Source organism: Maridesulfovibrio sp., assembly GCF_963676065.1.
GTDB lineage: Bacteria > Desulfobacterota > Desulfovibrionia > Desulfovibrionales > Desulfovibrionaceae > Maridesulfovibrio.
The window spans coordinates 3,178,088-3,293,430 of record NZ_OY780933.1; the positions used below are offsets into that span (position 1 = coordinate 3,178,088).

Genomic DNA, 115,343 nt, shown 5'->3' on the forward strand with positions numbered 1-115,343 from the left:
AAGTTGCTGCTATACCATCCATATCCCCCAGTTGCTCGGAAATCTCCATTTCTTCCAAATGTAGTTTCAGAGCCTCGTCAACTTTTCCTTTAGAAATGTAAATTCTAGCAATGTCTCCTAGAGTGACGGCTCTTTCTCTGGTGTCGCCCAGTTGCTCAAAGATATCTTTCATTTCTAAATGTAGTTTCAGAGCCTCGTCCACTTTTCCTTTAGAAACGTAAATTCTAGCAATGTCTCCTAGAGTGACGGCTCTTGATCTGGTGTCGCCCAGTTGCTCAGCCACTTGTAATTTTTCATTCAGTAGTTTCAGAGCCTCGTCCACTTTTCCTTTAGAAACGTAAATTCTAGCAATGTCTCCTAGAGTGACGGCTCTTTCTCTGGTGTCGCCCAGTTGCTCAAAGATATCTTTCATTTCCAAATGTAGTTTCAGAGCCTCGTCCACTTTTCCTTTAGAAACGTAAATTCTAGCAATGTCTCCTAGAGTGACGGCTCTTGATCTGGTGTCGCCCAGTTGCTCAAAGATATCTTTCATTTCCAAATGTAGTTTCAGAGCCTCGTCCACTTTTCCTTTAGATCGGTAAATTCTAGCAATGTATCCTAGAGTGACGGCACGCCCTTTCACCTCTCCAAGATCATCACAAATAGAAAGAACTTCTTTATAATGTTTCAGAGCCTCGTCCACTTTTCCTTTAGAAACGTAAATTCTAGCAATGTATCCTAGAGTGACGGCTCTTGATCTGGTGTCGCCCAGTTGCTCAAAGATATCTTTCATTTCTAAATGTAGTTTCAGAGCCTCGTCCACTTTTCCTTTAGAAACGTAAATTCTAGCAATGTCTCCTAGAGTGACGGCTCTTGATCTGGTGTCGCCCAGTTGCTCAGCCACTTGTAATTTTTCATTCAGTAGTTTCAGAGCCTCGTCCACTTTTCCTTTAGAAACGTAAATTCTAGCAATGTCTCCTAGAGTGACGGCTCTTGATCTGGTGTCGCCCAGTTGCTCAGCCACTTGCAATTTTTCATTCAGTAGTTTCAGAGCCTCGTCAACTTTTCCTTTATCTACATAAATTTTAGCAATGTCTCCTAGAGTGACGGCTCTTGATCTGGTGTCGCCCAGTTGCTCAAAGATATCTTTCATTTCCAAATGTAGTTTCAGAGCCTCGTCCACTTTTCCTTTAGAAACGTAAATTCTAGCAATGTATCCTAGAGTGACGGCTGTATCTTTTTGTAACTCCATTTCTTCAAACTCAATTTTAGCTTTTTCTAATTGAGCTAGTGCTTGATCGGGCAGCCCGCATTGCACTTGTAATCTTGCGAGCCGGAGGCGAGCTGACGACAACTGAAATCGAGTCTCATTATCTACCTCTTCTATCTTTTCATATGCCTCAACAGCTTCATAAGCCATCTTCATAGCCGGCTCTATCTTTCCTCCGCTCTGGCAAACCTCTGCGGCGATATAAAGAAATTCCGGATCAGGATCCGTTTCAACACGCACGACGTTTACGGCTTTTAAAGCACTCTCTGCCAAAGAGACATAATGAGTTTTATCCTTTAGCGAACGAAGAGCATCGGCAGAACAGGCATTCAAAACAGCACTATTCTCATCGATCATTCCCAACCGATAAAGCTCTTCATCAAAAGTAAAAGGACGCTTGGAGCCATCCGCCCCTCCCCAATGTTTAAACAAGGATGGTAACACAGCCTTTATTGTAGTCTTGATTTCCGCTTCACTCAGTGCATCCGTTCCTAAAGCCCGTGGCGCGGCCAAAGGCACAACCATAAAGCTTGCCTGCTTTTCATCAAAATAATCAGGCATAGTATCCCATAGCCCGAAGGCAGTAAGGCGGGAAAAACAAGTTGCCGGGTCATCATCACTGTTCATGATTCTCAGCCGGTGAGCAAGCTCCTCAAAAACAGATTCCGCCACCGGGACATTGAATATAGTCGAGGCACGCAGAATGGCGCGCTCTTTCTCATTCAACAAATCAAAGGTTGTTTTAGCAAAAATATCATCAAGATGAGCGCGCACGTCCTCCTGATCCGGGTCCTTACCCTCGCCAAGATAGGTTTCAAGCTGCTCAAGAGCGATGGCACAGGCTTCCTCATCCTCCACACCCAAAAGAAACAATCGATCCTGCAAACCGGCATTACCCTGCACGGCTTTGATAATGCGCAATTCAAGAGCGCTATCCAACTTCTGCGCGCTTGAATTATTCTTAGCCAAGGCCTGCTTTCTACTCTCTTCCTCATTCATAGGATGCAGATTCAAGTACAGCATTTTTGAGACAAAATCAGACCCGCTTTGCGGCAGGGAAAATTTATAGCGGCTGGTGAAAAGCAACCGGGATTCGCCCTGATGTCCGGCAAAAGCCTCGATAAGGGCTGCAATGCCCGGAGCGCATTGCTCCTTCACTGTATGAATACCTGAGTCGCCCTGTTTCGGTTTATCCAAGGCCTGCTCAAAGTCATCTACAACCAGCAGAATCGGCGTCTGCTTATCTTCACAAACATCCAGAATCTTTTTCAACGCCGGGCGTAAACGCGCTGGATTCATCCTGACATCTTCTCGATATTGCTCAATAATTTCATATACACCGCCTAAATCCTTTCTCTCGATAGCTTCCAAAATCTTATCAGACCGATAATGGACACTCTGGTCGCCGCCCCGCTCCTTAGGACCGTAGATAACCACAGTCTTGTGGCCGGGCATGCGGCTGGCCACTCTGGCCGCAAGGCTGGACTTACCCTGACGCCCTGTACCGTGAACAAACACCCCGGCATAAGTAGGAGAGCTGAATTCCGCCAATACCTTCTGAATAGCCCTGCGCCTGCCCACAAAATTAAAACGCGAGGCCACCGGGACCTGCTGGCGATCAGTATCCAGAAATTCCTTCACACCGTGATCACGCGAAAGCTTCAAACGGGCTTTCTTACCCTTGGCCAATACTCCCCCGCCATCCGGGCCGAGGTATAGGCGGGCCAAGTGCCAGTCGCTGGCCGGTTCCGATTTGTCCTGCGGAACGAGAAGCTTATAGCGGGCTCTGGCAATTGAACCTTCCAGATCCCCATTATTGGATAGAGATTGGTACAAATTACTGGCAAACAATGAGGCCTGACTATCATAAACCGATTCCCCCCAACCAAGCACAGCGGGCAGCCCATTTTTTACGCAGGCCAAAGCCATTGAATTAGCAACCTTGTCATTTCCGCCAAATCTTGACGTCTGGCAGGCGGATAAAAACAGGAACTTAGGTTTATGCATACTAAGATCCGACGAAAGATTCTCCGCTGTAACTGCTTTTTTAAAGCCGAATTCATCTTCAAGTACCAGCAGCGGCTCATTAACTCTCTCCGCAAGGCCATGACATGACAGATGCAGAGCATCGACCCCTTTATGCCCGTCGGGCAAATTCGAGCATAGTTCCCCAACGGTTTCAGCAAGCAGTTCCAGGTTGCCGCTTTCCTCCACAACCAGTTCAAGACGGTTATCCTTGGTCGCTCTTAGAATTGCGGCTTCCTCCTGCTCAAAATTCAGCACAGGCTGAACATCTCGGGGCGATGCGGCCATGAAAGCCATACTTAAACGATAAGGTGCCGGGGCTGGGATTTTCTTTGCAGGCTCACCTATCCTGCGTACCGGACAAAAAGGGGTACCTGAACGTGCGGCGAGAAACTGACCATCTTCAGCCAGAATTTCCCACGGCAATTCCAGAAAAAGCCGGGTCCGGTTACATGTCTCCTGAACTTCTTCCTCTTCAGTCCAGCGCAGTTCACCCGGCAAAACCCTGATTTCAAGAAATCCATTCCGGCGAACATTTTCAGCTACATGCTGCCACAGCCCATTTTCCTTGAGCCAAGCAAGCATTTCATTTCCAAGTTCCTTATAGGCGTCAGCTCCGTCCTTGCTTCTGTACAGATTCTGGTAGATTTCCCGCCATTCTTCAAAAACAGTATATTCTTTATCAAGAGCAACCGGACGACTTGATCCGTTGCCATGGGCAATGACATTATCCCCCGTTTTTTCAAAATACGGCCTAGTCATTTCTGGCCTTCCTTTGTTCTTCGGCGATGCTGTTGGTCAGATCTTCCGGCTTGGCTTTTTTCAAATTGACAGACACCCCGCCTACAACAAAATTTACATCAAACTCAGTAATGCTATCTTCAAGCTGTTCTACGTATTCAATGACCTTCTCCATCTTCTCAACCACTACAGGCCTGCTGGCGAGATCAATAGTTGCGACCAACGCGGAAGGAATGGCTAAAGCAATGAGAATATAATCCACAAGACCTTTTGCCTTGTCATCGCCTTCAACAGCATGCGTAGTTTTGCTTTGTACAGGCTCGCCGCCAAAAATTTCCGCCAAAGCAATTTGTATCTTCTCAGCAGCCAGTTCAGCGCCCGGACCTTGAATTTCCAGTCTGAAAGGTTCGCTCATAATCCACCCCCTGTAATCGAAGTTGAAGTAGTATTCGTATAATTTAATTGTATTATTAGAACTTTATCCCTGTTTACATAAAACTAAACGGTATTGAAAGGTAAAAATAGCATTGTTTATTTCACCGGCATGATTCGCTATCCACTGCATAATTATAGAGAACCAGTAGTCTACGCGCCTTCAAATCCTTGGTGTCGCAGCGGGACAAGCCGATTATCATAAAACATGCTGCTGGACCACAATGAGCATTCAGGTTAACGGTTTGAATACCCATTGATAAACATCAAAAAAATCAAACATATGGAAGATACGTTATGACTATACTAAATCGGGCCTGGAATGTTGTTGAACGGATTCGCTCCAAAGCACCGCTTGTACACAGTATAACCAACTATGTGGTTATGAATAATACGGCCAATGCCCTGCTGGCTATTGGCGCATCACCCATTATGGCGCATGCTCAGGAAGAGATGCAGGAAATGGTAGGCATATCCAATAGCCTTGTGCTGAATATCGGGACACTGAGCGAGCCATGGATTTCCAGCATGCTTCTTGCCGGAAAGGCGGCAAAAGCGGCATCCAAGCCGGTTGTTTTTGATCCGGTAGGCGTGGGCGCCAGCTCGTTCAGAACGCAGGCCTGTACTAAGATTCTTCAGGAAGTTAACCCTACTGTTATTCGCGGTAATCCCTCAGAAATTATGGCTATGGCTGGCGCGGGCGGACAAACCAAAGGTGTGGACTCAACGCACGAAACCCAATCGGCAGAGGAAGCTGCTGAATATCTTGCGGAAAACTTTGATTGTGTTGTGGCTGTAAGCGGAGAGCGGGATATGATCGTTTCCGCCACAGATACGGTGTGGTTGCGAGGTGGCAGCCCTCTAATGCCCCAAGTAACCGGCATGGGATGCACCTCTACTGCCATTTGCGGTGCCTGTGCTGCCGTTGCAGAGTCCGCATTTGATGCCGGTGTGGCGGCTATGGTTATCATGAACAGTGCGGGCGGGATGGCTGCCGCCAAAGCCGAAGGTCCCGGCAGTTTTCAGATGCATTTTCTAGATGCCCTGTATTTACTGGATAAAAAAGACTTGCTCTCGCATTGCGCGGTAGAAAAATAATACGCCGGTGGCATCACCCCGATGCCAAGACTAAATATAGCTGCATAGCCTCTACTCTTCAGGCCTCCTAAAAATGGAGGATTACCCTGTGAAAAGCTTAATTTATGTAATAAAAAAGGGTTTACATCAAATTTGATGTAAACCCTTTATTTAAGCGATTCTCAGGGCGAAACTCAAATGCCGCACCTGCTTTCTTTATCTTCTTATAGTATCGGCCACGTCGTGCAGTCGCTCTCTCACTGTGAACATATAGCGAGCCATCTTTCCGCGGTGGTCAGCGAACATGGAATCTTCTTTGCCTCGCAAGACAATGGCAGGGTTGAAGGTGCAGATCTTGTTCATGGCTGTCATAGCCTCTTCAAGGTTCTGCGTTCCACCCTTGTCCACATTAGTAATTTTCTCAGGATACAGTTCTTGCAGCACGGTGACTACATCACGAAGAACCAGTGTCATACCTTGCGCGAAGTACACACGGTCATCCAGATCTGACCATGACAAAGATCCTCCCGGTGCGGAAAGCCAACCGAGCGGAACGTCAATAAAGTTCTTAGAAAGGATAAAGGTCAACATCTCATATATTTCACTGGCCTTGATGTTGACAATAGCACGAACATCATCCTTCTTCTTTTTGGCTACTTTCGTATCAATCAACTTATCGGCATATTTGTGAACGTTTGCCACGCCATCTTCATACGCTGAATTGGAAGATCTCTCGAAGAAACCCCATATCCGGGGACCATAGGTAAAATCTCGCTCACGAGCTTCCTGCATCCACTTATTTTCAGGATCCATAGAACCATATTTTGCCATGGTAGTGGAGAAAAACTTCTGCAAAAGAGTTGTAGCTGTAAGAACTCCGAGTTTACGATTAACCGCATTGTCGAAATGAGATTTAGGATTCACAAACAGATACTGCGGAGTCCACCCATCAGCCAGCTCGGTCTCCAAACGGGACACAATTGCAAGCGCCAGTACCCTGCCCTTCAGAGTTTCAAGATGTTCTTTATCAGACTCAGAAATATTAGGATTGTTAAAATCAGGATCAGCCTTAACCGCTACGATCTCCGCACGAACAGAGGGAGAAATCTCAGGCCATTCAGTAACGGAGAACATATAGCCAATTCCCGAATAGGCCCACCAAAGTCCCCAAAGCACCAAGGGGATAAAAACAGCCAAAACTTTACCACTAGTGGGAACAAGTTTATTCAGTCTTTTAAAAAAACTCATAATAACACCTTTTTTACTTTATTATTCATATTATTACCTTCTATTAATCATTCAAACGAGCATGAATTCAACTCGCACTGAATGCGGTGAATGTAGATGGTATTTATCGCAAGGGCAATGGTTTTGAATTTAAGAAGTTTAGCATATCATTACGGAACGTGAGCAACCGACTTAATATTCATAAATTTCTCAGTCAATAGCCGAATTCCAAAATCACACCGTTGACTTTAGTACTATACCTACTCAAGTGCCGTATACACTCCTGAGTCATAAAAACAGAACCTATAGCTAAACCATAAAAGAAAGGGTTAACTCCAAATAACGAGTTAACCCTTTCTGATATTTAAAGAATCACTTCAGTCTAAAATATTAAGCTACTTAACGGGAGACACAAAACCATCGGGTTTGATTGCAAGAATAGAATTTTCAAGATTGGAGACTATTTTCTCAGCAGTATTGCCTACCAGCAAACCGGGAATGCCCGTACGCGCGACACTTCCCATAACAACAATATCCATCTTTTGCTTTGAGGCATATTGGGGAATAACTGTTGCAGCATTGCCGTGTATTATTTTTCCCTTTAATGCCAACTTTTCACCAAAATCCGCAATAAGGGAATCAAGTTCCTTTTCAGCTTGCTTCTGCTCATACTCTAAATATTGATTAGCCTCAGCCTCACTGAATCTAGGGCTGGTTAAAACAGATTCCATGTAGCCGGACCAACATGTAACAACATGTAAATGACCACGGAGAATCTCAATTAACTTAATACCGTGATCAATAATTTTCTTGTTCAATCTACGGTTTTCTTCAGAAGTGTCAGAGGTGTTGACTGCGGCAAGAATACGCACAGCTCCACGCCAGAGATCACCCCGATGTATCCAAACGGGACAGGGACATTTTCGCATCAGATGCATTGAGGTACTATCCGGAGTCCCCATAAGTGGTTGGGAAGCTGAGATCACAAGATCATATCTTTCCTCATTTACAAGCTTAATCGTCTCTATAAAATCTTTGCCCCATCGAATTTCTTTCTTAATTTTTGATAGGTCAAAACCAATTTTTACCACTTCTTCAGTAATTTTAGTATCATAACTTTCAACAATAATCTTCTGAAGATCTTTGTGGTGTGAGGAAAAATATTCAGAAACAGAGTTGGAAGGTTCTTCAAAGACATTCAAAACTGTAAGATTTGCATTTGCACGTTCGCAAAAGGACGCAACATGAGAGATCAGTTGCCCATCAGCCCTTGAGCCTAAATCTAATAATACATTTTCAAACATAGCTTCTCCAAATAAAAACCTACTCATACTTAATTAAAAGATTTCATTGAGTGCAGTTAATGTCAAACAAAAACTCCACTCATTCATTAACTAATTAATATGAATAAGCACTGAATAAATCCCGCTTTGCAGGGGATATAAATTTATACATCCTTTCCCACGAGCTTCTTATCTACTTCAATAAGTAAATATACGACTATGCCGCATAGCAAAATCTTCACCCAATCCAGAAAATCGATAGGCGCACTTGCAAAAAGGTTATGCATGACAGGTGCATATGTGAATATTGCCTGAAGGATCATCATGACACCAAATCCGCCAAGAATCCACGGGTTGGAGGTCAGTCCCAGATCAAAGGGGGAACGGGTAAATGACCGTGAGTTAAACAAGTAAAAGGCTTCAATTACAACAAAAGCATTAACGGCCATAGTACGAGACTTCTCAAGGGAAGCACCATTATAAAGCTCCCACTCAAATAAACCAAAAGCGCATACAAGCAACAGAATACTGACAAAACCAACACGGCGAAGTAGGACATGATCTAGAATAGGACGATCCGGTCGACGGGGGGAACGATCCATAATGCCCGGTTCCTTTGGCTCGAAAGCTAGCATCATGCCTAAACAGGCTGCAGTGGTCATGTTAATCCAAAGTATTTGAACCGGAAGTATGGGCAGTGACGCACCAAACAGAACAGCCAGCAGGATAACAAGTCCTTCTCCAGCATTTGTAGGAAGCGTCCAGGCTATGAATTTAACCAGGTTTGCAAATACGCCCCGACCTTCTTCGACCGCGGCCTCAATGGTGGCGAAATTATCATCGGTCAAGACCATATCGGCGGCCTCCTTGGCCGCATCCGTGCCGCTGATGCCCATGGCAATACCAATGTCTGACTGTTTTAAAGCAGGAGCATCATTCACTCCATCACCAGTCATGGCACATATTTCGCCACGTGCTTGAAGAGCCATAACAAGCCTGAGTTTTTGTTCAGGAGAAACTCTGGCAAAGACCGGGATTTGCCCCACTTTTTCGATAAGATCCGTATCGCTCAATTCTCCGATTTCACTACCTGTCATAACAGGACAATCCTGACCGATGGTGCAGTCAGAACCTCGAAGCCCCAGCATCAGCCCAATTGCCTGTGCAGTTAATGCATGGTCACCGGTGATCATCTTCACTTCCACGCCTGCGTTTTGGCATGCGGCAATAGCAACCTTGGCTTCTTCTCTTGGGGGATCGATCATACCTTGCAATCCAAGGAAATCCATTCCCATACACGCGTCTTGACGTTCAAGGGCGCTATCGGCAGGCAGTCGCTTCCGCGCCAGAGCGAGAACACGCTGCCCTTTAGCCGCCATTTTCTGTTGAGCCTCGATCACGCTTTGCTTATCGAGAGCACCGTTTTCCCCATTGGGAAGCACTTCCTGAAAGCAGCAATTCAGTACCTTCTCTACAGCACCTTTCATATAGGCGACAACACCGTCATCCTGCTCATGAAGAGTCACCATATATTGCCATTCTGATTCAAACGGCAATTCATCCACTCGCGGCAGACTCTTAAATTCGTCTTTATAATTGAGACCGAATTTGGCAGCGGAAACAAGCAGGGCTCCTTCAGTAGGATCACCGACCACAGAAGGACGACCATTTTTATTACTAATCCGGGCATCATTGCACAAAGCACCGGCGCGGACACATTCCTCTAAGGAGAGGTTTTCCCGGGGCGTAATCCCCTTATCCAATGCAACAATATCGCCTTCGTCACCATAGCCGGTACCGGAGACTTCATAATATGAGTTCCCGGAAAATATGGTTTGAACAGTCATCTGGTTTTCGGTCAGGGTACCGGTCTTATCCGAACAAATGACTGTGGTTCCGCCAAGAGTCTCAACTGCGGGAAGCTTTCTAATGATGGCCTTTCGCTGAGCCATTCTTGATACGCCGAGAGCCAGAATAATCGTCACTGCTGCGGGCAGCCCCTCCGGAATAGCTCCCACAGCTAGGGCCACGGCTGCCATGAATACATCACTCAACGGTTCTGAGCGGGCAAGGCCGATCACGATACTAGTTCCGGCAAGACCGAGAATGGCGAGTAGCAGCATATGACTGAAGCGGGTAATCTTGCGAGTCAGGGGTGTTTCGAGTTCGTCTGCAGAGTCGATAAGACCTGATATGCGGCCAATCTCAGTCATATTGCCCGTTGCCACAACAACTCCGCGCCCCTGTCCTGAACTGACGAGGGTACCGGCGTAAGCCATACAATGCCGTTCAGCCAGCACAGCCTCCCCGGCAACAACCTGAGCATTTTTCTCAACAGATACGGATTCACCGGTCAACGTAGACTCGTCATTACGCAGCTCTTTGCTCGAAAAGATACGTAAGTCTGCCGGAACCTTATCTCCAGAGCGGAGAATCACCATATCCCCCGGCACAAGTTGTGATGCCTCTAGCCGGACGGTCTCTCCGGCTCGGATGGCAACGGCCTCGACATTCATAGTCGCTGAAAGTGACTTCAAGGCCTTAACAGCCTTAGACTCCTGAAAAGAACCAACCAGAGCATTAACTATAACCACGCCCAAAATAACAAAAGAGTCCACCCACTCCCCCAGAAACGCCGTAACACTTCCAGCAGCAAGTAGAATATAGACAAGGGGCTGGTGAAACTGAAGAAGCAGGCGCTCAAAAGATGTCTTTTGGCGTTTACTTGAAATAATATTCTCTCCGAAATGCTTGATACGCTTTTCTGTCTCGAAAACGTCAAGTCCTTTTTGAGGGTCGACTCCCAGCAGAGAGATGGTTTCTTCCTTACTTATATTGTGCCATTTCTTATTCAGCAATGTTTCCATAATAACTCCAGAGCGAATGCCTTGTTTTTAAACTATTACAGAACATGAAATTTAAATTTAGCTATACTATCAAAAAGCAACTGGTTCAATAAGACATGGCAAAAGACTCGGTTAATTTTTCAAGTATTTGCAAACCATGACCTTAAAATAATACACTTACATACATACACGAACTATAACTGGTGTCATTATTTGTGGTTTTTTTGCAAAAAAAGCCACTCGCTTTCTTATCCACGTAGCATTTATAGAATAAATGTTGTATCGAAAGGCATAATTCAAAAAGCCCTGCAAATATTTTTGAAAACCCTAAGGTGACAAGGAGTACCCTAAATGAAAATTACCAAACACATGTGGCCTGTCTTGATTGTCTCGGGCCAGTTTGAATCCAATACGGATGAAGGTCTTAGGTTACGGGATCTGGAAAATGAACTAGTCACTGAACAGGAATGCTCAGTCTACCCTTCGTACAGCTATGAAGATGCCGCTGAAATATTTATTTCCCGCGCTGACCTAGGTGCGGTGGTTATAGACTGGGATATCAGCTACGAACGGGACGATGAAAAAGAACTCCCTGAAAATCTTGTCGATTCGATACGTAAACGCAACAAACATATACCCATATTTCTCCTGACGGAACGGGTAACCATGCAGGATATCCCCACTTCCGTACTGGGCCAGATCAATGAGTGCCTCTGGAAAACTGCGGAAACACCTGAATTTCTGGCCGGACGCGTAGAGACCCGTCTGGTTGAATACGTGCGCTCTGTATTTCCGGGATTTTTCGGAGAAATGGTCAAATATTCCGAAGCTTATAAATATGCATGGCATACTCCCGGACATATGGGAGGAGAGGGATTCCTTAAAAGCCCAGCCGGTGTGGCGATGCATAAATTCTACGGCGAAAATGTATTCCGCTCCGACCTTTCCATCTCAGTGCCGGAACTCGGTTCTCTCTTGGACCACAGCGGGGTTGTAGGCGACGCGGAAAACAATTCCGCCCGCGTATTCGGAGCAGATCACACCTTCTATGTCCTCAACGGTACCTCAAACGTCAACCAGATCATATGGCGCAGCCAACTTGTGCGTGACGATATCGCATTCGTAGATAGGAACTGCCATAAGTCTCTCAACTACGCCATGGTCATCACCGACGCCTACCCCATATACATGATTCCCAGACGTAACAAACGCGGCATTATCGGCCCCTGCCGCCTTTCTGAATTTTCCAAGGAAACAATTCAGTCCAAGGTACGCGACAACAAGCTTATCCCGGAAGAGCTGAAAGATCAGAGTGTGCGCATGTCCGCCCTGACCAACTCCACTTACGACGGGGTCTGCTACAACGTTATCAACATCAAGAAGCAGCTTCAGAAAAGCGTGGAGAACCTCCATTTTGACGAAGCATGGTACGCATATGCCCGCTTCCATCCTATGTATAAGGATCACTTCGGCATGGCAGATGATGACCGCAACGAGCACCACCCACCTATCTTCTGCTCCCACTCCACGCACAAACTGCTGACAGCATTTTCGCAGGCTTCAATGCTTCATGTCCGTGACGGCAGTGACGTGAAAATAGACCGGGATGAGTTGAACGAATCTTATATGATGCACGGGTCAACATCGCCACAGTACAGCATGATCGCCTCTTTGGACGTAGCCACTAAGATGATGGAAGACACAGGCGAAGTACTGATGCACGACACCATGATCGAAGCGGTAAATCTGCGTAAGAAAGTCGCCATGATCGCCAGTGAGATGAAGGAACAGGACAGCTGGTTCTTTGAAATGTGGCAGCCTGCTCAGGTTCTTGTGGGCAAGGATTATAAAAAATTTGAAAATGTTCCCACCGATTATCTCTGCACCCATCAGCATCCGTGGGTATTTTCCTCCAAGGATAACTGGCACGGCTTTGAAGACATCGAGGACGAATACGCCATGCTCGACCCGATCAAACTGACCTTCACAACTCCCGGGCTGCGTGCGGACGGAACAATGGAAGAAGAAGGCATACCGGCATCGATCGTGACCGACTACCTGATCAATCACGGCATAGTCTGCGAAAAGACCGACTACTATTCTTTCCTCATGCTCAACTCGATCGGAACCAACAAAGCCAAACAGGGATCGCTACTGGCAGGGCTGCTTAAATTCAAGGAAGTCTACGATGCCAACCTGCCGCTTGATATAGTCCTGCCCGAGCTGGTCAAATCCTACCCCGAAACATATTCAGGTGTCGGCGTTAAAGACCACTGCAACGCCATCCATAATTACTACAAGGAACACAAGCTGCTCGACAAAATGCAGGCCGCTTTCCAGATCATCCCGGAACAGGCCATGAAGCCTTCCGAAGCCTATCATGCCGTTGTCCGCAAGAATGTGGAATATGTAGAGCTTTCAGAAATGAAAGACCGTATCCCGGCTGTTATGGTTGTTCCCTACCCTCCGGGTATCCCGGTAATCATGGGCGGAGAAATTCTCAACGACAAAGCCCGGCCCGTTTTCGATTATCTTGCAGCCCGGCAGGATTTTGAGAACGTATTCCCCGGCTATGAAAGCGATATTCATGGTGTGGAACGCGTTGTACGCGATGGCAAAAAATACTTTAAAACCATGTGTGTAAAGAAATAGTTTGACTGAAATATCACAATTATACCGGAGGGCCGTATGACGGATTCAGGCTCTAAAAATAAATTATCAGTATTTACGCTGATGATGATTAACGTGGCGGCGATCCTGTCGTTACGTGCCCTGCCGGGACTCGCGGAATACGGATGGGGATTGCTCTTCTATCTGGCCTTAGGGGCAGTTAGTTTTTTCATCCCCTCCGCCCTTGTTGCGGCGGAGCTTGCATCCGGCTGGAATGAGGAGGGTGGGGTCTACCTGTGGGTGAAAGAAGCCTTCGGTCCCAAATGGGGCTTCGTAGCCATTTTCATGCAGTGGGTGGAAAATCTGCCGTGGTTTCCAGCGGTTCTGGCTTTTGCCGCTTCCGCCATCGCCTATACCTTCAACCCGCAGCTTGCAGATAACAAATGGTTTATTGTGGGAGTCATCCAGATTTCTTTATGGCTGGCGACCTTCTTGAACTTCCGGGACATGAAATTATCGGCATTCTTCAGTTCTTCCGGGGCTATTATTGGAACAATTGTTCCCGGAATCCTGATTATTGTGCTCGGTATCGACCATGTTATGTCCGGCGGCACAGTTCAGATTCCGTTTACTGCCGCGGCCCTAATGCCTGACATAGAAAACCTGCAGCAACTTATGCTGCTGGCGGCCATGCTTATATCATTTACCGGTATGGAAATGTCCGCGGTGCATGTGAACGAAGTACGCAATCCGGCGGTGAATTATCCCAAGGCGATATTTGCAGCAAGCGTCCTGATCATCGGGCTTTCCGCACTGGGATCGCTGGCAATCGCCATGGTTGTCCCAACTGATGGCGTAAGCCTGAGCGCCGGAGTCTGTCAGGCTTTCGACCGTCTTTTCCAAATCCACAAAATGGAATTCATGACTCCGATCATATGCTTTTTGATGGCTTACGGGGCCCTGACCATGGTCATAACATGGATGGTCGGTCCGTCTAAAGGCATACGGGAAGTCGCACGGGAAGGGTTTCTGCCGAAAAGCTGGCAGAAAATCAACAAATTCGGAATTCCCACTAATATTCTGATCATTCAAAGCGGCCTTTCGGCACTGGTATCCTGCGCTATTCTGTTCATGCCCACGGTTTCGAGCGCGTTTATGCTCATGAGCGCGCTGGCGGTACAATTGTATCTTATTATGTATCTGCTCATGTTCGCGGCAGCCATCAAACTGCGCTACACGAGACCGGATGTGAAAAGAGGCTATACCATTCCCGGCGGTAAGGTCGGAATCTGGATGGTTTCAGGTCTGGCGATAATAACCTGCATCTTCGTGTTTGTTTTCGGCTTCATTCCGCCTAAAGCAGTTCTTGATGAAGGAATCCCTGCATCGGCCGGATACATCGGTTTTTTAGTGACGGGAGTTGCAGTCTTCACGTGCGTGCCTCTTTATTTCTACGGCCGGGCAGTGAAAAAGACACGTAAACATCAATGAGTACTTAATCTATTCGGTGCGCTTACGAAATTTAAGCACGCCATAGGCATGGAGGAAAGATATGTCCGCTGATCACAAAAAGATGGGTGTATTTGCCTGCACATCCGTTGTTGCCGGCAACATGATGGGGTCCGGTATCGCGCTTTTGCCCGCGAATCTGGCATCAATCGGCAGTATCACCATCATCGGCTGGGCGGTTGCTCTGGTGGGTGCTCTGGCACTGGCATACGTATACTCAAGGCTGGGTATGGAAGATCCTCAGGAAGGGGGCCCCATTGCCTATTCAGGAGAAGTGGCACCCATTTTGGGTTATCAGTCCGGCCTGCTCTACTACCACGCCAACTGGATCGGGAACCTCGCTATCGCCATCACCGGAGTCGATTACCTCTCGGTATTTTTCCCGATACTGCAGGACCCTATTTCATCCGGAATCACCTCCATTGCAATTATCTGGATCTTCACCGGAATCAACATTCTAGGCGCGGACTGGATCGGTCGGCTGGTTTCCATCGGAGTTATCCTGCTGCTGATCCCCGTCATTATTACCGGAACTGCCGGATGGATGTTTTTTGATTCTGTTCAGTTCAATGCGAACTGGCTGGCAAAAGGACACACCCCGGATACTGCGGTCCTTGCAGCCATTATTCTATGCATCTGGAGTTTTATCGGCGTAGAGAGTGCCGCAGTTAACACGGCGGTTGTAAAAAATCCCAAACGGACTATCCCGATCTCCACCATGATCGGTACTGCGCTGGCAGGACTTGTTTATATCCTTTCCTGCACCGCTATATCCGGTATGTTTCCGGCGGAAAAAATGGCCGCCTCCGGTGCTCCCTTTTCACTGGCTATGGGCCATATATGCGCCGCAATGCCATTTTCCGAATATGTACCGAAGCTGGTCTCCGCTGTTACCGCCTTTGCTTGTCTGGCATCTCTGGGATCATGGATGATGCTGGTTTCGCAGGCAGGAGCAAGAGCAGCCAGTGACGGGACACTGCCCGAAATATTCGGACGCAAAAACAATCATGGCACTCCGGTCATGGGCCTGATCATGTCTTCAGTCATGATGAGCATACTGCTGGTTGTGCTCATGTTCTTATCCAAGGGCGGAAACACTCAGTCATTATTCGGCAACATCGCATCCATTGCCGTACTCCTGACCCTTCCCCCATATTTTTATTCAGCTTTGAACTTACTGCGCCGTTACGGATTCCGCGCAAAAAAAGCATGGTTGCAGATAGCAGCATCCCTGCTGGCTTGCGGGTTCTGTCTTGTTGCGCTTTCCGGAGCAGCCAAGGATGCCCTGATAGGCTGCATGATCGTCATGCTCTGCACCTTTATCTTTTATGTAGGTAAAGACCGGACCGGATTTGAAAATAAGATCAGACAGGAAACAGGTATGAATCAGTAATCCCTCCTTCTGACAGGCATATTGTCAAAGCCGTTTCTGAAACTCGTTGATGAGTTTTGGAAACGGCTTTTTTCATAGCTGATAATTTTCCCAGCACAATTTAACAAAATTACGAATTAAATATTTTTTGACAACGACAAAAATGTCTGTTTTTATACAAAAAGGAAAAACCCCTTTCTAAGCAGACAGATTTTGTTTATAATAAATACTTTTTTGCAAATTTTGTCTCATTTAATCTAAGGATCTCACTATGGAAAAACCGCTAGTTGATGTGTTGTGGATTTTAATCTGTGCCGCACTTGTGTTTTTGATGCAACCAGGCTTCATGTGCCTTGAATCCGGACTGACAAGATCAAAAAACTCAATCAACGTAGCAGCCAAAAATCTGGCAGACTTTGTTTTTTCTGCTTTGAGCTTCTGGGCAATCGGGTACGGGCTTATGTTCGGGGCTGAATATTCCGGCATAATAGGTACGAATTCCTTCTTCCCTTCGATAGATTCCTCCGCATACATGACATCATTTTTCATATTCCAGACCATGTTCTGTGGAACAGCGACAACCATTTTTTCAGGTGCAATCGCCGAACGCATGTCTTTCGGAGCTTATCTTATAGTTGCGGAGATCCTTTCGGTTTTGGTCTATCCCGTTTTCGGAAACTGGGCATGGAATGGCCTTGAAACAGGAGAAATGCTGGGCTGGCTTGGATCAAGAGGCTTCATCGACTTCGCAGGATCTACTGTCGTTCATTCTGTTGGAGGATGGGTGGCGCTGGCCGCCCTGCTTGTTGTCGGACCACGAAAAGGGAGATTCACTGACGATAATAAAGTAAGGGAAATGAATCCTTCCGATCTTCCCATGTCCGTTCTGGGAACGCTGCTCCTGTGGTTCGGCTGGTTCGGGTTCAACGGCGGCTCGACCTTAACCATGGACGCTTCGGTACCGATGATCATCGCCAATACAACACTGGCGGGAGTCGCCGGTGGTGCTACATGCACTCTGCTGGGCTGGTATGACAGCAAGATACCCAAGGTAAACAACCTTATAAATGGTTCACTGGGAGGCCTTGTCGCCATTACCGCCAACTGTCATGTTGTAACTGCCGCCGATGCCGTGATCATAGGTGCATTTGCAGGCCCGCTGTGCATCTGGCTTGAAAGATTGCTCGAAAAAGCAAAAATAGATGATGCGGTCGGAGCTGTTCCGGTTCACCTTGGCTGCGGCATATGGGGAACACTGGCGGTTGCGTTATTCGGCAAGCCTGATCTTATCGGAACAGGGCTTAATATGTATGACCAGTTCGTAATTCAGCTGACCGGAATTTTCGCGGCGTTCGTAGTGGCTTTTCTCTTTCCGTATATAATTTTGACCATAATCAACCGCTTTCTGCCTCTCCGAGTTACCCCGGAAGAAGAGGAAGTGGGACTCAATGTTTCAGAACACGGCGCTCACACCGACCTGCTGGACCTGTTTCAGACAATGGAACTGCAGGCCAGCACTCAGGATCTCTCCTTAAGAATTCCCGTAGAACCTTTCACTGAAGTCGGTCGCATTGCCACCTGCTACAATCAGGTTATTTCCGCACTGGAAGAAAGTGTATCCAAAACCGAAGCCATCATCCACAGCGCAACAGACGGCATAATGACATTTTCCCGCGATTCACTTGAACTGCTGCAAGCAAATCCCCGGGCACGGGAGATGTTCGCTCTTCCCGGAGTAGGAGCCCTTGATGGAGTTCAATTTACCGACCTTGTGGACTCTGATGCCCCCCTGACAGAAACTCTCTTCAGCTCCCGAAGCGTAGAACTGAACGGCAACAGGATCAACGGGAACAGTTTCCCGGTCGAAGCGGTTATTACACCGGCCAAGGGAATGCCCTTCTACATGGCTATCATGAGAGATATAACCGAACGTAAGGAAGCTGAGCGGAAACTCCTTACTCAGCAGGCATATTTTCAGCAATTATTTGAAAGTTCCCCGCAAGCGATAGTGCAAGTAAACACGAGAGGGAAGATTCAAAACGTCAACAAGGGATTCGAGCAACTATTCGGATTTAAACGTAAGGAAGTCCTTGGGTCATACAACCGGAGCGTTGTAGTTCCCCACAACCTTCAGGCCGAAGCCAAGCAGTTCAGTGAATCGGTATTGACAGGGCGCCTTGTGGACAAAGAAACTGTACGACGCCACAAGGACGGCAGACTTATTCCCATTTCCGTCATCGGCTACCCCATCCATGTTGAAGATGAAGTTCGTGGAATCTACTACATCTATACGGATATCACCCAGCGCAAAGCATTTGAGGATCAGCTGGCACATCAGGCCTTTCACGATTCTTTGACCGGACTTCCCAATAGAGTGCTTTTCGCTGAACGCCTGTCCAGAGCATTAAAACGTTCAAAGCGGCGCAAGGATTACCGCTTTGCGGCCATGATGCTCGATATGGACAGATTTAAATGGATCAATGACACACTCGGACACCATGCCGGGGATGAATTCCTGATCGCAATCGCTGACCGAATCAGCTCCTGTATACGCGAAGTGGATACAGTTGCACGTCTCGGCGGAGATGAATTCGGCATCGTTGTAGAGGAATTCTCCTCCTATCAGGAAGTCATAAAAATCGCCAAAAGAATCCAGCATTCTCTACAGCTTCCACTTGACCTAGCCGAAGGCAGAGTTACCTCCAGCGCAAGTATAGGTATAGTGCTCAGAAGCGAAGACTACGATGATTCCGAAGCAGTAATGCGCGATGCGGATATCGCCATGTATAGAGCCAAAGAAATGGGTCGCTCCAGATTCAAGGTCTTCAACCAGAGAATGCACTCACGGCTGCTTGCCGAAGTTGAGCTTGAAAACGACCTGCGTCAGGCCATTCAGGACGAAGAGCTTTCACTTTTTTACCAACCGATTATGCACGCATCAAGCGGCCAACTCAGAGGATTCGAGGCCCTGCTGCGCTGGGACAGCCCGCAAAGAGGAATGGTCTCTCCTGCCGAGATAATCCCGCTGGCTGAAGAAACAGGACTCATTGTTCCGTTGGGTCAATGGATTTTGCGGGAAGCATGCCTGAGTATGAAGAAATGGCTGGATTCCACCGGAATATATGACCTGACTATAAACGTTAACCTTTCATTCAAACAGTTCGGCCAACCCAACTTTACCCAATTCGTAAAGAATACTCTGGAACAAACCAAACTTCCCCCGAAAAATCTCAAACTGGAATTGACTGAAAGTTGCCTGATGCAAAATCCGGCAGAAACCATGTCCAAACTGACAACACTGAGGAAAATGGGAGTACAACTGGTGATTGATGACTTTGGAACCGGCTACTCATCCTTAAGCTACCTGCAACGCTTCCCTATCGACGGTCTGAAGATAGACCGCTCCTTTATATCCGGGGATAGCCGCGACACCTCAAATAAAGAAATTGTCAGAACAATTATCGCCATGGCAAAAAGCCTCGGACTTGATGTTGTGGCCGAAGGCGTTGAAGAATCGAGTCAATTGGACATGCTGCAGGACATGTCATGCGATGCAGTGCAGGGATTTATGTTTTCCCGCCCTGTGGAAGGCTCAAAAGTGGAAAATTTCATCAACAACAATCTCTCAAACACATCTCACAAGAAAAAAAGTTAATAAATCTAGTTTTTTACAAGAACTTAAACCAAGACACCCCTTGCTATTCCGAAAGAATGGCAAGGGGATCTCTTTTCTGAAAAAACTACAGCCCCCTCCGGCCCCTTCAGCACACCCACTCAGTCCTGTTATTAAAAAAGACACTCCAATAACGAGGAACAAATAGATATTATCTATTTGTTCACACTAAATAGCATGATATGTTTAGCTGTTAATAACCTAATAAATCAAAGCACATCACTCTTATTTAAATGCTTCACCTTAATAACTTCAACAGCAGACAATAAATAAATGAAAACAATTTCAATAAGGCTGCATCCCGGACAGGATTTGCTTAGTGAGCTGGACCGTCTTGTTGCCGATAATCAAATAAAAGCCGCATGTATTTTAACCTGTGTAGGAAGTCTTACTCAAGCAGTACTAAGGTTTGCAAACCAGAACGAATCAAAAAAGTTAGAAGGATTCTTTGAAATTGTATCCCTGACAGGTGTTCTATCTGAGCACGGATCTCATTACCATATTGCCATTGCGGATGAAGAAGGTCGTACATATGGAGCGCACCTTCTTGAAGGATGTAAAATATACACAACGGCTGAAATTGTAATAGGAATTTGTTCCGGTACCGAATTTTTGCGTACTTTTGATCCGCAGACCGGTTATCCTGAACTTGAAATAAAAACTGCAACTAAGGAATGAGGGCTTGGTGATGGGATTTTCAGACAGCATTAAAAAGGATTTTTCCACATTTACAGTGGTTCTGATTGCAGTCGCAATTGTCTTGAACATTGCGGTTGGACAACTTGTGTCACTTCTTAAGATTCCTATTTTTCTGGATTCAATAGGTACAGTTCTGGTTGCAATTCTTGCCGGACCGGTTGCCGGCGGTCTTACCGGACTGCTTACAAACCTGATCTGGGGCATGATTACCTCTCCGGTGGCAGCAGCATTCGCTCCGGTGGCAATGGTTATCGGCATTGTGGCAGGGCTCTGCGCTAAATACGGTTTTTTTAAAAATTTATGGATGGCGCTTATCAGTGGCGTAATTATCACCGTATTCGTTTCCATTGTTGCCGTGCCTATACGTCTTTATATGTTCGGAGGAGTAACCGGAAGCGGAGCTGATTTCCTGACCGCGTATATGCTCGCACTGGGTAAAGATCTATTCGGATCAGTAATCGTGACCGTTTTTACTTCCAATCTCATCGATAAAGTTGTTACCGCCGGTCTCGGGTGGGTAATCATAAAATCCCTCCCGGAAAAAACAGCCAACCGCTTAAGGCGTCCCGAGACTGTAAGTTAATAAATATGCAAAACGAAAACACCACTCTATACATAGACGGTGATTCACTAATTTACAGACTATCGCCCTTCAGCAAGCTATCTTATCTTTTGCTGAGCGGGGCGATAGTCTACTCTTTCAAGTCCGACTGGCGTCCGCTCGTCATCTATTTGATAATAAGCTTGATGATGGCTGCCGGCTTCCAATTACTTAAGCCGATCTGGAAAGTGCTTTGGAGAACAATTTTACCGTTGATCATTTTCATGATTCCTATCCATGGAATCCTGTACCCCGCCAATCATACCCCGGTTTTCACTTATGAATTCATAACGTTTTATCAGGAAGGGCTCTTTTACGCAGCTCAGATACTGTTACAGCTAACGATTGTATTAATCTCTTCCCTTTTCTTTGTTTTCAGCACCCACCCGGCTGACTTTATCGCCGCTACAACGCAGGCTGGATGGCCGCCGACTTTAGCTTATCTGCTTGGTAGCCCCCTGCTGATGCTTCCGGCCATGCGAACAAGGGCAAGAGTCATTCAGGCCGCGCAAAGAGCTAGAGGACTGGATTCAGAAGGAAACTTCATACAAAGAATTAAAGGCGTTAAGCCTTTGCTGGCACCGTTTGTACTCGGCTCACTCATTGAAATTGAGCAACGGGCGATAGCACTGGAAGTGCGTGGTTTTAATTCCGGCACCACTATGTCCACCCTAAGAATAACCCACGACTCAAAAATCGAAAAAATAGGGCGCAAACTAGCCATCGCACTGGCCCTGCTCCTTATTATTTACCGGATAATCAATTAATTTATGCCCGCAATAAAACTTAAAGACTTATCATTTTCGCACTCCGGCTCTGAAGAAACCGCGCTGAAAAACATCAATGTGGAAATTAACAAGGGTGAATTTGTTGCGATTATCGGAGCCAATAATTCAGGCAAATCGAGCCTGTGCTATGCCCTGACAGGAGTAATCCCCCATCTTTATCGCGGTAAAATGCAGGGCAGTATCTGCATAAACAATCAAGACACAAAGACTAAAAGCGTTCCTGAAATTTCAAATGAAGCCGGATTAGTGATGAATATTCCCAAAAATCAACTTTCCGGGGTCCGCTATACTGTTTTCGAAGAGGTTGCATTCAGCCTTGAAAACCGTGGAATAGAACGCGAAGAAATGAAACAGCAGGTTGCGCAGACTCTTAAAAAAATTGGAATAGAAGAGCTTGCCGATCGCTGTCCGCAGCACCTCTCAGGAGGTCAGCAGCAAAAAGTCGTGCTAGCATCAGTCCTTGCAAACAATCCTGAAATTCTGGTTCTGGACGAACCCACAACTTTTCTTGATCCTCAAGGAACCCGTCAGGTATTCGAGATCCTGCATCAACTTCAGCAATCCGGAAAAACGATCGTTATTGCTGAACAAAATATGGAACTCATCGCCATGTACGCAGACCGGGTAATAGCGCTGCATGACGGGGAAATGATTCTAGACGGTACTCCCTCCGCAGTACTTACAGATTCAAAATTACAGCAGATAGGCATGGACTCGCTGCGCTATACCAAAGTTTCCGAACTGGCAGCGCAGAAAGGACTCTGGCAGGAATCCAAAAGCCCGGCCATTACTTTAGAAGCGACAATTGAGGGACTGAAAATTGACCGACTCTAATGACTCTACAATAATAGATATACAAGATCTCTGTTTCAGCTACGGCAATTCCGTAAACGCACTGCAAGAGATTTCGCTGACGATCAAAAAGGGTGAACAGATTGCTCTGGTCGGCCACAACGGTTCCGGCAAAAGCACACTGGTTAAACATCTGAACGGCCTGCTGAAACCATCCTCAGGCAGCGTTTTAATCAAAGGACTGCCGACCTCCAAAAGCCGAACAGCGCGGTTAGCCGGAATAGTAGCCCTGCTTTTCCAAAATCCTGATGATCAGATATGCAAACGAACCGTTAGTGCCGAAGTTGCTTTCGGACCTCTTAACTTGGGATATTCTACAGATAAAACCAAAGCCCTTGTTCAAAAAGCACTAAGCTGCTTTAATCTCCAAAAAGACGAAAACGTAAACCCGCATGATCTGGGATACAGCCAGCGGAAACGCTTAGCCATTGCTTCCATCATTGCCATGGACACTCAGGTTATAGTTCTGGACGAACCGACAGCTGGACTAGATCCTCAGGAAATAAGGATGCTGGAGTCTGTTTTAAATGGTCTGAAGGAAGAAAAGAAAACCGTTGTTATCATCAGTCATGATATGGATTTTATAGCTGAAAACACAACACGGGCGATATGCCTAAGTGATGGCAGAAAAGTTTTTGATGGCGATATCTTAGATTTTTTCCCGCAACAGGAATTGCTGGAAAATTGCGGTTTGCTATGCCCCCAGATAGTCAGGCTATGTGAGCATTTTAAACTGCACCCCCGCAAATTAACACCCGAAAACTTCATTTCTGAATTAACAACTATTTAATTATTTTTACAAATAATTTCAGGGCACCATTGCGCTGCTCACCAGCTAAAAACAATTTTATTTAATATTATCGAACATCTCCAGAGCTTCATCAAACTCATAATTATCAACTGCTTTCTGAATCAGCTTAAGCTTTTCACTTACTTTACCAAGGTTGGAAAAAGCTAGCAGCCGGTCCAGCACATTATTTGCTTCGGTATCTGAATCCTCCATCAATTCCCGCAGCTTGCGCATCAGAATATCATACTCCGAATCACTTACAACGCCCGCAGCAACCACATCATCAGTCTGTTTATCAAAATATTTTTCCAAACCAAGCACCACAACGTTCAGTGCCTCTAAGACTTTCGTCTGAAGATAATTGATTTCCTGCTCAGATAGTCCTTTATCACATGCCTTTTCCAGCTTTTGAGCTGCATGATAGAGTTTTTGAGCACCTATATTACCGGCCCCTCCTTTTAAGGAATGGACACAACGGGTTGCAGCTGTGGGGTCACTATCAATTAGTGATTCAGAAAACATTAATTCATAATCTTTGAATTCCTGCAAAAAGATCGACAACATTTTTCTATAAAGAGAATTATCATTGTTAAGCCTTTTAAGGCCTGCTTTTACATCTATTTCAGGCAAGTTAAACATATCATCGTCTGATGAAATTTCTTTTGAATTATCAATATCCGGCACTGTTTCGGCCGAAGACGCATCTGTAGGTGTTGAAGGGGAAATCCATTTGCTCATAGTATAAATCATCTCCTTAACCTGAATGGGTTTACCGATATGATCGTTCATACCGGCCTGTAGAGATTTCTCGTAATCACCGATCATTACATTTGCGGTCATGGCAATAACCGGAAGATGTTTTAATTTTTCATTCTCACGTATTTTACGGGTAGCGGTATAGCCATCCATTTCCGGCATCTGGCAATCCATAAGAACGCCATCAAAAATGTCATTTTCAAGGATTTCCAGACACTCTCTGCCATTTACAGCAAGATGCACGTCCACCCCGTATTTTACAAGTATATCGTTTGCAACATTTTGATTTATCTTATTATCTTCTACCAAAAGGACTTTAGCGCCCCGAAGTTTAGCAGCAGCTTCATCAATTACTTTTTTCCGCGATTTTGTCGGCCGGGAGCATCGCTCTTTCGCTCCTATGGCAACAGCTACAGAATCAAAAAGTACTGACGGCAAAGTAGGCTTGTTCAATGAATCAACAACATTACCAAGCACTTCAGCGGCAGTTGTAAATTGCGGACCGCCGTAGGTGGAGTCCATTACAATCTTTGGTATGTCGGAAAACTCTTTGTTCGCGTCTAAAATTCCGGAAATATCAAGTTTATCCTTGCGAGAAATATTCCAATTCATAAGAATCAAGTGGTACCTATGAGGATCTGTCCGCTTTTCCAATAAAGCGATAGCTGCCGATAAGGACTCTGCATCTTCAACATTAAATCCAAACCCGGATAATGTTTCCGATAGAACCTTCCTTGATGTGTCATTACTATCCATGACAAGAATATTATATGATCCGGTGTCGAAACTATCTTCGGAAAACCACGAATCATCGGCGTTCTTTTCCAGATCTACGGTAAAATAAAAAGTGGTTCCTTTACCCTGCTCACTTTCGACCCAGATTTCCCCGCCCATGAGTTCAGTTAATTTCTTGGAAATCGCCAGTCCCAGACCGGTTCCACCGTATTTTCGGGTGGTGGAAGAGTCTACCTGACTAAACTCCTGAAATAATTTACCCTGCTCTTCTTCACTCATGCCTATTCCGGTATCCTTTACCCAAAAAAGAAGGCTGAGCTTTCTATCCTTTTGTCTGGCTACTTTTGCACCCAGAACTATTTCGCCTTTTTCTGTAAATTTCAGAGCGTTATGACCAAGGTTTAATAAAATCTGCCCCAGCCGTAATGGATCACCTATCAGGCTCATGGGTAGATCCGGCTGTATATCAAATATTAATTCCACCCCAGATTCTTTTGCCCGCACTCCAATTACATCGGCTATATTCTCAAGCGTATCTTCCATGCGGAATGCTATCTTCTCGATATCAATTCTGCCCGCTTCTATTTTTGAAAAATCCAAAATTTCGTTGAGAATGCCCAAAAGATTTTCAGCAGAGCCATTAATCTTACTGATATAATCAAATTGCTTACGATTTAAATCTGTATCTAGAACCAGATGAGACAGCCCGATAATCGCGTTCATGGGAGTACGTATTTCATGAGACATATTGGCAAGAAAATAAGATTTAGCCCGGGTAGATTCTTCGGCAATTTCCTTTGCCTCAGCAAGAGCCTTCTCACTTGCCTTGCGTTCGGTAATTTCTTCAACGATACCATCGATTGAAATTATTTCTCCCGATAAATCGCGCACAGAGTGAGCTGAGACAGCAATGATGCGCTCTTCTCCTCCGGGATGGATATAGCTCATCTCAAACTGGTGCTGAACTTCCTCTTTAGCAATCATTTCCGAAATCAACCGGGAAATTCTGTCAAACTCTCCGGGCTTCCAGTTAATTAAGCTCAACCAGTCCTGACCGATAGTTTCATCCCTGTCCAAACCGAACACGGAAATGAATCCGTCACTGGCATAAAGAAGTTTTCCATCCACACTGTGACTGAAAATGACAAACTGATCACCGATCTCGTCAACCAGCTTCTGATATTTTTCCTGACTGCTTCTAAGCGTATTCTCCATCCTTTTGCGCTCAGTTATGTTCACCGTCCAGCAGAGGATTCCCGGTTCTCCATGATAATTAAAGTCATAAAATGAAAGGAGAACATCAATAATCTCACCGTTGATATCGTACAACCGGCTTTCAAGATCTTTAAAATAGCCATGTTTATCAAGATGTTCGAGGACAGTATCTCTAACGTCAGGATTTACATAAATTTTTCTAGCCTCTTCACCTACAGTAAGTCCCATCCTCACCATAGCCGGATTTGCAAAACGGGTTACCCCGTTAACAGAAATACCAACTCCGATGGGGCTGGTATCCAAGATAGCTTGTAAACGCTCTTTTTCACCGGCAATAGCTTCTTCCATCGCTTTCCGGTCAGTAATATCACGAACAACGGCAACAAAGATCACATCATCATTAACTACTGCCGAATTAACAGCTATTTCCATAGGAAATTCTTCACCGTTCCTGCGTCTTGCAGGCACCTCTACCTGCTTACCCACTACTTTTGAGATACCTGTTCTTAAATAATTTTGAATATATGCATCATGATCTTTCTTAAAATCATCAGGCATTAGCATAGTAATATTCTGGCCGATAATTTCATCACCTAAATAACCGAAAGTCTCTTGGGCCGCAGGGCTGAATTCAGTAATTATTCCCTTGGAATTAATTACTATAATCCCGTTTTTAGCGGTATCGATAATCCCGCGCAGTCTGGCCGTCCGTTCAGCCACTGTCGCCTCAAGTTCATTCATCGTCGTTTCAAGCTTCTGCTGGGATTCCTCAATTTCCGTAATATCGATAAATGTTTCGAGCAAAATCTGTCTGCCGTTTCTTTCAATGAGCGATACGGATTTCATAATAGGCAGCAGTTCACCGTTTACCTTACGCAGCTTCCGTTTAGACATATCGTGACTCTGATGAAGATCCAGAATAGGACAGCTGTTCACATCTGAGGGGCAGATCAAATTATGACATGTTTTACCGATAAGATCGTTGCGCTCAAATCCGCTTAGCTTCAGAGCAAAATCATTAATGTGGAGGATCTCCCGACTATCGGCATCCACCTGAACCACTCCGGCTGAAATGGAATTAACGAGTTGATTCAGGTATTGCTCACTTTTCTCGATTTCACTGGACCGCAATATAATTTCATTTTGATACTCATCAATTGAATCAAGCATCAAATTAACATTCTTACCCAGATCATAAATCTCATCACTGCCATCTATCGTTACTCTCGCCTTGGAATAACCGTATTTCCCAATGGAAGACACCTGCTCGCGAAGGCTTTCAATACGCCTGAGAACCTTCCGGTGCAGTAAAAAATATCCCAGGAGAGTCACAACAAAGAGCATAAAGATTACGCTTCCATAATAAAAATAAGCAACAAGAGTACCGTATTCAGAAATACGGCGCAGGACGGAAGTTTTTAATACGGCTACAGCCTTGCCATCAATATCAAAAAGAAAAGTTGCGCCTGTAGCAACTTTTTTGTCGGGATAGACTATACTGCTGTTGTCTTCGGAAGCCATTAATCTGGAAACGAGAGGGGAATCGATGCGGATAGGACTGATAGAAATGGGAAATCCCAGTAGATCGGCTGCGTTTTCAAGTAGTGGAGAGGAAAGCCTGCGGACCATGACCATGTAGCCTACAGATGGCCCGGTTCCGTCACTTTTCAAGATGCGACGTTTAGCAAGTAAACCCAGATTTCCTTCCCTTAGTTTAACTATCCCTCCCCAACCGGCCTTGTTTTCAGAAATTTGAGGCATAACCTCTGAGCTACGCTGAGCGATAAGCCTTTCCAGCTTGGGATCTTCGTCACCTTGAACACTATAAGCTCTCGAAAAAATAATTTTTTTATCATTATCCAGGATAACTACAGCAGCTAGTTTCTGATCGCTAAAGGTTTCAACCAACAAATTTGATTGAATATATTCAGAATTTACATTCTGGACGAACTCATAGGTATCATCCCACGAAGTCCAATCGACCAGCAGGGAACTTAAGTCGAGCAACTCGCTCCGAATAGATTTTTTTGCTGAATCAATGCTGGAATAAACCTTTTCGTTTTCCAGCTCCTGAAATCCGGTTTCCACTATCCGGTTGGAAATAAAAAACTGGCCAACAGCAAAAAGGACAGCCATGGCAGCGATGCTGATTATTGCGATATGACGAAGCTTCAACTTCCCTCCCGAATTATAACCCTTTACCATCAAAACAGCTTGCGGTTCTTGTCCTTATTTTCTAGCAACAGGACACTCCTCACTGTTTGCTTTCATTATTTCAAGAACTTCTTGAATATTATCCATAAAAACAGAGACAAGTTCAGGATCAAAATGACTTCCGGATTCACTTTGAATCAACGCTATGGCCTTTTCAACCGGCCACGGTTCCTTATATGGTCTTCTGCTGGTCAAAGCATCGAAAACATCCGCAATAGCCACTATTCTACTTTCAATGGGTATGTCTTTCCCCTTAAGACCGTGAGGATATCCTGATCCGTCCCATTTTTCATGATGACTCAGAGCAACAGAACGCGCCATTTTTAATAACGCATTGTCATGCCTGCCAATAATTTCCGCTCCGATTTCTGAATGAGTTTCCATTATTTTACGCTCTTGAGGAGTCAATTTACCGGGCTTAAGCAAAATTTCATCAGAAATTCCGATCTTACCTACATCATGCATAGGGGTAGCGTTAAGAAGAAGCGAAACCTCCGCGTCTCCCATTCCTATCGCTCTAGCAATAACACATGAATAATAACTCATGCGGATAACATGCATGCCGGTTTCATTATCTTTATATTCCGCGGCGCGACCCAATCTACGAATTATTTCAAGCTGGGTGCGGGCTAATTCCGCTGTTCGATGAGATACCGCAGTTTCAAGCTCTCTTTTATTATCATATAATTGCAGGTGGGTTTTCACTCTGGCCAGGACAATGGACGGGCTGACAGGCTTGGCAATATAATCTACAGCACCTAATTCAAAACCCTTGGCTTCATCCTCTGTTTCATCTTTGGCTGTAACAAAAATGATCGGGATATTTTTCGTTCGCGGGTCCCCTTTAAGACGGCGGCATACTTCATAACCATCCATGCCCGGCATCATAATATCAAGCAATATCAAGTCAGGAATAGAATCAAAGGCTATCTGCAACGCCTTAACACCGTTCTTAGCCGCTTTAACTCTATATTCACCTGATAATATTTTAGAAAAAACCGCGATATTATCAGGGAAATCGTCAACAACCAAAACAGTCTGCTTCGAATAATTAATACTCATCTATGCTCCGTATTGAATAGCCGAACATCAGTAATCAAAAAGTTGCCCAATAAAGATAAACTTAAATTTAATCTAAACGTTACACCCTTGTCTAACCATATGTTGAACTATATGACCATTATTTAATTCATCTCCCTGAAATCCAACTATCTTCAACCTAAATTCAATTATTACGCTTGACTTGCCGGAAGAGTGAATTACTTTGATATAGTGGCGGACAGAAACTGATCGCCCGATCACTCAAGGAGTAATTGTAAGATGAGCGTGAAATATAAAGACTACTACAAACTTTTAGGCGTTTCCAGATCCGCAAGTAAGGATGAGATTGCCAAGGGCTTTAAAAAGCTTGCCCGGCAGTATCACCCGGACTTGAATCCGGATAATCCGGATGCGGAAAAAAAGTTTAAAGAAATCAACGAAGCATACGAAGTGCTAAAAGACCCTGAGAAGCGGAAAATGTACGACCAGTTCGGTGCGGACTGGGAGCACGGTCAGAATTTCCGTCCGCCTCCAGGCTATGAAAACATGAACTTCGGCGGCGGCGGTGGCGGATTCGGAGGATTCGGCGGCGCAGGTGGCGGTGATTTCAGCGACTTTTTTGAAACCATTTTCGGTGGTGGCGGTGCCAGCTTCGGCGGCGGTGGCGGATTCGGAGGAGCTCAGGGATTCGGCGGTGGCGGTTTTCACCAACAGCGTCCGCGCAAAGGCGAAAGTTCAGAGACCACCCTGTTGCTGACTCTTGAAGAAGCATACAAGGGCGGTCCAAAGTCCGTAACAGTTCAGGAAAAGGCAACCGGACCGGGCGGACACCCGATGGTTCAATCCAAGACACTGGATGTTAAAATTCCGGCCGGGATTAAGGAAGGCCAGAAAATCCGCCTTTCAGGACAAGGCTCGCCGGGACCGCATGACGGACCACGCGGTGATCTTTACCTGAAAATTAAAATTGCGAACCATCCGCACTTCAAGCTTGAAGAGAACAACGTCATACTTGATCTTCACCTCACACCCTGGGAAGCAGCCCTCGGCGCGAAAGTGAAACTGCCGACTCTCGACGGAACGGTTGAAATGAATATTCCAGCCGGCCTTGGAAGCGGCAAGAAATTGCGCATTAAAGGGCGTGGCCTCGGTACCGGAGCCAAGAAAGGCGACCAGTTTGTTCGCATAATGGTTCAGGTCCCTAAAGCCGAGACTGATGAAATGAAGAAACTCTGGGAAGAAATGGCTGAAAAGTCCGACTTCTCACCCCGTTCATTTTAAAGGAGGAAGCGATGGACATCAGCAAGAAAAATGAAGCGCAGCCTCCGAGCAGTTCCAAACGGCTGGTCATCACACAGGTAGTGGAAATGACCGGGCTGGATGAATCAATAGTTCTGGAACTGGTCAGCATGGAATGGGTGCGGCCCGGTACGACCGGCGACGGTCACTATCTCTTTGAAACCCGCGATCTTTATCGCATGACCAAACTTTCAAGACTCTGTAAAGACCTTGAAATTACCCCCACAGGCGGGTCCATCATTGTCGATCTGCTGGACAGGGTGGAAAAGCTTGAATTGCAGATCGAAGAGATGAAAAAATTAATTTAAGAAAAAAGCAATGACTTGCGATCTTTCTACAGGATTCAGACTCCTGCCAAAAACGCAGTACAGACTCAGGGGGAGAATAAGCCCTCCCCTCTGAGAACAGTAGAAGTGCGTCCGGATTTCAGGCAATCCCTGAAAATGAGTTGTGAATCTTGAATGCGAGTCAACTAAGATAAAGCAAAAGGAGACTTTTTATGGATCCGAACAAATTCACACAAAAAACCAACGACGCAATTGCTGCGGCACAATCTCTGGCTGTAAAACACGGCCAGCAGCAGATAGAAGTGGAACACCTTCTCCTCGCTCTTATTGAGCAGGAAAAAGGAATTGTTTCCAAAATTCTTCAAAAATCATCTATTGATCCCGCGGATTACAAAGCAGCCGTAGAGGATGAGATCAAGAAGCTTCCCCGCGTCAGCGGTCCCGGCGCACAGCCCGGACAGGTCTATGTAACGCAGCGGCTGAACAGAATTATTGTCGCCTCCGAAGATATAGCACAGCGCATGCAGGACGAATTCATAAGCGTTGAGCATCTCTTTCTTGCCATTATGGATGAGCACGGCTCTACCGGGGCAGGCAAAGTCAATAAATCTTTCGGACTTACCAAAGATAAAGTTCTGGAAGCCATGACCTCTATCAGAGGTAACCAGCGCGTGACAACGGATAACCCGGAAGCCACTTATGATGCGCTCAAAAAGTACGGCCGCGATCTGGTGGAAGAAGCCCGCAAAGGCAAACTGGACCCGGTAATCGGACGTGATTCCGAAATTCGGCGTGTAATCCGTATCCTTTCCCGGCGTACCAAGAACAACCCGATCCTGATCGGTGAGGCCGGGGTTGGTAAAACAGCTATTATTGAAGGACTGGCCCAGCGTATTGTCAAACAGGACGTACCTGAAGGCCTTAAGGACAAGACTGTATTCATGCTCGATATGGGCGCCCTCATCGCGGGAGCCAAATATCGCGGAGAATTCGAGGAACGCCTCAAAGCCGTACTCAAGGAAGTTCAGGAATCCGAAGGACAGATTCTCATCTTTATTGATGAAATTCATACCATCGTCGGTGCGGGTAAAACAGACGGAGCAATGGATGCGGGCAATCTGCTCAAACCAATGCTGGCCCGAGGCGAACTGCACTGCATCGGAGCGACTACGACCGATGAGTACCGCAAATACATTGAGAAAGATCCGGCCCTTGAACGCCGCTTCCAGACCATCATGGTCGAAGAACCGACAATCGAGGATACCATCTCGATCCTGCGCGGTTTAAAGGAACGTTTTGAAGTGCATCACGGTGTCCGCATCAGCGACAGCGCGATTGTTGAAGCGGCAGCTCTTTCCGCACGCTACATCACTGACCGCCAGTTGCCCGATAAAGCCATCGACCTCATTGATGAAGCCGCGGCAATGATCAGGACGGAAATTGATTCGCAGCCCTATGAACTGGACAAGGTAAACCGCCAGATCCTACAGGCTGAGATTGAAAGGGAAGCACTGCGTAAAGAAGACGACGCGGCATCTCGTGAGAGACTCTCCAAGCTGGAAGATTCTCTCACTGAGATGAAAATCAAACAGTCCGAACTTATTGAACAATGGGAAAAGGAAAAAGGTTCCATCGATACTGTTCGTGACCTTAAAGCCCAGCTCGAAAAGACCAAAATTGATATCGAGGAAGCGGAACGAAACCTTGATTACAACCGTGCTGCGGAACTGAAATATTCCACTCTGCTGGCTCTTGAAAAACAGCTGGCGGAGGTTGAAAACAATATTGAAGGCGATGAGGATAAAGTCGCAGCAGACAGCAAACGTCTGCTCAAAGAGTTTGTCGGCCCGGATGATATAGCCGGCATCATCGCCCGCTGGACCGGAATTCCGGTCAGCCGTCTGGTTGAAGGTGAACGCGAAAAACTGCTCCGCCTTGAAGATATCCTGCATGACCGTGTTATCGGGCAGGATGATGCTGTCCGGGCGGTCTCCGAAGCAGTGCTGCGTGCCCGCGCAGGATTGAAAGATCCTTCACGGCCCATCGGATCGTTCATTTTCCTCGGTCCCACCGGGGTTGGTAAGACCGAGCTGTGTAAGGCTTTAGCGGAAGCTCTCTTTGACAGCGAAGAAAACATCGTGCGTATGGACATGTCCGAATACATGGAAAAACATGCGGTAGCCAGACTCATCGGAGCCCCTCCGGGCTACATCGGTTATGATGAAGGCGGGCAGCTCACCGAAGCTATCCGCCGGAAACCTTATTCCGTAGTGCTCTTTGACGAGATTGAGAAGGCTCATAGCGATGTATTCAACGTACTCCTGCAAATCCTCGATGATGGCCGAATCACAGATTCTCAGGGCCGCACCGTGGATTGTAAGAATACCATCATCATTATGACCTCAAACCTCGGTTCGCAGCTCCTGCTGGAAGGGATCGAGAGCACCGGTGAATTCAAAAGCGGTGTGCAGGAGGGCGTAATGAATGTTTTACGCGGACATTTCAGGCCGGAATTCCTGAACCGTGTAGATGAAACCGTTCTCTTCAAGCCCTTGCTTGAAAATGACCTTGTCCAAATCGTTGACCTGCAACTGGCAGGACTGCGTGCGCGTCTTGAAGAACAGAAAATGTCCATGGAAGTATCGGACAAAGCCAAGGCATTCATCGCCCACGCTTCCTACGATCCAATCTACGGGGCCAGACCGCTCCGCAGGTACTTGCAGGCTCATGTAGAAACCCCGCTGGCCAAGAAGATCATTGGCGGCGAACTGCGTGAAGATAATGCAATTAGTATCGATGCTGGGGATGACGGATTGGAATTTAAAACAGAGTAATCAAGCATAATGAACAGATAAAAATCCCTCAGCTTAACGGCTGAGGGATTTTTTTTATTATAGGCAAAACAAATAATATAAAGACATTAGTTTATTACAACTTTTTAGTGACATTGAGTTCTTCCATTAAGTTCTCAACCCCTTCATTTTGCGATAGGATCTGACGAAATTCATTTTCTATCTTAGTATGAGAATATTGCGCATAATCTGAATATTTAGAAATATTATACTTATCACAAATTTCACGATAAGCACTCTGTACCATATCACTATATTCAGCAATCTCCCTATTATGCCGTTGTATGAACATTTCCTTTTCCATATCCGTTTTTTGCCCAATTTTAACGTCTAGTTTCGTACATGGCGGCCAATATTCAGCGTACCATTCAGGAAGGCGATATTCTTCCAATGGTAAATCAGTCTGCTTACTGGCGTCCATCTTTTGGGCCATTTCCTTTGCTTCTTTGGAAATGGAGACCTTGTCCCCAGCAGTATTAGTCGATTGAACATTCTCTTTACACGATGAGTTTGCGTTACTTTTAAAAGTAACAGCCTGCGAATAAGTTGCACCCTGTATATACATGAAATCTCCTTCGCTGGGAAAAAATTACCTTTTTGAATAATCATGCAATCATTATTCCGTATATAACTATAGTTGATCAGGATAATAATTTTATGTATTGACAACGAAACCCAAATTAAATAGTAATAGTTATCAACAGTAAAAAAAGGAGATTAATAAATGCAGAATAAAGTACTCGAAGCAATGAAAGAAGCAGGCAAACCTGTCCGTCCCGGTGATGTGGCTAAAGCTATCGGCGAAGAATCAAAAGATGTTTCTAAAGCCATTCAGGCTCTTAAAAAAGACGGAAAAGTACACAGCCCCAAACGCTGTTATTACGAACCTCTTTAAAATATATTTAGCGACCACTAGTCTCTCACACTCCACGCAAAAAGGCGGAATGTTCGTCCCACCCGAACATTCCGCCTTTTGCTGTCTGCTTTGCATAAAAAACCGCAATTTCATAAAAGAAATTGCGGCCTTAATTTTTTGATAACGCTCAATAGCGCTACGCGGCGAAGCTTATTTAAACCCTTTTGCAAAAAGGTTTAAGCCGCCGGAGGCATGCTTTAAATCAGCAGAATACCCACCTGATAAATAATCACTGACAGCGTGTAGCCGAAAGCAAGAGACCCGAACACCGAGAAAGTAGCCCACTTCCAGTTCGTCTCACGGGCTATAACCGCCACCGTAACCATACACGGCACATAAACCATCAAAAAGATGAACACCGACCAGATGACGGGACCGGTCCAAGCTTTATCAGCTGCTATTCTTTCACTTAGCGAGAGAGCCCCATCGGGATCTTCTTCCCCTAATGAATAAGCCGTAGACATGGTGGAAACGAATACTTCCTTGGCTGCAAAAGCTCCGATAAAAGCGATATTTGCCTGCCACGGGAATCCTGCTACATCCGTAACCGGAGAAATAGCTTCACTCAAACGGCCTGCATAGGAATGCTTGAGGGCTGCCTCTCCTTCGTTGTAGCTGATCTGAGAAAGGGATTGCGCAAGCTTGCTTTTTATTTCCTGTTCGCTACCGGACCATGAAGCACTCTGCTCAACTATCTTGGTCCGCTGGGCCTCATAACCGGCAACACGTTCAGCCGGCAGCTGCGGAAAAGTCATCAACGCCCACATAAGGACGGAAATGGCAAGGATTACGGTCCCGGCCTTCTTTATATATTCCCAGACGCGGTCCCATGTATGGATGGCAATCCCGTGCAAAGTGGGAATACGGTAGGGGGGCAACTCCATAACAAACGGGGTGGATTCACCTTTGAGCGCAGTCCAGCGCAGAAGCCGTCCGAAACAAAGAGCCAGCAGCCAGGAAATAAGAACCAGCCCGAACATTACCGTGGTCGCATTATCCGGGTAAAAAGCACGGACCAGCATGAGGTAAGCTGTGGTCTTGGCACCGCAGATCATGAACGGAGCGGTTAAAATAGTGGCAATACGTTCCTTGGGACTACGCAGGGTACGGCAGGTCATAACACCGGGTACTGCGCATCCTCCCGGCAGACCGCCGGACATGATGAACGGCATAATCGACATACCGTGCAGCCCGAATGAACGAAATACACGGTCGACCATATACGAAACACGGGCCATATAACCGAGATCTTCGAGAAAAACGAGCATGGCGAACATAATCAGGATCAGCGGCGTAAACCCCATCACAGCCCCTACACCGTCAATAACCCCGGAAGTGATCATAGATTTGAGCAGACCGTTAGGCAGCAGAGAACCGATCATATCGGAAAACCATGCAAAAATGCTTTCCACCCAGCCCTGCGGCACAGCTCCGACATTGAATGTAACGTAAAACATTCCATACATGATCAAAAGCATGATCACAGGACCTAAAAATTTATGGGTCAGCACCAGATCAATCTTGTCGGAAAAATCGAAACGCAGATTGTCCTCACGGCTGATGACTCCCTGCTTGAGGATGGAATTAATGAATCCATACCTGTAATCTGCAAGGACAGCTTCAGGATAAGTGTTCAGGGTTTTCTGAATATGCTCAGAAACCTTCTGGACCTCTTCCTCCAGTCTCGCGGACAACGGGCCGGCCTTACGACCGTTTTCTATAACGATTTCATCTTCTTCAAGATATTTAACCGCCAACCAGTGAGGGTCGTAGCGGTCAGTCATGAAATCATTTTCGGTGATAATCGCAGTCATTTCTTCAATGACCGGATCAAGATCGTGACCGTATGAAATATTTACCGGATTCCATTCGCCTTTAGTCGTTTCCACAACTTTTTGGACGGATTCCATCAGTTCTTCCTTACCCTCGCCCCGGCGGGCCACGCATTCCACAACAGGAACGCCCATAAGCTCGGATAACTTTTTGGAATCAATACGGATGCCTTTTTTGCGTACCTCGTCCATCATATTCAGGCCGAGAACAACGGGAACACCTATCTCCATGAACTGCACCGCAAGGTACAGTGAACGCTCAAGGGAGGTTGCATCAAGCATGTTGATAACAACTTCCGGCTTCTCATCCACAATAACATTCCGGGCAACAACTTCTTCCATAGAATAGGAAGTAAGCGAATATGTTCCGGGCAGGTCTACCAGATTAGCGCAGAATTCAGGGGTGCAATAGCGTCCCTCTGTGCGGTCCACAGTAATTCCGGGATAGTTGCCCACTCTCGCGGTTGAGCCGGTCAGGGCATTAAACATGGTGCTCTTGCCGCAATTGGGCTGACCGGAGACCGCTACAAAATATTCCTTTCCCATACCTTAATCCTCGGGATTAACCACAATGAAATCAGCTTCATTATTGCGCAGGGTCAATGTAAAACCTTTCATGCGCAGCGCGACAGGATCTTTAAGCGGAGCGCGTCCTACTACCATGAATTCCGTGCCGGGAACGAGCCCCATATCCCGGATACGGCGGCCGAGTTCACCGCTGGCATTTACCGAGACAACAACACCTTTCTGGTCTTTTTTCATTGTTCTGAGTGATACAGACATAACTCCCCTTATATCAAACACCTTACATTTTGATTATGAATAGCATTCTCAGCTGCGGATCTAGAGCAGCCGTAATTTGAATCCGTTACTTAGCCACGCTCATGATTGAAAGTCAATCTCACACCTGACAATAATATATGTATTTTTTGAAACAACCAATACTATACCATTTAAGTATGCATTATCCGACGTCAACATGCTATGATAATTTTATTGTGGATAAGATTCCCTGGAACCTTTACAGTTCATGAACCGACTATCCTTATAACCCCGTATTATTTTATATGAAAAAAATACTTTCTTACGAAGACCTGCGGCAATACGCCAAAATTCTTTCATGGGCCTTAAGCAGCCAGATGAAAAACGGCCTTAAAAACAAAGATATCATCGTAATTAAATATGATTACCCTGCCACCCCGCTGGCCGAAGCTCTCTTCGCTCTACTTATAGAAAAACACCTGCACCCGGTAATGGAGATCGCACTGACACCAGCCATGAAGGCAGAACTTTACATCAATTCCAGCTACGGACAATTAACATTTCATCCTCCCGGCAAGGAGGAATTATACGCAAAGGCGACAGGAGTTGTACGCATTCATGCCTCGGAAGAAGTGGAAGCCATGACCGAAGTTGATCCACGCTCAATCACGGAAAGCCGGAACGGCTCCCGTCAGTTCAGACAATCCATCGAGAAACGCAAGCTTTATGGAAAACTCGCATGGACAGAATGCGTCTACCCAACACAGGCGCTAGCGAAAAAATCAGGTCTAACCCTTGAAGATTACACCACCCGCCTGATGCGGGCCTGCTACCTGAACATGCCCGAACCGGACCGTGAATGGAAAAAGATATCCGAACAAACCGATGAAATAGCCCGCTGGCTTACATCTCTTGAGATTAAAACCATACGCATGCAGTCCGAACTTTGTGATCTGTTTTTCTCTCCCGGAGAGAACCGCCGCTGGCGGGGTGCCGCCGGTGAAAACATACCCGGTTACGAGGTGTACATTTCACCTGACTGCCGCACCGTAAACGGGATTTACTTCGCAGACCTGCCATCATTATATATGGATAAAGCCACATTTGGAATTCAAATAGAATTCATGGACGGCATCGCCATGCGGGCCAAAGCCATGGGTGGAGAAAAATTGCTGCTCGATCAGTTACGGACGGATGGCGGTTCCCGCCGCGTGGGTGAATTTTCGCTCACCGACGCCTCCATCTCCCGGGTAGACCATTTCATGGCTCAAACCATACTTGATGAGAATTTCGGCGGCGAATACGGCAGCTGTCACATAGCACTGGGACAATCATTAAGTGAAAATTTTGCAGGTCCGCCGGAAATACTTGATAAAGCGATGATGGACTCTCTGGGATTCAACACTTCATCCATTCATTGGGATCTCGTAAATACGGAAGAAAAAAAAGTAACCGCTAACCTTGCCGATGGCAAAAAAGTGACTATTTACGAGAACGGACGGTTCAATTTGCCATAAATAAGCATGAATTTGAAAAAAGTTCCCTTTCCACCTCTTTAACGTGTTGACAAGATATGCGGGATGCTTATTTGTCTAATTGTGCGGTCTGACTGCCCTTTTTAAAGGTTCTCAGGCCGCTAATTTATGACACCGGAGAGTCCATGTCTGCAAAAGAAGATAATAAAGAAATGAATGAACAGGAAACCGCGGCTACTGAAACAGAAGAAACCGCGGAAGCTGAAAATGAAGTAACTTTAAGCGAAGAGGAACTCAAGGCTCTTTGCCGTGAACACGTATGCCCCGCATGCGATGTGATGGGCGAAGCCAAAGAGGAACGTCTCCGCGCACTGGCTGAAACGGAAAACATAAAGAAACGTCTCGCCCGCGAAACTGCCGAATTGAAAAAATTCGCGGCGGATTCGATTCTTTCCGATTTACTGCCCGTTCTGGATAATCTTGATCTGGCCCTTGACCATGCCCAGAATCTTGATGCCTGCAAAGACTTCGTAATCGGCGTGGACATGACCAGAAAAATGTTTCTGGAAACCCTCGCCAAACATGGTCTTAAGGCTGTGGGTAAAGTCGGAGATGAGTTTGACCCCAATTTTCACGAAGCCATGGGCATGGCTCAGGTTGCGGATATTCCCGACAAATCCATCGCCCAAATCATGCAGCGCGGTTACGTGCTGAAAGAACGCGTCATCCGCCCTGCAAAAGTAATGGTGAATAAATTATCCTGATTTTTGCACCCGGCCTCTTTACAACCGGGATTCAGGACTTAAATCATAATGCAGTAAAACAAAAAATACATCTGGAGGAATTTATATATGTCTAAAATTATCGGAATTGACCTTGGAACTACCAACTCCTGTGTTTATGTTATGGAAGGTAAAGACCCCAAATGCGTTTCCAACGCAGAAGGCGGACGTACTACTCCTTCCATCGTAGGCTTCACTGACAGCGAACGCCTCGTTGGTGAAATCGCAAAACGTCAGGCTGTTACCAACCCTGAAAAAACCGTATTCGCTATTAAACGTCTTATGGGCCGTCAGGTAAGTACTCCTGAAGTAAAAAAATGGTCCGAACACTGCCCCTACCCCATCGTAGATGGTAAAGGTGGCGATGCATGGGTTGAAATCGCAGGAAAGAAATACAGCCCGTCCGAAATTTCTGCCATCATCCTGCAGCAGCTCAAAAAAGATGCTGAAACATACCTCGGCGAACCTGTTTCCGAAGCAGTTATCACCGTACCCGCATATTTTAATGACTCTCAGCGTCAGGCAACCAAAGACGCAGGACGCATTGCCGGTCTTGAAGTAAAACGTATCATTAACGAACCTACTGCAGCATCTCTCGCTTACGGCTTTGACAAAAAAGCCAACGAAAAGATCGCGGTATTTGACCTCGGTGGCGGTACCTTCGATATCTCCATCCTCGAAGTAGGTGACAATGTCGTTGAAGTACGCGCTACCAACGGTGACACTTTCCTCGGCGGTGAAGACTTTGACAACGCTGTAATCCACTACCTCGTAGATGAGTTCAAACGTGAAAACGGCATTGACCTCGCAAGCGACCGCATGGCTCTTCAGCGCTTGAAAGAAGCCGGTGAAAAGGCAAAGAAAGAACTCTCCACTTCCATGGAGACTGAAGTCAACCTGCCCTTCATCACCGCTGACCAGAACGGCCCCAAACACTTGATGGTCAAGATTTCCCGCGCCAAGCTGGAAAAACTGGTTTCCGACCTTGTTGACCGCACCAAGGCTCCCTGTCAGAAAGCACTGAAAGACGCAGGACTCACCGCAGCTGATATTGATGAAGTTATCCTCGTCGGCGGTATGACCCGTATGCCTCTGGTACAGCAGAAGGTTCAGGAATTCTTCGGTAAAGAACCCAACCGTTCCGTTAACCCGGACGAAGTTGTAGCAATGGGCGCATCCATTCAGGGTGGTATCCTCGCCGGTGACGTAAAAGATGTACTCCTGCTTGATGTTACTCCTCTGTCTCTGGGTATCGAAACCATGGGCGGTGTTTTCACCAATCTTATCGAAAGAAACACCACCATCCCGACCCGCAAGAGTCAGGTGTTCACCACAGCGGCTGACAACCAGCCCTCTGTGTCCATCCACGTTCTGCAGGGTGAGCGCCCCATGGCTGCTGACAATATGACTCTCGGACGTTTCGAGCTGACCGGAATTCCCGCAGCTCCCCGCGGCGTACCTCAGGTTGAAGTTACCTTTGATATCGACGCCAACGGCATTGTAAACGTTTCCGCAAAAGACATGGGCACCGGTAAAGAACAGTCCATCCAGATCACCGCTTCTTCCGGCCTGTCTGAAGACGACATCGAAAAGATGGTCAAGGATGCTGAGTCACACGCTGAAGACGATAAGAAAAAGCAGGAGCTCATCGAAGCCCGCAATCAGGCTGATTCCCTGATCTACACCACTGAAAAATCCCTGCGTGAAGTAGGTGAAAACGTGGATGCAGAGCTCAAGGCTGACATTGAAGCCAAAAGCGAAGACCTCAAAAAGGTTCTGGAATCTGAAGATCCTGAAGCCATCAAGCAGGCAACAGATGCTCTGGCACAGGCTTCCCACAAACTGGCTGAACAGCTCTACGCCCAGCAGAATCAGGCTGGCCCCGAAGGCGCAGCAGGTCCTGAAGGCGCAGCAGATGCCGGTGCAGCTTCCGCAGATGAAGATGTAGTCGATGCAGACTTCACCGAAGTAAAAGACGAAAAAAAATAATTCCCGTACGCACTTGCATAGCTGAAAAGTAAAGTATAATTTAATCCGGCCTTCCTTGATTACAGGAAGGCCGGATTTTTTTTGCCTTCCCTTGACGAATTAACTTTCATGGGCCACAAACTTTGCATGGAAAACTCAATGAATAAAGATAAGGCCGCGCGCCTTTCACACAATATTTTTGCCGTTGTCCTGTTGGCGACTTTTATTTTTGCCGCATCAGGCTGTGTTTCACTTCAAAAACAGCCTGTCAAAATCCCCACCGTTTCCACGGAATCGATGAACACCCAGACTCTGGTCAGTGAAGCGGAAAAGGCATGGAAAACACGGGATTATATCACCAGTGAACTTTTCTACACCAGATTGCTGGAACGAAGCGACATACCGGAGAAGGTAATACTTCCGGCAACGGAAAGACTGGCCGTAAGCTCCTTCAAATCCGGCCACTATCACGAAGCCGAAGCCCGTCTCGATCAATGGAAGAAACTTTCGGATGAAGCGGTAAACTCGCCGGTCTGGCAGAAATACTATTTCGAGACCCTCACAGCCATAAAAGATTTTCCCAAGTTGAGAGATCATCTTTCCCAGACCATGGAAGATCCGTTTCTGTCATGGGAAATCCGCTCCGCTGCCGGGAAAAATCTTTCCGGCATGAAGCAGGATGCCGAATCTCTTGCCGCTCTTGAAAGGCTCTATGCCATCGCTCCCGAAGATTCCAACAAGCAGGAGCTTGAGCAATGGTTCATGAAAGGACTTGAAGAAAAAAGCATGGCTGAAATCGCAGCCATGGCCTCTCTTGTTCCTGCCGAATCCAACTTGAAGTTTCCCTATGAGCTGCTGATCTTCGAGAAGGCCGTACGCCAATCTGAAGATACTGAATACTGGCCTATGTCATGGCGCGCCATGGCCGGAATCATCCAAAACGGCCAGATTGAAGATAAGGCTTACTTCACCGGAATACTGAATAAACTTGAAGAGAAGCTCGGAATACCACGCGTGGGTATCGCTCTTGTACTTCCCATTTCAGGTCGTTTTCAGGAATACGGGTGGAAAATAGTGCGCGGTGCCAGCGCCGCCCAGTGGGAAATGACCAAAGCCGGGCTCGATGTTGACGTGCAGGTTATCAATACCGAATCTCCCGATTGGGTGGAAAGGCTTCAGAACCTGCCTCCCTGGTACACCACCATTGGTGGTCCCATAAGCGTAAAAGCTTTTAAACAACTGGAACAGGCCGGAACCTATGCGGACAAAGTAACCTTCTCCTTCCTTGCCAAACCGGGCGATCTTGAAGAAGGCAAGCAGGTCTGGAGATTCTTTTCCAGCCCGGAAGACCAGATCCGTGCCTCCCTCGACCTTGCTGTTAATGATCTGGGCATCACAAAACTGGCTGTTCTCTATCCGCAGGAAAAATTCGGACGCCAGATGTCCAAGAAATTCTTTGATATGGCTGCCATGCGCGGAGCAAAAATAACCGGCATGGAATCATATCCTCCCCGGGATTTTCCCAAATGGGGTAAAGTCGTCGGCAAGCTGGTCCGTGCTCCTCAGAAAAAGGCTCAGAATAAAGCCGAAGGGCTGGGTGAGGACGCTCCCCTGCCGGAAACAGATTTCGGTGCGGTTTTTATACCGGACACATGGCATCAGGCACAATTGCTGATCCCGCACTTCTTTTTTCATGAAGCGGATACCCTCGTATTCCTCGGACCTGAGCTCTGGAGTCAGGCACTGAACTCAGCCCGTGATGTTGAAGCCCGTAATCTGCGCCTGACCGTAGCTCCCGGGGCATGGTGGTCCGCAAGCGACGGCGCAGGACGTCTTAAAGAAGTGATGAATCGAGAAGGTCTCGGCACTCCTGATTTCTGGATTGCACTGGGCTATGATTTCATCAAATTCGCAGGACGCCTCGGTACATTTTCCCAAGGCTGGACAGCCCAAACAGTTAATGCCCGCATCAGCGAAGCAGAACATATGGATTTCAGCCTCGCTCCCATAAGCTGGGATGCACAAGGACATGCCAGCCAGAAACTCTACCTGTTCCGTCCTGAACAGAACGGTAAAACCCGCATCGACGCAAAGCTTATAAGCACGACCCTGGCTAAGGCCAAAGCAAGACGAGAAGCCCGCGTTAAAGCCTGGGAAGAGAATCAGGCGGAGCAGGAAGCGAAGAAAGCAGAACAATAATTACCTCCGCGTATCCGGCGCAATCGGATACAGAGACAAGAATTTAGATCAATAAGAAAAGATTCCGCAAAAGGAGAAATTCATGAGTGACGAAAAACTCAATTTAGAGGAAGTTGCCCGTGTGGCACGCCTTGCAAGACTTGATTTATCAGCAGAAAAAACCGCGTTATTTGCAGGCCAGCTAAATAACATCCTCACATACATGGACAAATTAAACGAAATAGACACTTCCGAAGTAGAACCCATGTTCAGCCCGGTGGAAAATACCACTGTGCTGCGCAAGGATGAAGTCAAGAAGGAACATACCAGAGAAGAAGTCCTTTCCAATGCCCCGGACTCAGACGGTCAGTATTTCGTTGTTCCCCGCATAGTATAACTTAAAGCCCATACGGATTAAAATATGTCCTCATTAATAGAAAAATCGCTCACTGAAATCCAAGCCATGCTGCAGGCCAAGGAAACGACAACAACAGAAGCTGTTAAAGCATGCCTTGAGCAGATAGAAAAAACCGAACCGGTAACCAAGGCCCTGCTGGCCACCTGCAACGAAGAAGCCCTTAAACAGGCGGAAGAAATGGACGCCGCAGGACCGGATGCATCCAAGCCACTCTGGGGTGTTCCGGTTGTCGTCAAGGACGCAATTACCACCAAAGGCGTTCCCACTACCGCAGGTTCCAAGATTCTGGAAAATTTCACTCCATTCTACGATTCAACTGTAGTAGCCAAACTTAAAGAAGCCGGCGCAATCATCGTCGGCAAGGCCAACATGGATGAGTTCGCAATGGGTTCAACCACTGAGAACTCCGCATACCAGACTACCACCAACCCCTGGGACGCCAAACGCGTACCCGGCGGTTCTTCCGGCGGATCAGGTGCAACCATCGCAGCCGGTCAATGCTACGCAGCTCTGGGCACCGATACTGGTGGTTCCATCCGTCTTCCTGCGTCATTTTGCGGTTGTGTAGGCGTTAAGCCCACCTATGGCCGTGTTTCCCGTTACGGACTGATCGCTTACGGTTCATCCCTTGACCAGATCGGACCGATGACCAGAACCGTTGAAGACGCCGCCAGAGTTCTTAATGTTATCGGCGGTCATGACCAACGCGATTCAACTTCCGCAGAAAAACCAATGGAAGACTTTGTCGCCGCCCTTGATGAACGCAAAGATCTTTCCGGCCTGACCATCGGCCTGCCTGATGAATACTGGGGAGAAGGACTTTCAGATGAAGTTGCCGAGGCATGCCGCTCTGCTATCACCAAGGCGGAAGAACTGGGTGCCAAAACAGTTCCGGTTAAAATTTCCATGACCGAATACGCCATTGCCACCTACTACATCATCGCAATGGCTGAAGCCAGTTCCAACCTGTCACGTTTCGACGGAGTTCGTTTCGGTCACCGCACCGAATCCCCTGAAGATCTAGCTGAGCTTTACACCAAATCACGCACCGAGGCATTCGGTGATGAAGTGCAACGCCGCATCATCATCGGAACCTACGTACTTTCAGCCGGTTACTACGATGCATACTACCGCAAGGCCGCACAGATTCGCAGATTGCTGCAGCAGGACTTCAATAAAGCATTTGAATCATGCGACCTCATAGCCGGTCCGGTATGCCCCACAACAGCATTCCCGGTAGGTGACCTGACCTCTGATCCCTTGCAGATGTATCTGCAGGATATCTTTACTATTTCACTCAACCTTGTAGGAATGCCGGGCATGTCCCTGCCTGTTGCATTCGGTAAAGAATCCAACATGCCTGTAGGCCTTCAGTTCATGGCTCCTGCTTTCGACGAAAAGACCATGCTGCAGACCGCACACATCCTTGAAAAGAACCTTCCGCAGCTGCCTAAGGTGAAAATGTAAAGCTAAATAAATTACACATAAAAAGAGAAGCCCCATACTCATGCGAGTATGGGGCTTCTCTTTTAAGAACCGCGAAAAAACATTCTATTATAAAATTAAGAAATTTTAAATAATATCGACCTTCCTGAATCTGAAAGTCAACCATGCAAAAAAGAGCAGCACAACGTCCCGGGCTATCGTAATCTGCATATCAGACACACTGGAAACATCGGTAGAAAAACAGCCGCAGGCTACATCTATCCCGCGAAAAAGATTCGCTGAGAGAGCTGCTATAAAGACCAGCAGCATGCCCGTAAGTATAGTGGCAACCGCATCTACGAAGACTCCGCAGATCAGCATGGCCCCGCAGACAAATTCAAGCCAGGGCAGAAAAAAGGCAAGCGGGCCGATCATAATTTCCGGCAATAACTGATAATTTTTAACGATCTCGGCAAAAGCCAGCGGATCGACAATCTTATCCAAACTGGCAACAATAAAAACAATTCCGAGAACAATACGGGGGAATGATTTAAAATTCATTAGTCAGCCTCCAGATCCATTCCGGCTCCAATCCAACCATCTATACCGTCAGTAAAAACTGTAATATCCCTGTATCCCAACGCCAAAAGCTTTTTGGCTACGATGCGACTTTTTCCACAGGAAAGCCCGTCACAATATACAATCACAGGACGCTTCCTATCCACCAAAGCAGCCTTTTCGAGAAGTTCATCTTTGATCGCCCAGGAAGGGATGCTTACTGCTTTAGGAATGTGCCCCATAGAATAATCCGTATCACTGCGGGCATCTACAAAAGTATACTTTTCAGGTGCAAAGTTCTCAGTCAATTGCAAGGTATTAATTTCTTTTATTTCAGGAGGCTGGGCATGCCCCAATTCCGCAAAAGTATACGGTTCGGGACGGGCGGAATTGAAAACAACCGCCAGCCCCCCGGAAAGAGCGCATATCAATATAACTTTGACCAAAAAACCAGTCATTTTACCAAACTTCATTACCGTAGCCTAATTTTTAATTTGTAGTTATCCAGCTCGAATAATCAGTAACAATATGAAATGAGTGCACGGTTTCAAGCAGAATTGCAAGTCCGGAACCACGCTATATAAACTAAAAAAGGGTGTGTTCATAAGAACACACCCTTCTTTCAGCGAGACCGGACACCCGGGATAAACCGTTACCGCTGCTTCCTTTCGGACCTGACGGGGTTCACAGCGCACCCGCCATCCGGCCTCTCTGTTTTAAGACTTCGTCGTTGCGACGAGGTGAAATACCTATTTATTCCTGCCGGAATTGTCAAGCCTTATCGCTCATAATTACAATTTATTTTAAAATTTTCCTAAAAAAGAACGCTCAGCCCACTTATTGGCAAAAAAAATGAAAACTTGCCACTTTATCTCGCTCCTTGTTTCTGCTTAAATGAACCGAGCAATCATAGAAATCAATAACATGCATGGAGAACATATGAACGCTAAAAATGTAAAAGATGTCGAAGGCATCAAAGTTAAGCAAATAGGCTACAAAGACAAAGACTACCCAGTGAAAGGCGTTACTATCCGCTGGCTTTCCAAAGCTGGTGAAGATTCTAACGGACAGCCGGAATATGGATTGCGCCACTTTACAGTTGAACCGGGCGGGGAAATTCCGGCCCACAACCACTTCTACCTCCAGACCGTTTACGTGGAAAAAGGTCAGTTCGAATGTTTCACATACGACCCGGACACCGATGAAGCCGTTGAAAGCAAAATATGCGGCCCCGGCGACTTCGTATTCTCCGAATGCATGGAACCGCACGGCATGCGCAATTTAAGCGATACAGAAGAAGCTACATTTCTCTGCTGTATCGGCTGCGTGTATGAAAAATAACCTTTTGCTTTAATATAAAAAAAGGCCCGCTCAGTATCAAGGCGGGCCTTTTTTTTAAATAGTCGGTGTTGATTCAATTTGCCGGTTTGAATCATGATTTATAGTGTCAATTCCAGAAACTATTTGACTTAACTATACACTATGATGCTTTTTTAGCAATCTGAATTCTATAATTAATTATGTCATCTACAGTCAGCACAGGCATATCGTGCTTCTGAGCGAAGTCTACGATCTCAGGCAATCTTGCCATTGTCCCGTCCGGGTTGGTCAGTTCGCAAAGAACGCCGCAAGGACTGAGCCCTGCCAGACTCATCATATCCACAGTTGCTTCAGTGTGTCCGCCGCGTTCAAGGACACCGCCTGCACGTGCGCGCAGAGGGAAGACATGTCCGGGTTTATGCAGATCGTCAGCTGTGGCACCTTCAGCAATTGCAGCCTTTACGGTAGTCACGCGGTCTGCTGCGGAAACTCCGGTAGTAACGCCTTCAGCGGCTTCGATAGTAACAGTGAAGCCGGTCTGATAACGGCTAGAGTTGGACTCAACCATCATAGGCAGACCGAGCTGATCAAGCTTTTCCTCGGTCAGGCAAAGGCAGACGATACCGCTGCATTCGCGGATCATCATTGCCATCTGCGCATCACTTAATTTTTCCGCGGAAAAGATAAGATCGCCTTCATTCTCGCGATCTTCGTTGTCGCTCACAAGAATGCCTCGACCTTCACGCAATGCCTGAAGACCTTTTTCCACCCTCTCTACAGGGGTTCCATACTGGGATAACAAATTCTGATTCATGGTAAATCTCCAAATTTCGAGACCAGAATCAGGGCGATAGAATAGACAGCTGTCCACAATGGAACAGCGCGCAAGTGTAGGGAAGGCCACCTGCGATAAGACTGTCTCACTCTCTTTCATCCGGACTATAACCGTCGGCTCCGGAATTGCACCGGATCTGCTGACCCTTTTCACCAATTGAAAAGGCGCTCGCGGGCTGTCTTTAAAACTTAAAGAGTCACCGCCGGTGGGGAATTACACCCCGCCCTGAGAATTAAGATAATTTTTTCTACTTATAAAACCGCAAGTTAGTCAAGGGTATTTTTTACTTAAATCCAAGCAAAAGCAAACACCCCGCTCCAACCGGAACGGGGTGTTTAAAAATTATGCCTATACCAAAAGACTATTTAAAACTGTCTTCAAAAAGCTTTTCAATGGCCTTTTTACCGGACTCTTCAAGGAAACGGGTTCCGGTGGCGGTAAAATGCCTGTGAGTAATTTTCGGTGCGTCACATTCGGCCCATTTCTCTTTTTCCCAGCAGAACCAGCAGTTTTTATCCTGAGAAAACACATACAGGGGCTTGTTGCATATTTTCGCAAACTCAGCTCCCCATCCGGTTCCACCTTTTACAGTGCCATCTTCAAGGATATTACCGATTATGAAAATTTCGTGTCCGCTATTAACCTGCCAGCAGATTGACTGAAGGACCTTGCGAAAAATCGGGGCACGGGTGAAGTTGCGGTTCATCAATTTGGAGACATAAGTAAGACTTACGTCCTTGCTTTCAAGTTCCTTTTCAGTAAGGACCCGCAAACCACGCTGACGGGCATTCTGATGGCCTTCAAAACTATAGTTAACTTCCTGAAGTCCGTACTTTTCAGCATTCACTCCGAATTCGCTTTCTGTGCCGGAAGCACCGCCGCTATATAAAATGAACTCTTTAGGATTACTCATTCCTTCCTCCAGTATTTTGCTTGTCTAGTTTCGTGAAAAGGACTGATACACAAAAATGATCAAGTCTACAATCAGGATTTCGATCGAACTTCAATTTGCACCTGATTTGTCCATACGACAAAATCTGGAACTTATCTACATAAAACAATGATTTTCCATGATTAAGAAATATGAGACTATTCCACAAATAGCATTGATTATTTTTAATATGATAGAATGAACATTTTTCTCTTAAATTTATGTTCTAACAATATAATTCGTCAGTTTCACTCTCTAAAAAGACGGATATACATCAAATCTCAATGCAGAAGCATAAAAATTATGATTGTTACAAAATTCACACACTCCCATATAAATCTTATACACCTACAAAAGCGGTATAAATTTTTTTCATCAAATATAGAATGACATCACCGTTTTTTTCCGTATCAGTGGACTCTAGACAAACGCAAAAAAAAGTGTATTATGTCTTTGTTGATTCGGGCTGGAAAATCTCAAGACGAACGTAGCCGCGGCTAAACCGTATAGGAGGTTTTTATGAACAAACACAGCACTATTGAAGAGACTCCGGATGCCTTGAAAAAATTGGAAAAGAACAACCCTCAAAAGTATCGTTCTGTAAGCAAGCACATTGCCGCCATGGTCAAGTCTCTGGATGAACAGGAAAAGAACAGTTCTTCTACTCCCAAAGTGGAAGACGCTCAGGACTAAGTCCTACACCTCTATCTCTTACTCACTCGCAAATAGCAGTTACATATTCCGCAATAATTTAAAGCGTCTGACTAGTTTGAATCAAGCCAGGCGGAAATACTGCTGACAAAATCGCCGGAAATACAATCGATCCAACCTTGGTCTGTCCCCAAGCCTTCCTCATTGGAAGAAGTATCATCAATCATGACGATTTGATGGGGGGCAGACTGGAATCCGGTTAGTATCACAGGCAACGCTTTCTTCCAGTCGTCGCTGACTCCCCTGAAACCGATGAAAGTCGGTACACCGTCGGCAAGAGCAGACGCAATCCTTTCTGGAAATAGTCCCTCTTCCGGGTGGTCTATTGTCAGAATGACAAATGTAAAAAGCCCTGCAGGCAAGTCCATGCGGGGCATTTTTTTGGCCCCGTAACATCTGGCCCAAACCCCGACCCGTTGCAAATCAACTTTCGGATATTCTTTAAGTTTTTCATAAGCCCTATTTAATTCACCGGAACTTAAACTATCAACACAAAGGACCACAAAACCTTTTCCGGAAAGATGCCTTGCAACCTCGGCAAATTCACCTTCGGGGATATCCACTCCGTATCCGGCTAGAACAATGGCCGGATACCGCCCCTTTGCCGCCGGCAAAAACAAATCAGTATCATCATTTTCCTTGCTGTCCGGAATAGCGTCCACGCGCCCTTTAATCGGATATTCGGCAGGTGCTCCCTCCGGCATCCACATAAAACGGTGAATCCAGTGCTCATCACCCGGTAAAAAGACCACTGAACCTTTGACCGGTTCATCTTCATTAAATGAAGGCCCGTAGGTATAAATAAACTCTCCAAACTCGGATTTCTTCAATTTTCTGGTCAAACCGGTCTTGCGATCATGCAGGATCAGCCTGCCATACTCTGAACGCCCGTCTATGATGACAATCTGGCGTCCTGTGAAGGTTTCGTAGTGTCCCCTGAAATCATTCTCCGCAAAGCTATAGGCCGCCAGAGAAGATAAAGAACGCGCTTCAGAGCCCCTCTTAAGGACCATAGTTGAATTTCCGACCGTAACGCCTTTACCCTGCCGTAGCACAATCGCATCAGGATCAGAAGAAGTACCGGTTTCAATATGCGGGTAATTGCGATGTGCGGTTGCGGGCTTCACCACATTTTCAGTTACTTTTTGATCTTGCGCTACACGAACCTTCTCCGGTCTTCCGGCTGAATCTACATGGACTCCAGTCTGTCTGATATCAGAGGAACGAACGGCAGGTTTATTCCTGCTCTTTCTCATTTTTTTGGGAAGTTCGGGATTAAGTATTTTTTTGGAATGAGTGGAAGCCGTAACTGAGGCAGCATCTTCCTTACAAATCTTAGTATCTGATAGCGTAACCAGCTCAACGTCAAATGTATCCTCAGGCTCATAATTTTGCAGTACAAAATCAGCCAGAATAAACACGCTCAAAACGTGTAGCACAATTGACATCAATACAGCCAGATAACGCAAATTCCCTCCACACTCTTAGGTAAGCTCTCTTTAAGCAACACTATTCCTGAATAATTATTTTTTCAACTCCGAAACCATTTTTTTATTTCATTACAAGGCGATACCGATATTATTACTTTTTAACCGGACAAGCACCCAATAGATATAAAAACAATAATTCAATTTTAAGGTTGACACTTACGCAGAATCCAAATAGACACATCTTCACTTGAGTCGGGATGTAGCGCAGCCTGGGAGCGCACTTGAATGGGGTTCAAGGGGTCGGAGGTTCAAATCCTCTCATCCCGACCACAAGAAGGAACCCCGAAAAGCCACTGAGAAATCAGTGGCTTTTTTCTTTTTAGCAGCTGTCCCGTCCTGAAATAGGTTTACACCCAAAGGACCTATTTTATGAAAAAGGAAGAAAGTCAAAGAGTAAGGCGAAGTCAGCGCGATTACACAATGGGCTTTAAATTAGCGGTTGTTGCGATGGTAGAAGAAGGCGAAATGACCTACAAGCAAGCCCAAAAGACATACGGGATTCAAGGCCGCAGCACTGTTTTAGTCTGGCTGAGAAAGCACGGAACCCTTGACTGGAGCAAACCTATGGTACATCTGAAAAGAATGCCAAAATCTAAAGAGACTCCAGCACAAAAGATCAAGCGTCTTGAAAAAGAGCTTCAGGAAGAGAAGATCAAAACTATGCTTCTCAACGAAATGATTGATATTTCTGACAGAGAACTGGGTACTTCCATAAGAAAAAAACTTACCCCCGAGCTGCACGAGGTCTTCAGGAAACAAAGCAAATAAGTTTATCTGCTTGCTGTAGACAGCTCGGGGTGAGTCGGCAATCGATATATCAGGCTGAAAAACGCCATAAGGTACGGGAAAAACAGTTCCAAGAAGTAAAGAAACTTGTTTTGAGTCTGCGGGCCAGAATGCCTCGGCTGGGAACGCGTAAGCTTTATTTTTTATTGCGTGAGAAATTTGTAGCTCGTGGAATCAAGCTTGGACGGGATGCCTTTTTCGCATTATTGCGCAGAGAGCATTTACTGATAAAAACAAGAAAAAATTACACAAAAACTACAAATTCAAAGCATTGGCTCAAAAAACATCCTAATTTATTGAAGGAGTTTAAGCCTCAGTATTCAGAAGAAGTCTTTGTTAGTGATATAACTTACGTAAAAACGTTAAATAAAACATACTATCTATCACTAATTACAGACTCTTTTAGCAGAAAAATTGTAGGTCACAATTTGAGTTCTGATCTTAGTGCCGAAGGGACCGCTAAAGCTTTAGATATGGCTATCAAAAACCGAAAAACGCGAAACAAAACAATCCACCATTCAGATCGTGGATTGCAGTACGCATCGTCCATTTATCAAAACAAGCTCAAGAAAGCCGAAATGGTCCCATCTATGACAGATGGGTATGATTGTTACCAAAATGCGTTAGCTGAACGTATAAATGGAATTTTAAAACAAGAATTTTTGGTGTTTAAATGCACTAGTTTTGATGAGTTAAATTCACTCGTAAAAGAGTCTATTGAAATATATAATTCTGAACGTCCTCATCTTAGTTTGAAAATGAAAACACCGAACCAAATACATAAACAGGGCTGTGGGGGTACCCCCACAGCCCTGTAGTAAACCAATTAACCGTCAATCTATTTTAGGACGGCTCAAGCAATAAAAAAAAAGCCGTGGACGAATCCACGGCTTTTTTAATTTAAAGACATTCCGACCAAGACTTATTCAGGCACTTCCACTCTGCGAACCGCAATCTGATAATTTTCCGGGATTCCGTCTTCAGCCCTATGTAATTTGGGATCAAGCACCAGATAAGCTTCCTGCCCTTCATCAGCACACTTCTTGAGCAGAATATCCTTAGGCTCAATATCAATATCAGTATGAAAAGTAACGACCCTGCGCATGGACACAATCGCCTTGAGCCCTTCGATGCGCGCACCGTCCGGCTTTACCAGTGTCACTTCATCTTTAGCCATTCCGGGTAAAATCATTATATTTTCCTTTTTTTATTAGATATAAGAATTTTTTCATCATAGACCTGTAGGGTGGAAAGTCAAATTGCCGCCTTAAAGGGTATGAAACAATATCAACCATAAAAAAACCCTCGCAACTAACGTTGCAAGGGGCTTTGTAAATTCAAGCTGGCGGAGAGGAGAGGATTCGAACCTCCGATAGCGTTAACTATACACGCTTTCCAGGCGTGCTCCTTAAGCCGGACTCGGACACCTCTCCGCTTGGGAGAATAGTTTCTAGCTAAATAGCCCTTATTTGGCAAGATTATTTACAAAATACATCATATTAAGTTTAAATTAAGGGAGGTTATAAAAATCAGACACCACAATGCCATTAAACATATTGCTGAATGCTACCGGGATTAATTCGGAGATTCTCTTGAAAAAAATCCATCACTGCTCTAATTTAAGCTGAATAAATCAATCAGGTGAAGGCTTAAAAAATGAGTAAATGTTCCTGCAATACCCGCACACTGGATTCATTCTCCGAACGAATCAATATCCTGCATGAAACCGTACATGCAACATCCACAAAGAGTGTTAAACTCTACTGGACGATAAAAACTCTTTTCGTGATCAAAAGCCTTAGCCGGATTGTCATCCACAATTTCTCCAAGGACTGGCATGAAGCTTCCTGCCATATTTCCGCAGATTCCCAATGTGCAGAAGTTCTGCAGAAAGCTGTCCAGCTCAAAGAGAAACTGACCGAAACCCACATACGACTCTGCACCCTGCCATCGCCCTTTGCCCGCTGGGCAGGACGCAGACTCACCGGACCGGTGCTGGACTGGAATGATCTGGTCCTCGACCTCTCACTTGCTTTGGACCCTGAAATCCAGAACTCGCTCAGCGAACTTGAAGAGGTCCTTTAATATGGTTTCTCTTCAGGAAACGAATGCCTACCTGCGCTACGAAAAACATCTGCTCAAAAAATATCCACAAGCCAAACGGGACATAAAACGAGCCAAAAAGAAAATCTTAAAACGCCCCACACGCGGAGTGGTTTATAGGGGCAGCGGCAAAATTGCCTTACGTAAGATCAGGGTATCAATCAGAATTCTCCGTATCTCGCCACGCAAAGGTTTGCGGCTCTTCTACTTTTACTCTGAAAAGAAAAACAAAGCTGTTCCCATCTTTATATTTAAGAAAGGCCGTCCCCAGACTGAGGGTCAGGTCATGAAGCTTTTTAACCGCGCTGTAAATGAGGTTGTAGCAGAGCTGAAGGATGTGCATTAACTTAAAAATCAGCTCATTTGTCCGATGCGCACCTAGCTGTTCTTGATTAACCTTCGCCGTTTACATTTCAAATTGTTTTCCACGCAGGCTGATTTTTCAATCATGCCTGATAATTACCACTGACAAAAACTCAGGAGAAAAAAATGAAAATTCTTTGCCTTCAGGGCAGTGCCCGAAAGAATGGGCATACTGCTAAAATGATTGATTGGGTTGAAGAAGAACTCAAGGAAATGGGCCATGAAGTTGAATCCATCTACCTTAATGATAAGGAAATGAAAGGATGCATAGCTTGCGCCAAGTGTAAAGAAAAACCGGAAGAAATCGGCTGTGTGATAAAAGACGATATCCCTGCAATTCTGGAACAGATAGTAGCTTCCGACGCAGTAGTTTTCGCTTCGCCACTTTACTTCTGGGGCCCATCTGCACAACTTAAAACTGTGATAGACAGGACCTTCAGTCTTTACGTAAACTACCATATGCCCGACCACAGTTCCCTCATTAAGGACCAGCGTCACGGTTTTCTGGTTACCGGCGGAGGGCCATACGAAAACAACGCAGCGGAAACCTTCACCGCATTCTCCAGAATGAAAAAACCGCACATGACCAACCACACTGCAACTCTTTTTCTTGGAGGCTGTAAAAATCCTGAAGACCTCGGGGAAGAAGCAAAACTGCAGGCCGTAGAATTTGCGCGGGAATTGGTTAAATAATAAATTGCGACAGACCGATTAGAAAAAGCCTGGCGTGAGTTTATTCGCGTCAGGCTTTATTGATAAAAAAATTTCCCAGCAAAGAGCATATTTTCTTCCCGCTGGAACTTCCAGCATAACCTTTCAAGTGCTTACCACCTAGAATCAGCCCTTCCGTTCACACACCATAAGTCATTTCAAACACGGAAAACGACATTTCAGTCAAAATATGTAGAATTCAACCTCTTCTTTGTGACAAAAACAGCACATAATTTTTTTCAGCAAAAGGACGGAGGATCTTTACTATGCTATTTTTCTTTGCCTGTGTGGCAGCCCTTATTGTCGGTTATATGATTTACGGTAAATTCGTGGACAATGTGTTCGCGCCGGACGCAAACCGCACCACTCCCGCATACGCCATGCGTGATGATGTCGACTACATGCCCATGCCCATGTGGAAGCTCATGTTCATTCAAGTTCTGGATATTGCCGGAATCGGACCAATTTTCGGCCCCATCCTCGGGGCACTGTACGGTCCAATCGCTCTTCTCTGGATCGTTTTCGGCTGTATCTTTGCCGGCGCTGTACATGACTACTTCAGCGGAATGCTTTCCATCCGTAACAACGGAGCTTCCGTACCTGAACTGGTCGGTGAATACCTCGGTATGACCGCACGTCAGGTAATGCGCGTATTCGCATTTGTTCTGCTTATGCTGGTGGGTGTTGTTTTCGTTCTCGCTCCTGCAAAACTGCTTACAGGACTGACCGGCATCGAAACCGGAATCCTCGTAGCCTGCATCTTCGGATACTACTTCCTCGCTACCATCCTGCCCATCGATAAGCTTATCGGCAGACTCTACCCCTTGTTCGGCGCACTGCTGCTGGTTATGACCATCGCCCTCGCAGTTGCTCTCATGTTCAGCGGCCATGCTATCCTGCCTAACCTCGATTTCGCAGTTAACACCAGCCCCACTGACAAGCCCATCTGGCCTCTGCTCTTCATTACCCTGTCCTGCGGCGCGATCAGCGGCTTCCACGCTACCCAGTCCCCGCTTATGGCACGCTGTGTAAAGAATGAAAAAGAAGGCCGCCCGGTATTTTACGGCGCAATGATCATCGAAGGTATCATCGGCCTGATCTGGTGTACCCTTGGTCTTTCTTTCTACAATTCCCCCGAAGCACTCAACGCAGTTATCGCTGCCGGTTCTCCTTCCGCAGTTGTTTCTGAAGTTGCAAACTCCCTGCTCGGCCCCGTAGGCGGAATCTTCGCTATCATCGCAGTTGTAATCCTGCCCATCACCAGTGGTGATACCGCTTTCCGCTCCACACGTCTCATCGTAGCGGAAACATTCAAAATGGATCAGGGTCCCGCTATCAAGCGCCTGCTGATCGCAGTTCCCCTGTTCGCATTGGGTTATGTTATCTCCACCCAGAACTTCTCCGCAATCTGGAGATACTTCGGTTTCTCCAACCAGTGCCTGTCCATGCTGGTTCTCTGGACCTCAGCAGTTTACCTCGCACAGAAAGCAAAACTGCACTGGATTGCAACCATCCCCGCAACCTTCATGACCGCAGTTGTCGCAACATTCATCTGTCAGGCCAAGATCGGTTTCGGACTGGATATGAACATCTCAATCATGATCGGAATAGCCGCAGCAGTACTGGCATTTGCTCTTTTCATGATTAAATACGCTCGCCCCAAAGCAGCTGTAGAAGTCAACTAACACCTCTCTTCTTAAAGAAGAATCACATACCACACTTAAACTCCCCCGTTTGCATATGCAGACGGGGGAGTTTTTGCTTGGGGTAATAAAAGCCTTTACCCTCACCCCCCGACAACAGCCTCCACCCCGGCAACAATATCAAGCAACTCGCCGGTGATTGAGCCCTGCCGGGAAGTACGGTAATTTGCCTCGAGCACCTCGACATGCTCGATAATATTTTTCTCGGCAACCTGCATGGCCATAAGACGGGAGCTGTTCTCTGCCGCTAAGGATTGAACAATTGCCCCGTATACCGAAATATATAGATATTCTCTGAATAGCCCTGAAAATAAATCCTGAACCGGCACATTGATCATGGGCAACGATTTTCCGTCCCATTCCATCTTTAAACTACGCATATTAAGCGGCAGGATATGCCGGGCCGCAACCCTGCTTCCATCGCTGACATGAAGATTATTAACTATGCTGAACCGATTCATCCCACGCTTGGTTCGCCACTCTTCAAGATTCTGCGTAATCTCATCCACAATAGTATCAACCCCGCGCAGGCTGCCCGGCACACGGAAATTGACGCCGACATCAATTCCTGAATCCTCCAATGCGCCGCGCACCCGCTCCCCGCATGTCCAGCATACAGCTTTTTCTCCAGACTCTTTTAAGCTTTCCACCATCTTAACGGTTTCACTACGTGAGAACTCATTAAACTGCCCGCACATGCCCTGATCGGAACCGATTGCCAAAACTACCGCTACTCCCCCTTTTGGGCTGTAAGGCAGGATTCCGGCATTGCGAAAAAAAACTGTCCAGCCCTGCTCTATTACCTCAGCATATTCGCCGACTCCTTTGGCCGCGGTTTCAAAATGGCGGATATTGACCGCAGCAAGGGCTTTCATAGTCTTGACTACTGAAAGCAGATCAGTCGTAGTAGCAATCTTCTTGCGTATGGCCTCAAGCTGCTGCATCAGCCTCCCTCCATTTACGCATATGTAAAACAACTGATTTTTCAAGTTCATCCCAGATTGCATCATCCGCATCAGCCTGAACAAGTTGATTCATAAGTTCAAAATTATCATCCATACGAGCGAGGAGATAGTCCTGAACTTCTGATATACGTTCCAGCTCGATATCATCAAGCAACCCGAGCGAAACAGTCCAGAGAATTACAATTTGCCGGGCGGCAGTCAGCGGGGAAAAGCGGTTCTGCTTCAGCAGTTCACGCACACGTAGACCATGATCGATTCGGCTTCGTGTATCCTTATCGAGCCTTGTGCCGAATCTTGCGAAAGCCTCCAGCTCTTGAAACTGCGAATAAGTCAGCCGCAGATCACCCGAGACCTTGCGATAGGCCTTTGGCTGTGCGCGTCCACCCACACGAGAAACGGATTTACCCACATCAATTGCCGGCAGCATGCCTTTCTGAAACAATACCGGGGACAGATAAATCTGGCCGTCAGTGATGGAGATGAGATTGGTAGGGATATATGCCGAAATGTTCTGCGCTTCTGTTTCCACTATGGGCAATGCGGTAAGTGTGCCGCCGCCATGTTCCGGTTTCAGCCTTGTAGAGCGCTCCAGCAACCTTGAATGAATGTAGAAAATATCGCCGGGAAAGGCCTCACGTCCGGGGGGGCGACGCATAAGCAGGCTGAGCTGCCTGTATGCCTGAGCGTGCCTTGTCAGATCGTCATAGACGATGAGCACATCCTTGCCCTGCTCCATAAAATATTCTGCCATGCTGGTTGCCGCGTAAGGAGCGACATACTGCATACCTGAGGGGGCATCACCTTCAACGACAACAGCGAAAGTATAATCCATAGCCCCGTGATTACGCAGGGTATCTATTACCCTTGCCACAGAAGCACCACGCTGTCCGATGGCGCAATATACGCAGACAACGTCCCCCTGCTTCTGGTTCAGGATAACATCAAGAGCTATAGAGGTCTTGCCGGTCTGGCGGTCACCGAGGATCAATTCACGCTGCCCTCTGCCGATGGGAATAAGTGTATCAATTACCTTAATACCGCTCGCCATTGGAGTATCGACGGGAGCACGCATCAGAATAGGCGGAGCTTCGGACTCCACTGTGCGGGTTTCATATGTTTCAGGAACCGGCCCACCATCGAGAGGATTACCCAGCGGATCGACAATACGCCCAATAAGATTATCACCGACAGGCACGCTAAGAACTGTTCCGGAAGCAACCGCCTCATCCCCTGACCTAAGGCCCGTATTTGATCCCAACAGAGCAACCCCTATGGAATTTGGCAATAAATCCAAAGCCATTCCTGGTATACCGTTACCCAGCAGAATCAACTCTTCGGAACGAACTGACGTAAGCCCATCCACCTGAGCCACGCCTCGAGCTAAGGATAAAACACGTCCGACTTCGCGCGAATCAGGGGAATACTCCATATTGCGGCGCCCTTTTTCATGGGCGTTTAAGGCTTGATTTATGTTTTTTTCCAAAAAAGACATTCTGCCTCCGCCAGCCCTTCCGGGGACTTGAATCATTTACAAAGCTCTTTGAAGCATTCTCAAATCAATCGAACATAAAATCAGGTGTTCATTTCCGCAAAAATCTTGGTTTCCAGTTCAGCAATATAGGAATTAAGGTTCCATTCCCATTTACGGTCTCCGGCAATTATTTCAACTCCAATACCTAATCCGGCATCGGTTATGAAAACCAGTTCATTTTTAGCAGTGAACACACCTTCAATTAATTGTTTAAGTTTTTGTTCCTGTAAATCAGTATGTTCAAATCCGGTACGAATTAAAATGTCCGAATCTGCACAATCAACATTGCGGGCCTCGTCAGCAATACGCTGCACGAATCCGCTCATGATTAACTGCTCAAAATCACAGCCGGAAAGATCCTGAACTATGCTCGCGGCAGTAGCTGAAACCTCATGGCTCAACTTCGTACGCAAATTAAGAGCGACCAAATCTTTTTCCCGATCCAGTGACGCCAGCCATTCCCGGCGCATGGTTTCAATCTCAGCCAGAGCCGACTCCATGGCCTGTTGCCTCCACCTTTCCGCTTCAACTTGAATTTCCGCCATAACTTCAGCTTCCCTATTCTCAAGGTCTGTACGCATACTGAGTAATTCAGTTTTTACCCTACTTACATCAGCACGGGCCTCACGCAGTTCCCGTGTTTCGTTCTCTACACGCTCCTTTCGTTCCTGCATTGCACCAACAATTGGTTTATAGAGGAAGAACTTAAGCAGCATGATCAGTAAAAAGAAGTTCAGGATCTGGGCAAAGATCGTGAACCAGTCCAAAAGCATGATCAGCCTCCAGCCTTTTCAATAAAATAGGACCAAAACGGATTGGCAAAAAGCAATATCATAGCAAGTACAAAACAATAAATAGCTGTTGATTCAACCATTGCCATCCCCACAAACAGAAACTTAACAATAGTATTGGTCTCGTCCGGCTGCTGGGCAATGGAACTGAGCGCTCTGGACAAAGCCATTCCCTCACCGATGGCCGGGCCTATAGCCCCGATGCCCATGCAAAGCCCTGCCGCAATAATCGACCCGAAAGCAATCCAACCTAGAGTTTCCATGTATCCCCCCGCGGTTATACCGCTCCGGAGCAACCCAGACAAAAAGCCAAGACTCCGGAAGCAGGAATCATTTCATTTACAAACGCAAAGTGCGTCAGCCATCTTGCACTTCCATACCTGCGGCAATAAACACCGCCGCAAGCACAGTAAAAATATAAGCCTGGACCACACCGATCAAAAGTCCCAGCATCTGCATGATCACCGGAACAAACAGTGGCATGATAACCAGCAGAATGGCTCCCATCATCGTACCACTGAGAATATTCCCGAAAAGACGGACGGCCAAAGCAAACGTCCTGCTTATTTCACCAATTACGTTGAAAGGTAGCATGAAAGGCGAAGGTTGCACATAACTTTTAAGGTAATTACGCAAGCCGTTCTGCTTAATCCCATAATAGGGAACAGAAAAAAATACGATCAGGCTAAACGCGGTGGTAGTGGAAAGTGAGCCGGTCGGAGGCTTGAATCCCGGCACTGCGGAAAGCAGGTTCGAGACGAGAATAAATATAAAAAGTGTTCCAAGGAGCGGAAGGAATTTTTCCGGCTGCTGATTTGTTGCGTCCTTAATCTGGGTAAGGAGTCCTCCCACCAAAACTTCCAGCAGATTCTGCTGATCCGAAATCCGCGCCTGTGATGTAACTTTACGGGTTACAAACCATGAAAATCCCGCAAGCAGAGCCATGACCACCCATGTAAAAATGATGGTGGCGTTCAGCTTAAAGAATCCAAAGCTGAGATAGATGATATGGTCCGGGCTTATTTCCATTCAACCCTCTTCATCTTAAAAAACTCCAATATGCCTACACCGCAATGATCTGCCAGCAGATAAGTCCGCAATAAATAAAATCCTAAGAAGGAGGACACAAACGGCAAAGCACCAAAATTCAAAACCTGTGTAAAACCCCAAAGGGTAATTCCGTATCGGCCCAGATAGCTGGACCAGAAAAATAGTTTTGGACGTTCACATCGGGGCAGCGTTCGCACTGTCAGCCACAGTCCTCCGAAATGAATTACGGATAGAAACAGACCGACACAGAACGCGGCGGAGATTATCATAAAACTATTTACGATCATCATTTCCTTCCTGTGATTTTGAATCCTTACACTCCCACTCATCGCGTTCTTTAATGATTTTATTTTTCTCCCGATTCATCCATATTCCGGCACAGAGGCATCCCAAGGCCAATCCGGCTCCGAGCATGGTCATTGTCCAGCTTATTTCAGCAGGCCAGCTGTGATCCATCCATGCGCCCAAAAGGCTTCCCAGCACGGCTGGTAATGCCACCAGCCACCCAACGGCTCCCATTGACCCGAAAGCAGACCACATGCCGACGGTACCTTTCTGACCTGCACGGATTTTGCGCTGTTCTTTCATACGCACTGATTTGCAGAATTCATCGGATTTACGTTCACTCATATGGTCTCCACTTCAATCAAAGTACGCACAAACCCGGCTTCAAGCTTCGCGACCGCACTACGGGCGGACTTATCCGCTTCCGATGCTTCATCCTGCATACGCATAACCTCAATCTCCAATTCCCCCAACTGTCCGGCAACAGCCGCTCTCGAAGAAACACGCACAGCATTCCCTTTCTTGACCAGAGCCCCTCCGTTCAATGCCAGATGATGTTCCTCCCCCTCGACAACATAAGTAAATAAACCCGGCACAAGGGCCGAAGCGATATCTATATGGTTGGGAAGCAGGCAAAAGCCGCCCTGAGTACTTTCAGCCGTAATTTTATCAACTGAAACATCCAGAAACAGACCGGCTGGTACCAAAATCCGAAGCTCCATCAACCAACCTCCTCAATAGAACCGATCATGTAAAAATCCCGCTCTGATGCATCCGGGAATTCATCATTCAGTATCCTTTCACAACCGCGAACCGTATCTTCAAGTGAAACGATCCGGCCATCCATGCCGGTAAAATGCTTGGTTGTATTAAAAGGCTGAGTCATGAACCGCTCCAGTCTGCGCGCCCGGGAAACAATTTTACGGTCCTCGCGGGAAAGCTCTTCAAGACCGAGCATGGCGATAATGTCCTTTAAATCTTCATATTGAGCCAGAGTGCGGCGAACTTCACGGGCAACATCATAATGAAGCTGTCCCACAATAGCGGGCGACAGCATCATGGAACGTGATTCCAGAGGATCAACAGCCGGGTAAAAACCTTCCCCCGCGCGCTTACGGGAAAGAACAACGGAAGATGATAAATGCGAAAATGTATGGGTCGCCGCGGGATCGGTCAGGTCATCGGCAGGCACATATACAGCCTGAATAGATGTAATAGCACCGGTACGGCTTGAAGAAATACGTTCCTGCAATTCCGCAAGATCGGAACCGAGTGTAGGCTGGTAGCCCATGCGTGACGGCAAACGGCCCAGCAGACCGGAAAGCTCCATCCCGGCCTGAATGAAACGGAAAATATTGTCGATCAGTAAAAGGACGTCCTTCTCCAGTTCATCCCGGAAATACTCGGCAATGGTCAGAGCTGTATGCCCGGTGCGGAACCGCGCCCCCGGCGGCTCGTTCATCTGTCCGAAGACCATGACAGTATTATCGAGAACCCCGGCTTCTCCCATCTCACGATAAAGTTCCTCACCCTCACGGCAACGCTCCCCTATCCCGCAAAAAATGCTGGTCCCGCTATGAGCACCCACCATGTTGTTGATAAGCTCGGTTATCAACACGGTCTTTCCAACTCCGGCGCCTCCGAACAGTCCGGCTTTCCCCCCTTTTTCAAGAGGCATAAGCAGGTCGACTACCTTGATCCCGGTGGTAAAGATCTCCTCGGATACAACACGCTGGGAAAGCTTCATGGGCTGATTATGTATGGAGCGGAATTCCAAATCTGCGGGCAGGTCCCTGCCGTCAACCGGTTCGCCGAAAACATTCAGCACCCGGCCCAGCAACTTTTCACCTACCGGAGTGCTCAGCGGCTCTCCATCGCAATAGACAACATCTCCACGGGCCAATCCGCCGGTCGGGGTCATGGCGATGGCGCGCACGGTGGTCATATCAAGATGATCGGCAATCTCCAGCTGCACTGCTTTTTCTCCGCCGGAACTCATAATGGAAAGCAAAGGGGGAATTTCTTCAGCAAAGCGCACATCCACCACACTTCCACGAATCGAAACAACTTCACCGGAATACTTGTAATCCATGCCGTCTCCGCCGCACCCCGAAACAGGATCTGCTAAATATAAATAAAAAAATATTCTTCTATTTATAGAATACGGAAACCAAAAGTTTAGTAAAGCACTTTTCAATCAAGTAAGCCCCTGCTCCTCTAATATTGACTTCCATAAATTTAAGAGTAGCCTGTCCCGGTCACAAACAAAACTTTCCGGAGTTATCAGATATGATCATAAAAAATAAGAAACAAATCGATCTCATGCGTGAGGCTGGGATACTGCTTCATAAAGCCCACATGGTGGCTAAAGATATGTGTGAAGCCGGCGTTACCACCGAAGCAATTAATGCCGAAGTTGAAAAATTCATCACTTCCAATAATGCTGTTCCGCTTTTCAAAGGCGTTCCCGGCAAGGTTCCTTTTCCCGCCGGTTGCTGCATGTCCATCAATGAAGCCATTGTGCACGGCATCCCTTCCGCCAGAAAACTTGAAAACGGTGATATCCTCAGCATCGATATCGGTGTCAAACTGAACGGCTGGTGTTCGGACTGCGCCTGCACCCACGCCATCGGTGAAATTGACGAAGAAAAGCAAAAGCTGATGGACGTTACCGAAGAGTGCCTCCGCATTGCCATCAAAAGAATCAAGCCCGGAATCAAGTGGAGCAAAATCGCCAAGGAAATGGCTAAATATGCCCGCAATGCAGGTTTTTCCGTTGTTGAATCACTGGTCGGGCACGGCATTGGTGAAGGACTCTGGGAATCACCGCAGGTGCCGAACTACCACAGCAGACTGGTTAATGATTTCAAGCTCAAACAAGGGCTGGTAATTGCGGTTGAGCCCATGATCAACGCAGGTGTAAAAACCACTGAAACACTCAAGGATCACTGGACCATCGTAACTAAAGACGGAAAGCCCTCTGCTCATTTTGAGCACACTATCGCCGTAACGGCCAATGGTTCTCAGGTGCTCACTTGCGGTGAGAACGGTGAAGGCTGGGCATTATAGAACCAGATGACAGTTCCCCGCACTCCCTTAGACGTCCTGCAAACAACCTACGGTTATGAATCATTCCGTGGGTTGCAGGAGGACGTAATCAACCGCATCATGAACGGCGGCAATGCAGTTGTTTTCATGCCCACCGGGGGCGGCAAATCCGCCTGTTATCAGATTCCGGCCATTCTGCGTCCGGGAGTCGGTATCGTCATATCCCCGCTGATCGCCCTTATGCGTGATCAGGTCGCGGCTCTGCAACAGATGGGAGTGCGCGCAGCCTGTCTGAATTCTTCGGTACAACCATCCGAGGCCAATCACATTATCCATGAACTGCACAGCGGAAACATGGACCTGCTCTATGTTGCTCCGGAACGACTGGCCCAGCCCGGTTTTCTGGATATGCTGAGCGGAATCAAAGTCAGCATCATCGCCATTGATGAAGCGCATTGCGTTGCTCAGTGGGGGCATGATTTCCGGCCGGATTATCTACGGCTTTCAGTATTTGCGGAAATGTTCCCATCCGTGCCGCGCATGGCCCTTACCGCCACCGCCGACGGCCCCACCCGCAAGGAAATACTGCACCGTTTGTCCTTCAGCGAGGATGACATTTTCGCCACCGGATTCGACCGTCCGAACATCCGCTATACCGTTGTGCCCAAGGAGAGTGAAAAGAGCCAGTTGCTCAACTTCATCAAGAATGACCATTTTTCCGAATGCGGTATCGTTTACCGCATGAGCCGTAAAAAAGTGGAATCAACTGCTGCATGGCTCTGTAAACAGGGCATCAACGCCTTGCCCTACCATGCCGGACTTGATGCTCAAACCAGAGAAGCCAATCAGGCCCGCTTTATGTCCGAAGATGGGATTGTCATGGTCGCGACCATTGCCTTCGGAATGGGTATCGACAAACCGGATGTCCGCTACGTAGCGCATCTGGATCTGCCCAAGACCATTGAAGCCTATTATCAGGAGACAGGCCGTGCAGGGCGAGACGGTCTGCCCGCCGAAGCGTGGATGTCCGTAGGGATTCAGGACATAGGTTTCCTGAAACGGATGATTATGTCCGGCAATGCACCGGATGACCGTAAAGCACTTGAACTTCGTAAGCTGAACGCCCTGCTCGCCTATTGCGAATCTCCGGGCTGCCTGCGCCAGTCTTTGCTATCATATTTCGGTGAGGATATGGAAAAACCGTGTGGCAACTGTTTTACCTGCATCCATCCGCCATCCACTTTTGACGGAACGATTCCCGCCCAAAAGGCACTTTCCAATATTTACCGCACAGAGCAGCTTTTCGGAGCCAATTACCTTATTGATATCCTGCTGGGTAAAGAAAACAAACGCATTTCAGCTCAGGGTCATAACACCTTAAGCACATACGGTATCGGTAAAGAATTTAATTCCGATGAATGGCTCTCCATCCATCGTCAGCTTGTTTCCCAAGGGCTGGTTGATGTCGATATGGAAGGTTACGGATCGCTTAAACTAAACGCTAAAAGCTGGGAAGTTCTGCGCCAGAAACGTAATGTGGCCCTGCGTAAAGATCCGGTACTGGGCAAGACCAAGACCCGCCGGGCTAAAAAGAAATTGATTATCGGCGATGCGAACAGCCCCTCACTTTCCACTCCCGAAGCACAAGAGCTGCTGGAGTCACTGCGTTCGCTGCGCAGCACTCTGGCCAAGGAACAGCATGTTCCGGCCTATACTATTTTCGCGGACAAAACACTTCTGGAACTGGGCTGTTACCGACCCCGCACTACTGGGGAACTGTATGCGGTCAGCGGTCTTGGAGACCAGAAAATTTTCCGCTACGGCGCAGCTATAGTTGAAGTCCTGCTGGCACATGAAGAAAAACACGGCAGGCCGAGTGACCTTTTTCCCATCCCGGAAGATAAAATCAAGGAAGCGCCTTCATCCAAGCCCAAGAAAGAAGGCCCCGTAGTTTCCGCATCCGCGCAGGAAACACTTGAACTGTTTGAAGAATTAATGGACGTTGAAAAAGTTGCCGAGACCCGCAATATTAAATCAGCAACCATCTACGCCCACCTCACTTCCTGCATCGCGGCAGGCAAGGTAGATGTTAGCGACGTATTAGATTTAAGCGCTTCAGAACTGGAATGCCTTAAGGATACCCTTGCATTTTACAAGGAAGAAGGTCTCATGCAGCTCACCCCGATATTTAACGGACTATACGGCAATTATTCATATGAAGTTCTGCGTATGATCCGGGCCGGCCAATAAAAAAACCGACCGGCTTTAAAAGCAGGCCGGTTTTATTCCTACCGTATAATTTAAAATCATTAAGCGATTCTATAAGCCGGAGTGTTGCTCTTACTGGGATGAATCCTGCCCTGCAGAGCCAGTTTACGTACCAACTGGTCAGTAGCGTCCAGAATCTTTTTATCGCCATTAATAAGCGGTCTGTCGTCGCCCCATGAATCAAGCATATCAGGATCTTTAACCGTGAGATGAACCACTGCGGAAAAGAAACGGCGCAGGTTGATCAAAAGAGAAAAAGGCTCCTGATCACGGGAAAGATTCAGACCTTCCATTGATTCAAAGGTCACCTCGAACGGTTCCTGAATCAGAGGATGAAAAACAAGGTCATCGTTCCAGAGATAGCGTGTATTCAGGTACTGTGACTGGTAAGCCACATAATTGGCGTAGGTCCGGGCCGTGCCCACATGGACATTGTAAAGACCATCCAAGGCATCGCCGAAGCAGATGTTAAGATACTCTACCAACTCCTTGAAATAAATACCGCCTCCTTTTTCCACCAAATCGAATTCATAAGGAATCTCCCTATTCTCAGGCACGGAAAGGAGAGCGAGCATGGTCAGAATCTCCTCGACCGTACCGGCGCCTCCGGGATGGACTTTACCGCGATGCGAGGCACGGATAAATGCTTCCATGCGCTCTTCAATAGTCGGAAAAGTCAGCAACTGGGTGACCAGTTCATTAGGCGCTTCAGCAGCGAGAATCTGTTTCTCGGAAAAACCGATAAAGTCCCGGAAGCCGAATCTTTCAAATGAATTCTGCTTACCGTATGCCACCTGCGCTCCCTTGAACGGAGCTTTCATGATGCCTACACCACACCCGGTGATATTCTCCATGTCGGGCATAAAAAGCGCAGTCCAGTATCCTAGTTCTTTAGCAAAATTATATTCATCAAGAGGAACCTGATGTCCCCCCCATGTGAACATGACAAGGCCGCGCTCACCACGATACATCAGCCCGGAATGCTCCACAAATTTCTTTGTGTTGCTGGAGCGGTTGCAATCAACTCCGCAATCGAATTGGGGGGCAAAAATTATATCACGAATTACCGCGGAAATGTGCTCCACAGACTGCCAGATAACATTACGGCCATCGTAGAGACAATCCCTAGGCACACGGGAGCACCGTAAATACACATGCCCGTTTACCGGTGCCACTTCAATCTGCATATCTTTAAATTTCACGCGTATTTCGCGTGTATCGCAGACATCATTCTTATGTACATTAATTAAAGCACCGATGATCTCAGTCATGCGGTTCTTAGGATCAGCCAGCCCTTTGGCAAGACGTTCAATGTCAGCTTCGCTGAACTGCTGTGAAACAATCCTGCGGGGAAGAATGGGAATCTTTAATTCAGTTTGCATAATGGAAATGAGTAATCGGAACGTAATTAAATGCAAGGATAATTTGCATTTCAGGGCAAAAACAAGAGCAGATTATCATAAAATTTAACACAAAACAGCCAGAGTCCCTGCATAATAAGAAAAGCCCCTCGCAACAAAAGTTGCAAGGGGCTTTGTAAATTCAAGCTGGCGGAGAGGAGAGGATTCGAACCTCCGATAGCGTTAACTATACACGCTTTCCAGGCGTGCTCCTTAAGCCGGACTCGGACACCTCTCCGCTTGGAAGAAATGTATCTAGCTAAATCAGCGCACATTGGCAAGCTTTTTTTCAATTATTTTGAAATAAATTTGATAAATGCGAACCAGAAACGACATTTGATCTTATAGCCGGTCTTTTTTTCATAAAAATATCTTTAGAAAATAAAATACCTAGCGATTTAAAATACATCTCACTATAGAATTGACTTCAAAAATAAGTTAAGCTTCTTAAAATTTAAAGGAGTTGTAAAATGTCCCGTACAAGTAAAATCATACTGTTATTTTTAATTTTATTTCTAAACTTTACATCATTTTCATTAGCAACAGACATGTCGCAAGGGCTGCAATGTCCGCCGGGATGGAATGATAACAGGGCTGCTAGAGGGAACGACCTGATAAAACAATGCATTTCCCCTTCCCAAGATGCTTTTATAGAGCTTTACGCCGCTCCCGGTCAGGAAGTACCATTCGGCAAATTGCTTGATGCGTGGACACAGGAAATGACGCAGCGCGGCCTGCCCTTTCAGAACATTATTTCAGAGCAACCCGGACAAGTTTCCGGATATCCTGCGGTGACACGGGTTTATTCAGGGCATACACGCGAGGGCAATCAATTCGATTCGTCATTGGTAGCATCCCGCTATAACGGAGTGAATTACGTTTTTCAGGGACTTTCCCTAAAAGGCCGAGAACAAGCCCGGCAGGAAGTTCGGAAGGCCATGAATACATGGTACTATCCGGGAACAGCTCAGCAGGGATTCAGCAGCCCGCAAGGCGGACTGCCGCTTGGGTCCGGCAACTCCGCCAACACCCCGTACGGGAATGATCCATACTCAAACCAACAGACCGGAGCCGCAAACTCCGCGATGCACGGGCATAATGCAAATTCCGGTAACTCACTGCCTACCATAGTCGGAACTTTCATAGCGGACAAAAAGGATTATTGGGGAGGACATTACTATTACCGGATGTATCAATTCTTCAGTGACGGAACATTTATATCCGGCAACAAAAATGCTGCCACAGGAAAAATAGACGTAGATTCACATAAAAAAAGCTATAAGATATCTAAATCAGGGAATAATTTCACGATCAGCAGCGGCAAATCCTGTACTGATGGATACGTAACAGACACCGAAAGCAACTCCATCACACGGTTTAAAAGCGGCTGCTATTCTTCCGGTGGCAAAGCCATTTACTTCAGGAAAATACCCGGTAACCTCGCTAATAGCGGAGCTTCGGCCAGTACTACCAATTCACAAGACGGAAAACCCACCCTTACTGGTCTATTCATAGCGGACAAAAAGGACTACTTCGGGGGCAGGTACTACCTACGCATGTACCAATATTTCGGCGATGGTACTTACCTTTCAGGCAATAAGGATATCAAGACCGGTAAAATTGATATGAGCACGAACAGATCCCGCTACAAATTATCTAAATCTGGAAAATCATATGCTATTCAAGGCAGCGAAACCTACTGCACTCAAGGATGGGTGACTAAGATTCAAAACAACGCAGTTACCAGATTTAAAAGCGGATGCTACACTTCCGGCGGCAAGAAGATGTATTTTTACAAAATAAAAAATTAAGCTGCATCATAAAGAATCCCCTCACACAAAAATGTTGCGAGGGGATTCTTGTATTTTAAGCCAAAGATTAAATCTTTAATAACATTCTTAAGTGCCAATCATCTTCTGCGGCAGATAAAAAACTATTTCCGGAAAAATGGTCACTAAAACAACCATCAGGACCATGATGACAAAGAAAGGAAAAGTCGCCTTCAAAATATCCTTCACATTGTCATTGGTTATGTACTGGATGACGAAGATGGAAAAGCCGACCGGCGGCGTGACCTGTGACAACTCAACCATAAAAACCACAAAAATACCGAACCAGAGCGGATCGAATCCCGCTGCGATTACAATAGGCAGAACAATGGGCAGGGTCATAACCACGATGGAAATTCCGTCCAGAATCATTCCCAGCATTACATACATAATGCCCAGCACGAAAATAAGCATATACGGCGACAAATTCAGGGTGGCGATAAATTTGGACAGCGCCGTGGCAATCCCCAGAAACCCGACCACCTGAGACAGAAATGCAGCACCGCAGATAATGAAACAGATCATGCCACTGGTCTTTACCGCGGATAGCAACGCCTCCTTAAAATTGTTCAGAGTCAGATTCTTGAACCAGATAGCGATACCCAGTGCTCCGAGCACGCCGATTACCGCCGCCTCTGTGGGAGTGGTCAATCCGGCATAAATACCGCCGAGAACTACAGTAATAAGCAGGAAGACCGGAAAAAGATCCTTCAATGATCCAATACGCTGAGCAGCGGTGAACTTCTCCTTATCCTGCGGTACCAGCGTAGGGTCCATCATGCAGCGAACGATAATGTACAGGGAATAAACACCCGCAAGAGTCAGTCCCGGTATGACCCCGGCAATAAACAACTGCCCGATGGAAGTATCGGACAGAATTCCGTAGATGATCATAATCAGACTGGGCGGAATCAAAAAACCGAGCGTCCCCGACCCCGCCAGCGAACCGATAGCCAGACTCTTGTGGTAGCCTCGCTCGGAAAGCTCGTTATAGGTGATTTTACCTACGGTTGCAGTGGTTGCCGCACTCGAACCGGAAACAGCCGCGAATAGGGAACAGGCCACCACATTAATGTGATACAACCGGCCAGGAATATTGGAAAGCCAAGGAACCAGCCCATTAAGCAACCGGGTGGAAATAGAGGTTCTGTAGAGAATTTCACCCATGAGGATAAACAGCGGCAAAGCTGAAAGCGGCCATGAATTCATGGTGTTCCACATTGAGTTAGCCATAAGATCGCCGATCTTATCCCAGACCGAAATCGTCGGTGGTAAATTCATTTTGCAAAAGAGCATACCGCAAATGGCTGCCGCGTACAGGGAAAAACCTATCCACAGCCCGGAAAGAAGAAACAGAACCATAGCTCCAACCAGAAAAACAGCTAACATCAGAGGATCACTAATCATCAGTAGGTTCCTCCGTGGCCCTGCGGGCTATGAATGCAATGATCTGAATGAGGAGTAATGCAAGGCCGACAGGGATTGCCAGTTGCGGAATCCAGAGCGGAGTTTCGGCAATGGTGTCGGCTGTCATTTCTAGGTCCCATGTTTCGTAAACCATTGATACGGCATACTTAAGAGCAAAAGCAGTGATGGCCGCTCCAAGAAGTCCGGAAATGATATCGGCGATACGCTTGCCGTTTGCCGAAAAATGGGAAGTAAGCAGGTTGATTCTAATCAGCCCGTCTTCTTTCATTGTATAGGCCAGCCCGGTCAAAATCAGGAAAACGAGCGCGTAGCCACCGTACTCACTGGAAACAAGGGAGGATGTATTCAGCACCGCACGCAGAAAAATCTCAAGGACCACTAAGGCCACGATGAAAAGCATCCCGGCAGCTGAAAGAAAGGCCCCTCCAGTAGAGAGGCCTTCGATTAGGCGAATAAATGCACGCATATCAAACTACATTCCATAGGCTTTAATCACGCCCTTGAAGCCTTTTTTGGCTTTTTTGAGGGTATTTTCGAGCATCAGTTTAGCATCTGCGGAAAGCATATCGGCCACTTCTTTTGAAGGCTTTGAAATTACGATACCGTTTTCAGCCAGAATTTTGAGGGATTCATCATTACTCGTGCTGGACTGTTTCCACTGATAAGCTTCAACTTCAGCAGCAGCCTTAAGCACTGCTTCCTGCTGTTCAGGATTAAGCGCATCCCAGTAATCTTTGTTGATGACCATCATATTCAGAGGGAAGGCGTAGTTGATTTTGGTGAAGTATTTAAGATTTTCCCAGAACTTACCGTCCTTACCGGAGACTGCGGATGTCAGCACGGAATCAACAAGCCCTGTCTGCAAAGCGGAATAAAGTTCACCCCAAGGCAATGACATGGGACTGGCACCGACAGCGCGAAGCAGTTCGGCTCCATTTTTGTCATATGTACGGGTTTTCATACCTTCAAAATCAGCAACGGTTTTGAGGGGTTTCTTGGTGAAAAGTCCACTCGGAGGCCAGGGAGCTGCGTAAAGCATTTTCTGATTCCAGCGACGGCAGGCCTTTTCATAATAAGGTTTGGCTGCTTCGTAGAGTTTTTTTGCTTCAGCATAGTTTTTGGCAATCAGGGGCATGGAGCTGACGCCGAAGACCTGATCGGAACCGGCAACAACACCCATAAGGATATCAGACATGGGCAGAGTACCGTCTTTTACGGCTTTTAGCAGCTCAGGACCCTTAAAACCGAGGCTTCCGCCGGGGTGGACGGTTATCTGTACTGAACCGGAGGTATATTCAGCGACCTTATCGGCGAAAAGCTGGGCACCCTGTGAATGAAAATTAGTGGCACCATAAATAGCGTTACAGTCCATCTTAAGATCTGCGGCTTGCGCGGAAACGGCGAAAGCCAGAACCATAATTAAAGTGGTAATGATCCGTTTTAACATTGAGTAACCTCCGGTTTAATTTATTCTATTCTGTTATTTGAGAAATATTTTCCAAAAAAAACATCCATTTTTGTATTTTAAAGACTTAAAAATGATTCGCCATTTTGTATTTTTATACTCTTTTCCAAGCAAGGTCGGTCTAATTTATTATTTTTATACACAGAATTTTATAAAAATAACATCTTTTAATTATAGACAAGTTTGAGTAACGTCTGCCCAAATTGGTAAATTTTAAGCAATAGAAAATGCAATTCATACTTAGCTTACAAGATATACATCAGAGGAGAACATATAGTGCTTATTATTGGTGTAGATACCGGCGGAACGTTCACGGATTTTATTTATAAGGACGGTGAGAAATGGGGAGTACACAAACGTCTTTCTACTCCACACGACCCTTCAGAAGCTGTAATTAAAGGCATTAAGCACATCGCCGGAGAGCGCAGGGTTCAGGTGGTGCATGGTTCTACCGTGGCTACCAATGCAATTCTCGAACGTAAAGGGGTCAAGACCGCCCTTATCACCAATGAAGGATTTGAAGATGTTATCCAGATTGGTCGTCAGAACCGTTCCGACCTTTATGATTTAGCTTTTTGTAAAAAACCGCACATTGTCCCCCCTGAATTACGGTTTGGAATAAGCGGCAGAATTGACCATGAAGGAAACGAAATCGAACCGTTTTCCGAAGAAAAAGTGCAGAACATTCTCAATAAAATTAAAGACTCAGATGTTGAATCTGTCGCTCTTTGTCTTCTTTTTTCCTACTTAAACCCCGAACACGAGAACAGAATGCGCGAACTTCTGTACGGCGCGGGAGTTCCTGTTTCGGTTTCCCATGAAATCCTCGCTGAATTCCGTGAGTTCGAGCGCACCTCCACTACGGTTATCAACGCTTATGTTTCACCAAAGATGACCAAATACCTGACTAAACTTCAAAAAACTCTTGGCGATGATCCTCTACGCATCATGCAGAGCAACGGAGGTTCCATTTCCGCCGAAACAGCCATGAGCGAATCAGTGCGAACCATACTTTCCGGTCCTGCCGGGGGCGCGGTAGGAGCGCACGCAATCGGTAAAATGGCCGGATATGACAGGCTCATCACCTTTGATATGGGCGGAACTTCCTCGGATGTTGCATTAATTAATGAAGAGCTGCCTCTGACTCTGGAATCGGCGATCGAGGATTATCCTGTCAAAGTGCCCATGATCGATATACATACCGTAGGTGCTGGCGGTGGTTCCATTGCCCGTCTTGACGCCGGTGGTTCCCTGACCGTCGGCCCGGAAAGCGCTGGCGCCGATCCCGGTCCCATCTGCTATGGCAAGGGCTCCGAAATTACCGTCACAGATGCCAATCTTTATCTGGGCAGGCTGATTCCCGAACATTTTCTTGGCGGTGAAATGGCCCTGCAAACCGACAAGCTGGACCAAGCAATGGAAAAAATGGCCGCAAAAGCTGGACTTACTCCGGTCGAGCTTGCCGAGGGAATCCTCGATATAGCCAATACCAACATGGAACGGGCCATCCGGGTTATCTCAGTGGAACGCGGATTCGATCCCCGTGAATTCACCATGTTTTCTTTCGGCGGCGCGGGCGGCATGCATTGCGCATTTCTAGCCAAGCTGCTCTCCATTCCCAAACTGTTCATCCCGAATAATCCGGGCATCCTCTCCGCTGTAGGTATGGTCATGGCCGACGTAATCAAGGACTACTCCCTGACCGTAATGCGCACCCAGCACAATACTGACGACGCGAAACTCGAAGAACTTTTTGCGCCTTTGGAAGAACAGGGCCGTAACGATCTGGCCGGGGAAGGTTTCGCAGCGGAAGATATTATCGTAGAAAGATTTCTGGACATGCGCTACCAGGGTCAGTCCTTTGAGATTATAGTCCCCTTCAACGGTGACTGGATCGAGGAATTCTCCCGTCTGCACAAACAGAATTACGGCTACCGCAATGATGACAAGACTGTTGAAATCGTCAACATTCGTCTGCGCACCAAGGGCATGCCCACCAAGCCGGAATTCCCGGAAGCGGAAGCACTGGTTTCCGAAATGGACTCGGAAGCACTGCTCGGCACTACCGAAACCGTCTTTGATTCCGCTAAGCTGGAAACCCGCATCCTAAACCGCGAAAAACTCCGCCCCGGTAACAAAGTGGACGGTCCGGCAATCATCATCGAATACAGCTCTACTCTGGTAATTCCGCCCTTTGCCAAGGGTCAGGTAGATGCATACGGCAACCTAATTTTCGACATTAAGTAGTCAGGAGGTATATATAATGAATGTGAATCCGATCCTCCTTGAGGTTTTCAAGAACAGGTTTGCGGCAATCTCCGAAGAAATGGGCGTAACCCTGACCCGTACGGCTTTTTCCCCCAACATCAAAGAAAGACGCGATCTATCTTGCGCGGTATTTGACCGTAAAGGCGATATGGTCGCTCAGGCCGCCCATATCCCGGTCCATCTCGGGTCCATGCCATTGTCCGTTAAATCCGCTATTGAAAACAGCGATTTCAAGGATGGAGACATGGTTATGCTCAACGATCCTTTTAAGGGCGGCACCCATCTGCCGGATATTACGCTGGTTGCCCCGGTCTTCTGCGAAGGTTCACCGGAACCGGATTTTTACGTGGCCAACCGCGCCCACCATTCAGATGTGGGTGGTATGGCTTCCGGGTCCATGCCTTTGTCTACTTCGCTGTATCAGGAAGGAATAATCATTCCCCCGATCAAGGTTGTGGAAAAAGGCGAGATCGTAACCGGAATCATGACACTGCTACTTAATAATGTGCGTACCCCGGTAGAACGGGAAGGAGATTTTGCGGCTCAGATCATGGCCAACATCACAGGCGTGACCAGACTTCAGGAATTGATCGACAAATACAGTCTGGAAAAAGTTGATTTTTACGCTGCCAGCCTCAATGACTACGCCGAATCCATCACCCGTGCGACCATCCGGGATATTCCCGACGGCATCTACAAATTTACCGACTACATGGACGGGGACGGCGTGGACTGCGAGAACGTACCCATCTCCGTAACAATGGAAATCAAGGACGATTCCGCCAGCCTCGACTTTACCCGGTCCGGAGATCAGGTCAGCGGAAGTGTGAATGCGGTGCGTTCCATCACCCTTTCCGCCGTGCTATACGTATTTCGCTCCCTTATTAAGGGTGATGTACCCACCAACGCAGGCATCCTGCGTCCCATCGAGGTACTTACCCGCAAGGGTTCCATACTTGATGCAAACTTTCCCGCAGCTGTTGCGGGCGGAAATGTTGAGACCTCGCAGCGTGTGGTCGATGTTGTGCTCGGCGCTCTGGCTGAGGCGATTCCGCAACGCATCCCGGCTGCAAGTCAGGGAACCATGAATAACATGACCATCGGCGGCATGGATGAACGTACCGGCAAGCCGTTTGCTTATTACGAGACTCTTGCCGGCGGCATGGGCGGTTCTGCCACCTGTCGCGGAGAGCATGCCACCCATTCACACATGACCAATACTCTGAATACTCCGGTGGAAGCACTGGAATACAGCTACCCTTTCCGCGTAAAAACATATTGTATCCGTAAGAATACCGGCGGATCAGGAAAGATTCCCGGCGGAGACGGCCTTGTGCGTGAGATCGAACTGCTTTCGGATTGCGAAATCACCGTCCTTTCAGAGCGGAGGGTCAATGCTCCATACGGTTTGCAGGGCGGCGGACCCGGAACTCCGGGAAAAAACATCCTCATCCGCAATGGCGAGGAAAAGATACAGCCCGGTAAATTTCATTCACCGCTCAAAAAAGGAGACATTATCAGGATGGAAACTCCTGGCGGCGGAGGCTGGGGTAAATAGACAAATAAGAAAAGCCCCTCGCAACAAAAGTTGCAAGGGGCTTTATAAATTCAAGCTGGCGGAGAGGAGAGGATTCGAACCTCCGATAGCGTTAACTATACACGCTTTCCAGGCGTGCTCCTTAAGCCGGACTCGGACACCTCTCCGCTTGGGTGAGAAGTGTCTAGCTAAATCGAGACTGCTTGGCAAGTACTTTTTAGATATTATTCTAAATAAAATCTAAAAAAACATACTTCCTAAACTTTCAGACTGCCGATAAATTCGTCAATAGATTCAGCCTTTATCCTTTCAAGAACCTTAGGTAATTCTTCAGCAACCTTAAAGGCTGTATCGGGACTGATGAAGTTTGCGGTTCCTATCTGCACAGCTGTAGCTCCGACAAGCAGAAATTCCGCGGCATCTTCAGCACAAATAATTCCACCAAGCCCCATCACCGGAATCTTAACCGCATTCACGGCCTGATACACACACCTGAGCGCAACAGGCTTCACTGCCGGACCGGATAAACCGCCGATGACATTGGCAAGACGCGGGGTTCTGCGTTCAATATCCACCGCCATACCGGATAAAGTATTGATGAGCGATAAAGCATCCGCCCCGCCGTCTTCAGCCGCTTTCGCGCATACAGTAATATCTGTAACATTGGGCGAAAGCTTGATGATTACCGGCTTGTTACCGGCATTTTTCTTTACTGCCTCGGCTACTCGGGTAATCTGGCGAGGGTCCTGACCGAAAGCGATACCGCCCTCTTTTACGTTAGGACAGGAAACATTTACCTCAAGGGCTGCAACACCCTCTTCACCTGCCAGAACTCCGGCCAACTCGCCGAATTCCTCGGCGTCAGTGGCATAAAGATTGGCCAGAACTGGCAAAGTTTTCCAAGGCAGTTTGGGTAATTTCTTATTAATGAAATCCTCAACTCCGGGATTCTGAATACCGATGGCATTGAGCATACCGCACGGAGTTTCCGCTATCCTCGGCATGGGATTTCCTTCCCTCGGTTTGAGGGAAAGTCCTTTAACAACTATCCCGCCCAGAGATTCAAGATCGCCAAAACGTTGGAATTCAAGGCCGAAACCGAATGTCCCGGAAGCGGTCAGGATCGGATTCTTGAGTTTCAGTCCGGCAAAATCAACTGATACATCCATTTCTTAATCCTCCAGACTGAGATTGTTTACATTGAAAACAGGACCGGTGGTACAAACCTGAGTATGATGATCGTCAGCGTCCTTGCAAACACAGCCAAGGCAGGCACCGACACCGCAAGCCATGCGGTTTTCGAGGGAAAGTTCGGCATCTGCACCGTACTTTTTGGCCGCATTCCAGATTGTTTTCAGGAACGGGGTCGGTCCGCATGAAACAATAAGTCCGTCCTTCTCAGCGTACTCTTTGACCAATTCCTCTATCCTTGCGATGATAGTGGGGATGTCTTCGGGGCTGTTTTCCTGAATATCTTCTACATCAACCTTACCCGCTATACCTTTATAAGGGTAATTTTCCAGCGGAGGACGGTGCGCGAAGAACAATTTCAGATTTTCAGGCTGCGGATGGGTGTCGACATAACCGGAAAAGGGAGCTATGCCCATTCCTCCGGCGAGCATGAGTACGGGACGATTCTGCGGTTTGCTGAAAAAATTACCCAGCGGTCCCCAGATATTGACTTCATCGCCTTCTTTTAGCTCCAGCAGACGGGCTGTACCACGACCGACCACCTGAAAAAGGATAGTCAGACTGGTCTCGTCTGCGTTACAAATAGAGAAAGGACGTCCCCAAACGAGGTCCAAAGGCCAAGAAACCGGCCTTATCATAACGAATTGTCCGGCCCGCCAGCCCGGCTTCCAGTCCGGATATTCGAGCTTGAGTTCGACGATTTCCTCACCGGGTGAGGGAAGTCCGAGGGGCTTGTTGCTGATTACTTTAACAGCCCTGCAATTGTTTGCACTCATGATTTAATCCTGTAGATTTTTGCTGACCGCATTTTTAGCGGCATAAGCGTGATAGATTATGAATGAACATAAACCAGAAATTCTTGCTCCGGCAGGCGATAAATCCTCTTTCCTTGCAGCTATAGCCGCAGGTGCTGACGCCGTCTATGCCGGACTTAAACATTTTTCCGCCCGTATGGAAGCTTATAATTTCGCTACCGGCGAACTTGCGGCCCTTGCGGAGCTGGGTAGGGAAAACGGGGTTCGTACCCACATTCCCATGAACACACTGATCAAACCGGATGATATCAATTCCGCTGCCCGTCTTGTGGAACGAATCTCCCGTACCGTCAAGCCGGATGCCCTGATTATTCAGGACATAGCCATGGTCGATATTGCACGACAGGCCGGATTTGAAGGAGAGCTGCATCTCTCCACCCTTGCCAATGTCAGCCATCCCGTGGCCCTGAAGACCGCAGAAAAGCTGGGGGTAGACCGCGTGGTCATGCCTCGCGAACTGAATCTTGATGAAATCAAGATGATGGCCGAAGCATGTCCTGATTCCATGACCCTTGAAATGTTCGTACACGGTGCACTCTGCTATTCCGTTTCCGGCCGCTGCTACTGGAGCTCCTTTTTCGGTGGCAAAAGCAGCCTGCGCGGACGCTGTGTTCAGCCCTGCCGCAGACTGTACGGCGGAGCTAAACGGAAAGAAGCTCCCAAGCGTCTTTTTTCCTGTCTGGACCTAAGCCTTGATGTTCTTACCAAGCCGACCCTTTCCATTCCCAAAGTAAGTTCATGGAAAATTGAAGGACGCAAAAAAGGCCCTCATTACGTATACTACACTGTATCCGCTTACCGCATGCTGCGCGATAATCCCAATGACGCCAAAGTCAAAAAGGATGCCACGGAGCTGCTTGAACTCGCACTGGGCAGACCTTCATCGCACTCCGTATTCCTGCCGCAACGTCCCTATACTCCGCTCGATCCGGCTAACGAGACAGGATCAGGCTTTCTGATCGGAATCACCAAGCAGGAGAAAAACGGCAAACCGTATTTCAATTGCAGACAGGAACTGCTTTCCGGAGACTTCCTGCGTATCGGCTATCAGGATCAGCCCGGACACCAGACCATGAAAATCAGGAAATCCATCCCCAAACGGGGTAAAGTTTCCATTCCCGTAAAAGGAAAAACCCGCCTCAAATCAGGCACCCGTGTTTTCCTGATCGACCGCCGTGAAGAGGGGCTGGTAAAGGCACTTAAACAGCTCGATTCAAGACTTTCAAAGATCAAAGTTGCGGAAAAAGTTGCCAGCAACCTGACTATTGACCTGCCGCACCCCTGCCCGAAAGCGGAACGGACCGCTCGTCATACTTTGCAACGCAACCCGCCGAAAGGAAAGACCAAATTCGGTACCGATGTATGGCTTTCCATGAACGCTCTCAAGCGTACTCCGCGTCCGGCCGTATCAAAGATATGGTGGCACCTGCCCCCGGTTGTCTGGCCTGACGAAGAGAAGGAAATCCAGAAAATTATCGACATCTGTCTCAGCGGCGACGGACACGATTTTGTTCTCAATGCACCTTGGCAGAAAGCGTTTTTCCCGAAAAATGCCAAAGTCAGGTTCCACGCAGGACCTTTCTGCAACGTTTCCAATCCGCTGACCATCGAAATGCTGGCCGATATGGGATTTTCATCCGCCTACGTCAGCCCGGAACTGGCACGCGATGATTTTCTTGCCCTGCCCCAGAACAGTCCGCTCCCGCTGGGAGTTGTACTTTCCGGCATGTGGCCGCTGGGTCTTTCCAGAATCATAGCTGATGAAACAGAACTGATGAGTCCCATCTACAGCCAGAAAAAAGAGATCTGCTGGGCACGCCAATACGGACAAACCTACTGGATTTATCCGGGCTGGCCGCTTGATTTCAACGCGGAACGCAAAGTGCTGGAAAATTCCGGCTACTCCATATTCCTTGATATTCAGGAGCCGTGGCCCCGAGCTGTGCCCGAACCGCACCGCACCAGTAACTTCAACTGGGATTTAAGCTTATTGTAATATTCTCTCGGCTGCGCTGCCATGCAGCCTTAACCCCCTTTAATTGATCCTACGGGTTCCGTACAAATGTGCGGGACCCGTTTTTTTTATATCTATCCAAAAGTTCCGCCGTTCCAGCCAAACATTTCCCTGTCGTGATCTGCGAATTCGATATAAATCCTATCAGCTGAAATACCGAGTTTTTCGCCCATAAATCCTGTTAGTGCCGATGAAAGTTCCTTGCACTGAGAGGCCTGCAAACCAAGACTCTTCAAGGTCAACAGTGCGCACGGATCAAATTTTCCGCCGAAACTCATCTTTAGACCGGAGTGAACGCAAACCATAACGAACGATTCAGGCTTGCCCAAATTGCCCGCGATCAGCTTTGAAATCCCGGCAGTAAAATCTTCACCAGTAACATCTACATTGGTCTCAACTCTAATGAATGGCATTAGGTCCTCCTAAATTATTTACAGTCTTCCAGCATCTTGCGCAGATAATCAGCGGCGCTGCGTCCTTTCAACGCTCGTCCCCAGAGTTCAATCACCATACGGTGATGCAGTTCAAGGGCTTCCGGGGCAGATGTCAGCATGCCTACACCCAACCGAACATTTGGGAAATCACATAATTTATAAGGACTTAAGCACAGAGTGGAACGTTCTGATTGGCGAAAAATCTGAAAATGGGTGCTGGGGACGGAATCGACCAGAATGCCGATCTGTACCCCGATGGGCTGTTCTTCCAGTAGGCGGATTACATTCTCAACCTCGCGCCGGGCAACTGCACGCCGTTCCTGAAGAATATCTTCGGGTAAAACAAATGTACCGACAAAACCATTACGCAGAAATTTCTCGATATTAGTGGCAGAGGCAAGGTTAACCATACTTGGGCAGCGCTGCCTGTAGCCTCGCTTACGCTCTTTCAATACAGCAAGAATATCAGCGATATGCAGGAGAGTTTCCTGATCATCCTGCAATTCAGCAGGCAAGCCTTCTCTAATGGCAATTTCCAGATATTCATCGAACTCATCTGTTGTAAGCAGATAAGAAACCAATCCGAACATAACGGAAAGCTGTTCGGATTCAGCTTCATTCTGCCGCATGCGTTCAAAAAAGCTTATAGCGGAAGAAATGTACTCTACCCCTACTCCCATTAAAGATGGTAGAGATACACCAAACAACTCCGCAATAGATTCCAGGGCTTCCAGCTTGGGAGGATCGCCCTTTTCATAGCGATACAAAGCCGCTCGTGAAACCCCGATGCGGGCAGCGATTTCTTCTGTACTATATTTACTTCCCAGCCTGAATGCCTTCAGGCGTTGACCTATTTCCTTCGGACTAAGTTCGCTCATTCACCCGTCTCCGTAAGAGCTTAAAAGGGGTTCTTTGCCATATTTGTTATCAATTATGACTCAAATTCTCATTTTTGTGAATATTTTTTTTCATTGTTTCAAAAATGAGATTTTTCTTGACATAAGTCTTTTTTTTGAATCACTATGAAATTATCAAATCATAACCGCAGCAATAATTAATTATCTTTTAATTTTTTTTGCAGACTGTTAAATTTGCAACCACCCCCGATTGCCAGTCGGGAACCAGCCGGAGCAAATGGTTCCGGTTTTACTTGATCCTGTGATGCTGTCCCAGCTTCACGCACACACTTTCAGGAGGCTTCCAAAATGAAATTTTTCGGACGAATTGTTACAATAGCTCTGGCTTTGTGCATGGTTATGGGTGGAGTAATTTCCGCCAACGCCGCGAAGTACGAAGCTCGCATCGGTCACCTTGAATCTCCCCTTCAGCCCCGCCATCAGGGCCTTATAAAAGTAGCCAAGCTCGTTAAAGAGCGTACCGGCGGCGAAGTTGAGTTCAAAATTTTCCCCTCATCACAGCTCGGCAACCAGCGTCAGATGAACGAAGGCGTCCAGTTCGGCACCATCGAAGGCACAATCTCCCCCGCAGCATTCCTCGGTGGATTCAACCCCGCAGTATCCATTATGGATATTCCCTTCCTGCTTCCTGTAGACCGCGCAAAAGCACAGGAACTGCGTCAGGGCGAATTCGGTAAAGAGCTGCTTAAATCATTTGATTCAAGAGGCTTTAAAGCAATCGCAACATGGCCTAACGGACGTAAAAACTTCACCTCCAACAAGCCTATTTCCTCCATTGCCGATTTCAAAGGCCAGTCCTTCCGCGTAATGGATTCCAAAATCCTCATCGAGCAGTTTGCAGCCATCGGCGCATCCGCTATTGCCCTGCCTTTCGGCGAGCTTTACACAGCCTTGCAGAACGGCGTTGTTGACGGTGAAGAAAATCCCCTCGATACAATTCAGCGTATGAAATTCTACGAAGTTCAGAAATATCTCGTAACTTCCGAACACGGTGCCATGGAAGACTTTGTTCTCTTCAACCCCACCTTCTGGGATTCACTTCCTGAAAAATATCAGAAAATCATCGTGGATACTTTCATTGAAGTTATGCCCGGTGTTGAAGCTCACAAAGAACAGGCCCAGAAAGACGCTCTCGCTGTGATCAAAAAAGCCGGTGTTCAGGTTTCTCCCCTTAATGCCGCTGACCGCGCTGCAATGCGTAAACTGATGTACCCAAAGACCAAAGCGGCATACCTTGCCCGTGCCGGTGCTGAAGGTCAGAAGTTAATTGACCTTTATGAAAAAGAATACGCACGTATTGTTAAATAGTCAGTAGTTAATTCATGGCAGGAGGGGAATCCTCTCCTGCCTTTTCAGGAGTTTTTTAGATGTGTAAGTTCCTTGGTTCCCTGCTGAACGGGATACGGATTATCGAAAGGGTGCTCATAATCTCCATCAACCTGATCATGGTCGGCCTGTACACCTTCAATGTTCTTGTCAGGGAAATCACTCCCCAATACTCAAGCACATTCGCATGGATAGATGAAGCCACACGGCTGCTTATGGTCTGGGCAATATTCATCGCGCTAGGCCTTGCCCTTGAAAGAGGACGTCAGGTAGCGGTTACAACCCTTTTTGAAAAAATGCCCGACATTCCCCGAAAGGTGGTCGGTATCCTGATCAACCTTACCGGAACTGTTTTCAGCTGTTATCTGGTCTGGCTCGGCATTGCCCTTGTTAAATTCGTAATGCGAACCGGACAGCTGAGCCCCACACTGGGACTGCCCATGTACTGGCTCTACATTGCGCCCACAATCGGTTTCGGATTGCTGGCCTTGCGCTACCTGCTTGAGCTTTTAAGCATTAACGACCGCCACACCCGACCTATGACAATCACGACCAAGTAATAAGACAGGTAGCAGACAATGACTTTCGCAATTATACTCATCGCCCTTTTGATGCTGGTCTGTGGTTTTGAAATGCTGCTGGTGCTAGGTGTACCTGCATTCCTGACCAAGACCTTTATGTTTACTCGTATTCCCGACCCCGTACTGATTCAGAAACTGGTCGGCGGAATCAACTTTTCCACCCTGCTGGCAATTCCATTTTTTATTTTTGCCGCAGAGCTTATGGCTTCCGGTCAGATAGCCAAGAGACTTACTGACCTTATTAAATATTTCACAGGACACCGTCTGGGCGGAATCGGACATACTACAATTTTCGGTTCCATGGCTTTCGGGTCCGTTTCCGGCTCGGCTCCAGCTACCGTAGCCGCCATGGGTAAACTGATGTACCCGGAACTGCGCAAAACCGGATTCAGCGAAAAATTCAGCCTCGGCCTGATCATTTCCAGTGCTGAAACCGCGCTGCTCATACCTCCGAGCATCACTCTTATTATTTACGGATGGATGACCGGTACTTCTATTACCGGACTGTTCATCGGCGGACTGGGAGTCGGAGTGACTCTGGGACTTGCCTTCGGCGCACTGGTTATATTTGAATCCCTGCGCAAGGGAGTCGGTCGTGGTAAAAAAACAACCGAGCCTTTCTTCACAGTATTCAAGTCAGCAGCATGGGCGCTGGGCCTTCCGGTTATCATTCTCGGCGGTATTTACTCCGGGCTTTTCACTCCCACGGAAGCGGCAGCAGTATCCGTTGTTTACGCCATTCTTATTGAAGCTTTTGTGTACAAGAACCTTTCCTTTTCCCGGTTGATAAGCATAACTGAACAGGCCGCCATTTCAACTACCATCATCTTCATCCTGCTGGCCATGGGCAGTGTTCTTTCCTATTTCGTAACTCTGGCACAGGTTCCTGTACTGATTACCGATTTCCTGACTAATATTCAGGCCGGACCGATCACTTTCCTCATGATTGTCAACATTGCCTTTTTCCTTGCCGGTATGTTTATTGATCCTAACTCAGCTCTGCTGATTCTGGTTCCGCCCCTTTATCCGGTTGCGCTCACCATGGGAATCGATCCCATCCATTTCGGTGAAATTGTCTGCCTTAATATCTGCATCGGTATGATCACACCGCCTTTCGGGCTTGATATTTTCGTAGCCTCTTCAACCCTTGATAAACCGGTAATGTCCATCATTAATGGAGTGTGGCCGTTCCTTTTCATTAATATTCTGGTCCTCATTCTGATCACTTATGTCCCCGGTGTGGCAACATTCCTGCCCAACCTGATTGCCCCCTAAAAAGGCAGGTTAAGAGTATGAATGCATTAACTAATAATATTGGCGTAGCTAACAGTAATAGTCCGCATCAGCTACCGCAGACCCCGGCATCACTTGAGCATCTGACCGAAGAAGCGGAAAAGCTCTTTGCCGATCTGGAAGAACTTTCGCGCGATATTGCCGGGGTTTCCCGTCCGTCATACGGTGAAGCAGAAACCAAGGCATTTGAACTGATAGAAAAATTTGCCGAAAATGAAGGCCTGATCACATACCGAGACAGTGCCGCCAACCTGGTTGTGACGCTGGAAGATATTTCCGATGACGCTGAATATATCCTCATCGGTTCGCATCTCGATTCTGTTCCTCAGGGCGGTAACTATGATGGAGCCGCCGGGGTCATCGCCGGACTGCTCTGTCTGGTTGAGATGAAACGCAGCGGCAATACTCCTGAAATACCGGTTAAAGTCATCGCCCTGCGCGGTGAAGAAAGCGCATGGTTCGGGGCTTGTTACCTCGGGTCCAAGGCCCTGCTCGGTAAACTGGATGAGGCGGAGCAGGATCTGCTGCAACGTGACGACAACCGTCCGCTCAGAGATCACATGTCCGATTGCGGCGCGGATGTAGAACGCATCGCCAAAGGTGAACTGCTGATTGACACATCAAAGATCAGAGCCTTTTTTGAATTGCACATTGAGCAGGGGCCGGTCATGATCGCCCGCAACCTGCCGGTTGCCGCTGTGACAGGAATCCGGGGCAACATCAGACACCGCAAGATTAAATGCATCGGCGAGGCAGGACATTCTGGAGCCGTTCCCCGCTGGCTGCGTAAAGATGCAGTCTTCGCCACCGCGGAACTGATTACGCGTATCGATGACCACTGGACGACAATTCTGCAACATGGTGGAGATCTGGTGGCAACCTGCGGTATCCTAAGTACCGATCCGCAGCATCACGCGATGTCCCGCATACCCGGCGAAGTGACTTTCAGCTTTGAAGCCCGCAGTCAGTATGAACACACTCTAGCGGCCATAGAAGCCCTGCTTCACTCCGAATGCGCGACCATTACCCATGAACGCCGTGTTAATTTTGAATTTGACAAACCGGTCAAGACTTCACCCGCAGTTCTGGATCAGGATTTGGTGGATCGCATAAACAATGCTTGCATTGCGGAAAACTTACCTGTAGAAGCTATTCCAAGTGGAGCTGGGCACGATGCCTCGCTCTTCGCCAACGCGGGAGTTTCCACCGGCATGATTTTCGTGCGCAACCGCAACGGCTCCCACAACCCGGAAGAAGAAATGGATATGGACGATTTCATTCGGGGCCTTTCAGTACTGTACCGCACAATCACGGAGTTCAACTTATGAACACTGAAATTAGCATCATAAGACCTGATGACTGGCATCTCCACCTGCGCGATGGAGAAATGCTTGGTGCTGTGCTTCCGTCCAGTGCAAGAATATATGGGCGAGCCTTAATCATGCCCAACCTTGTTCCTCCGGTAACTACTGCAAAACTGGCAGAATCATACCGCAAACGCATCAAGGAAGCCCTTCCCGAAGGATCTGATTTCAAACCGCTGATGACCTGCTACCTCACCGATAGCACCTCTGAGAAAGACATCCATACCGCATACGCAGTCAAAGCTTTTCATGCTGCTAAACTTTTTCCTTCCGGGGCAACCACCAATTCGGAAAACGGCGTAACCGACATTAAAAATGTCTATCCCGTACTGGAAGCAATGCAGGAAATAGGCATGCCCCTTTCCGTACACGGCGAGGTGACTGATCCGGAAGTGGATATTTTTGATCGCGAGGCCGTATTCATCGAGCAGGTTCTTGAGCCGGTACGCAGGGATTTCCCGGAACTAAAAATTATTTTCGAGCACCTGACCAGCAAATCCGGGGTCGATTACGTATTTGAGCAGGATGAATATCTTGCAGCCACCATCACCCCGCATCATCTGCTGCTGACCCGCAATGATCTCTTTGCAGGCGGTATGAATCCTTACATGTATTGCCTGCCTGTAGCCAAAACATTTGAAGATCGCGAAGCTATCCACAAGGCTGCAATTTCCGGTGACAAAAGATTTTTCCTCGGCACCGACTCAGCTCCGCATCCCGCCAGGATGAAGGAGAAGGTCGGCGCCGCAGCGGGTATTTTCAATGCCCCTACCTCAATAGGATATGTAACCCAAGTGTTTGAAGAGCTTGATGCTCTGGATAAACTCGAAGGTTTCACTTCAATATATGGTGCCGGATTTTATGGTTTCCTTCCAAATGGCAGTACAATTACTTTAGCCAAGCAGGAAGAACCCGTTGAAATGAACTGGCAGATCAAGGTCGGTGGCGATGTCGTAAAGATATTCAAACCCGACACCCCACTCTTTTGGGATTTAGTTGATTAACAAAGGCTGAGCCGTTATATTTCGGTTCAGCTTTTTTTTGCATAAAAACAAAATAAGGAGATAAAATGGTTCCCACCAGCTTTCCCGACCAAGAAACCATCGCTGAAATAACAGCGAAAATGCTTATCGAAGTTGAAGCGGTTCACTTCCGTGCTGATGAGCCCTTCAAGTTCACTTCCGGCTGGGCCAGCCCGGTCTACATTGACTGCCGCAAGCTCATTTCATTTCCCCGTGTGCGCCAGACCCTTATGGATTTCGGCGCATCCATCATCCTGCGCGAGTGTGGATTTGAATCCATCGACTGCGTTGCAGGTGGCGAAACTGCTGGAATTCCCTTTGCCGCATGGCTTTCCGACCGTCTGATGCTGCCCATGCAGTACGTACGCAAAAAACCTAAAGGATTCGGCCGTGATGCTCAGATTGAAGGTGATTTCGCTGAAGGCTCAAAAGTCCTTCTGGTTGAAGACCTGACCACTGACGGTCGCAGCAAAATCAACTTCGCACAGGCCCTGCGCCATGCCGGAGCGGAAGTAACACACACATTTGTACTCTTCCACTACGGTATCTTCCCCAAAACCAAAGAAACCCTCGCCGAAGCCGGACTCGAAATGCTCTCTCTGGCTACTTGGTGGGATATTCTCAACGTTGCTAAAAAGGAAAAATACTTCGACAGCAATTCCCTGAACGAAGTTGAAAAATTCCTCAACAATCCCGTAGAGTGGTCCGCCGCTCACGGTGGAATTTCTACTTATCCTGAATAAGAAGAATTCTAAATAATTTAATCGTTTCAGATTAAACAAATGACGGGGAGATGATTTAAATCATCTCCCCGTTTTTTATTTGCAACAATAAAAAGAAAGGCTGCTTCCCGAGAACAGGAAGCAGCCTTTCTGATTATTTATCATTTTATCCTGACAAAGCTCAGTACAATACTCTGTCAAGGTCGATCAAGATCTGCGATTAGAATGTCTGCTTGAACAAGTCTTCGCTGGAACCGCCCCCACTGGACTCTCCATCTTCCCCGGCACCGGTTGCGGTCCGGGTCGGCTGGGTTCCTTCCTTAAAAGGCAGGAAGAAAGTCTTCGTGGACCCCGGTCCGGCAAGCAAACCGGAGGCAGCGTCGATCTTAGCCATAACTACCCCTTCAGGCTGGGGAAAATCCTCGTAAGGATAATCATCTTCCACCTTTTTACGGTATGCCACCCAAAGAGGGCTTGCGGCGCGGGAACCTGTTTCCCACTTACCCATGGGAGTCAACTGGTCGAAACCTACAAATACCCCGGTTACAAGATAGGGAGAAAATCCCATGTACCATGCATCCTGCTCATTGTTGGTGGTTCCGGTTTTACCCGCCACAGGACGGTGCAGAACCTTGGCTCTCCAACCTGTTCCGTGCTGCACGACTTCTTTCATAAGGTTGCACATGATATAAGCGGTCTGCGGACTGATAGCATCGGTTATTTCGGGTTTGGAATCGTAAAGCAGCTCACCCCACGCGCTATTAACAGACAGCACCAGACGAGCCTTAACCCTTGAGCCTCCACGTGCAAAAGTTGAATAAGCTTCAACCATATTAAGTAAATCAACAGACGCGGAGCCAAGGGCTACGGACAAATCTTTGGGGAACTCAGTCTCAAGTCCCATATCCTTAGCGCGCTGAATAATTTTATTGATACCCAACTTACGCGCCAATCTGATGGTAACGAGGTTTCTGGACTTAACCAGAGCAGTTCTCAGCAAAGTGGGACCATAAAATACACCCTCAAAATTCTGAGGTTTCCAGAGCTTACCTGCTTCCATATCGGTATAGACGAACGGAGCGTCCATAAGAATTGAAGCAGGGGTAAACCCATTATCCATAGCTGTGGAATAAACTATAGGTTTAAAAGCGGAACCGGGCTGGCGCTTGGCCTGAGTAGCTCGGTTGAACTGACTGCCGCTGCTGCCGCTGAAAGAATACCCGCCGACCATGGCCAGAACGTCCCCGGTCTTGGGATCCATGGAAACAAGGGCACCCTGTACCACGGGGCGCTGCATCAGTGAGACCTGCCAGCTTACATCGCCAAGGGTATCGGTTTCAGGATCAACCTGATTAAAATTAACTTCACTGCCGTCCTTGAAAAAGGCCTTATCAAGCCTTGCCCAGACCACATCACCTTTTTTCAGGATTTCGGTGGCATCTTTCTTGGGCCGGACATCTTCCGGGGCTTTCTTTACGTTCGGGGTGCGACACCATTTCATACTGGCAACGGACATGGTAGCCGCATATTTTCCAAATTTAACAGCAGCCTCTTTTCTGGAGACCTTGGTCACCAGCACCTTGACCCATTTACCGGGCCGCAAATCAGGTTCAGGAATCACTTCGGAAGCAAGAAATCCGGCATATTCATCCGGCTTAAGTTCCTGCAATGGCCCTCTCCAGCCACGGCGTCTGGTAGAAGCTTCCAGACCTTCTTTAACCGCCAGATCAGCAGCATCCTGATGCTTAATGTCACAAGTAGTATAAACGTTCAGGCCGCCTTTGTAGACGGTCTCCTCGCCATACTTATCAATCAGCCAACGGCGTACTTCTTCAAGGAAATAGGGCCCGTGCTTCCATGAAGGATCTTCCATGCTCTTGTACACAAGCTGCTCTTCAACGGCTTTGTTGTACTGATCACGGTCAATCCACTTATGTTCATACATCTGCCCCAGAACATAAAGCTGACGGGCTTTAGCCCTTTCAGGATGACGTAAGGGATCATAACGGCTGGGAGCCTGCGGCAATCCGGCCAGCAATGCACATTCGGCAATGCTCAATTCATTGACATGCTTACCGAAATACATACGTGCAGCCGCTTCAACCCCGTAAGCGCCCGCGCCGAGATAAATCTGATTCAGGTAAATGGTCAGGATTTCATCTTTTTCCAGATAATGCTCCAACCGGAAAGCGAGAATAGCTTCCTTAATCTTGCGTCGATAACTTTTTTCCGGGCTAAGCAGCAGCCGCTTGATAATCTGCTGGGTAATGGTGCTTCCGCCCTGAGTTTTGGCTCCGCTTTTCATGTTGGCTACGAATGCGCGCGAAATAGCGGTAAAATCAACACCGTCATGATGATAAAAGGAAGCGTCTTCTGCGGCCAGAAAAGCCTTCGGCAATAACGGTGTCATCTCGTCCATACGGACCAGAAAACGCTTTTCCTTGTAAAAATATCCGAGGACCTTATGGTTACGGGAATAAACAGTAGTAACCAGAGGAGGGTTGTAGTCGGTAATATTCTTAAAACCGGGCAGATCGCTTGAAGCCCAGTAATAAAGGCCACCCATGGCCCCGACACCGAGGACAGCCATTACCAGAGTCACTATAAGTAAAATTTTATATACTTTTTTCATCTATGATTCTCATCCGTTATCAACGTGAGCGGCAAAGCCCCATGCAATCCGTAACTGACTGTGCAACTCGCGCACTTCCGACTGACTAATCCCGAGTGTCTTAAAAAGCTTACCCGGAGTTTTATTTTCTTGTTGTGCAAGGCAGCTTTCAACCTCAAGCAAAGTGATCCGTCCACTTTCATCGGTCCAAAAAGGAAAAAGCCGGCAATACAATGGCCGGGCTTCCTTAGGGATAACGCATCCTCCGCTGCCGAGAAACAAACACTTTCCCCCGGAATCAACTTCAAGCCGATAATGCATTCCGCCCGGCGGAAAAAGCTCTTTAACTGTTCGGCGCTGACCGGGGAAAAGCTTGAGCAAATTTTCGATAAAAAGCGGAGAATTCAGTTGCAGAACAAATCCTCCGGAATCGGGAGCGCATTCCAGAATGCGCTCCCGTTCATAATCAGAGACAGGAAAACAAACTTCCTCGGTACCGGGAGTCAATTCACAACATGTCTTTCCCTTTTCGGCACATCTCGCGCAAACAAAAGGATCACTCATGATACTTAAATACTCCCGGAAAATAGATTAATTATTCTCAAGACACATTTTTCCATATCCTGAGCAGGGAGGAATCGGGTAATCGCCATTGAAACAGGCAAGGCAATATGAATCCTTTTCTTCCACTGAGCTGAGCAGCCCGTCTATGGACAGGTAATGCAGGGAATCAAGGCCGAGAAAACGTGCAATTTCCTCTTCGGTACTGTTAGCGGCAATAAGCTCTCCCTTCGAGGAGAAGTCGATACCGTAGTAGCAGGGAAAACGGATTGCAGGACAGCTGACCCGCATATGAATTTCACGGGCACCGAGTTCACGCAGCTTCTTGACTCTGGTACGTGTGGTTGTTCCACGCACAATGGAGTCTTCCACGATCAGGATTTTCTTGCCTTTAATCATGGATTTAACCGGGTTGAGCTTAACCCGAACACTGAAGTCACGCATATCCTGCGAAGGCTGAATGAAAGTACGGCCCACGTAGTGGTTGCGGATCATCGCCAGCTCAAGGGGCAGACCTGATTCATGTGAATAACCGACTGCGGCATAGTTACCGGAATCAGGAAACGGCATTACAAAGTCAGCGTCCACCGGTTGTTCTCCGGCCAGCACCGCACCCATTTTTTTACGGCGTTCATAAACAACTTCGCCGAAAACAGTAGAGTCAGGACGGGCAAAATAAATAAGCTCGAAAATACACTGACGCTTAGGAGCGCTTTCACAATATGTGTAGGAAGTAAGCTTGCCTCCGTCCACAACAACCATTTCACCGGCATTAAGCGGACGGATTTCTTCAGCATCAATCAGATCAAATGCACAAGTCTCTGATGCAAAAGTGTAATTATCACCTACGCGACCAATAGCCAGCGGACGGAATCCATTAGGATCTTTAACCGCAATCATTTTATCATTGGCCAGAATCAACAGCGAAAATGCACCCTTAACCTTGCGACAGGCCTTCATAACCGCATCTTCAATGGTGTTACCGTTGAGGTTCTTGGCTATGAGATGAACAAAAACCTCGGAATCCATTGTGGTCTGAAAGATAGATCCCTGTGCTTCAAGCTCCTTGCGCAGCTCAAGAGTATTCACGAGATTCCCGTTATGAGCGATTGCCAGATTCAGATCACCGAATTTAACAAGAAAGGGCTGTGCGTTTCTAATCAGCGAGGCACCGGTTGTGGAATACCGGATATGCCCGATGGAAATATCACCCTTAAGTTCTTTACCCAGATGACGCTCATTGAAAACATCAGCGACAAGGCCCATACCTTTCTGTTCACGGATATAAGTTCCATCCCAGGTTACGATCCCGGCAGATTCCTGTCCGCGATGCTGCATGGCGTAAAGGCCGAAATAGGTCATTCTTGCTGCTTCAGGATGTCCGTAGATACCGAACAATCCGCAATATTCTTTTTTCATCTTTCCTGCTCTTGCTTAAAAAAGGAAAAAGGACCGTGCTGTAAGCCCGGTCCGTTATTAATGATTATTAACTTCCTACATGTTGTGGTAGCGCTGTAAGCACTGCACATCAAGTCCCTTGCCGCGTCGTTCCTCAATTGCCAGACTCATGGCATGGGCACCCGCGACAGTCGTTGTATATGCCAGCCCGTGAAGCAGAGTCGTCTGCCTGATTTCTTTTGAATCAGAAACCGTCTGCTTGCCGGAAGGCGTGTTAATCAACAGGTCAATCTCGCCGTTCTTGATGTAATCGACAACATGCGGTCGACCTTCGTTGACTTTAAGAATTTTCTTGGTGGCAATTCCCTGTTCAAACAGGTAATCGGCCGTTCCTCCGGTAGCCAGAATCTTGAATCCCATCTTCTCAAAATTTCTGGCCGTGGGCAGAATCGCTTCCTTATCCCGGTCCTTAACAGAGATAAAGACTGTGCCCTCAAGGGGAAGTTGGATTCCCGCACCGAGCTGAGCCTTCATAAAAGCCAGTCCCGGGGTATAATCCATTCCCATAACCTCACCTGTGGAACGCATTTCAGGTCCGAGCATCACATCGACATCGGGGAACCTGTTAAAGGGGAAGACCGCTTCTTTAACGGAATAAAACCCTTCTTTGCGCATGGACCAGGGATCAAGGTCTTTAAGCTTTTCGCCGAGCATAACTTTGGTAGCCATCTTAGCAAGCTGGATACCGGTAGCCTTGCTGACAAAAGGTACGGTTCTGGAAGCACGAGGGTTAACCTCGATAATGTATATATCGCCATCCTTAACCGCGAACTGGATATTCATCAGCCCGACAACCTCCAGCTCTTCAGCAAGGGCGACAGTCTGACGCTCAATTTCCTTTACTATCTCATCGCTCAAAGTATGCGGGGGCAAGACACAGGCAGAGTCACCGGAATGAATTCCGGCTTCTTCGATGTGTTCCATTACGCCGGCCACATAAGTCTGATCACCATCTGAAATGGCATCAACATCGACTTCAACAGCATTCTCAAGGAACTTATCAATGAGAATAGGATGTTCCGGTGATACCACCGTAGCTTCGCGGAAATAAGAATCAAACTCTTCGTCACTGTAGACGATATCCATTCCACGTCCACCAAGGACATAGGAAGGACGGAGAACCAGCGGATAGTCCAGACGCGCGGCGATGGTTTTAGCATCATCAAGAGACATGGCTGTTCCGTTCTGCGGCTGCTTGAGATCCAGCTTCTGGAGCAGGGCCTGAAATCTTTCCCTGTCTTCAGCGCGGTCAATCGCATCCGGCGAAGTTCCCAGAATCTTTACCCCGGCCTGAAGCAGCGGGATAGCGAGGTTGAGCGGAGTCTGTCCGCCAAACTGCACGATAACGCCTTCAGGCTTTTCAAACTCGATGATGTTGAGCACATCTTCATAAGTAAGCGGCTCGAAATAGAGTCTGTCTGAAGTATCGTAGTCAGTAGAAACGGTTTCCGGGTTGGAGTTGACCATGATGGATTTTACTCCCATGTCTTCCAACGCGAATGCGGAGTGACAACAGCAGTAGTCGAACTCAATACCCTGTCCGATTCTGTTAGGTCCACCGCCGAGGATCATGACCTTACGTTCCGGCATGCTCTCCGCTTCCTGACCGGGTTCGTAGGTGGAGTAAAAATACGGGGTATAAGCTTCAAATTCAGCGGCGCAGGTATCAACCAGATAATAGGTCGGAATCAGGCCGAGTTCTTTTCTGAAACTTCTGACATTCCTTTCGGTTTCACGCCACATGGTCGCCAATTGAGGATCGGAATAACCGTATTCCTTGGCTTTCTTGAACATGGCCGGAACCCGCTCATCACCGGAATAAAGTCCGGTTTCAAGTGAGAACTTCCTGAGTTCCTTTTCAAAAGTAACAAGATCTTCAAACTGGTGCAGATACCAGGGATCAATCTTGGTGATATCGAAAATTTCCTCAAGGGTCATTCCGGCAAGAAAAGCCTCACGCAGGAAAAAGATTCGCTTGGAATTAGGTTTGCGCAGCAGGCCAACCAGTTTATCGCGATCAATTTCGCAGGGCTCGAAAACCTTACCGAATCCGGGCATGCCCACTTCAAGGGAACGCAGTCCCTTCTGCAGGCATTCTTTAAAGGTTCTGCCGATTGCCATGGTTTCACCTACACTCTTCATGGCGGTAGTCAGAAAATCTTCGGCACCGGGGAACTTCTCAAAGGTAAATCTGGGAATCTTGATTACACAGTAGTCAATGGTCGGTTCAAAGGAAGCCATTGTCTCGCGGGTAATATCATTTGGGATTTCATCAAGGGTGTAACCGATAGCCAGTTTGGCCGCGATTTTAGCGATGGGGAATCCGGTAGCTTTGGAAGCAAGCGCGGAAGAGCGGGAAACGCGCGGATTCATCTCAATGATGGCCAGCTCGCCGTTTTCAGGGTTGATTGCAAACTGTACGTTTGAACCGCCTGTTTCAACACCGATCTCACGCATGATGGCAAGAGACGCATCGCGAAGCATCTGGTATTCCACATCAGTCAAAGTCTGAGCAGGAGCAACGGTGATGGAGTCACCGGTATGAACGCCCATGGGATCAATATTCTCGATAGAACAGATGATCACACAGTTATCCTTGCGGTCACGCATGACCTCAAGCTCATACTCTTTCCAGCCGAGGATTGATTCCTCAAGCATTACTTCATTCTGAAGACTGGCGGAAATCCCCTTCATAGCGATTTTTTCCAGATCTTCCATGTTGTAGGCCACGCCACCGCCTGTTCCACCAAGGGTGAATGCGGGACGAATAATGATGGGAAAGCTTATTTCCTTACCACAGCGGCGAATATCATCAAGATTGCGGGCGATACGACTGGTAGGAACCTTGAGCCCGATTTTATCCATTGCTGCGCGAAAAAGTTCACGACTTTCCGCTTTTTCAATAACATCAACAGATGCACCGATCAGTTCCACACCGAATTTATCCAGCACACCCATCTCCGCAACAGCAAGAGCGGTATTCAGTGCGGTCTGTCCACCCAATGTGGGCAACAGAGCATCCGGCCTTTCTTTTTCAATAATTTTAGCAATTGTGCCGGGTTCGATGGGTTCAATGTAGGTTCGATCCGCCAGAACGGGATCGGTCATAATGGTTGCGGGGTTAGAGTTGACGAGGACAACCTCATACCCCTCTTCTTTAAGGGCTTTGAGAGCCTGAGTTCCAGAATAGTCAAACTCGCAGGCCTGACCGATAACGATCGGCCCGGATCCGATGAGCATAATTTTCTTAATATCAGTGCGTTTAGGCATGAACTCCATCCAATAATGGTTTGAAATATTGGCGTTAGGACTTGTGGGTGAGACTGAAACTCATAAAACATTCCTCGCAGATGAGCAAGCAGAAGTTGCCGACCTTATTTGTATGATAATCACTTCGATCCCATTGACAAATTGCACAACTGACTTTAAATTTCATTTGCAATGCATTCACTGGCAAATACAATAAAAGGACGCCCCCTATCCAGTTACAAATCCGGTATGTCGGTACGAGTAACCGGTTTTGAAGGAGGAAAATGCTGTCGCAGCAGACTTCTTTCCATGGGCATTATACCGGGAACAATCGTAGATATAATCAGCAGTAACGGTAGGATGAATATCCGTGTACGCAGATCACAATTTGCCCTCGGCCATGAAATGACCAAAAAGATTCTGGCTATCCCGGTATGCGACTGCGATAAATGCAGTGCTTTCTAGTTTACATACAACTTAACTGTCTGCCAAACAAATCAAGAGGAAAAAGCCATGGGATCAGATGCAAAATGGCAATCCCTTGAAATTCTTGCCAACGATGGGACGTGGTACTCACGCACGATCCTCGAGATGAAAAAAATTCATGACCAATTGAAGGCTTCCCAAGGAGTCTGGTCTAATACGCAGGATACTGTCGATACCCTGAACTCCCTGAAAGATTACAAAGAATTCGTTGAACGCACCGAAGGCCGGGTAGTTAATCTGGTCATTAACGGCACAGATGTTCCCTACGATCTGCCTAAAAAAACAAAGGCATAAACTTTTCCAGTCTCTATTTATTTGCCTTTGCCCCGCCCTTCTGGCATTTTCAGGTTATGAGCAAAACAAAATCCATAGAAGAAAGAATAGAAAGTCTTGAAACCGCGCTCGCGCTTCAGGATCAGAATGTCGAAGAACTCAATAAATTCATCATTGCCCAGCAAAAACAAATCGGCGATCTTGAAAAGAAATTAGAGCTGATGGTCATGCAGATGAAAGATCTCAAGGATGCCGTAGCACATGCTTCACCGCAGGATGATGTTCCGCCACCCCATTACGGACATGTATAATTTTTTTATTAACTGACGCAAAAAAGCCCCGAACTCATCAGAGTCCGGGGCTTTGAACATTCTATATAAAGATTCCCTTCTACGAAACCTTACATCCATTTCCTACTGGTGCGGAAACACTCAACAGCTGCATTTCTTCACCGTTGCGTACAGCGAGAATCATGCCCTGAGAAACCTCACCGCGCAGTTTGCGAGGCTTAAGGTTTACAACCACGACAACCTGCCGTCCTTCCAGATCTTCAGGTTTGAAGAATTCAGCAAGACCGGCCACAACCTGACGCGGCTCATCATCGCCGGTATCAATCTTGACCAGCAGCAGTTTATCTGCGTCAGGATGTTTTGCAACAGAAAGCACTGTGCCAACGCGCATATCCACTTTCTGAAAATCGGGAAACTCAATAACTCCGGGAATTTCTTCCTTAGCCTGCTTGGATTGCTTCTTGGATTTCTTGGCTTCCTTTTTCTTGGGAGCTTCTTCTTCCTTGGGCAATTCCACACGCGGGAAAAGATTTGATTTCTTAGCAACTTCGGTACCGGGATCAAGCAGACCCCAGACGTCAATTTCACCCTGCAGGTTTACCTTTTCAGGAGAAAACTGGATTCCCAGCTGTTCAAGCATAGCTTCACTGGCTTCAGGCATAACCGGCCAGAGATGAATAGCGATCTTGCGCATACTTTCGAGCAGAACATACATCACGGTACCAAGGCGGGACATTTTCTCTTCTTTGTAGAGCGTCCACGGCTGAGTGGTATCAATGTATTTATTCAGACCGCGCACAAGCTCCCAAAGTCCTTCAAGACCGCGGGAAAATTTAGAGTCCATAAAATTATTCTGAAACTCGGCCATAGCCTTGCGTCCGAGACCCTTGATTTCGCAATCTTCATCAGCCTCATCACCCTGATCAGGAACTTTGCCGTCAAAGTATTTATGCGTCATGGACAAAGTTCGGCTGAACAGATTTCCGAGATCGTTGGCGAGGTCAGCATTGAGACGGCCGACAAGAGATTCTTCTGAAAAGCTGGAATCATTACCGAAAACCATTTCACGCAACAGGAAGTAACGGAAGGCGTTTACACCGTATTTATCCGCCATTTCCAGCGGGGAAACTACGTTGCCCAAGGATTTGGACATCTTGGTGTCCTTGATAAGCCAATAACCGTGAACATTCAGATGCTGATACGGTTCAATCTCTGCGGCTTTGAGCATTGTCGGCCAAAAGACAGCATGCGGCTTAAGGATATCCTTGGCCACAAGGTGGTTAGCTTTAGGCCAGAATTTTTTAAATTTTTCGCCTTCGGGATATTCAAGAGCTGTAATGTAGTTAATGAGTGCATCAAACCACACATAAGTCACGAAATCCTTATCGAAGGGAAGTTCGATACCCCATTCGAGGCGGCTCTTGGGTCGGGAAATGCAGAGATCTTCCAATGCGCCGGACTTGAGCAGACTCAGGACTTCATTGCGATATCTTTCCGGACGGATAAAATCGGGATTAGCGTTGATATGTCCAATTAACCAGTCCTGGTATTTGGACATTTTAAAAAAGTAGTTTTTCTCTGCGATATATTCAGGAACAGTTTCATGCTGCGGGCATTTGCCGTCAACAAGTTCCTTCTCGGTATAAAAACGCTCACAACCGAAGCAATAATGACCGCCGTATTCACCGAAATAGATATCACCTTTATCGTAAACTTTCTGCAGGACTTCCTGTACGCACTCGATATGTCTTTGCTGAGTGGTCCTGATAAAATCGTCATTTTCTATCTGCAGTCCGGGCCAGAGGCCGCTAAACAGAGCGCTTATTTCATCGACGTATTCACGGGGTGTCTGGCCGCCTTTTTCCGCAGCCTGCACAATCTTATCACCGTGCTCATCCGTTCCGGTGAGAAAGAAAGTTTCATCTCCCAGCAGCTTGTGAAACCTGTTCATGGAATCAGCAAGAATTGTTGTATAGGCATGGCCGAGATGCGGCTTAGCATTAACGTAATAGATGGGAGTTGTAATAAAAAACGAATCCAAAATCAGTCACTCCTGTTATGGTGATAACAATCGGATATAAATAGTCTTTTTTAAAAAAACTTATCGAATACAGAATCCGATGTGAATACAGCATAAAAACTTAACAGCCGGGTGAGAAAAATATTTTTCATCCGGCCGCTTTTTTTGATTTGCGCTCATAGGCAGAACGCATATAGCGAAGAACACGAAGATAAGCAACTAAGTTCGGACCAATATTATTCAACTGGTCCGAACTATAAAATATTATTTGCTCTTTCGTGGTCCGGAAGGTTTACGTTTACGCCTGCGCCTTGAAGGACGACGGCGGTTTGAAGGCTTTCCGGATTTAGGGGAACCGGACTCATCCTTTTCCTCGGATTTGGGGGAAGAAGAGGATTTTTTATCCTGCTCCGGCTTATTCTGGGGACGTTCCTTTTTAGGAGGCCGCTTGCGGCGCTCCTGCTGAGAATCATCCTTACGCCTTTCTGTACTTACATTTTCGCGTATTTCCTTTTCGTGCCCGGATTCTTCACCTTTTGGCTGCTCGTCTGCACGATTGGCCGGTCTGCGTTCAGGTTTAGGACGATCTGATTTTAGTTTATCAGACTTGGACCGCTCCGGTCTGGGACGTGATGAACGCCCTCTCTCCGGTTTCGGGCGACCACGTTCAGGACGTGAACGCTGAGGTCTTCCCTCGTTGCCGTCACCGCCCTTGTTGTCCCTGTCGCCGGGACGTCCACGCCGGGGTTCACCATCTTGAGAATCAGGAGTAACGTCACGATCCTGACCGGGACTTTTAAGCACATCCGGCCAATCATCGAGCGAAATTTCAATCTCCTCGCCCTGTTCAGGTACAACAGTCAGGGTGTTTCTGAAAAAGTTAGTCCGTGCAACCCTTACCGTTCCATGTATCGTATTATATTTCTTGCCTGTTTTTGGGCTTTTACGATGAAAGTCCTCATAGTTATCCTGCTCAAACGACAGACAGCAAAGCAACCTTCCGCAGATTCCGGAAATTTTGGTCGGGTTGAGAAAAAGGTTCTGCTCCTTAGCCATTCGGATGGTTACAGGCATAAACTTACGCATGAAACGACGGCAGCAACATATCTGACCGCAGTTACCAATGGCTCCCAGCATCTGGGTTTCGTGACGGACACCGATCTGTCGCAATTCAATGCGTGTACGGTATTCCTTTACCAGATCCTTGACCAGCTCACGAAAATCAATCCTTCCCGGAGCGGTGAAATAAAAAATCATTTTGCTGCGATCAAAAAAGACTTCCACGTCCACAAGCTTCATTTCCAACTTCTGACGGTCTATGCAATCCTTGCAGAACCTGTGTGCAGCACGGGAAAGCTCCCTGTTTTCTGCATCGGCCGCAAGATCTTCTTCACCCGCAAGCCGGTAAATTGTCTTTATGGAATCCTCAGTGACTTCCTCCGGCAGATCTTGCTGTACAACAAAGACCTTACCAAGTCCCATGCCCTGCTCAGTCTTAACTATGACTGAATGACCTTCCCGTACAACGAAAGGTCCGGACGAAAAATAATATATCTGACCGAAATCATTAAACTTAACGCCTAAAATCTGTGACATTATAAAAAAACCTTATATAAAACCGCACCTGCGCGCGGATAAAACTTGATATGAAGAAAGTACAGTAAACCACTTCCAGCGGAACTTCAATTCCAGCAGTTTTTTCTAATAACCCAGAATAATACAATTTTTAATATTTAGCAAAAAAAATCCGCAGCAAATGCCGCGGATTTACCCCATATTTAACGGGAAAAATATATATATTAAAACTAAAATTACCTTTCAAGCAATTCAGTTTCTATTTATACAGAAAAGCCGAGATTCTTCAGCTCTTTTACTAACTTATCTTCTTCAATCGGTTTAACCAGATAAGAAGTGGCTCCGCCTAGAAAAAAAGCATCATGAGTTTCTTTGCGGTCATCAAGCATGGTTGTGACAATAACCTTTACACCGCTTGTTTCCTCAACATCAAAATCTTTTTCTATGGACCTGATTTCACGCAAAGCCTGCTGGCCGTCCATCTCCGGCATTACGAGGTCCAGACAAACCAAATCGTATGCGTTGCCGTTCTCAAGCCCCTTTTTAAAGGCAAAAACAGCTTCCTCACCATTCACGGCAATATCGCATTGTGCATATGGTTTCATGATCTCATGCAACATATTGCGGCAATAAAAATCATCATCAACGATCAGCACTCGCATTCAGGCAAACCTCCAGAATCTTATGGCTTCACACACATACTACGGGCAATGGAAAGACATTGGCACTTTTGCACATGAAAATCAAGTTTACACACTCAAATTATAATAAAAAATATTTAATCTTACGGAGCAGTAATTAATTGACCGTCAGCGGACCATTCCACGGTCAGAGCGCCCTGTTTAGAGGTTGTATAAAGTGGAATAAGTTTTTTATCCAGCTCTTGTTTAACTTTTTTAGATACAAAATCATATCTATTCAAGAAACCGCAGGCAGCTAAAGCAATTTGTGGATTTACTTTTTCATATAATTCAGGAGAATAAGAGCCTGAACTACCATGATGCGGCAGAACCAGCACAGGAGAAAAAAGATCATGCCCGCTGCTAAGAACCGCCTTTAATCCCTTTTTGTCCAGATCGCCTGAAATGGAAAGCAACGGATGCCCATTCCAGATCAGCCGAAGATACAGGGACCGGTCATTACGGCTGCCCTTAAATGTGGCTGCTGGATGTGTAACTTCCATGATCAATCCCGGCTCCAGCGTGATTACAGCACCACTGAACAAAACCTCGGGATGAATACCGTTACGTTCAAAAGCGGCTTTAAAACGCTTCCCTGTCCTGCCGCTGGGTATATCGCCGTTAAAATAAAAGCGGTCCACTGAAAATTTCTCAAGTAGAAAAGCAAGCCCTCCGGCATGATCTCGGTCTCCGTGGGTCATAAAGATATTATCAACATGCGGCAGATGGCCGTAAGCAAGCCACGGCCCCACAATGGACCAGCCCATATCAAAGTTCCACCCGAAACCGCCACCGCCATCAACGACTGTCCGCGACCCATCCGGGCCGCTTATAACCACGCATTGCGACTGTCCGGTATCGAGGATATCCATCCGAACCCGCTCCGGCCCTGCGGAATCGTATCCCCGAAGGCAGAGTAGCAATGCAGCCGGAAGCAGCAGGATATAAGCCCTTTTACTTCTACCGTGCCAGCAGAAGAATATCGCGGCCAGAATCAAATAATAGACCAGTATACCTTCCCAATGAGGACGGTAAAAAGCATATTCCGGCAGAAATCCGGAATCATCCGCCCAGCGGACAAGTTCAAGCAACCACTCGAATGTCCCGGCTCCGGCGGCAAATAATTTACCTGAAATAAAAGGGCTGAAATATGATGCGATCAATCCGCCGACCCCGCAGACTGGCAGGATAAACATGCCCAGAACAGGCACGAACAAAATATTAAATAAAAGATTCGGTGTGATCACTCCGAAGTTCCAGACCAGCACAGGCATCAGGGTGAGATTGGCACAGATGCTGATGTAAAGCAGAGCCGCGACAGATCTTATCGCGTTGTACCGCAGTCCCGGACCGGACGGCATGAATCTTAAAAATAAGGGATAGAACAGGGCAATCCCGCCCACAGCCAGTACTGAAAGCTGAAATCCAAGATCGAATACACTTAGCGGAGACACTGCTAAAATCAAAAGTACGGCTAGCAATAAGCCATCCAGAAGCACCCTGCCCCGGTTGAAGAACATGAACAATCCCCAGAACCCGAACATGGCAACCGCACGCAGCAGCGAGGGACTGAACTGCCCGAGCCACAGATATAGAAGCACCGGAGGAATGGAAAAAAGGACTCCCAGCCGCATACGGGGAATCCGCAGATATATCCGGGGATAGACAGCCCCCGCCAACCATGCCAGCCCAAACCCCATGGCAACGATGAATCCCACATGCAGGCCGGACAAGGCCAGAATGTGTGAAACACCGGCCCTGCGAATTAGTTCTACAGTCTCGTGTGAAAGGAAAAAACGGTCACCGGTAAGCAACGCAGGAAAGATGGCCCCGCCCTGAGTGGGAGGAGCGTTCTTTAAGATATGTTCACGCAGGGAGGTCCGCAGCTTCTGCAAATTTCCGGGAGAATAAGGCTTTAAGCCGCCGTTTTTTATCAGTCCACGGGCGTAAGTCCGGTAGCGGATATTTTTGGTACGGCAGTAAAAATCATAATCCCAGAGTCCGTTGTTTCGGAATCCATGAATCGGCTTGACCCTTGCCTTCAGAGAAACCTGCTGCCCGACATAGGGCAATTGTGCAGGGTCGGCCCACGTCCAGTTCAGAAATCCATCGAGTTCGGTCTGAGCATCGGTACTGTTACAGGTTACATTCTCAAGAAGTATTTTAAGCTGCTTTCCCGGCATCCCTTTGATGCTGTGAATTGTTCCGCTAAGCTGAACCTTCTCACGTGCAGCCATCCAATCAGGTATGGCAATGCCTTGCGTCGGCAACGAAAAATTTCCATACCAATGTCCTAAGCCGAACAGCAAAAGCAACAAAAGGACCGTACCCTTTTCAGGGCGGGATATAATTATAAAAAACAGGCAGATCAGCAGAGCGGCCAGAGAGGGAACCATCCATTTAATGGAAAGTATGCCGAAGACAAAAGCGGGGATTAAAATCTCCCAAAAAAACAGGCCCGGCATCCCGGACCTGCTTTCTGAGATTAAATTTTCATTAACCGTACTCATCACACGGTTATTCTATTACTCTTTCTCGCGCCAGACCCTTGCGCCCACCGCCGAAAGCTTATCTTCAAGATTTTCATATCCCCTATCAAGATGATAAATACGCTGAACATCGGTCCGTCCGGATGCTGCCAGCCCGGCAACAACAAGGGAGGCACTCGCCCGCAGGTCGGAAGCCATAACCGGGGCACCGGCAAGCTTTTCAACTCCGCGGATCATAGCGGTACGGCCTTTGAGTTTGATATTTGCGCCCATACGCACCAGTTCCTGCACATGCATAAAACGATTTTCAAAAATCTTTTCCTCAATGGTCCCGGCACCATTTGCAAGACACATCAGGGTCATAAGCTGAGCCTGCATATCAGTGGGAAAACCAGGATACGGCTGAGTGGTGATGTCCACGCCGGAGATAAGTCCGTTTGTCCTGCGAACGCGAACTCCGCCCTCTTCTTCTTCCATCCAGACTCCCATCTTGCTCATCTTGTACACAACGGAATCCAGCTCCTGAAACGGGCAATCCTCGATCAGAAGTTCTCCGTCAGTCATTGCGGCAGCGACCATGTAAGTACCGGCTTCAATACGGTCCGGCATGACCTTGTATTTGCACCCTTTAAGTGAGGAGACACCCTGCACGGTAATTATGCTGGTACCCTGACCGGAAATCCGGGCTCCGCAGGCGATGAGGAAATTTGCCAGATCAACGACTTCAGGCTCACGGGCAGCGTTTTCAATAATTGTCTCACCTTCAGCAAGAGATGCGGCCATAAGCACGTTTTCAGTACCGCCCACAGTGGGGAAATCAAAATGAATATGCGCACCCTTAAGCTTATCACATTTACCGTGAATGTAGCCGGAATCAAGATCAAAGGAAGCTCCCATCTGCTCAAATGCGGTCAGGTGCAGATCCACAGGGCGTGCGCCGATAGCACAACCGCCGGGCAGAGCGACCTTAGCTTCACCCTTCAAAGCCAGCAAAGGACCGAGACAGAGCACTGAGGCACGCATGGTCTTAACCAGATCATACGGGGCTTCAATCTTAAGGTTCTTCACCTCGCTGCTGACGTCATTTCCGTCAAAAGAAGTCTCACATCCGAGAATATCGAGCAGCTTGAGTGTAGTATGAATATCCCGAAGACGAGGAACATTGGTCAGGCTCACCGGGCCTTCCGGAAGAATACAAGCCAGAAGTATCGGCAGGGCCGCATTCTTAGAACCACTGACCCTGATAGGCCCGTGAAGGGAAACTCCGCCTTCAATTACTAATTTATCCATCTCAATTCCTATGTTGATGCGCTATGCGTTTCTTTTCAAATTATTTAACCTCCGGTAGTCCCCAAAAAAAAGGACTATTGGAATCCCGGAAGGTTGGAATCAGCTATTAATTAATATCGGAATTCTCATCTCATAAATTGCATAAATAGTGAATATGGAAGTAACCTATTTTCCTGCTAAGATCAAAAAGTGCTTTATAAACAAGTTAATCATCCTCCAAACTTGCGGACTTTCCATAATACGAGAAAAATAACCTTTTTTTCAAAAACTTCTTGACCATCGCACCCAGCTTAGTTAAACACACCTCTCACACGCGGTGGGTGTAGCTCAGTTGGTAGAGCACTTGGTTGTGGCCCAAGTGGCCGAGGGTTCAAGTCCCTTCACTCACCCCATTTGACATTTTCAGGGATCAGGAATCTCTGACCCCTTCTTAAGGTGGGTGTAGCTCAGTTGGTAGAGCACTTGGTTGTGGCCCAAGTGGCCGAGGGTTCAAGTCCCTTCACTCACCCCATATTTTAAAAGACCGGAAAATTTCCGGTCTTTTTTATTTTGCGACTCCGAACCATATCTTTAGCTGCTATATAATTTCAAAAACGATCTCTTTTTTAAGTTTCTGCCCGCTGATCATATCATGCAGCTCAATAATGTACCGGTATTTACCTTCCGGCAGCTGCCCCAGATTAAAATCATTAGTCATATAGATATCAAGAACCGGCTTTCCCGTATTGTAGTGCATGCTTAGAAGTCCCTCACGCTCGAAGAGGATCTCCCCCGCAGCAGTTTCAAGCATTACATCCTGCGTAAGATAGAACTCATACCTGCCCTGCTGAGTGGATGTGAACCAGTTAATGGGCTCGTAGTACAATAATAGATTAGTTCCGCGTTTAATCTTATTATCCGCTAAAGGATAAAACGATGCGTAATTCAAAATTTTTGAGCAAAGGGTAAATTCCTGTAGTCCAAGCTTACTTTCATTCTGCTTTTGAATAATTTCGTTTTTCAAACTTAAAATTTCTTCGGCATCACCGGCCCCGGCAGAAGAAACAAAAACAGTATTCATAAGAATCACGAAAAACATCACGGCCAGTAATGAATAAATTTTTCTGCGCATGCCAGTCTCTCATCATATTAAAATTTGTTTTCATAAACCTGTAAGATTATACCACCACAAATAATTTACAGCCAGTAAAACAAAAAGAGGCCCGGACTTTCATAATCCGGGCCTTAGAAACGAGCTTAACTCTGCTTGCGTAGCTTACGAGTATCACCGACTCTTATGGTAAACTTTTCTTTGTCCATATATTCAAGCAATGGAATGGAAAATTTCCGCGACAGCCCGACCAGCGCCTTGAAATCCTGTGGTCCGAGCTCTTCATTCTCCGCAAAATAGTCTTCAAGTATCTTTTTCAGGCCATTCACCGCCGATCTTGAAAAATACATTTCATCCTTGATACGAACCAGCACCCCTTCATCCTGAAGGAGCCTGTATACCGGAGCTGCTTCCTTGAAGACCAGTCCCAGAGGCTCAAGAACATCTTTCAAGTTGGGCGGAGTAAGCCCGCCCTTTTCATAGATATCCATCAGGGTATCACGCAGCTTTTGCTGATCCGAGGCAAGCGAAACCTTGTGACCGGGCAAATGCAGAATTTCCTGGGCCGCAACTATCTCCTTTTTCTTGAGCAAACGCTCTACAATGGAGTGAAACAGCTTATCCGGCAACCCCTTACCAAAGGAAGAACCTATTTCACCACGAGAAACCCCGGGTTTCATAGGATCGTTCTTGTGAAATTCTTCAAGGTAGTTCAAAAGGCCCTGCACCAGATTTTCATAATGAGTGCCGGAGACATAGCTGCGGTTTTCCTTATCATAAAGAAACACCTTCTGCTGTCCACCCATGCTCTGGAGCATTTTCTCGAGCGGCTTAGAAGCCACGTTAGTTAATATGGAAAGCTCTTGAAAAGTAAGACCAGTCCTACCTGCCAGATCAAGATGAGTAAGAACCAAATCTTCCGGCTCAGCTTCAATCAACGACTCCAGACGCTTCACATCATCTGAAAACCGTTTCACTTTCCGACCAAGCGGATTGATTATGCTGCCCCCGGCAATTGTGCGCAAAGGAGAAAATGACCGCAGCACCACCCGGTCACCGTAAACACCGGTCATGGGTTTATCAAAACGGACCTGACATACAGCACTTTCGCCCTTTTCAAGCTTTTCACGATCAAGGAAATATACTTTGGCCATCACTTCCTTGGAGCCGTGGTGAAAATGGATTTCCTTGCGGTGTTTCAGACTTTTGGGTGAAGACGGCAAACAGGTAAGTTCCACATCCCAGACTGTAGACGGGAAAAGAGTTCCCGGACGTCCCAGCACTTCGCCCCTTTCAACATCCTCAACCTCAACCCCGTGCAGATTGATGGCTGTCCTGCGTCCTGCCGGAGCAACCTCAACACTAGCACCATGCGATTGCAGACTGCGCACCTTGGTCTCGGTCATTTTCGGGTAGAGAACGACGTCATCCCCAACCGAAAGCTGTCCTGAAATAAGGGTACCGGTCACAACAGTACCATGTCCCTTCATTGTAAACACACGGTCCACGGGCAGACGAGCCAGATCGGTCCTGCGTTTCGGGGAAAAATTTTTCATGAAACCGGCGATCTCGGCACGCAGTTCCTCCAGCCCCTGCCCGGTATGTGAAGAAACGGCATGAATAGGAGCATCAGCCAGAAAACTCGGCGCGAGAAATTCCCGCACATCTTCCTGCACCATCTCCATCCAGTCTTCATCGACCATGTCAGCCTTGGTCAGGACCACAAAACCTTTCTCTATGCCCAGCAGAGTGCATATCTCGAGGTGTTCACTGGTCTGGGGCATAACACCCTCGTCAGCGGCAATAACCAGCAACACAAAATCAATACCTGCTGCCCCGGCAACCATATTTTTAACAAATTTCTCATGGCCGGGAACATCAATAATACTCAGATGCTCATCATCTCCGAGATCAAGGCTGGCAAAACCAAGCTCAATGGTGATACCACGCTTTTTTTCCTCGGCCAGACGGTCGCAGTCCGTTCCGGTCAACGCCTTAATCAGGCTGGTCTTACCGTGGTCGATATGACCGGCAGTACCCATAACTACTGGCATCTATGCTCCTTTTAAGAAGCCTCCGGCGGCCGGGGAAGGAAAACTTATGTAAAAGTTTCCCTTCCCCGGACCCCATCCCTTCAAAAACCTTTGGTTTGCTTCGCATATAGCGCGAAAAGTCCGTCTTCGGATATTACTTCGGCAAAGACTAATTAAAAGTTTTTGGGATTCTTAAGCCCTTTTTTCAAAAAGGATTTAAGCCGCCGGAGGCATCATCAAATTAATTCTTCAAAAAAGTCCTGAAAGCCAATTCAGTAGCGTACAAATCGGCCTTACTGGTCAGCTCAAACGGACTATGCATGGAAAGTACCGGAGGTCCGAAGTCAATTACATCCATGCCGTATAGGGCAAGGAATTTAGCGACAGTACCGCCCCCACCGAGATCAACCTTACCCAGCTCGGCCATCTGCCACGGAGCCCCGGCCTCACTCAGAATATTGCGCAGCCATGCTACATATTCGGGATGAGCGTCATTGGCTCCGACCTTACCGCGATGTCCGGTAAATTTGCAGAAGCACGGACCATAACCGAGATAAGCGGAATTAAGTTTTTCGTGCACATCCTGATAATCGGGATCGATTGCAGCGTGGACGTCTGTGGAAAGAGCCTTACCGGCCATCATCACCCGGGACATCTTGGCATTGGGTTCCCAGGCTTCAATGAGATCTTCGAGGCAGTATTCAAAAAAGAGTGACTTGGCACCGGTGGAACCTTCGGAACCGATTTCCTCTTTATCGTAAAAGAGCACAATCTGGGCGTTGTCCGGTTCAGGAGCATTCAGGAAAGCTTCCAGAGCAAGAAATACGCAGGAACGGTCATCCTGTCCGTAACCGCCGATAACAGACTTATCCAGTCCGACATAGCGGGCCGGGCCGGCGGGAACTATATGCATTTCCGCGCTGAACAGATCTTCTTCGACAATTCCATATTTCTCATTAAGCAATTCCAAGACCTTACGTTTCTCGGAAGGAGCACTGTCGTCATCATCTGCATCGTCTTTGGTGAAAGACAATGAATGGCCCATCAGTATATTCAGCTTCTCGGCTTCAAATGCATCGGTAACGTTTTTAGTCACCTGTTTGTAAGCGAGGTGCGGCAAAAGATCGAGAATGGAAAATACCGGATCATCCGCATCCTCACCGATTACGACATCAATCTTAGTGCCGTCTGCTTTAACCACTACGCCATGCAGGGACAAAGGACGCGCCAGCCACTGATATTTGCGGATACCGCCGTAATAATGAGTCTTGGCCATAGACATACCAAGATCTTCATATAACGGATGCTGTTTAAAATCGAGACGGGGAGTATCTGCATGCGCCCCTACGAGACGAAATCCCTGTGAAAGGGGATTTTTACCTTTACGGGCGATAAAAATAGTCTTGTCGCGGAAGGAGCGGAAGCACTGATCCGCACCAAGGTAATCTTCGAAACCAGCTTCACGCAGTTTTTCCTCAACGTATTTGATAGTCTCACGTTCGGTTTTGCAGCGGGTCAGAAAATCAATATAACGAACGGCAAGGTCATCCATCGCCTGCCGATGTTCATCGTCTTTAAAAATCTCCCAGCAGCTCTTCGGATCATGCTCAATTGATTTATTCATATTCATTTCCTCCGGTGTCCCTTCGGGGACCAGATAATTTTAAAAAAACTATTTAAATCAAAACTTGTGACAATGCTTCAGCACAAAGCTTATGCTCTTCACGGGTAAGAGTTCTTGGATCAAGGCAGAATGCCTCTTCTTCTATACGTCCGACCAACGGCGGTTCAGTTTTTAAGAGTCTCTCTTTCAGCTCTTCAACCGTCACATTAGCTTTAGGCTCTGTAGTAACCAGATAAGTTTTTAAATCCTGCTCCGGGAATGCCCCGCCACCAACACGGGAAACGCCTTCTCGCACACCGATATTCGCTGATTCGCCAAGCTCCCGGCGCAAAGTACGGGCGAGGGCTTGAGCCTGTTTTTTCAGGTTTTCGGGTTTTTCGGTAATCATGCGTACAGTAGGCACTTCACGTCTGGCGGTCTCTGGGTCCAGATAAAGCCGCAAGGTAGCCTCAAGTGCAGCAAGGGTCATTTTATCAATACGAACTGCCCGGTTAAGAGGATTCTTTTTAATCATATCAATAATCTTTTTCTTACCGACAATGATCCCCGCCTGCGGTCCGCCGAGAACTTTGTCACCGGAAAAGGAGACTACATCAACCCCTTCGCTGACAACTTCCTGAACGGTAGGTTCGCGCATCAGGCCAAGCCCGGAAAAATTAGTCAGATTCCCGCTGCCGAGGTCTTCATAGACAGGAAGGCCGTGCTTGCGACCAAGCTCAGCCAGTTCACCGCCGGAAACTTCCTTTGTAAATCCGATTACCCGGAAATTGGAAGTATGCACCTTCATTAACAGCGCGGTTTCTTCATTTATAGCATTTTCGTAATCATGTAGATGAGTCCGGTTCGTCGCACCAACTTCACGCAGGAAAGCCCCGCTCTTGGTCATTACGTCCGGGATACGAAATGATCCGCCGATCTCAACCAGCTGTCCACGGGAAACAATAGATTCCCGCCCTTTTGAAAGAGTCTCAAGGGTAATCAGCACCGCCGAAGCATTATTATTGACCACTAGAGCAGCCTGCGCACCGGTAATTTCGCAAATCAGCTTTTCCACATGACTGTATCTGCTGCCCCGCTCCCCGGTACCGAGATCAAATTCAAGATTTGAATAACAGGCACAGGCTTCAGTCACCGCTTTCACCGCCGAATCAGCCAGCAGGGAACGTCCGAGATTGGTATGCACCACTACCCCGGTTCCGTTCAGCACCCGCCGAAAATGAGGCTTCGCCCCGGCCCGCACATGACAGGTAAGACGAGGGAAAAGATTTTCAGGGGAAAGCTGTTTTTCTTCGGTGATGATTCCGCCTTTGATTTCCTCACGGCAGACATCAAGAAAGCCGTTAACCAAATCACGGGAAAGGGTCCGCGGCAAACCGTCGATAACCCCTTCATCTTCAAGCCGGGTCAGGACTGAATCAACAGACGGCAAATATTTAAATAAGTTGGACAACGATTGCCTCCAAAAGCCATTGCGGGAATCTTAAGCCTTAAATTCGCCAAACAGCCGTATTTGCAGTTATTTCAAAATCTACTTTTCTAAAAATTCTGGATACCTTGTATAAAATGCAGCCAGCAAATACAAGGACCCGCAGATTAGAACTGTTTTATCACCGGAAGTAAGCATCAAGAGAGCTTCGTCAATATCTCCGGCAGCTTTTGCTCGCTCTCCAAGGACTTCCGCAAGCTCATCAGCAGGATACGCCCGGTCATTATTCTTTATCCCGCAAGCAATCACCGGCCCGTCTGTCAAACGAAACAAGGTCTTTTTCACCACATCTATATTTTTGTCCTTCATGCAGGAAAAAATAACGGCATCCGGTTTTTCGGCAGAACGATCAAGCTCGGCCTCCAGAGCTTCAAAAGCCTGAGTGTTATGGGCCCCGTCGAGAATATAAGTCTTCTCCGAGTCAACAATCTGCAACCGCCCGGCGATAAAGGCATTTACCACCCCGCCGCGCACCTTGTCTTCATCGAATTCAAGACCGCGTTCTCCGCAGAATAGTTTCCACGCGCATGCAGCAAGCCCGGCATTCTGTTTTTGATGCTCGCCTGCAAGGGAAGGGGCAAGACCGGCAACAACGCCCAGTTCAGCTAGATCATAAATCCTGCATCCAAGTTCCCCGGCGCGCGCTTTGAGAACCTTATCCGCTTCCGGCACCTGTGCGGCTGTGACGGCTATTCCGTTTTCGCGCATGGCATCAGCCTTGTCCGCAGTGATAAGACCGATCGTAGCCCCAAGAATCTTTTCATGATCCAACCCGATCGGGGTAAATACAGTCAGATCGGGATCGACGGTATTGGTAGCATCGAATCTGCCCCCGAGTCCGGCTTCCATCACAGCAAGATCAACCCCGTTGTTCTTAAAGGCAACCAGAGCCATACAGGTAAGCAATTCAAAATAAGTCAGCCCGGCATCAGGGGCAATCTCCATAACCTGATTAGCGACCTCGCACCATTCTTCTTCGGAAAGTAAAGATCCATTAATCGTGATCCGCTCCCGTGGAGTGACGAAATGAGGAGAGGAAAAGGTACCCACTTTTAGCCCATACTCACAGCCGATAGCAGTAAGATATGATGAAGTTGAGCCTTTACCGTTTGTCCCGACAACATGGATAATCGGAAAATCTGGCTTACCGCCCCAACTCTTCACAAACATTTCCATTCTGCCTAGACTCATATCCATATGAAAGAGTCCCAGATTATCCAGATAGGTACTGAATTCCACAAAATTTTTAAATTTCAAAACTTTTTCCTATTTTTTACTTGACCGCTGGGCGCGGTTTGTATAAATAACCATCTCCCACGTGGGGCAGTAGCTCAGTTGGATAGAGCAACGGCCTTCTAAGCCGTTGGCCGAGGGTTCGAATCCTTCCTGCCCCACCACGATATTTCAAGGGTTTATCTTCTACGAAAGGTAAACCCTTTTCTTTTGTAGGTAAGTAAAAGGTAAGTTGGTTGTAAAAAAGTGCAAACCCGAATACCTTTGAATCATGCCGAACAACTCCACAAACACAAAAAAGAAACAACCCCGCATCAAGACCAAGTTCAGCGGGGTATATTACCGGGAATCCGACACCAAGCGCCACAGGGGCAAGCCGGACCGCTCTTTCCTTGTCTGGTATAGCGAGGGAGGCAAAGGCCGCTGGAAAACGATAGGATGGGCCTCTGAGGGCGTCACAGCGCAATATGCCAACGCCAAGCGCACCGAGATCATCGCCGCACTCAAGAACCCTGCCGATAACGGCAACTCCGAATTCACGCTCAATGCTGCCGCCGAGCTGTGGTACGGACGCCGCGAGCTGGACGGAAAGTCCACCAAGAAGGAACGCCAGCGGTACGACAAACATCTGCGCCGCTACTTCGGCGTGCTGCCGCTCAACTCCATCACAACCGACATGCTGCTGCGCACCCGCAACAAGCTCCAGCAGACTCTCTCCGCTGAATCGGTCCGCAAATGTTTTGCATTTGCGCGCAGCTGCGTCAACCTCGCAATTACCGAAAAGCGTTTCCCCGGCCCGAATCCCTTCTCGACCAACAACAGCCAGTTCAGCCTCCCGACCCCGGATAACGGCGCGCTGCGCTTCTTCACTCCCGAAGAAGCAAAGAAGCTGCTGGATGCACTCAAGCTGAAACAATCCCGGCTGGCCTACGACCTCAGTTTCGTAAGCCTCAAGACCGGACTGCGCAGCACCGAGCTTTTCCAGCTGCTCGGGAACTCCATTGAATGGACCGGACACCTGCGCTTTGTCTCCAAGACAAAAGAGATTCACAGGGTCAACGCCCCCAGGGACGTGCTGGAACTGCTGAGTTCCTACAAGCGCCAGCCAAACGAGCATATTTTCCAAGCCCGTGACGGCGGCCCAATCGTCAACGGCGTTACCGGGGTATTCGACCGCACGGTCACAGACCTCGGCTTTAACGATGTTGTGACCGATTCCAAGCTTAAGGTCACCTTTCACACGTGGCGGCATACCTTTGCCAGCTGGTTGGCCCAGTCCGGCAAGGTCACGCTGCACGAGTTGATGGTCTTGATGCGACATAAAAATCTCCAAATGACGCTGCGCTATGCGCACTTGATTCCAGATGAAAACAGAAAGAAACTATCCATAATTGACGAAATGATGCTCTAGCCCTGCTCGATGGTCTTGACCCGGTTCTCAGTGAAATAAGAATCAAGATCCTCACGGCGGTAACGGATGCCGCCGCCGATCCTCGAATAACTCGGCCCCGCACCTTTTCCGCGCCAGTCCTGCAAGGTCTTTTCCTTGACCCCGTATTCCTCGAAAACTTCCCTCGGGGTCAGCCAGAGCACTCTTTTATCCAGTGCCGGAAGCTCTTCCCCGCTGGGATCAGTGACCGACACCGAAACCGAAAGCCCGGAACCCAGATCACTCGCAATCTGGGTCAGCATCCGGCGCACAGCATCAGCCCGTTTACCCGGAGTCATTTCGAAAACATGGGTACCGCTTCCGGTAACAACCACACCGTTCTCAGCAGATACAATCTCTATCTTGCTCATCTCTTCCACCCCCGGCAAAGCATCCTCAAATCTCGAACCTTAATCAGAATGCAATCCCCCTCGGCCAGATGCCGCCGGTCAGGATCGCGCACCAGATCGGCGCGGCCGTAG

At 47.3% G+C, this 115,343-nt stretch carries 92 protein-coding genes, 7 tRNA genes, 1 other RNA gene and 1 riboswitch (2 of these 101 running past the window's edge); of the genes, 47 read left to right on the forward strand and 53 right to left on the reverse strand.

Features of this window, described 5'->3' with window-relative positions:
- Both ACKU35_RS14275 and ACKU35_RS14280 read right to left on the reverse strand, forming a co-directional pair.
- A protein-coding gene (locus ACKU35_RS14275) for a tetratricopeptide repeat protein (RefSeq protein ID WP_319760135.1) crosses the window boundary here: on the reverse strand, positions 1-4,036 show its 5' portion. 275 nt of this gene lie to the left of the window's left edge; 4,036 of the gene's 4,311 nt are visible here — the first part of the coding sequence; it begins with the start codon at positions 4,034-4,036; the stop codon falls past the left edge of the window.
- Positions 4,029-4,430 (reverse strand): hypothetical protein, encoded by a 402-nt coding sequence (locus ACKU35_RS14280; RefSeq protein ID WP_319760137.1) that lies wholly within the window; start codon positions 4,428-4,430, stop codon positions 4,029-4,031. Before ACKU35_RS14280 ends, ACKU35_RS14275 begins: the two co-directional genes overlap by 8 nt.
- Before the next feature lie 314 nt (positions 4,431-4,744).
- Between ACKU35_RS14280 and thiM the strand changes: the two genes are divergently transcribed.
- Positions 4,745-5,545 (forward strand): hydroxyethylthiazole kinase, encoded by an 801-nt coding sequence (gene thiM / locus ACKU35_RS14285; RefSeq protein ID WP_319760139.1) that lies wholly within the window; start codon positions 4,745-4,747, stop codon positions 5,543-5,545.
- 195 nt (positions 5,546-5,740) lie between these two features.
- On the opposite strand, the gene ACKU35_RS14290 is transcribed toward thiM, so the two are convergent.
- The 3 genes from ACKU35_RS14290 to ACKU35_RS14300 all read right to left on the reverse strand — a co-directional run bounded on the left by ACKU35_RS14290 (position 5,741) and on the right by ACKU35_RS14300 (position 10,901).
- A complete protein-coding gene (locus ACKU35_RS14290) occupies positions 5,741-6,772 on the reverse strand; it encodes a hypothetical protein (RefSeq protein WP_319760141.1) in 1,032 nt (343 codons plus the stop codon).
- A gap of 374 nt (positions 6,773-7,146) precedes the next feature.
- Positions 7,147-8,055, reverse strand: coding sequence for a universal stress protein (locus tag ACKU35_RS14295; protein WP_319760143.1), 909 nt, complete (start codon positions 8,053-8,055; stop codon positions 7,147-7,149).
- Between the two features lie 143 nt (positions 8,056-8,198).
- On the reverse strand, positions 8,199-10,901 hold the full coding sequence (locus tag ACKU35_RS14300) for a cation-transporting P-type ATPase (protein ID WP_319760145.1): 2,703 nt from the start codon (positions 10,899-10,901) through the stop codon (positions 8,199-8,201).
- Between the two features lie 330 nt (positions 10,902-11,231).
- On the opposite strand from ACKU35_RS14300, the gene ACKU35_RS14305 reads away from it, so the two are divergent.
- From ACKU35_RS14305 to ACKU35_RS14345, 9 genes are all read left to right on the forward strand, one after another.
- Positions 11,232-13,532 (forward strand): Orn/Lys/Arg decarboxylase N-terminal domain-containing protein, encoded by a 2,301-nt coding sequence (locus ACKU35_RS14305; RefSeq protein WP_319760146.1) that lies wholly within the window; start codon positions 11,232-11,234, stop codon positions 13,530-13,532.
- Positions 13,533-13,568: 36 nt separating this feature from the next.
- Positions 13,569-14,981 (forward strand): amino acid permease, encoded by a 1,413-nt coding sequence (locus ACKU35_RS14310; RefSeq protein WP_319760148.1) that lies wholly within the window; start codon positions 13,569-13,571, stop codon positions 14,979-14,981.
- A 61-nt stretch (positions 14,982-15,042) separates the two neighbouring features.
- Positions 15,043-16,392 carry a cadaverine/lysine antiporter gene (cadB, locus tag ACKU35_RS14315; RefSeq protein WP_319760150.1) on the forward strand — a complete coding sequence of 450 codons (1,350 nt, stop codon included), beginning with the start codon at positions 15,043-15,045 and terminating at the stop codon, positions 16,390-16,392.
- Between the two features lie 250 nt (positions 16,393-16,642).
- Positions 16,643-20,026 (forward strand): ammonium transporter, encoded by a 3,384-nt coding sequence (amt, locus tag ACKU35_RS14320; RefSeq protein ID WP_319760152.1) that lies wholly within the window; start codon positions 16,643-16,645, stop codon positions 20,024-20,026.
- A 291-nt stretch (positions 20,027-20,317) separates the two neighbouring features.
- The gene (locus tag ACKU35_RS14325; RefSeq protein WP_319760153.1) at positions 20,318-20,722 is read left to right on the forward strand and encodes a PPC domain-containing DNA-binding protein; all 405 of its coding nucleotides are present in this window, start codon (positions 20,318-20,320) and stop codon (positions 20,720-20,722) included.
- Positions 20,723-20,732: 10 nt separating this feature from the next.
- The gene (locus ACKU35_RS14330; RefSeq protein WP_319765411.1) at positions 20,733-21,326 is read left to right on the forward strand and encodes an ECF transporter S component; all 594 of its coding nucleotides are present in this window, start codon (positions 20,733-20,735) and stop codon (positions 21,324-21,326) included.
- Positions 21,327-21,331: 5 nt separating this feature from the next.
- Positions 21,332-22,111 carry an energy-coupling factor transporter transmembrane component T gene (locus ACKU35_RS14335; RefSeq protein ID WP_319760155.1) on the forward strand — a complete coding sequence of 260 codons (780 nt, stop codon included), beginning with the start codon at positions 21,332-21,334 and terminating at the stop codon, positions 22,109-22,111.
- 3 nt (positions 22,112-22,114) lie between these two features.
- Entirely contained in the window at positions 22,115-22,966 is an 852-nt protein-coding gene (locus tag ACKU35_RS14340) for an ABC transporter ATP-binding protein (protein ID WP_319760157.1), read from the forward strand.
- Complete coding sequence (locus ACKU35_RS14345; protein WP_319760159.1) at positions 22,953-23,774, forward strand: ABC transporter ATP-binding protein; 822 nt, start codon at positions 22,953-22,955, stop codon at positions 23,772-23,774. The genes ACKU35_RS14340 and ACKU35_RS14345 overlap by 14 nt, the downstream gene beginning before the upstream one ends.
- Positions 23,775-23,831: 57 nt before the next feature.
- On the opposite strand, the gene ACKU35_RS14350 is transcribed toward ACKU35_RS14345, so the two are convergent.
- Together ACKU35_RS14350 and ACKU35_RS14355 are read right to left on the reverse strand one after the other, a co-directional pair.
- Complete coding sequence (locus tag ACKU35_RS14350; protein WP_319760161.1) at positions 23,832-28,655, reverse strand: PAS domain S-box protein; 4,824 nt, start codon at positions 28,653-28,655, stop codon at positions 23,832-23,834.
- Between the two features lie 54 nt (positions 28,656-28,709).
- Positions 28,710-29,756 carry a two-component system response regulator gene (locus ACKU35_RS14355; RefSeq protein ID WP_319760163.1) on the reverse strand — a complete coding sequence of 349 codons (1,047 nt, stop codon included), beginning with the start codon at positions 29,754-29,756 and terminating at the stop codon, positions 28,710-28,712.
- Between the two features lie 258 nt (positions 29,757-30,014).
- On the opposite strand from ACKU35_RS14355, the gene ACKU35_RS14360 reads away from it, so the two are divergent.
- From ACKU35_RS14360 to clpB, 3 genes are all read left to right on the forward strand, one after another.
- Positions 30,015-31,016, forward strand: a complete 1,002-nt coding sequence (locus ACKU35_RS14360; RefSeq protein ID WP_319760165.1) for a DnaJ C-terminal domain-containing protein — start codon at positions 30,015-30,017, stop codon at positions 31,014-31,016.
- Positions 31,017-31,027: 11 nt separating this feature from the next.
- Positions 31,028-31,342: a chaperone modulator CbpM gene (locus ACKU35_RS14365; protein WP_319760167.1), complete on the forward strand. Its 315-nt coding sequence runs from the start codon at positions 31,028-31,030 to the stop codon at positions 31,340-31,342.
- Between the two features lie 191 nt (positions 31,343-31,533).
- A complete protein-coding gene (gene clpB / locus ACKU35_RS14370) occupies positions 31,534-34,155 on the forward strand; it encodes an ATP-dependent chaperone ClpB (protein ID WP_319760169.1) in 2,622 nt (873 codons plus the stop codon).
- Positions 34,156-34,249: 94 nt separating this feature from the next.
- Here clpB and ACKU35_RS14375 read toward each other — a convergent pair whose 3' ends face one another.
- On the reverse strand, positions 34,250-34,738 hold the full coding sequence (locus tag ACKU35_RS14375; protein WP_319760170.1) for a hypothetical protein: 489 nt from the start codon (positions 34,736-34,738) through the stop codon (positions 34,250-34,252).
- 159 nt (positions 34,739-34,897) lie between these two features.
- On the opposite strand from ACKU35_RS14375, the gene ACKU35_RS14380 reads away from it, so the two are divergent.
- On the forward strand, positions 34,898-35,068 hold the full coding sequence (locus ACKU35_RS14380; protein WP_319760172.1) for a transcriptional regulator: 171 nt from the start codon (positions 34,898-34,900) through the stop codon (positions 35,066-35,068).
- Positions 35,069-35,286: 218 nt separating this feature from the next.
- On the opposite strand, the gene feoB is transcribed toward ACKU35_RS14380, so the two are convergent.
- Together feoB and ACKU35_RS14390 are read right to left on the reverse strand one after the other, a co-directional pair.
- Positions 35,287-37,467, reverse strand: a complete 2,181-nt coding sequence (gene feoB, locus ACKU35_RS14385; protein WP_319760174.1) for a ferrous iron transport protein B — start codon at positions 37,465-37,467, stop codon at positions 35,287-35,289.
- A 3-nt stretch (positions 37,468-37,470) separates the two neighbouring features.
- Positions 37,471-37,704, reverse strand: a complete 234-nt coding sequence (locus ACKU35_RS14390; RefSeq protein WP_319760176.1) for a FeoA family protein — start codon at positions 37,702-37,704, stop codon at positions 37,471-37,473.
- A 284-nt stretch (positions 37,705-37,988) separates the two neighbouring features.
- On the opposite strand from ACKU35_RS14390, the gene ACKU35_RS14395 reads away from it, so the two are divergent.
- The 6 genes from ACKU35_RS14395 (at position 37,989) to gatA (ending at position 45,971) form a co-directional block, all read left to right on the forward strand.
- Positions 37,989-39,200 carry an aminopeptidase gene (locus ACKU35_RS14395; protein WP_319760177.1) on the forward strand — a complete coding sequence of 404 codons (1,212 nt, stop codon included), beginning with the start codon at positions 37,989-37,991 and terminating at the stop codon, positions 39,198-39,200.
- Between the two features lie 143 nt (positions 39,201-39,343).
- A complete protein-coding gene (gene grpE / locus ACKU35_RS14400; RefSeq protein ID WP_319760179.1) occupies positions 39,344-39,922 on the forward strand; it encodes a nucleotide exchange factor GrpE in 579 nt (192 codons plus the stop codon).
- Between the two features lie 87 nt (positions 39,923-40,009).
- Complete coding sequence (gene dnaK, locus ACKU35_RS14405; protein ID WP_319760181.1) at positions 40,010-41,929, forward strand: molecular chaperone DnaK; 1,920 nt, start codon at positions 40,010-40,012, stop codon at positions 41,927-41,929.
- A 138-nt stretch (positions 41,930-42,067) separates the two neighbouring features.
- Positions 42,068-44,107, forward strand: coding sequence for a penicillin-binding protein activator (locus tag ACKU35_RS14410; protein WP_319760183.1), 2,040 nt, complete (start codon positions 42,068-42,070; stop codon positions 44,105-44,107).
- Between the two features lie 82 nt (positions 44,108-44,189).
- A complete protein-coding gene (gatC, locus tag ACKU35_RS14415) occupies positions 44,190-44,483 on the forward strand; it encodes an Asp-tRNA(Asn)/Glu-tRNA(Gln) amidotransferase subunit GatC (RefSeq protein WP_319760185.1) in 294 nt (97 codons plus the stop codon).
- A 24-nt stretch (positions 44,484-44,507) separates the two neighbouring features.
- A complete protein-coding gene (gatA, locus tag ACKU35_RS14420) occupies positions 44,508-45,971 on the forward strand; it encodes an Asp-tRNA(Asn)/Glu-tRNA(Gln) amidotransferase subunit GatA (protein WP_319760188.1) in 1,464 nt (487 codons plus the stop codon).
- Positions 45,972-46,076: 105 nt separating this feature from the next.
- Here the strand turns inward: gatA and ACKU35_RS14425 are convergent, their stop codons facing one another.
- From ACKU35_RS14425 to ffs, 3 genes are all read right to left on the reverse strand, one after another.
- Positions 46,077-46,490 carry a MauE/DoxX family redox-associated membrane protein gene (locus tag ACKU35_RS14425; RefSeq protein WP_319760190.1) on the reverse strand — a complete coding sequence of 138 codons (414 nt, stop codon included), beginning with the start codon at positions 46,488-46,490 and terminating at the stop codon, positions 46,077-46,079.
- Entirely contained in the window at positions 46,490-46,960 is a 471-nt protein-coding gene (locus ACKU35_RS14430) for a rhodanese-like domain-containing protein (protein ID WP_319760192.1), read from the reverse strand. The genes ACKU35_RS14425 and ACKU35_RS14430 overlap by 1 nt, the downstream gene beginning before the upstream one ends.
- A gap of 146 nt (positions 46,961-47,106) precedes the next feature.
- Positions 47,107-47,202, reverse strand: an RNA gene (gene ffs / locus ACKU35_RS14435) — signal recognition particle sRNA small type.
- Between the two features lie 224 nt (positions 47,203-47,426).
- On the opposite strand from ffs, the gene ACKU35_RS14440 reads away from it, so the two are divergent.
- Positions 47,427-47,828 (forward strand): cupin domain-containing protein, encoded by a 402-nt coding sequence (locus ACKU35_RS14440; RefSeq protein ID WP_319760194.1) that lies wholly within the window; start codon positions 47,427-47,429, stop codon positions 47,826-47,828.
- A gap of 139 nt (positions 47,829-47,967) precedes the next feature.
- Here ACKU35_RS14440 and ribB read toward each other — a convergent pair whose 3' ends face one another.
- Positions 47,968-48,621, reverse strand: coding sequence for a 3,4-dihydroxy-2-butanone-4-phosphate synthase (gene ribB / locus ACKU35_RS14445; protein WP_319760196.1), 654 nt, complete (start codon positions 48,619-48,621; stop codon positions 47,968-47,970).
- Between the two features lie 104 nt (positions 48,622-48,725).
- Positions 48,726-48,879, reverse strand: a riboswitch (FMN riboswitch).
- A 124-nt stretch (positions 48,880-49,003) separates the two neighbouring features.
- Entirely contained in the window at positions 49,004-49,555 is a 552-nt protein-coding gene (locus tag ACKU35_RS14450) for a hypothetical protein (RefSeq protein ID WP_319760198.1), read from the reverse strand.
- A 537-nt stretch (positions 49,556-50,092) separates the two neighbouring features.
- On the opposite strand from ACKU35_RS14450, the gene ACKU35_RS14455 reads away from it, so the two are divergent.
- On the forward strand, positions 50,093-50,266 hold the full coding sequence (locus ACKU35_RS14455) for a hypothetical protein (protein WP_319760200.1): 174 nt from the start codon (positions 50,093-50,095) through the stop codon (positions 50,264-50,266).
- Positions 50,267-50,337: 71 nt separating this feature from the next.
- Here the strand turns inward: ACKU35_RS14455 and ACKU35_RS14460 are convergent, their stop codons facing one another.
- Positions 50,338-51,732, reverse strand: coding sequence for a hypothetical protein (locus tag ACKU35_RS14460; protein WP_319760202.1), 1,395 nt, complete (start codon positions 51,730-51,732; stop codon positions 50,338-50,340).
- Between the two features lie 235 nt (positions 51,733-51,967).
- On the opposite strand from ACKU35_RS14460, the gene ACKU35_RS14465 reads away from it, so the two are divergent.
- Together ACKU35_RS14465 and ACKU35_RS14470 are read left to right on the forward strand one after the other, a co-directional pair.
- A tRNA-Pro gene (locus ACKU35_RS14465) sits at positions 51,968-52,044 on the forward strand.
- A 99-nt stretch (positions 52,045-52,143) separates the two neighbouring features.
- A protein-coding gene (locus ACKU35_RS14470) for an IS3 family transposase (RefSeq protein WP_319759405.1) occupies positions 52,144-53,378 on the forward strand; the annotation gives its coding sequence in 2 pieces (ribosomal slippage) (positions 52,144-52,498 and positions 52,498-53,378; 1,236 coding nt in all).
- Between the two features lie 104 nt (positions 53,379-53,482).
- Here ACKU35_RS14470 and ACKU35_RS14475 read toward each other — a convergent pair.
- Both ACKU35_RS14475 and ACKU35_RS14480 read right to left on the reverse strand, forming a co-directional pair.
- Positions 53,483-53,752 (reverse strand): hypothetical protein, encoded by a 270-nt coding sequence (locus ACKU35_RS14475; protein WP_319760204.1) that lies wholly within the window; start codon positions 53,750-53,752, stop codon positions 53,483-53,485.
- A gap of 151 nt (positions 53,753-53,903) precedes the next feature.
- Positions 53,904-53,993: transfer RNA gene (locus ACKU35_RS14480), tRNA-Ser, on the reverse strand.
- Between the two features lie 223 nt (positions 53,994-54,216).
- Between ACKU35_RS14480 and ACKU35_RS14485 the strand changes: the two genes are divergently transcribed.
- From ACKU35_RS14485 to ACKU35_RS14500, 4 genes are all read left to right on the forward strand, one after another.
- Positions 54,217-54,645, forward strand: a complete 429-nt coding sequence (locus tag ACKU35_RS14485) for a hypothetical protein (protein WP_319760206.1) — start codon at positions 54,217-54,219, stop codon at positions 54,643-54,645.
- 1 nt (position 54,646) lies between these two features.
- A complete protein-coding gene (locus ACKU35_RS14490) occupies positions 54,647-55,009 on the forward strand; it encodes a hypothetical protein (RefSeq protein ID WP_319760208.1) in 363 nt (120 codons plus the stop codon).
- Positions 55,010-55,152: 143 nt separating this feature from the next.
- The gene (locus ACKU35_RS14495; RefSeq protein WP_319760210.1) at positions 55,153-55,719 is read left to right on the forward strand and encodes a flavodoxin family protein; all 567 of its coding nucleotides are present in this window, start codon (positions 55,153-55,155) and stop codon (positions 55,717-55,719) included.
- 284 nt (positions 55,720-56,003) lie between these two features.
- Complete coding sequence (locus ACKU35_RS14500; protein ID WP_319760212.1) at positions 56,004-57,422, forward strand: carbon starvation protein A; 1,419 nt, start codon at positions 56,004-56,006, stop codon at positions 57,420-57,422.
- A gap of 101 nt (positions 57,423-57,523) precedes the next feature.
- On the opposite strand, the gene ACKU35_RS14505 is transcribed toward ACKU35_RS14500, so the two are convergent.
- The 9 genes from ACKU35_RS14505 to atpD form a co-directional block, all read right to left on the reverse strand.
- Complete coding sequence (locus ACKU35_RS14505; protein ID WP_319760214.1) at positions 57,524-58,384, reverse strand: F0F1 ATP synthase subunit gamma; 861 nt, start codon at positions 58,382-58,384, stop codon at positions 57,524-57,526.
- Complete coding sequence (locus tag ACKU35_RS14510) at positions 58,371-59,897, reverse strand: F0F1 ATP synthase subunit alpha (RefSeq protein ID WP_319760216.1); 1,527 nt, start codon at positions 59,895-59,897, stop codon at positions 58,371-58,373. The genes ACKU35_RS14505 and ACKU35_RS14510 overlap by 14 nt, the downstream gene beginning before the upstream one ends.
- Positions 59,898-59,977: 80 nt before the next feature.
- A complete protein-coding gene (locus ACKU35_RS14515) occupies positions 59,978-60,709 on the reverse strand; it encodes an ATPase (RefSeq protein WP_319760217.1) in 732 nt (243 codons plus the stop codon).
- Between the two features lie 2 nt (positions 60,710-60,711).
- Positions 60,712-60,990 (reverse strand): F0F1 ATP synthase subunit C, encoded by a 279-nt coding sequence (locus ACKU35_RS14520; RefSeq protein ID WP_136675197.1) that lies wholly within the window; start codon positions 60,988-60,990, stop codon positions 60,712-60,714.
- Positions 60,991-61,084: 94 nt separating this feature from the next.
- Positions 61,085-61,756, reverse strand: a complete 672-nt coding sequence (locus tag ACKU35_RS14525) for a F0F1 ATP synthase subunit A (protein ID WP_319760221.1) — start codon at positions 61,754-61,756, stop codon at positions 61,085-61,087.
- Complete coding sequence (locus ACKU35_RS14530; protein ID WP_319760223.1) at positions 61,747-62,106, reverse strand: ATP synthase subunit I; 360 nt, start codon at positions 62,104-62,106, stop codon at positions 61,747-61,749. Before ACKU35_RS14530 ends, ACKU35_RS14525 begins: the two co-directional genes overlap by 10 nt.
- On the reverse strand, positions 62,051-62,407 hold the full coding sequence (locus ACKU35_RS14535; protein WP_319760225.1) for an AtpZ/AtpI family protein: 357 nt from the start codon (positions 62,405-62,407) through the stop codon (positions 62,051-62,053). Before ACKU35_RS14535 ends, ACKU35_RS14530 begins: the two co-directional genes overlap by 56 nt.
- Complete coding sequence (locus ACKU35_RS14540) at positions 62,404-62,784, reverse strand: F0F1 ATP synthase subunit epsilon (protein WP_319760226.1); 381 nt, start codon at positions 62,782-62,784, stop codon at positions 62,404-62,406. Before ACKU35_RS14540 ends, ACKU35_RS14535 begins: the two co-directional genes overlap by 4 nt.
- A complete protein-coding gene (gene atpD, locus ACKU35_RS14545; RefSeq protein WP_319760228.1) occupies positions 62,784-64,154 on the reverse strand; it encodes a F0F1 ATP synthase subunit beta in 1,371 nt (456 codons plus the stop codon). Before atpD ends, ACKU35_RS14540 begins: the two co-directional genes overlap by 1 nt.
- A 197-nt stretch (positions 64,155-64,351) precedes the next feature.
- Here atpD and map point away from each other — a divergent pair, with 197 nt between their 5' ends.
- On the forward strand, positions 64,352-65,131 hold the full coding sequence (gene map, locus ACKU35_RS14550) for a type I methionyl aminopeptidase (protein WP_319760230.1): 780 nt from the start codon (positions 64,352-64,354) through the stop codon (positions 65,129-65,131).
- A gap of 6 nt (positions 65,132-65,137) precedes the next feature.
- A complete protein-coding gene (gene recQ, locus ACKU35_RS14555) occupies positions 65,138-67,360 on the forward strand; it encodes a DNA helicase RecQ (RefSeq protein WP_319760231.1) in 2,223 nt (740 codons plus the stop codon).
- A 59-nt stretch (positions 67,361-67,419) separates the two neighbouring features.
- On the opposite strand, the gene ACKU35_RS14560 is transcribed toward recQ, so the two are convergent.
- Entirely contained in the window at positions 67,420-68,760 is a 1,341-nt protein-coding gene (locus ACKU35_RS14560; protein WP_319760233.1) for a PpnN family nucleotide 5'-monophosphate nucleosidase, read from the reverse strand.
- A 166-nt stretch (positions 68,761-68,926) separates the two neighbouring features.
- A tRNA-Ser gene (locus tag ACKU35_RS14565) sits at positions 68,927-69,016 on the reverse strand.
- Positions 69,017-69,248: 232 nt separating this feature from the next.
- On the opposite strand from ACKU35_RS14565, the gene ACKU35_RS14570 reads away from it, so the two are divergent.
- On the forward strand, positions 69,249-70,589 hold the full coding sequence (locus ACKU35_RS14570; RefSeq protein ID WP_319760235.1) for a hypothetical protein: 1,341 nt from the start codon (positions 69,249-69,251) through the stop codon (positions 70,587-70,589).
- 87 nt (positions 70,590-70,676) lie between these two features.
- Here the strand turns inward: ACKU35_RS14570 and ACKU35_RS14575 are convergent, their stop codons facing one another.
- From ACKU35_RS14575 to ACKU35_RS14585, 3 genes are read right to left on the reverse strand one after another with little or no spacing between them, the layout of a single operon-like run.
- On the reverse strand, positions 70,677-72,014 hold the full coding sequence (locus tag ACKU35_RS14575) for a TRAP transporter large permease subunit (RefSeq protein WP_319760236.1): 1,338 nt from the start codon (positions 72,012-72,014) through the stop codon (positions 70,677-70,679).
- On the reverse strand, positions 72,007-72,501 hold the full coding sequence (locus ACKU35_RS14580) for a TRAP transporter small permease (RefSeq protein WP_319760238.1): 495 nt from the start codon (positions 72,499-72,501) through the stop codon (positions 72,007-72,009). Before ACKU35_RS14580 ends, ACKU35_RS14575 begins: the two co-directional genes overlap by 8 nt.
- Before the next feature lie 6 nt (positions 72,502-72,507).
- Entirely contained in the window at positions 72,508-73,482 is a 975-nt protein-coding gene (locus tag ACKU35_RS14585) for a TRAP transporter substrate-binding protein (protein ID WP_319760240.1), read from the reverse strand.
- A gap of 294 nt (positions 73,483-73,776) precedes the next feature.
- Here ACKU35_RS14585 and ACKU35_RS14590 point away from each other — a divergent pair, with 294 nt between their 5' ends.
- Both ACKU35_RS14590 and ACKU35_RS14595 read left to right on the forward strand, forming a co-directional pair.
- Positions 73,777-75,747, forward strand: a complete 1,971-nt coding sequence (locus ACKU35_RS14590) for a hydantoinase/oxoprolinase family protein (RefSeq protein WP_319760242.1) — start codon at positions 73,777-73,779, stop codon at positions 75,745-75,747.
- 16 nt (positions 75,748-75,763) lie between these two features.
- A complete protein-coding gene (locus tag ACKU35_RS14595) occupies positions 75,764-77,326 on the forward strand; it encodes a hydantoinase B/oxoprolinase family protein (RefSeq protein ID WP_319760244.1) in 1,563 nt (520 codons plus the stop codon).
- A 56-nt stretch (positions 77,327-77,382) separates the two neighbouring features.
- Here the strand turns inward: ACKU35_RS14595 and ACKU35_RS14600 are convergent.
- The 3 genes from ACKU35_RS14600 to ACKU35_RS14610 form a co-directional block, all read right to left on the reverse strand.
- Positions 77,383-77,472: transfer RNA gene (locus tag ACKU35_RS14600), tRNA-Ser, on the reverse strand.
- A gap of 90 nt (positions 77,473-77,562) precedes the next feature.
- Positions 77,563-78,474: a dihydroorotate dehydrogenase gene (locus tag ACKU35_RS14605; RefSeq protein WP_319760246.1), complete on the reverse strand. Its 912-nt coding sequence runs from the start codon at positions 78,472-78,474 to the stop codon at positions 77,563-77,565.
- 3 nt (positions 78,475-78,477) lie between these two features.
- Positions 78,478-79,272, reverse strand: a complete 795-nt coding sequence (locus ACKU35_RS14610; RefSeq protein ID WP_319760248.1) for a dihydroorotate dehydrogenase electron transfer subunit — start codon at positions 79,270-79,272, stop codon at positions 78,478-78,480.
- A gap of 58 nt (positions 79,273-79,330) precedes the next feature.
- On the opposite strand from ACKU35_RS14610, the gene ACKU35_RS14615 reads away from it, so the two are divergent.
- Entirely contained in the window at positions 79,331-81,307 is a 1,977-nt protein-coding gene (locus tag ACKU35_RS14615; RefSeq protein ID WP_319760250.1) for a U32 family peptidase, read from the forward strand.
- Between the two features lie 92 nt (positions 81,308-81,399).
- Here the strand turns inward: ACKU35_RS14615 and ACKU35_RS14620 are convergent, their stop codons facing one another.
- Together ACKU35_RS14620 and ACKU35_RS14625 are read right to left on the reverse strand one after the other, a co-directional pair.
- Entirely contained in the window at positions 81,400-81,738 is a 339-nt protein-coding gene (locus ACKU35_RS14620) for a phenylpyruvate tautomerase MIF-related protein (protein ID WP_319760252.1), read from the reverse strand.
- 14 nt (positions 81,739-81,752) lie between these two features.
- Positions 81,753-82,637 (reverse strand): helix-turn-helix transcriptional regulator, encoded by an 885-nt coding sequence (locus ACKU35_RS14625; RefSeq protein ID WP_319760254.1) that lies wholly within the window; start codon positions 82,635-82,637, stop codon positions 81,753-81,755.
- 327 nt (positions 82,638-82,964) lie between these two features.
- Here ACKU35_RS14625 and ACKU35_RS14630 point away from each other — a divergent pair, with 327 nt between their 5' ends.
- The 6 genes from ACKU35_RS14630 to ACKU35_RS14655 all read left to right on the forward strand — a co-directional run bounded on the left by ACKU35_RS14630 (position 82,965) and on the right by ACKU35_RS14655 (position 89,005).
- Positions 82,965-83,984, forward strand: coding sequence for a TRAP transporter substrate-binding protein (locus tag ACKU35_RS14630; RefSeq protein ID WP_319760256.1), 1,020 nt, complete (start codon positions 82,965-82,967; stop codon positions 83,982-83,984).
- 59 nt (positions 83,985-84,043) lie between these two features.
- Positions 84,044-84,562, forward strand: a complete 519-nt coding sequence (locus ACKU35_RS14635) for a TRAP transporter small permease (RefSeq protein WP_319760258.1) — start codon at positions 84,044-84,046, stop codon at positions 84,560-84,562.
- 18 nt (positions 84,563-84,580) lie between these two features.
- Positions 84,581-85,858, forward strand: coding sequence for a TRAP transporter large permease (locus tag ACKU35_RS14640; protein ID WP_319760260.1), 1,278 nt, complete (start codon positions 84,581-84,583; stop codon positions 85,856-85,858).
- A 17-nt stretch (positions 85,859-85,875) separates the two neighbouring features.
- On the forward strand, positions 85,876-87,204 hold the full coding sequence (locus tag ACKU35_RS14645; protein ID WP_319760262.1) for a Zn-dependent hydrolase: 1,329 nt from the start codon (positions 85,876-85,878) through the stop codon (positions 87,202-87,204).
- Complete coding sequence (pyrC, locus tag ACKU35_RS14650; protein ID WP_319760264.1) at positions 87,201-88,244, forward strand: dihydroorotase; 1,044 nt, start codon at positions 87,201-87,203, stop codon at positions 88,242-88,244. Before ACKU35_RS14645 ends, pyrC begins: the two co-directional genes overlap by 4 nt.
- 65 nt (positions 88,245-88,309) lie before the next feature.
- Positions 88,310-89,005: an orotate phosphoribosyltransferase gene (locus ACKU35_RS14655; protein WP_319760265.1), complete on the forward strand. Its 696-nt coding sequence runs from the start codon at positions 88,310-88,312 to the stop codon at positions 89,003-89,005.
- 199 nt (positions 89,006-89,204) lie between these two features.
- Here the strand turns inward: ACKU35_RS14655 and ACKU35_RS14660 are convergent, their stop codons facing one another.
- From ACKU35_RS14660 to carB, 4 genes are all read right to left on the reverse strand, one after another.
- Positions 89,205-91,616 (reverse strand): PBP1A family penicillin-binding protein, encoded by a 2,412-nt coding sequence (locus ACKU35_RS14660; RefSeq protein ID WP_319760267.1) that lies wholly within the window; start codon positions 91,614-91,616, stop codon positions 89,205-89,207.
- Positions 91,617-91,625: 9 nt separating this feature from the next.
- Positions 91,626-92,159 (reverse strand): zinc/iron-chelating domain-containing protein, encoded by a 534-nt coding sequence (locus ACKU35_RS14665; RefSeq protein ID WP_319760269.1) that lies wholly within the window; start codon positions 92,157-92,159, stop codon positions 91,626-91,628.
- Positions 92,160-92,186: 27 nt separating this feature from the next.
- Positions 92,187-93,575, reverse strand: a complete 1,389-nt coding sequence (gene purF / locus ACKU35_RS14670) for an amidophosphoribosyltransferase (RefSeq protein ID WP_319760271.1) — start codon at positions 93,573-93,575, stop codon at positions 92,187-92,189.
- Between the two features lie 75 nt (positions 93,576-93,650).
- Positions 93,651-96,884 carry a carbamoyl-phosphate synthase large subunit gene (gene carB, locus ACKU35_RS14675; RefSeq protein WP_319760273.1) on the reverse strand — a complete coding sequence of 1,078 codons (3,234 nt, stop codon included), beginning with the start codon at positions 96,882-96,884 and terminating at the stop codon, positions 93,651-93,653.
- 171 nt (positions 96,885-97,055) lie between these two features.
- Between carB and ACKU35_RS14680 the strand changes: the two genes are divergently transcribed.
- Genes ACKU35_RS14680 through ACKU35_RS14690 form a run of 3 tightly spaced genes read left to right on the forward strand, consistent with a single transcriptional unit; the run spans position 97,056 to position 97,933 of the window.
- Positions 97,056-97,328: a FeoA family protein gene (locus ACKU35_RS14680; protein ID WP_319760275.1), complete on the forward strand. Its 273-nt coding sequence runs from the start codon at positions 97,056-97,058 to the stop codon at positions 97,326-97,328.
- 48 nt (positions 97,329-97,376) lie between these two features.
- Positions 97,377-97,643, forward strand: a complete 267-nt coding sequence (locus ACKU35_RS14685) for a hypothetical protein (RefSeq protein WP_319760277.1) — start codon at positions 97,377-97,379, stop codon at positions 97,641-97,643.
- A gap of 56 nt (positions 97,644-97,699) precedes the next feature.
- Positions 97,700-97,933: a SlyX family protein gene (locus tag ACKU35_RS14690; protein ID WP_319760279.1), complete on the forward strand. Its 234-nt coding sequence runs from the start codon at positions 97,700-97,702 to the stop codon at positions 97,931-97,933.
- 79 nt (positions 97,934-98,012) lie between these two features.
- On the opposite strand, the gene metG is transcribed toward ACKU35_RS14690, so the two are convergent.
- The 5 genes from metG to murA all read right to left on the reverse strand — a co-directional run bounded on the left by metG (position 98,013) and on the right by murA (position 105,966).
- Positions 98,013-99,953, reverse strand: a complete 1,941-nt coding sequence (gene metG / locus ACKU35_RS14695) for a methionine--tRNA ligase (RefSeq protein WP_319760280.1) — start codon at positions 99,951-99,953, stop codon at positions 98,013-98,015.
- 243 nt (positions 99,954-100,196) lie between these two features.
- Positions 100,197-101,528, reverse strand: coding sequence for a regulatory iron-sulfur-containing complex subunit RicT (gene ricT, locus ACKU35_RS14700; protein ID WP_319760281.1), 1,332 nt, complete (start codon positions 101,526-101,528; stop codon positions 100,197-100,199).
- A 242-nt stretch (positions 101,529-101,770) separates the two neighbouring features.
- Positions 101,771-102,169, reverse strand: a complete 399-nt coding sequence (locus tag ACKU35_RS14705) for a response regulator (protein WP_319760283.1) — start codon at positions 102,167-102,169, stop codon at positions 101,771-101,773.
- Between the two features lie 122 nt (positions 102,170-102,291).
- Positions 102,292-104,652 (reverse strand): DNA internalization-related competence protein ComEC/Rec2, encoded by a 2,361-nt coding sequence (locus ACKU35_RS14710; RefSeq protein ID WP_319760285.1) that lies wholly within the window; start codon positions 104,650-104,652, stop codon positions 102,292-102,294.
- 60 nt (positions 104,653-104,712) lie between these two features.
- Positions 104,713-105,966, reverse strand: coding sequence for a UDP-N-acetylglucosamine 1-carboxyvinyltransferase (murA, locus tag ACKU35_RS14715; RefSeq protein ID WP_319760287.1), 1,254 nt, complete (start codon positions 105,964-105,966; stop codon positions 104,713-104,715).
- Between the two features lie 316 nt (positions 105,967-106,282).
- Between murA and ACKU35_RS14720 the strand changes: the two genes are divergently transcribed.
- Positions 106,283-106,358 (forward strand) — tRNA-His (locus ACKU35_RS14720).
- Between the two features lie 43 nt (positions 106,359-106,401).
- Positions 106,402-106,477 (forward strand) — tRNA-His (locus ACKU35_RS14725).
- A 66-nt stretch (positions 106,478-106,543) separates the two neighbouring features.
- Here the strand turns inward: ACKU35_RS14725 and ACKU35_RS14730 are convergent.
- From ACKU35_RS14730 to ACKU35_RS14750, 5 genes are all read right to left on the reverse strand, one after another.
- Positions 106,544-107,077, reverse strand: coding sequence for a hypothetical protein (locus ACKU35_RS14730; protein WP_319760289.1), 534 nt, complete (start codon positions 107,075-107,077; stop codon positions 106,544-106,546).
- 125 nt (positions 107,078-107,202) lie between these two features.
- Positions 107,203-109,110 carry a selenocysteine-specific translation elongation factor gene (selB, locus tag ACKU35_RS14735; protein WP_319760291.1) on the reverse strand — a complete coding sequence of 636 codons (1,908 nt, stop codon included), beginning with the start codon at positions 109,108-109,110 and terminating at the stop codon, positions 107,203-107,205.
- Positions 109,111-109,330: 220 nt separating this feature from the next.
- Complete coding sequence (locus ACKU35_RS14740; RefSeq protein ID WP_319760293.1) at positions 109,331-110,713, reverse strand: aminopeptidase; 1,383 nt, start codon at positions 110,711-110,713, stop codon at positions 109,331-109,333.
- A 52-nt stretch (positions 110,714-110,765) separates the two neighbouring features.
- A complete protein-coding gene (gene selA / locus ACKU35_RS14745) occupies positions 110,766-112,163 on the reverse strand; it encodes an L-seryl-tRNA(Sec) selenium transferase (RefSeq protein WP_319760295.1) in 1,398 nt (465 codons plus the stop codon).
- Positions 112,164-112,241: 78 nt separating this feature from the next.
- On the reverse strand, positions 112,242-113,456 hold the full coding sequence (locus tag ACKU35_RS14750) for a folylpolyglutamate synthase/dihydrofolate synthase family protein (RefSeq protein WP_319760297.1): 1,215 nt from the start codon (positions 113,454-113,456) through the stop codon (positions 112,242-112,244).
- A gap of 63 nt (positions 113,457-113,519) precedes the next feature.
- On the opposite strand from ACKU35_RS14750, the gene ACKU35_RS14755 reads away from it, so the two are divergent.
- Positions 113,520-113,596 (forward strand) — tRNA-Arg (locus ACKU35_RS14755).
- Between the two features lie 107 nt (positions 113,597-113,703).
- Positions 113,704-114,843, forward strand: coding sequence for a tyrosine-type recombinase/integrase (locus tag ACKU35_RS14760; protein WP_319760299.1), 1,140 nt, complete (start codon positions 113,704-113,706; stop codon positions 114,841-114,843).
- On the opposite strand, the gene ACKU35_RS14765 is transcribed toward ACKU35_RS14760, so the two are convergent.
- Positions 114,840-115,232, reverse strand: coding sequence for a helix-turn-helix domain-containing protein (locus ACKU35_RS14765; protein WP_319760301.1), 393 nt, complete (start codon positions 115,230-115,232; stop codon positions 114,840-114,842). The genes ACKU35_RS14760 and ACKU35_RS14765 overlap by 4 nt on opposite strands.
- Positions 115,229-115,343, reverse strand: the final stretch of a protein-coding gene (locus ACKU35_RS14770) for a hypothetical protein (protein ID WP_319760302.1). The gene runs 212 nt beyond the window's last position; only the last 115 of its 327 coding nucleotides appear in the window; the start codon falls outside the window, past its right edge — the gene reads right to left on this strand; its stop codon occupies positions 115,229-115,231. The genes ACKU35_RS14765 and ACKU35_RS14770 overlap by 4 nt, the downstream gene beginning before the upstream one ends.

Bases quoted from the DNA above. Each gene is read 5' to 3' on its own strand.
- ACKU35_RS14280 (WP_319760137.1), bottom strand. From the start codon at position 4,430: ATGAGCGAACCTTTCAGACTGGAAATTCAAGGTCCGGGCGCTGAACTG.
- thiM (WP_319760139.1), top strand. From the start codon at position 4,745: ATGACTATACTAAATCGGGCCTGGAATGTTGTTGAACGGATTCGCTCC.
- ACKU35_RS14290 (WP_319760141.1), bottom strand. From the start codon at position 6,772: ATGAGTTTTTTTAAAAGACTGAATAAACTTGTTCCCACTAGTGGTAAA.
- ACKU35_RS14295 (WP_319760143.1), bottom strand. From the start codon at position 8,055: ATGTTTGAAAATGTATTATTAGATTTAGGCTCAAGGGCTGATGGGCAA.
- ACKU35_RS14300 (WP_319760145.1), bottom strand. From the start codon at position 10,901: ATGGAAACATTGCTGAATAAGAAATGGCACAATATAAGTAAGGAAGAA.
- ACKU35_RS14305 (WP_319760146.1), top strand. From the start codon at position 11,232: ATGAAAATTACCAAACACATGTGGCCTGTCTTGATTGTCTCGGGCCAG.
- ACKU35_RS14310 (WP_319760148.1), top strand. From the start codon at position 13,569: ATGACGGATTCAGGCTCTAAAAATAAATTATCAGTATTTACGCTGATG.
- cadB (WP_319760150.1), top strand. From the start codon at position 15,043: ATGTCCGCTGATCACAAAAAGATGGGTGTATTTGCCTGCACATCCGTT.
- amt (WP_319760152.1), top strand. From the start codon at position 16,643: ATGGAAAAACCGCTAGTTGATGTGTTGTGGATTTTAATCTGTGCCGCA.
- ACKU35_RS14325 (WP_319760153.1), top strand. From the start codon at position 20,318: ATGAAAACAATTTCAATAAGGCTGCATCCCGGACAGGATTTGCTTAGT.
- ACKU35_RS14330 (WP_319765411.1), top strand. From the start codon at position 20,733: ATGGGATTTTCAGACAGCATTAAAAAGGATTTTTCCACATTTACAGTG.
- ACKU35_RS14335 (WP_319760155.1), top strand. From the start codon at position 21,332: ATGCAAAACGAAAACACCACTCTATACATAGACGGTGATTCACTAATT.
- ACKU35_RS14340 (WP_319760157.1), top strand. From the start codon at position 22,115: ATGCCCGCAATAAAACTTAAAGACTTATCATTTTCGCACTCCGGCTCT.
- ACKU35_RS14355 (WP_319760163.1), bottom strand. From the start codon at position 29,756: ATGAGTATTAATTATTCGAAGCAGACTGTTTTGGTTGTTGACGATTTC.
- ACKU35_RS14360 (WP_319760165.1), top strand. From the start codon at position 30,015: ATGAGCGTGAAATATAAAGACTACTACAAACTTTTAGGCGTTTCCAGA.
- ACKU35_RS14365 (WP_319760167.1), top strand. From the start codon at position 31,028: ATGGACATCAGCAAGAAAAATGAAGCGCAGCCTCCGAGCAGTTCCAAA.
- clpB (WP_319760169.1), top strand. From the start codon at position 31,534: ATGGATCCGAACAAATTCACACAAAAAACCAACGACGCAATTGCTGCG.
- ACKU35_RS14375 (WP_319760170.1), bottom strand. From the start codon at position 34,738: ATGTATATACAGGGTGCAACTTATTCGCAGGCTGTTACTTTTAAAAGT.
- ACKU35_RS14380 (WP_319760172.1), top strand. From the start codon at position 34,898: ATGCAGAATAAAGTACTCGAAGCAATGAAAGAAGCAGGCAAACCTGTC.
- feoB (WP_319760174.1), bottom strand. From the start codon at position 37,467: ATGGGAAAGGAATATTTTGTAGCGGTCTCCGGTCAGCCCAATTGCGGC.
- ACKU35_RS14390 (WP_319760176.1), bottom strand. From the start codon at position 37,704: ATGTCTGTATCACTCAGAACAATGAAAAAAGACCAGAAAGGTGTTGTT.
- ACKU35_RS14395 (WP_319760177.1), top strand. From the start codon at position 37,989: ATGAAAAAAATACTTTCTTACGAAGACCTGCGGCAATACGCCAAAATT.
- grpE (WP_319760179.1), top strand. From the start codon at position 39,344: ATGTCTGCAAAAGAAGATAATAAAGAAATGAATGAACAGGAAACCGCG.
- dnaK (WP_319760181.1), top strand. From the start codon at position 40,010: ATGTCTAAAATTATCGGAATTGACCTTGGAACTACCAACTCCTGTGTT.
- ACKU35_RS14410 (WP_319760183.1), top strand. From the start codon at position 42,068: ATGAATAAAGATAAGGCCGCGCGCCTTTCACACAATATTTTTGCCGTT.
- gatC (WP_319760185.1), top strand. From the start codon at position 44,190: ATGAGTGACGAAAAACTCAATTTAGAGGAAGTTGCCCGTGTGGCACGC.
- gatA (WP_319760188.1), top strand. From the start codon at position 44,508: ATGTCCTCATTAATAGAAAAATCGCTCACTGAAATCCAAGCCATGCTG.
- ACKU35_RS14425 (WP_319760190.1), bottom strand. From the start codon at position 46,490: ATGAATTTTAAATCATTCCCCCGTATTGTTCTCGGAATTGTTTTTATT.
- ACKU35_RS14430 (WP_319760192.1), bottom strand. From the start codon at position 46,960: ATGAAGTTTGGTAAAATGACTGGTTTTTTGGTCAAAGTTATATTGATA.
- ACKU35_RS14440 (WP_319760194.1), top strand. From the start codon at position 47,427: ATGAACGCTAAAAATGTAAAAGATGTCGAAGGCATCAAAGTTAAGCAA.
- ribB (WP_319760196.1), bottom strand. From the start codon at position 48,621: ATGAATCAGAATTTGTTATCCCAGTATGGAACCCCTGTAGAGAGGGTG.
- ACKU35_RS14450 (WP_319760198.1), bottom strand. From the start codon at position 49,555: ATGAGTAATCCTAAAGAGTTCATTTTATATAGCGGCGGTGCTTCCGGC.
- ACKU35_RS14455 (WP_319760200.1), top strand. From the start codon at position 50,093: ATGAACAAACACAGCACTATTGAAGAGACTCCGGATGCCTTGAAAAAA.
- ACKU35_RS14460 (WP_319760202.1), bottom strand. From the start codon at position 51,732: ATGTCAATTGTGCTACACGTTTTGAGCGTGTTTATTCTGGCTGATTTT.
- ACKU35_RS14475 (WP_319760204.1), bottom strand. From the start codon at position 53,752: ATGATTTTACCCGGAATGGCTAAAGATGAAGTGACACTGGTAAAGCCG.
- ACKU35_RS14485 (WP_319760206.1), top strand. From the start codon at position 54,217: ATGAGTAAATGTTCCTGCAATACCCGCACACTGGATTCATTCTCCGAA.
- ACKU35_RS14490 (WP_319760208.1), top strand. From the start codon at position 54,647: ATGGTTTCTCTTCAGGAAACGAATGCCTACCTGCGCTACGAAAAACAT.
- ACKU35_RS14495 (WP_319760210.1), top strand. From the start codon at position 55,153: ATGAAAATTCTTTGCCTTCAGGGCAGTGCCCGAAAGAATGGGCATACT.
- ACKU35_RS14500 (WP_319760212.1), top strand. From the start codon at position 56,004: ATGCTATTTTTCTTTGCCTGTGTGGCAGCCCTTATTGTCGGTTATATG.
- ACKU35_RS14505 (WP_319760214.1), bottom strand. From the start codon at position 58,384: ATGCAGCAGCTTGAGGCCATACGCAAGAAGATTGCTACTACGACTGAT.
- ACKU35_RS14510 (WP_319760216.1), bottom strand. From the start codon at position 59,897: ATGTCTTTTTTGGAAAAAAACATAAATCAAGCCTTAAACGCCCATGAA.
- ACKU35_RS14515 (WP_319760217.1), bottom strand. From the start codon at position 60,709: ATGCTTTTGGACTGGTTCACGATCTTTGCCCAGATCCTGAACTTCTTT.
- ACKU35_RS14520 (WP_136675197.1), bottom strand. From the start codon at position 60,990: ATGGAAACTCTAGGTTGGATTGCTTTCGGGTCGATTATTGCGGCAGGG.
- ACKU35_RS14525 (WP_319760221.1), bottom strand. From the start codon at position 61,756: ATGGAAATAAGCCCGGACCATATCATCTATCTCAGCTTTGGATTCTTT.
- ACKU35_RS14530 (WP_319760223.1), bottom strand. From the start codon at position 62,106: ATGAGTGGGAGTGTAAGGATTCAAAATCACAGGAAGGAAATGATGATC.
- ACKU35_RS14535 (WP_319760225.1), bottom strand. From the start codon at position 62,407: ATGAGTGAACGTAAATCCGATGAATTCTGCAAATCAGTGCGTATGAAA.
- ACKU35_RS14540 (WP_319760226.1), bottom strand. From the start codon at position 62,784: ATGGAGCTTCGGATTTTGGTACCAGCCGGTCTGTTTCTGGATGTTTCA.
- atpD (WP_319760228.1), bottom strand. From the start codon at position 64,154: ATGGATTACAAGTATTCCGGTGAAGTTGTTTCGATTCGTGGAAGTGTG.
- map (WP_319760230.1), top strand. From the start codon at position 64,352: ATGATCATAAAAAATAAGAAACAAATCGATCTCATGCGTGAGGCTGGG.
- recQ (WP_319760231.1), top strand. From the start codon at position 65,138: ATGACAGTTCCCCGCACTCCCTTAGACGTCCTGCAAACAACCTACGGT.
- ACKU35_RS14560 (WP_319760233.1), bottom strand. From the start codon at position 68,760: ATGCAAACTGAATTAAAGATTCCCATTCTTCCCCGCAGGATTGTTTCA.
- ACKU35_RS14570 (WP_319760235.1), top strand. From the start codon at position 69,249: ATGTCCCGTACAAGTAAAATCATACTGTTATTTTTAATTTTATTTCTA.
- ACKU35_RS14575 (WP_319760236.1), bottom strand. From the start codon at position 72,014: ATGATTAGTGATCCTCTGATGTTAGCTGTTTTTCTGGTTGGAGCTATG.
- ACKU35_RS14580 (WP_319760238.1), bottom strand. From the start codon at position 72,501: ATGCGTGCATTTATTCGCCTAATCGAAGGCCTCTCTACTGGAGGGGCC.
- ACKU35_RS14585 (WP_319760240.1), bottom strand. From the start codon at position 73,482: ATGTTAAAACGGATCATTACCACTTTAATTATGGTTCTGGCTTTCGCC.
- ACKU35_RS14595 (WP_319760244.1), top strand. From the start codon at position 75,764: ATGAATGTGAATCCGATCCTCCTTGAGGTTTTCAAGAACAGGTTTGCG.
- ACKU35_RS14605 (WP_319760246.1), bottom strand. From the start codon at position 78,474: ATGGATGTATCAGTTGATTTTGCCGGACTGAAACTCAAGAATCCGATC.
- ACKU35_RS14610 (WP_319760248.1), bottom strand. From the start codon at position 79,272: ATGAGTGCAAACAATTGCAGGGCTGTTAAAGTAATCAGCAACAAGCCC.
- ACKU35_RS14615 (WP_319760250.1), top strand. From the start codon at position 79,331: ATGAATGAACATAAACCAGAAATTCTTGCTCCGGCAGGCGATAAATCC.
- ACKU35_RS14620 (WP_319760252.1), bottom strand. From the start codon at position 81,738: ATGCCATTCATTAGAGTTGAGACCAATGTAGATGTTACTGGTGAAGAT.
- ACKU35_RS14625 (WP_319760254.1), bottom strand. From the start codon at position 82,637: ATGAGCGAACTTAGTCCGAAGGAAATAGGTCAACGCCTGAAGGCATTC.
- ACKU35_RS14630 (WP_319760256.1), top strand. From the start codon at position 82,965: ATGAAATTTTTCGGACGAATTGTTACAATAGCTCTGGCTTTGTGCATG.
- ACKU35_RS14635 (WP_319760258.1), top strand. From the start codon at position 84,044: ATGTGTAAGTTCCTTGGTTCCCTGCTGAACGGGATACGGATTATCGAA.
- ACKU35_RS14640 (WP_319760260.1), top strand. From the start codon at position 84,581: ATGACTTTCGCAATTATACTCATCGCCCTTTTGATGCTGGTCTGTGGT.
- ACKU35_RS14645 (WP_319760262.1), top strand. From the start codon at position 85,876: ATGAATGCATTAACTAATAATATTGGCGTAGCTAACAGTAATAGTCCG.
- pyrC (WP_319760264.1), top strand. From the start codon at position 87,201: ATGAACACTGAAATTAGCATCATAAGACCTGATGACTGGCATCTCCAC.
- ACKU35_RS14655 (WP_319760265.1), top strand. From the start codon at position 88,310: ATGGTTCCCACCAGCTTTCCCGACCAAGAAACCATCGCTGAAATAACA.
- ACKU35_RS14660 (WP_319760267.1), bottom strand. From the start codon at position 91,616: ATGAAAAAAGTATATAAAATTTTACTTATAGTGACTCTGGTAATGGCT.
- ACKU35_RS14665 (WP_319760269.1), bottom strand. From the start codon at position 92,159: ATGAGTGATCCTTTTGTTTGCGCGAGATGTGCCGAAAAGGGAAAGACA.
- purF (WP_319760271.1), bottom strand. From the start codon at position 93,575: ATGAAAAAAGAATATTGCGGATTGTTCGGTATCTACGGACATCCTGAA.
- carB (WP_319760273.1), bottom strand. From the start codon at position 96,884: ATGCCTAAACGCACTGATATTAAGAAAATTATGCTCATCGGATCCGGG.
- ACKU35_RS14680 (WP_319760275.1), top strand. From the start codon at position 97,056: ATGCATTCACTGGCAAATACAATAAAAGGACGCCCCCTATCCAGTTAC.
- ACKU35_RS14685 (WP_319760277.1), top strand. From the start codon at position 97,377: ATGGGATCAGATGCAAAATGGCAATCCCTTGAAATTCTTGCCAACGAT.
- ACKU35_RS14690 (WP_319760279.1), top strand. From the start codon at position 97,700: ATGAGCAAAACAAAATCCATAGAAGAAAGAATAGAAAGTCTTGAAACC.
- ricT (WP_319760281.1), bottom strand. From the start codon at position 101,528: ATGTCACAGATTTTAGGCGTTAAGTTTAATGATTTCGGTCAGATATAT.
- ACKU35_RS14705 (WP_319760283.1), bottom strand. From the start codon at position 102,169: ATGCGAGTGCTGATCGTTGATGATGATTTTTATTGCCGCAATATGTTG.
- ACKU35_RS14710 (WP_319760285.1), bottom strand. From the start codon at position 104,652: ATGCCGGGCCTGTTTTTTTGGGAGATTTTAATCCCCGCTTTTGTCTTC.
- murA (WP_319760287.1), bottom strand. From the start codon at position 105,966: ATGGATAAATTAGTAATTGAAGGCGGAGTTTCCCTTCACGGGCCTATC.
- ACKU35_RS14730 (WP_319760289.1), bottom strand. From the start codon at position 107,077: ATGCGCAGAAAAATTTATTCATTACTGGCCGTGATGTTTTTCGTGATT.
- selB (WP_319760291.1), bottom strand. From the start codon at position 109,110: ATGCCAGTAGTTATGGGTACTGCCGGTCATATCGACCACGGTAAGACC.
- ACKU35_RS14740 (WP_319760293.1), bottom strand. From the start codon at position 110,713: ATGAATAAATCAATTGAGCATGATCCGAAGAGCTGCTGGGAGATTTTT.
- ACKU35_RS14760 (WP_319760299.1), top strand. From the start codon at position 113,704: ATGCCGAACAACTCCACAAACACAAAAAAGAAACAACCCCGCATCAAG.
- ACKU35_RS14765 (WP_319760301.1), bottom strand. From the start codon at position 115,232: ATGAGCAAGATAGAGATTGTATCTGCTGAGAACGGTGTGGTTGTTACC.